The 113,577-nt window shown below is 64.8% G+C and carries 105 protein-coding genes (2 of these 105 running past the window's edge); 48 read left to right on the plus strand and 57 right to left on the minus strand.

The features are described 5' to 3' along the window. The 3 genes from XH84_RS38855 to XH84_RS38865 all read left to right on the plus strand — a co-directional run. Positions 1-40, plus strand: the final stretch of a protein-coding gene (locus tag XH84_RS38855; protein WP_007599451.1) for a F0F1 ATP synthase subunit C. Its footprint begins 191 nt before the window's first position; 40 of the gene's 231 nt are visible here — the last part of the coding sequence; its start codon lies off the left edge, out of view; its stop codon occupies positions 38-40. 62 nt (positions 41-102) lie between these two features. Continuing rightward, a complete protein-coding gene (locus XH84_RS38860; RefSeq protein WP_128920351.1) occupies positions 103-669 on the plus strand; it encodes a F0F1 ATP synthase subunit B family protein in 567 nt (188 codons plus the stop codon). 5 nt (positions 670-674) lie between these two features. After that, positions 675-1,160, plus strand: a complete 486-nt coding sequence (locus tag XH84_RS38865) for a F0F1 ATP synthase subunit B family protein (protein WP_128920350.1) — start codon at positions 675-677, stop codon at positions 1,158-1,160. Positions 1,161-1,375: 215 nt separating this feature from the next. Here the strand turns inward: XH84_RS38865 and XH84_RS38870 are convergent, their stop codons facing one another. The 5 genes from XH84_RS38870 to XH84_RS38890 form a co-directional block, all read right to left on the minus strand. Beyond that, a complete protein-coding gene (locus XH84_RS38870) occupies positions 1,376-2,023 on the minus strand; it encodes a hypothetical protein (protein WP_128920481.1) in 648 nt (215 codons plus the stop codon). 125 nt (positions 2,024-2,148) lie between these two features. Continuing rightward, positions 2,149-2,736: a GNAT family N-acetyltransferase gene (locus XH84_RS38875; protein ID WP_128920349.1), complete on the minus strand. Its 588-nt coding sequence runs from the start codon at positions 2,734-2,736 to the stop codon at positions 2,149-2,151. Between the two features lie 39 nt (positions 2,737-2,775). Next, positions 2,776-4,065 carry a M16 family metallopeptidase gene (locus XH84_RS38880; protein WP_128920348.1) on the minus strand — a complete coding sequence of 430 codons (1,290 nt, stop codon included), beginning with the start codon at positions 4,063-4,065 and terminating at the stop codon, positions 2,776-2,778. Further along, the gene (gene thrC / locus XH84_RS38885; protein WP_164936383.1) at positions 4,062-5,480 is read right to left on the minus strand and encodes a threonine synthase; all 1,419 of its coding nucleotides are present in this window, start codon (positions 5,478-5,480) and stop codon (positions 4,062-4,064) included. The genes XH84_RS38880 and thrC overlap by 4 nt, the downstream gene beginning before the upstream one ends. A 595-nt stretch (positions 5,481-6,075) precedes the next feature. After that, complete coding sequence (locus XH84_RS38890; RefSeq protein WP_128920346.1) at positions 6,076-6,720, minus strand: response regulator transcription factor; 645 nt, start codon at positions 6,718-6,720, stop codon at positions 6,076-6,078. A gap of 87 nt (positions 6,721-6,807) precedes the next feature. On the opposite strand from XH84_RS38890, the gene XH84_RS38895 reads away from it, so the two are divergent. Further along, entirely contained in the window at positions 6,808-8,148 is a 1,341-nt protein-coding gene (locus tag XH84_RS38895) for an ATP-binding protein (RefSeq protein ID WP_128920345.1), read from the plus strand. Positions 8,149-8,245: 97 nt separating this feature from the next. On the opposite strand, the gene XH84_RS38900 is transcribed toward XH84_RS38895, so the two are convergent. From XH84_RS38900 to coxB, 9 genes are all read right to left on the minus strand, one after another. Beyond that, positions 8,246-8,611, minus strand: coding sequence for a nuclear transport factor 2 family protein (locus tag XH84_RS38900; RefSeq protein WP_128920344.1), 366 nt, complete (start codon positions 8,609-8,611; stop codon positions 8,246-8,248). Between the two features lie 114 nt (positions 8,612-8,725). Next, the gene (locus tag XH84_RS38905; RefSeq protein WP_128920343.1) at positions 8,726-9,478 is read right to left on the minus strand and encodes an SURF1 family protein; all 753 of its coding nucleotides are present in this window, start codon (positions 9,476-9,478) and stop codon (positions 8,726-8,728) included. Then, entirely contained in the window at positions 9,475-9,876 is a 402-nt protein-coding gene (locus tag XH84_RS38910) for a DUF983 domain-containing protein (protein WP_128920342.1), read from the minus strand. The genes XH84_RS38905 and XH84_RS38910 overlap by 4 nt, the downstream gene beginning before the upstream one ends. Before the next feature lie 98 nt (positions 9,877-9,974). Next, entirely contained in the window at positions 9,975-10,871 is an 897-nt protein-coding gene (locus XH84_RS38915; protein ID WP_128920341.1) for a cytochrome c oxidase subunit 3, read from the minus strand. An 80-nt stretch (positions 10,872-10,951) separates the two neighbouring features. Further along, on the minus strand, positions 10,952-11,605 hold the full coding sequence (locus XH84_RS38920) for a cytochrome c oxidase assembly protein (protein ID WP_128920340.1): 654 nt from the start codon (positions 11,603-11,605) through the stop codon (positions 10,952-10,954). A 5-nt stretch (positions 11,606-11,610) separates the two neighbouring features. Next, positions 11,611-11,787, minus strand: a complete 177-nt coding sequence (locus XH84_RS38925; RefSeq protein WP_128920339.1) for a CoxF protein — start codon at positions 11,785-11,787, stop codon at positions 11,611-11,613. Further along, positions 11,784-12,728 carry a heme o synthase gene (locus tag XH84_RS38930; RefSeq protein ID WP_128920338.1) on the minus strand — a complete coding sequence of 315 codons (945 nt, stop codon included), beginning with the start codon at positions 12,726-12,728 and terminating at the stop codon, positions 11,784-11,786. The genes XH84_RS38925 and XH84_RS38930 overlap by 4 nt, the downstream gene beginning before the upstream one ends. Positions 12,729-12,789: 61 nt before the next feature. After that, positions 12,790-14,409 (minus strand): cytochrome c oxidase subunit I, encoded by a 1,620-nt coding sequence (ctaD, locus tag XH84_RS38935; protein ID WP_128920337.1) that lies wholly within the window; start codon positions 14,407-14,409, stop codon positions 12,790-12,792. Positions 14,410-14,495: 86 nt separating this feature from the next. Then, positions 14,496-15,350, minus strand: a complete 855-nt coding sequence (gene coxB, locus XH84_RS38940; protein ID WP_128920336.1) for a cytochrome c oxidase subunit II — start codon at positions 15,348-15,350, stop codon at positions 14,496-14,498. A 461-nt stretch (positions 15,351-15,811) separates the two neighbouring features. On the opposite strand from coxB, the gene XH84_RS38945 reads away from it, so the two are divergent. The 4 genes from XH84_RS38945 (at position 15,812) to XH84_RS38960 (ending at position 19,543) form a co-directional block, all read left to right on the plus strand. Continuing rightward, entirely contained in the window at positions 15,812-16,354 is a 543-nt protein-coding gene (locus XH84_RS38945; protein ID WP_128920335.1) for an invasion associated locus B family protein, read from the plus strand. A 306-nt stretch (positions 16,355-16,660) separates the two neighbouring features. After that, a complete protein-coding gene (tldD, locus tag XH84_RS38950; RefSeq protein WP_128920334.1) occupies positions 16,661-18,088 on the plus strand; it encodes a metalloprotease TldD in 1,428 nt (475 codons plus the stop codon). Next, on the plus strand, positions 18,085-18,861 hold the full coding sequence (gene lepB, locus XH84_RS38955; RefSeq protein WP_128920333.1) for a signal peptidase I: 777 nt from the start codon (positions 18,085-18,087) through the stop codon (positions 18,859-18,861). The genes tldD and lepB overlap by 4 nt, the downstream gene beginning before the upstream one ends. A 115-nt stretch (positions 18,862-18,976) precedes the next feature. Continuing rightward, the gene (locus tag XH84_RS38960) at positions 18,977-19,543 is read left to right on the plus strand and encodes a nucleotidyltransferase family protein (protein ID WP_128920332.1); all 567 of its coding nucleotides are present in this window, start codon (positions 18,977-18,979) and stop codon (positions 19,541-19,543) included. Positions 19,544-19,670: 127 nt separating this feature from the next. Here the strand turns inward: XH84_RS38960 and XH84_RS38965 are convergent, their stop codons facing one another. The 3 genes from XH84_RS38965 to XH84_RS38975 form a co-directional block, all read right to left on the minus strand. After that, a complete protein-coding gene (locus tag XH84_RS38965) occupies positions 19,671-20,249 on the minus strand; it encodes a PAN domain-containing protein (protein ID WP_128920331.1) in 579 nt (192 codons plus the stop codon). 213 nt (positions 20,250-20,462) lie between these two features. Next, on the minus strand, positions 20,463-21,833 hold the full coding sequence (locus XH84_RS38970; protein WP_128920330.1) for a glutamate--cysteine ligase: 1,371 nt from the start codon (positions 21,831-21,833) through the stop codon (positions 20,463-20,465). Positions 21,834-21,932: 99 nt separating this feature from the next. Then, positions 21,933-22,430 carry a MarR family winged helix-turn-helix transcriptional regulator gene (locus XH84_RS38975; protein WP_128920329.1) on the minus strand — a complete coding sequence of 166 codons (498 nt, stop codon included), beginning with the start codon at positions 22,428-22,430 and terminating at the stop codon, positions 21,933-21,935. Positions 22,431-22,556: 126 nt separating this feature from the next. On the opposite strand from XH84_RS38975, the gene gstA reads away from it, so the two are divergent. Both gstA and XH84_RS38985 read left to right on the plus strand, forming a co-directional pair. Next, positions 22,557-23,171, plus strand: a complete 615-nt coding sequence (gstA, locus tag XH84_RS38980) for a glutathione transferase GstA (protein ID WP_128920328.1) — start codon at positions 22,557-22,559, stop codon at positions 23,169-23,171. A gap of 243 nt (positions 23,172-23,414) precedes the next feature. After that, a complete protein-coding gene (locus tag XH84_RS38985; protein WP_245472003.1) occupies positions 23,415-23,723 on the plus strand; it encodes a hypothetical protein in 309 nt (102 codons plus the stop codon). Between the two features lie 351 nt (positions 23,724-24,074). Here the strand turns inward: XH84_RS38985 and XH84_RS38990 are convergent, their stop codons facing one another. The 4 genes from XH84_RS38990 to XH84_RS39005 form a co-directional block, all read right to left on the minus strand. Beyond that, positions 24,075-26,288, minus strand: coding sequence for an FAD-dependent oxidoreductase (locus tag XH84_RS38990; protein WP_128920326.1), 2,214 nt, complete (start codon positions 26,286-26,288; stop codon positions 24,075-24,077). Positions 26,289-26,429: 141 nt separating this feature from the next. Beyond that, positions 26,430-27,638, minus strand: a complete 1,209-nt coding sequence (locus XH84_RS38995) for an acetyl-CoA C-acetyltransferase (RefSeq protein WP_128920325.1) — start codon at positions 27,636-27,638, stop codon at positions 26,430-26,432. Positions 27,639-27,693: 55 nt separating this feature from the next. Next, a complete protein-coding gene (locus XH84_RS39000) occupies positions 27,694-29,484 on the minus strand; it encodes an acyl-CoA dehydrogenase C-terminal domain-containing protein (RefSeq protein ID WP_128920324.1) in 1,791 nt (596 codons plus the stop codon). A gap of 102 nt (positions 29,485-29,586) precedes the next feature. Then, the gene (locus tag XH84_RS39005) at positions 29,587-29,970 is read right to left on the minus strand and encodes a nuclear transport factor 2 family protein (RefSeq protein WP_164936382.1); all 384 of its coding nucleotides are present in this window, start codon (positions 29,968-29,970) and stop codon (positions 29,587-29,589) included. 199 nt (positions 29,971-30,169) lie between these two features. Between XH84_RS39005 and XH84_RS39010 the strand changes: the two genes are divergently transcribed. From XH84_RS39010 to XH84_RS39025, 4 genes are all read left to right on the plus strand, one after another. Then, positions 30,170-30,760, plus strand: a complete 591-nt coding sequence (locus XH84_RS39010; RefSeq protein WP_128920323.1) for a PadR family transcriptional regulator — start codon at positions 30,170-30,172, stop codon at positions 30,758-30,760. 381 nt (positions 30,761-31,141) lie between these two features. Further along, positions 31,142-34,579 carry an SEL1-like repeat protein gene (locus XH84_RS39015; RefSeq protein WP_164936381.1) on the plus strand — a complete coding sequence of 1,146 codons (3,438 nt, stop codon included), beginning with the start codon at positions 31,142-31,144 and terminating at the stop codon, positions 34,577-34,579. A 321-nt stretch (positions 34,580-34,900) separates the two neighbouring features. Continuing rightward, positions 34,901-35,818 carry a sulfite exporter TauE/SafE family protein gene (locus tag XH84_RS39020; protein WP_128920321.1) on the plus strand — a complete coding sequence of 306 codons (918 nt, stop codon included), beginning with the start codon at positions 34,901-34,903 and terminating at the stop codon, positions 35,816-35,818. Continuing rightward, positions 35,815-36,585 carry a TIGR02186 family protein gene (locus XH84_RS39025; protein ID WP_128920320.1) on the plus strand — a complete coding sequence of 257 codons (771 nt, stop codon included), beginning with the start codon at positions 35,815-35,817 and terminating at the stop codon, positions 36,583-36,585. Before XH84_RS39020 ends, XH84_RS39025 begins: the two co-directional genes overlap by 4 nt. A gap of 244 nt (positions 36,586-36,829) precedes the next feature. Here the strand turns inward: XH84_RS39025 and XH84_RS39035 are convergent, their stop codons facing one another. Together XH84_RS39035 and XH84_RS39040 are read right to left on the minus strand one after the other, a co-directional pair. Continuing rightward, positions 36,830-37,603 (minus strand): MBL fold metallo-hydrolase, encoded by a 774-nt coding sequence (locus XH84_RS39035; protein WP_128920319.1) that lies wholly within the window; start codon positions 37,601-37,603, stop codon positions 36,830-36,832. Between the two features lie 12 nt (positions 37,604-37,615). Then, positions 37,616-38,527 (minus strand): DMT family transporter, encoded by a 912-nt coding sequence (locus XH84_RS39040; RefSeq protein ID WP_128920318.1) that lies wholly within the window; start codon positions 38,525-38,527, stop codon positions 37,616-37,618. Positions 38,528-38,637: 110 nt separating this feature from the next. On the opposite strand from XH84_RS39040, the gene XH84_RS39045 reads away from it, so the two are divergent. Further along, positions 38,638-39,501: a LysR family transcriptional regulator gene (locus XH84_RS39045; RefSeq protein WP_164936380.1), complete on the plus strand. Its 864-nt coding sequence runs from the start codon at positions 38,638-38,640 to the stop codon at positions 39,499-39,501. A 32-nt stretch (positions 39,502-39,533) separates the two neighbouring features. Here XH84_RS39045 and XH84_RS39050 read toward each other — a convergent pair whose 3' ends face one another. Further along, the gene (locus XH84_RS39050) at positions 39,534-39,779 is read right to left on the minus strand and encodes a hypothetical protein (RefSeq protein WP_128920316.1); all 246 of its coding nucleotides are present in this window, start codon (positions 39,777-39,779) and stop codon (positions 39,534-39,536) included. A 206-nt stretch (positions 39,780-39,985) separates the two neighbouring features. Here XH84_RS39050 and XH84_RS39055 point away from each other — a divergent pair, with 206 nt between their 5' ends. Together XH84_RS39055 and XH84_RS39060 are read left to right on the plus strand one after the other, a co-directional pair. Next, positions 39,986-42,502, plus strand: coding sequence for a glycogen/starch/alpha-glucan phosphorylase (locus tag XH84_RS39055; protein ID WP_164936379.1), 2,517 nt, complete (start codon positions 39,986-39,988; stop codon positions 42,500-42,502). Between the two features lie 94 nt (positions 42,503-42,596). Next, entirely contained in the window at positions 42,597-43,412 is an 816-nt protein-coding gene (locus XH84_RS39060) for an acyl-CoA thioesterase (RefSeq protein WP_128920314.1), read from the plus strand. Positions 43,413-43,660: 248 nt separating this feature from the next. Here the strand turns inward: XH84_RS39060 and XH84_RS39065 are convergent, their stop codons facing one another. The 3 genes from XH84_RS39065 to XH84_RS39075 all read right to left on the minus strand — a co-directional run bounded on the left by XH84_RS39065 (position 43,661) and on the right by XH84_RS39075 (position 49,078). After that, entirely contained in the window at positions 43,661-45,277 is a 1,617-nt protein-coding gene (locus XH84_RS39065) for a phosphoenolpyruvate carboxykinase (protein WP_128920313.1), read from the minus strand. Positions 45,278-45,559: 282 nt separating this feature from the next. Beyond that, complete coding sequence (locus tag XH84_RS39070) at positions 45,560-48,154, minus strand: CHAT domain-containing tetratricopeptide repeat protein (RefSeq protein WP_128920312.1); 2,595 nt, start codon at positions 48,152-48,154, stop codon at positions 45,560-45,562. A gap of 189 nt (positions 48,155-48,343) precedes the next feature. Continuing rightward, positions 48,344-49,078, minus strand: coding sequence for a HugZ family pyridoxamine 5'-phosphate oxidase (locus XH84_RS39075; protein ID WP_128920311.1), 735 nt, complete (start codon positions 49,076-49,078; stop codon positions 48,344-48,346). Between the two features lie 241 nt (positions 49,079-49,319). Between XH84_RS39075 and XH84_RS39080 the strand changes: the two genes are divergently transcribed. From XH84_RS39080 to XH84_RS39100, 5 genes are all read left to right on the plus strand, one after another. Beyond that, the gene (locus XH84_RS39080) at positions 49,320-50,021 is read left to right on the plus strand and encodes a response regulator transcription factor (protein ID WP_008542552.1); all 702 of its coding nucleotides are present in this window, start codon (positions 49,320-49,322) and stop codon (positions 50,019-50,021) included. A gap of 205 nt (positions 50,022-50,226) precedes the next feature. After that, a complete protein-coding gene (locus tag XH84_RS39085) occupies positions 50,227-52,023 on the plus strand; it encodes a sensor histidine kinase (protein ID WP_128920310.1) in 1,797 nt (598 codons plus the stop codon). Between the two features lie 11 nt (positions 52,024-52,034). After that, positions 52,035-52,559: an HPr kinase/phosphorylase gene (locus XH84_RS39090; RefSeq protein ID WP_128920479.1), complete on the plus strand. Its 525-nt coding sequence runs from the start codon at positions 52,035-52,037 to the stop codon at positions 52,557-52,559. 133 nt (positions 52,560-52,692) lie between these two features. After that, the gene (locus tag XH84_RS39095) at positions 52,693-53,094 is read left to right on the plus strand and encodes a PTS sugar transporter subunit IIA (RefSeq protein ID WP_007597752.1); all 402 of its coding nucleotides are present in this window, start codon (positions 52,693-52,695) and stop codon (positions 53,092-53,094) included. After that, the gene (locus tag XH84_RS39100; protein ID WP_128920309.1) at positions 53,091-53,408 is read left to right on the plus strand and encodes an HPr family phosphocarrier protein; all 318 of its coding nucleotides are present in this window, start codon (positions 53,091-53,093) and stop codon (positions 53,406-53,408) included. Before XH84_RS39095 ends, XH84_RS39100 begins: the two co-directional genes overlap by 4 nt. Positions 53,409-53,555: 147 nt before the next feature. On the opposite strand, the gene XH84_RS39105 is transcribed toward XH84_RS39100, so the two are convergent. Next, positions 53,556-55,181 carry a glycosyltransferase family 39 protein gene (locus XH84_RS39105; protein WP_128920308.1) on the minus strand — a complete coding sequence of 542 codons (1,626 nt, stop codon included), beginning with the start codon at positions 55,179-55,181 and terminating at the stop codon, positions 53,556-53,558. Positions 55,182-55,294: 113 nt separating this feature from the next. Here XH84_RS39105 and lepA point away from each other — a divergent pair, with 113 nt between their 5' ends. Beyond that, complete coding sequence (lepA, locus tag XH84_RS39110) at positions 55,295-57,100, plus strand: translation elongation factor 4 (protein ID WP_128948690.1); 1,806 nt, start codon at positions 55,295-55,297, stop codon at positions 57,098-57,100. Positions 57,101-57,305: 205 nt separating this feature from the next. Here the strand turns inward: lepA and XH84_RS39115 are convergent, their stop codons facing one another. From XH84_RS39115 to XH84_RS39130, 4 genes are all read right to left on the minus strand, one after another. Beyond that, positions 57,306-57,719 carry an SRPBCC family protein gene (locus XH84_RS39115; protein ID WP_128920306.1) on the minus strand — a complete coding sequence of 138 codons (414 nt, stop codon included), beginning with the start codon at positions 57,717-57,719 and terminating at the stop codon, positions 57,306-57,308. 193 nt (positions 57,720-57,912) lie between these two features. Then, positions 57,913-58,443: a hypothetical protein gene (locus XH84_RS39120; RefSeq protein WP_128920305.1), complete on the minus strand. Its 531-nt coding sequence runs from the start codon at positions 58,441-58,443 to the stop codon at positions 57,913-57,915. Between the two features lie 68 nt (positions 58,444-58,511). After that, positions 58,512-59,474, minus strand: a complete 963-nt coding sequence (locus tag XH84_RS39125; RefSeq protein ID WP_128920304.1) for a tetratricopeptide repeat-containing protein — start codon at positions 59,472-59,474, stop codon at positions 58,512-58,514. A gap of 177 nt (positions 59,475-59,651) precedes the next feature. Continuing rightward, on the minus strand, positions 59,652-60,953 hold the full coding sequence (locus XH84_RS39130) for a serine hydrolase domain-containing protein (RefSeq protein ID WP_164936378.1): 1,302 nt from the start codon (positions 60,951-60,953) through the stop codon (positions 59,652-59,654). Between the two features lie 79 nt (positions 60,954-61,032). On the opposite strand from XH84_RS39130, the gene XH84_RS42015 reads away from it, so the two are divergent. Beyond that, complete coding sequence (locus tag XH84_RS42015) at positions 61,033-61,167, plus strand: helix-turn-helix domain-containing protein (protein WP_164936377.1); 135 nt, start codon at positions 61,033-61,035, stop codon at positions 61,165-61,167. A gap of 140 nt (positions 61,168-61,307) precedes the next feature. On the opposite strand, the gene XH84_RS39140 is transcribed toward XH84_RS42015, so the two are convergent. The 7 genes from XH84_RS39140 to XH84_RS39170 all read right to left on the minus strand — a co-directional run bounded on the left by XH84_RS39140 (position 61,308) and on the right by XH84_RS39170 (position 68,101). Beyond that, a complete protein-coding gene (locus XH84_RS39140) occupies positions 61,308-62,540 on the minus strand; it encodes an efflux RND transporter periplasmic adaptor subunit (protein ID WP_128920302.1) in 1,233 nt (410 codons plus the stop codon). 2 nt (positions 62,541-62,542) lie between these two features. Next, on the minus strand, positions 62,543-64,906 hold the full coding sequence (locus tag XH84_RS39145) for an ABC transporter permease (RefSeq protein ID WP_128920301.1): 2,364 nt from the start codon (positions 64,904-64,906) through the stop codon (positions 62,543-62,545). A 5-nt stretch (positions 64,907-64,911) separates the two neighbouring features. Next, positions 64,912-65,619 carry an ABC transporter ATP-binding protein gene (locus tag XH84_RS39150; RefSeq protein WP_128920300.1) on the minus strand — a complete coding sequence of 236 codons (708 nt, stop codon included), beginning with the start codon at positions 65,617-65,619 and terminating at the stop codon, positions 64,912-64,914. A gap of 29 nt (positions 65,620-65,648) precedes the next feature. After that, complete coding sequence (locus XH84_RS39155) at positions 65,649-66,782, minus strand: OpgC family protein (RefSeq protein ID WP_245472004.1); 1,134 nt, start codon at positions 66,780-66,782, stop codon at positions 65,649-65,651. 84 nt (positions 66,783-66,866) lie between these two features. Next, positions 66,867-67,541 (minus strand): methyltransferase family protein, encoded by a 675-nt coding sequence (locus XH84_RS39160; RefSeq protein ID WP_164936376.1) that lies wholly within the window; start codon positions 67,539-67,541, stop codon positions 66,867-66,869. After that, positions 67,541-67,795, minus strand: a complete 255-nt coding sequence (locus XH84_RS39165) for a DUF2933 domain-containing protein (RefSeq protein ID WP_128920298.1) — start codon at positions 67,793-67,795, stop codon at positions 67,541-67,543. The genes XH84_RS39160 and XH84_RS39165 overlap by 1 nt, the downstream gene beginning before the upstream one ends. 81 nt (positions 67,796-67,876) lie before the next feature. Next, positions 67,877-68,101 (minus strand): hypothetical protein, encoded by a 225-nt coding sequence (locus XH84_RS39170; protein WP_128920297.1) that lies wholly within the window; start codon positions 68,099-68,101, stop codon positions 67,877-67,879. On the opposite strand from XH84_RS39170, the gene XH84_RS39175 reads away from it, so the two are divergent. Further along, positions 68,094-68,339, plus strand: coding sequence for a hypothetical protein (locus XH84_RS39175; RefSeq protein ID WP_128920296.1), 246 nt, complete (start codon positions 68,094-68,096; stop codon positions 68,337-68,339). The two genes, XH84_RS39170 and XH84_RS39175, sit on opposite strands and share 8 nt — an antisense overlap. A gap of 166 nt (positions 68,340-68,505) precedes the next feature. Then, positions 68,506-69,657: an acyl-CoA dehydrogenase family protein gene (locus XH84_RS39180; protein ID WP_128920295.1), complete on the plus strand. Its 1,152-nt coding sequence runs from the start codon at positions 68,506-68,508 to the stop codon at positions 69,655-69,657. A 249-nt stretch (positions 69,658-69,906) separates the two neighbouring features. Here the strand turns inward: XH84_RS39180 and XH84_RS39185 are convergent, their stop codons facing one another. After that, positions 69,907-72,105 (minus strand): putative bifunctional diguanylate cyclase/phosphodiesterase, encoded by a 2,199-nt coding sequence (locus tag XH84_RS39185; RefSeq protein WP_164936375.1) that lies wholly within the window; start codon positions 72,103-72,105, stop codon positions 69,907-69,909. Positions 72,106-72,516: 411 nt separating this feature from the next. Between XH84_RS39185 and mepA the strand changes: the two genes are divergently transcribed. The 5 genes from mepA (at position 72,517) to modC (ending at position 76,565) form a co-directional block, all read left to right on the plus strand. Continuing rightward, complete coding sequence (gene mepA, locus XH84_RS39190) at positions 72,517-73,461, plus strand: penicillin-insensitive murein endopeptidase (protein WP_128920293.1); 945 nt, start codon at positions 72,517-72,519, stop codon at positions 73,459-73,461. A 247-nt stretch (positions 73,462-73,708) separates the two neighbouring features. Beyond that, positions 73,709-74,212, plus strand: coding sequence for a hypothetical protein (locus XH84_RS39195; RefSeq protein ID WP_164936374.1), 504 nt, complete (start codon positions 73,709-73,711; stop codon positions 74,210-74,212). 193 nt (positions 74,213-74,405) lie between these two features. Beyond that, the gene (gene modA / locus XH84_RS39200; protein ID WP_128920291.1) at positions 74,406-75,191 is read left to right on the plus strand and encodes a molybdate ABC transporter substrate-binding protein; all 786 of its coding nucleotides are present in this window, start codon (positions 74,406-74,408) and stop codon (positions 75,189-75,191) included. Between the two features lie 13 nt (positions 75,192-75,204). After that, on the plus strand, positions 75,205-75,900 hold the full coding sequence (gene modB / locus XH84_RS39205; RefSeq protein ID WP_128920290.1) for a molybdate ABC transporter permease subunit: 696 nt from the start codon (positions 75,205-75,207) through the stop codon (positions 75,898-75,900). 2 nt (positions 75,901-75,902) lie between these two features. Then, positions 75,903-76,565, plus strand: a complete 663-nt coding sequence (gene modC / locus XH84_RS39210; protein ID WP_128920289.1) for a molybdenum ABC transporter ATP-binding protein — start codon at positions 75,903-75,905, stop codon at positions 76,563-76,565. 185 nt (positions 76,566-76,750) lie between these two features. On the opposite strand, the gene XH84_RS39215 is transcribed toward modC, so the two are convergent. Beyond that, positions 76,751-78,544: a potassium/proton antiporter gene (locus XH84_RS39215; RefSeq protein WP_128920288.1), complete on the minus strand. Its 1,794-nt coding sequence runs from the start codon at positions 78,542-78,544 to the stop codon at positions 76,751-76,753. Positions 78,545-78,968: 424 nt separating this feature from the next. Here XH84_RS39215 and XH84_RS39220 point away from each other — a divergent pair, with 424 nt between their 5' ends. Both XH84_RS39220 and map read left to right on the plus strand, forming a co-directional pair. Continuing rightward, the gene (locus XH84_RS39220) at positions 78,969-80,285 is read left to right on the plus strand and encodes a mechanosensitive ion channel family protein (RefSeq protein WP_164936373.1); all 1,317 of its coding nucleotides are present in this window, start codon (positions 78,969-78,971) and stop codon (positions 80,283-80,285) included. Positions 80,286-80,470: 185 nt separating this feature from the next. Continuing rightward, complete coding sequence (gene map, locus XH84_RS39225) at positions 80,471-81,289, plus strand: type I methionyl aminopeptidase (protein ID WP_128920286.1); 819 nt, start codon at positions 80,471-80,473, stop codon at positions 81,287-81,289. Between the two features lie 14 nt (positions 81,290-81,303). Here map and XH84_RS39230 read toward each other — a convergent pair whose 3' ends face one another. Continuing rightward, complete coding sequence (locus XH84_RS39230; protein WP_128920285.1) at positions 81,304-81,900, minus strand: bifunctional transcriptional activator/DNA repair enzyme AdaA; 597 nt, start codon at positions 81,898-81,900, stop codon at positions 81,304-81,306. Between the two features lie 127 nt (positions 81,901-82,027). Between XH84_RS39230 and XH84_RS39235 the strand changes: the two genes are divergently transcribed. After that, a complete protein-coding gene (locus XH84_RS39235) occupies positions 82,028-82,987 on the plus strand; it encodes a DMT family transporter (RefSeq protein WP_128920284.1) in 960 nt (319 codons plus the stop codon). Between the two features lie 39 nt (positions 82,988-83,026). Beyond that, positions 83,027-83,740, plus strand: coding sequence for a RadC family protein (radC, locus tag XH84_RS39240; RefSeq protein ID WP_128920283.1), 714 nt, complete (start codon positions 83,027-83,029; stop codon positions 83,738-83,740). 73 nt (positions 83,741-83,813) lie between these two features. On the opposite strand, the gene XH84_RS39245 is transcribed toward radC, so the two are convergent. Continuing rightward, positions 83,814-84,122: a hypothetical protein gene (locus XH84_RS39245; RefSeq protein ID WP_245472006.1), complete on the minus strand. Its 309-nt coding sequence runs from the start codon at positions 84,120-84,122 to the stop codon at positions 83,814-83,816. 123 nt (positions 84,123-84,245) lie between these two features. After that, the gene (locus XH84_RS39250) at positions 84,246-84,620 is read right to left on the minus strand and encodes a hypothetical protein (RefSeq protein WP_128920282.1); all 375 of its coding nucleotides are present in this window, start codon (positions 84,618-84,620) and stop codon (positions 84,246-84,248) included. Between the two features lie 252 nt (positions 84,621-84,872). Between XH84_RS39250 and XH84_RS39255 the strand changes: the two genes are divergently transcribed. Continuing rightward, positions 84,873-86,267, plus strand: a complete 1,395-nt coding sequence (locus XH84_RS39255; protein WP_128920281.1) for a peptidoglycan-binding protein — start codon at positions 84,873-84,875, stop codon at positions 86,265-86,267. A gap of 18 nt (positions 86,268-86,285) precedes the next feature. Here the strand turns inward: XH84_RS39255 and XH84_RS39260 are convergent, their stop codons facing one another. The 5 genes from XH84_RS39260 to XH84_RS39280 are packed head-to-tail and all read right to left on the minus strand — an operon-like array spanning position 86,286 to position 90,630. After that, the gene (locus XH84_RS39260) at positions 86,286-86,978 is read right to left on the minus strand and encodes an AprI/Inh family metalloprotease inhibitor (protein WP_128920280.1); all 693 of its coding nucleotides are present in this window, start codon (positions 86,976-86,978) and stop codon (positions 86,286-86,288) included. Next, positions 86,978-87,967: a 2-hydroxyacid dehydrogenase gene (locus tag XH84_RS39265; protein WP_128920279.1), complete on the minus strand. Its 990-nt coding sequence runs from the start codon at positions 87,965-87,967 to the stop codon at positions 86,978-86,980. Before XH84_RS39265 ends, XH84_RS39260 begins: the two co-directional genes overlap by 1 nt. After that, positions 87,967-88,785: an ABC transporter permease gene (locus XH84_RS39270; RefSeq protein WP_128920278.1), complete on the minus strand. Its 819-nt coding sequence runs from the start codon at positions 88,783-88,785 to the stop codon at positions 87,967-87,969. Before XH84_RS39270 ends, XH84_RS39265 begins: the two co-directional genes overlap by 1 nt. After that, complete coding sequence (locus XH84_RS39275) at positions 88,782-89,597, minus strand: ABC transporter ATP-binding protein (RefSeq protein ID WP_128920277.1); 816 nt, start codon at positions 89,595-89,597, stop codon at positions 88,782-88,784. Before XH84_RS39275 ends, XH84_RS39270 begins: the two co-directional genes overlap by 4 nt. Positions 89,598-89,607: 10 nt before the next feature. Continuing rightward, entirely contained in the window at positions 89,608-90,630 is a 1,023-nt protein-coding gene (locus XH84_RS39280; protein WP_128920276.1) for an ABC transporter substrate-binding protein, read from the minus strand. A 164-nt stretch (positions 90,631-90,794) separates the two neighbouring features. Here XH84_RS39280 and XH84_RS39285 point away from each other — a divergent pair, with 164 nt between their 5' ends. The 4 genes from XH84_RS39285 to XH84_RS39300 all read left to right on the plus strand — a co-directional run bounded on the left by XH84_RS39285 (position 90,795) and on the right by XH84_RS39300 (position 95,504). After that, positions 90,795-91,601, plus strand: a complete 807-nt coding sequence (locus XH84_RS39285; protein WP_128920275.1) for a creatininase family protein — start codon at positions 90,795-90,797, stop codon at positions 91,599-91,601. A 139-nt stretch (positions 91,602-91,740) separates the two neighbouring features. Next, positions 91,741-92,004 (plus strand): hypothetical protein, encoded by a 264-nt coding sequence (locus XH84_RS39290; RefSeq protein ID WP_164936372.1) that lies wholly within the window; start codon positions 91,741-91,743, stop codon positions 92,002-92,004. 194 nt (positions 92,005-92,198) lie between these two features. After that, positions 92,199-93,140 (plus strand): DUF1194 domain-containing protein, encoded by a 942-nt coding sequence (locus XH84_RS39295; RefSeq protein WP_128920273.1) that lies wholly within the window; start codon positions 92,199-92,201, stop codon positions 93,138-93,140. A gap of 447 nt (positions 93,141-93,587) precedes the next feature. After that, complete coding sequence (locus tag XH84_RS39300) at positions 93,588-95,504, plus strand: carbohydrate porin (RefSeq protein ID WP_245472007.1); 1,917 nt, start codon at positions 93,588-93,590, stop codon at positions 95,502-95,504. 199 nt (positions 95,505-95,703) lie between these two features. On the opposite strand, the gene XH84_RS39305 is transcribed toward XH84_RS39300, so the two are convergent. Then, positions 95,704-97,779, minus strand: coding sequence for a methyl-accepting chemotaxis protein (locus tag XH84_RS39305; protein WP_128920271.1), 2,076 nt, complete (start codon positions 97,777-97,779; stop codon positions 95,704-95,706). A gap of 243 nt (positions 97,780-98,022) precedes the next feature. Here XH84_RS39305 and XH84_RS39310 point away from each other — a divergent pair, with 243 nt between their 5' ends. Continuing rightward, positions 98,023-99,318, plus strand: coding sequence for a hemolysin family protein (locus XH84_RS39310; protein WP_128920270.1), 1,296 nt, complete (start codon positions 98,023-98,025; stop codon positions 99,316-99,318). A gap of 227 nt (positions 99,319-99,545) precedes the next feature. On the opposite strand, the gene XH84_RS39315 is transcribed toward XH84_RS39310, so the two are convergent. The 3 genes from XH84_RS39315 to XH84_RS39325 form a co-directional block, all read right to left on the minus strand. Further along, the gene (locus XH84_RS39315) at positions 99,546-99,785 is read right to left on the minus strand and encodes a PilZ domain-containing protein (RefSeq protein WP_128920269.1); all 240 of its coding nucleotides are present in this window, start codon (positions 99,783-99,785) and stop codon (positions 99,546-99,548) included. A gap of 87 nt (positions 99,786-99,872) precedes the next feature. Further along, the gene (locus XH84_RS39320; protein ID WP_206734145.1) at positions 99,873-101,561 is read right to left on the minus strand and encodes an FMN-binding glutamate synthase family protein; all 1,689 of its coding nucleotides are present in this window, start codon (positions 101,559-101,561) and stop codon (positions 99,873-99,875) included. A 423-nt stretch (positions 101,562-101,984) separates the two neighbouring features. Beyond that, positions 101,985-102,758: a ferredoxin--NADP reductase gene (locus XH84_RS39325; RefSeq protein ID WP_128920268.1), complete on the minus strand. Its 774-nt coding sequence runs from the start codon at positions 102,756-102,758 to the stop codon at positions 101,985-101,987. 372 nt (positions 102,759-103,130) lie between these two features. Between XH84_RS39325 and XH84_RS39330 the strand changes: the two genes are divergently transcribed. Beyond that, a complete protein-coding gene (locus XH84_RS39330; RefSeq protein WP_128920267.1) occupies positions 103,131-103,970 on the plus strand; it encodes an ATP-grasp domain-containing protein in 840 nt (279 codons plus the stop codon). A 138-nt stretch (positions 103,971-104,108) separates the two neighbouring features. Here the strand turns inward: XH84_RS39330 and XH84_RS39335 are convergent, their stop codons facing one another. Together XH84_RS39335 and XH84_RS39340 are read right to left on the minus strand one after the other, a co-directional pair. After that, positions 104,109-105,065 carry an amino acid ABC transporter substrate-binding protein gene (locus XH84_RS39335; protein ID WP_128920266.1) on the minus strand — a complete coding sequence of 319 codons (957 nt, stop codon included), beginning with the start codon at positions 105,063-105,065 and terminating at the stop codon, positions 104,109-104,111. 9 nt (positions 105,066-105,074) lie between these two features. Then, positions 105,075-106,373 carry a dicarboxylate/amino acid:cation symporter gene (locus XH84_RS39340; RefSeq protein ID WP_128920265.1) on the minus strand — a complete coding sequence of 433 codons (1,299 nt, stop codon included), beginning with the start codon at positions 106,371-106,373 and terminating at the stop codon, positions 105,075-105,077. Between the two features lie 213 nt (positions 106,374-106,586). Between XH84_RS39340 and XH84_RS39345 the strand changes: the two genes are divergently transcribed. The 5 genes from XH84_RS39345 to XH84_RS39365 all read left to right on the plus strand — a co-directional run bounded on the left by XH84_RS39345 (position 106,587) and on the right by XH84_RS39365 (position 111,901). After that, positions 106,587-107,588 (plus strand): NADP-dependent oxidoreductase, encoded by a 1,002-nt coding sequence (locus XH84_RS39345; protein WP_128920264.1) that lies wholly within the window; start codon positions 106,587-106,589, stop codon positions 107,586-107,588. Positions 107,589-107,745: 157 nt separating this feature from the next. Next, a complete protein-coding gene (locus XH84_RS39350; protein ID WP_128948691.1) occupies positions 107,746-108,633 on the plus strand; it encodes a cysteine rich repeat-containing protein in 888 nt (295 codons plus the stop codon). 112 nt (positions 108,634-108,745) lie between these two features. Continuing rightward, a complete protein-coding gene (locus XH84_RS39355; RefSeq protein WP_128917842.1) occupies positions 108,746-108,961 on the plus strand; it encodes a hypothetical protein in 216 nt (71 codons plus the stop codon). A 190-nt stretch (positions 108,962-109,151) separates the two neighbouring features. Beyond that, positions 109,152-110,291, plus strand: a complete 1,140-nt coding sequence (locus XH84_RS39360) for an FAD-dependent monooxygenase (RefSeq protein ID WP_164936043.1) — start codon at positions 109,152-109,154, stop codon at positions 110,289-110,291. Further along, positions 110,288-111,901, plus strand: a complete 1,614-nt coding sequence (locus XH84_RS39365; RefSeq protein ID WP_128917841.1) for a benzoate-CoA ligase family protein — start codon at positions 110,288-110,290, stop codon at positions 111,899-111,901. Before XH84_RS39360 ends, XH84_RS39365 begins: the two co-directional genes overlap by 4 nt. Positions 111,902-112,090: 189 nt before the next feature. Here the strand turns inward: XH84_RS39365 and XH84_RS39370 are convergent, their stop codons facing one another. Continuing rightward, positions 112,091-112,603 carry a MarR family winged helix-turn-helix transcriptional regulator gene (locus XH84_RS39370; protein ID WP_128917840.1) on the minus strand — a complete coding sequence of 171 codons (513 nt, stop codon included), beginning with the start codon at positions 112,601-112,603 and terminating at the stop codon, positions 112,091-112,093. Next, entirely contained in the window at positions 112,593-113,225 is a 633-nt protein-coding gene (gene maiA / locus XH84_RS39375; protein WP_128917839.1) for a maleylacetoacetate isomerase, read from the minus strand. Before maiA ends, XH84_RS39370 begins: the two co-directional genes overlap by 11 nt. A gap of 201 nt (positions 113,226-113,426) precedes the next feature. Between maiA and gtdA the strand changes: the two genes are divergently transcribed. Then, positions 113,427-113,577, plus strand: partial view of a gentisate 1,2-dioxygenase gene (gene gtdA, locus XH84_RS39385; RefSeq protein ID WP_128917838.1) — the beginning only. The gene runs 890 nt beyond the window's last position; 151 of the gene's 1,041 nt are visible here — the first part of the coding sequence; it begins with the start codon at positions 113,427-113,429; its stop codon lies off the right edge, out of view.

Here is a 113,577-nt window from a genome sequence, read left to right on the forward strand (position 1 = left end):
GCTGCTGATCGCGCTGCTGCTGCTGTTCGTTCCGCTCTGAGAACGACGTTCTTCGCGCCGCTTCAACCGAAGCGGCGCGCATGACAGCAACAGGAGTAATCCATGGCTGAGAGTCATGGCGGGGCGAAGGGTCCGGCGGCGGGCGCCCACACCGAGGCTGACGGTGGTCATCACGGTGGCGGCTTTCCGCCGTTCGAGAGCAGCAACTATGCTTCGCAGCTGGTGTCGCTGGCGATCTTCTTCGTCGTGCTTTACGTGATCGTGTCCAAGCTCGCTCTGCCGAAGGTCGGCGGTGCGATCGAAGCGCGTCAAAACAAGATCGATGGCGACCTCGCCGAAGCGCAGAAGCTGAAGGACCAGTCCGACGCGGCGCTGAAGGCCTATGAAAGCGAACTCGCCTCGGCGCGTTCGCGGGCGCAGGCGATCGGCAACGAATCCCGCGACAAGGCGAATGCGCAGGCGGACGCCGAGCGCAAGGCTCTGGAAGAGCAACTGGCGGCCAAGCTCGCCGGGGCGGAAAAGACCATCGCCTCGACCCGCACCGCCGCCATGAGCAACGTCCGCGGCATCGCGGCCGATGCGGCAGGTCAGATCGTGCAACAGCTCACCGGCGTCGTCCCTGATGCCGCGTCGGTCAATGCAGCGGTCGATGCGTCGCTGAAAGGTTAGTCGAGATGTTCTTCGATCCTGAAACCTGGGTCGCCATCGCTTTCGTGATCCTGATGGTCGTGTTCGGCTATCTCGGCGTCTTCAAGTCGGCGATGACCGCGCTCGATCATCGTGCCGAGCGCATCAAGGCCGAGCTCGACGACGCCCAGCGCCTCAAGCAGGAAGCCGCCAAGGTGCTGGCCGACTACAAGGCGCGCACCGCCTCGGCCGAACGCGAGGCCGCCGAGATCATCGCCAACGCCAGAAGCGAAGCCGAGCGCATCGCGGCTGACGCCAAGGCGAAGATGGAAGACTTCGTGGCACGTCGGACCAAGACCGCGGAAAGCAAGATCGCGCTCGCCGAGGCCCAGGCGCTGGCCGATGTCCGCGCCGCAGCCGCGGAAGCCGCCGTCCAGGCCGCCTCGACGATCCTGTCGCAGTCGGTCAAGGGTCAGGTCGCCGACGATTTGCTGGCCAAGGGCATCAACGAAGTCAGGCAGAAGCTGAACTGAGGGATTTGCCTTCGCCAATCAAAAAGCCGGCGCGATGAGCGCCGGCTTTTTTGTTTGTCGACTACTGAGTGTCATCACCCGCGAAAGCGGGTGATCCAGTACGCCGAGGCTTCTCGGTTCAAGCACCGCGGCCTCTGGAATACTGGACTGCCCGCCCCTGTGCGCAATTGCACACTAGGCGGGCAATGACAGCTGAGATTGCCGCGCGACCTTCCCTACTTCTTCTTCCGCCCCTTCGGCTCGGGCGAGAGCGCCTGCGGGTCGAAGCCGACATAGAAAATGTAGCTATCGGCGACCGCAGGCGGCGGCACCGGATAAGTCATGTCCTCGATCACGAAGGTAAAGGGCACGCTGCCCCCTTCGGTCATGTCGACCGTGGTCCGGTAAGCCTTCGAGGCGATCACCTTCTCGCCGACGCCGCCCTGCACGACGGCGATGCGCAGGGGCACTTCGACGGAGGCAGGCGCACCGGCGGGACCGGCGATCACGCGGCCCTGGATGCCAATCCGGGCGGTGATGCCGCCGCTGCTGCGGGCACATTCGCGCGCCATCTTGGTGATCGAGGCCTGGAAGCGAATCTCATTGCCGACGGCCGGCTTGCCGGCGGCGCCGACCGCGTAGGTCGAGGCCCCCGCACGCACCGTGACCTGCGGGCAATCGAGCTCGTCTTCGGCCGGCTGGCCGGGCGCAGGCGGTGGCTTGGGCTGGGCCGGCTCATCGGACTTGCCGCCGAACAGGCTCTTGAAGCGGTCGGTCAGTGACTGGGCCGCCACCGGCGAGACAGAGGCGAGCGCAACCGACAACGCCAGCGCGATTCCCCCTCCCAGCCGCAACGCATTCCGCGATGACCGAAGCTGCTGCACCTTCAACGCCTATACTCCAATGACAATTGTCCGGCCGATTGCCGGCCAGCGCATGCGGTTATATCGCCAAAATCGGCGAACCCAAGGCAGCAAAAAGGGGGACTTGGCCGCATGAATCGGGCGGCTCAGCCGCGGAAATCCTCATGGAGCAGGCCAAACAGCAAATGATCCTGCCAGACCCCGTTGATGCAGAGATAACGGCGGGCAAGCCCCTCGCGGGAGAAGCCGCACTTTTCCAGCACCCGGATCGACGGCGCATTGGTGGGGATGCAGGCGGCCTCGACCCGGTGCAGGTTGAGCTCGCCGAACAGTGTCGGCAGCAGCACCCGCAGCGCCGCCGTCATGTAGCCGCGATGGGCATGAGGCTGCCCGATCCAATAGCCGATGGTGCCGGCCTGCACGATGCCGCGGCGGACATTGGCCAGCGTGATGCCACCGACCATGGCGCCGTCGAGCTCGCGGAAGATCAGAAAGGGATAGGAGCGGTCCGCGGCGATGTCCTCGGAATAGCGGCGCAGACGGCGGCGGAAGCCCGAGCGGGTGAGATCGTCCGAAGGCCAGATCGGCTCCCAGGGCGTCAGGTAGTCGCGGCTGGACTCGCGCAAGTGAGCCCATTGCAGGAAGTCCGACATCTGCGGCGCGCGCAACAACAGCCCGTTGCCGCGCGGCGCGAGGGCGGCGGGTCCACTGGACGGCAGGCGAAAGAGGGCCATGGTGATGCTTTCCGGGGCAGTCTCGCCGTTGCGCGGCTCCTAATGCAGCCGCGCCTTGGCGCGCGCCCGAGTCAATCCTTCCGCAAAAGACACCGCCGTGTCCAGACCCCTGCCACTGCCTAATGCGACAACGGCAGGCCGGCTCCGCGACAACAGCGCACGCGCCGCGTCCCGGGTCGATTCGACGCTGACGGCGTCGATCCGGCCCACCAGCTCCTCGACCGTCTGCGGCCGGCCATAGGCCAGCACGTGCCGGGCGAGCTGTTCGGCGCGGGAAGAGCAGCTCTCCAGCGCCATCAGGAGACCTGCCTTCATCTGCGCCTTGGCCCGCGCGATCTCGGCCTCGGTCAGCGTCTCCACCGAATCGTTCATGATGTCGACCACGACCTCCATCATCTCCGGCGCATCGGCCGGATCGGTACCGGTGTAGAGGCCGAAGAATCCGGTATCGGTATAGGGCGCGTGGAACGAATAGATGGAGTAGCAGAGGCCGCGCTTCTCGCGCACCTCCTGGAACAGGCGGGACGACATTCCGCCGCCGAGGATGTTGGTGAAGACCTGGAGCGAAAACAGCGACAAATCGCTCTGCGGCACGCCTTCCAGCGCCAGCGTCAGATGCGCCTGCTCCAGTTCGCGATGCACCACCTTGGCGCCGCCCTTGCCGAACTGAGCGGTTTGCGGCTTCGGGCCCGGCGTCCCCGCGAAACTGGCAAAGCGCTTCTCGGCCTCGGCGACCACCTGATCGTGATCGACCGCGCCGGCCGCCGCCACCACCATGTCGGGCCCGCGATAATGGGTCGAGAGGTAGCCGCGCAGCATGTCGCGGTTGAAGCTGCGCAGCGTCTTGGCCGTGCCAAGCAGCGAGCGGCCCATGGGCTGGTCGGGATAGCAGAGCTCGTTGAGATGCTCGAATACGACGTCATCCGGCGTATCCTGCGCAGCCCCGATCTCCTGCACGATGACGTTCTTCTCGCGCTCCAGCTCGTCGGGCTCGAAGGCGGGATTGGCAAGGATGTCGGCCAGCACGTCAAGCGCGAGCGGCACGTCGGCCTTCAGCACCCGCGCATAATAGGACGTGGTCTCGGTCGAGGTGCCGGCATTGAGGTCGCCGCCGACCGCCTCGATCTCCTCGACGATCTCGCGCGAGGAGCGCTTCGTCGTGCCCTTGAACGCCATGTGCTCGAGCAGATGCGAAATGCCATGCTCGTTCGGCTTCTCGTCACGGCCGCCGACGCCGGCCCAGACGCCGAGCGCCGCGGTCTCGAGATGGGGCATCTTGTCGGTAACCACGGTCAGGCCGGAAGCAAGCTTGGAAATCTCGACGCTCATCCGGCAACTCCCTGCTTCGCAGCGCGGCTGACCGACAGCACGAACCGCTCGACCTCGGCCTGATCGTTCTTCATCACCTTCATGTGTTCGGATTTGGTCATCAATCCGTCGAGCCAGGCCGGCAGTTGCGGCCGCTGGCCGCAGGCCGCTTCGACAGCGTCGGGGAATTTGGCTGGATGCGCGGTGGAGAGCACGATGCTCGGCACCCTCGTGTCCGTGGTGTCGCGATCGGCGACAGCGAGCGCCACCGCCGTATGGGGATCGACCAGCTCGCCTGCCTCGCGCCAGCCGGCGCGGATCGCAGCCGCGGTCTCGGTCTCGTCGGCGCGCCCGGCGTCGAACTCCTCGCGGATTGCGGCCAGCGTCGCATCGGGCAGCACGAAACGCCCGGACTGCTTCAGCGAATCCATCAGACGGCGCACGCCCGCCGCATCGCGCCGGCCGGCCTCGAACAGCAGCCGCTCGAAATTCGACGAGATCTGGATGTCCATCGATGGCGACGCCGTCGCGTGCACCTCGCGCACTTCGTAGATCCCGGTCTTCAGCGTACGCGCCAGGATGTCGTTGACGTTGGCGGCGATGCGCAGGGTCCGCACCGGCAATCCCATGCGCTTGGCGACGTAGCCGGCAAAGATGTCGCCGAAATTGCCGGTCGGCACGACGAAATCCACCGCGCGCGCCGGCGCACCGACGGCGACCGCCGAGGTGAAATAGTAGACCACCTGTGCGACGATGCGCGCCCAGTTGATGGAATTGACGCCGGAGAGCGAGGTCGCATCGCGGAAGCGGTGGTTGTTGAACATCCCCTTCACGAGCGCCTGGCAGTCATCGAAATTGCCCTCGATCGCGAGCGCATGGACATTGGCCGCGCCCGTCGACGTCATCATCCGCCGCTGCACCTCGGAGATGCGGCCGTGCGGAAACAGCACGATCAGGTCCACGTTCTCGAGGCCGGCGAATGCCTCCACAGCGGCGCCGCCAGTATCGCCTGACGTCGCGACCACGATGGTGGTGCGCTGGCCGCGCTTGGCGAGCACATGGTCCATCAGCCGCGAGATCAGCTGCATCGCCACGTCCTTGAAGGCGAGCGTCGGGCCGTGGAACAGCTCCAGCACGAACTGGTGCGGCGACATCTGGCGCAGCGGCACCACCGCCGGGTGGCGGAAGGTCGCATAGGCCTCGTTCGCCATGCGGCCGAGCTCAGCGTCGGTGATCTCGCCGCCGATGAAGGGACGAATCACATCGACCGCGACCTCCCAATAGGGACGGCCGAAGAACCCGGCGATGGTCTCGGTGGAGAGAAGCGGCCAGATGGTTGGCACATACAGGCCGCCATCGCGCGCGAGCCCGGTCAGCATCACGTCGCAGAAGCCGAGTTCGGGGGCCTCGCCCCGGGTCGAGATATAACGAGTCAAACTGCCCTCCAAAGGCCGAGCAGCCTGAGCCGCTCGTTAAGCCTTTGATTTTACGAAATTACTTGTTAGCGGCCAGAGGCTTTGGGCCACCATAAAGTGTTTTGCGGCATCAGGAAACCGCTTCCGCCTCTACCCGCTCCAACGAAAAAGGGCTGCGGTGGTGGCCGCAGCCCTTCTCTTGGAAGGTCTGTCGTTGATGTGTGCAGACCGGTTTGCCTCTCGGGGTCGCCGACCCGTCAAAACTGTTCGCGCAACCTTTCGTCGCCTGTCACGAAACCGTCAAGGGCGAAAACGATGAGGGCGAGAAAATGTTCCTATTTTTCCCGACCTGGATCCGGCGCTGGCAAGCGCAGCCAAGCAGCGACACGCCGCGTATTGCCGCCATTTCCCGAATTCACGAAGATCTCGGGAACGAATGCCGCCTCCCCTCATTGGGGTCGGCGGATGGGTGTCGGCGGTGTCCATGCATTGCCCGGCTGCACGCTGACACCGATCCGTTCCGCCGAACCGGCTGCATCCTGGAGCGGCCGGTTCGGTGCTTCCGGGCCGCCAGTGCCCGGGCCGCCAGTGCCCAGAGCCGCCAGCATCCAGGACGTCAATTCATCCCGATTTCCACTGCGATCCTGATCAGGTCGGAATGGTTCTTGGCCCCTAATTTCTGCTTGAGCAGAGACGTGGTGTTTGCGACCGTCTTGTAGGAGATGCCAAGCGCCTCCGCGACTTCCACGATCTTGTCGCCGCGTCCGAGCAGGCGGAGGATCTCGAGCTCCCGCGGCGTCATCTGCGAGGCCGGGTTGGCCTTGATCGCCGCGCCGGAAAACGTCACGGCTTCCGCGAGTTGCGGTGAGATGAAATTGTCGCCCGCGACCACCTTGCGCACCGCTTTGAGCAGGATCCTGGGATCGTCGCCCTTGGAAACATAGCCCTGCGCTCCAAGCTCGACGGCCCGCACCACGAAGGCCGGATCGTCGTTCATGCTGAACATGATGATCTTGGCCTCGGGATCGTCCTTGCGAATGCGTCGCATCAGCTCGAAGCCGGAGACATCGGGCAGGCTGATGTCGATCACGGCGACGTCCGGCCGCTTGCTGACATAGGCGCGATGCCCGGATTTGGCGTCCGTCGCCTCCTCGATCCGGATCGAATGGTCGGAAGCGAACAGGGTGCGGCAACCAGACAGCACCACGGGATGGTCGTCGACAATCAGGACCCGGGTCCCCGGCTTGGCAGTATCTTGCATCGCGCGCTCTCTTGTCTTCTTGACTCATAGACCGGCGGGAACAAATGGAAAGAGCAAATTCCGCCGATGCGCGTTAGAATTGACCTAATGTGGCAACGACTCTCGTTCAGAACGCAACTGTTTCTTCCACTCGGCGCGAGTTTTCTTGCAGCGCTGATCCTGGGCGGCATATTGCTCCGGATATTCGCAACCGGGCAGCTTGCCGATGAGAACGAGCCGGCTCGGCGCTCCATCCGAACGATCGCCACCGCACTCAACGACACTTTGCGTGCGTCGGACAACCCGCAGAAGACGCTTGACGCCTTTGTCCAATCCTTGGCCGCCTCCTCGGACGTCCATTTCCGTTCGGCGGAAGGCGCTCCTGCGCCTTCGCCAAAGGACGGCATGCCTAATCTGCGGGGGGTTCCGCAGTGGTTTGTCAACCTGCTTGTGGTGCCGGACACGGACGCTGCGGCCCCGGTGCTGATCGATGGCAGACATATCGGCGATCTCGTGTTTCTGCCGGACCTGTCAGCCGACCTGTTCGAGAAGTGGATCGGCTTCCTCGCGCTGACCAGCCTCGTCGCCGTGCTGATGGTGCTCACCGGCATCATCGCCTACGTCTTCGCGGGATCGGCGCTGCGCCCCCTGCGCCATCTCGGCGAAGGCCTGACGCGGATGCGGCGTGGCGATTTTACAAAGCCGATCCCGGTCGGGGGGCCGACGGAGATTCGGCAAAGCTGTGCGGAAGCAAACGCGCTGGCTGCAACGCTTGCGCAATTGAGCCAGGACAATCGCGATCTGATGCATCGCCTGGTGTCGCTCCAGGACGACGAGCGGCGCGATCTCGCCCGCGAACTGCACGACGAGCTCGGACCGCTGCTGTTCAGCATCCGCGCCGGCACGATCGCGCTGATCGACGCCTCGCCGCGGGTAGGAAATCTCGGCAATTCGGCGGACGAAGTGCTGCAATCGGTCGAAGCGCTCCAGCAGACCAACCGCCGCATCCTCGATCGGCTGCGGCCGCTCTACATCGAGGAGCTCGGCCTTGCGACCACCGTGCAGACGCTGCTCCGGAACTTTCGCAAGCAGGCACCCCATATCATCCTGACGGATACGATCGATCCAGATCTCAACGTGATCGACGGACCGTTGGCTCGGACCATCTATCGGGTGATCCAGGAGGCACTGACCAACGTGCTGCGCCATGCCAAGGCCGGCAGCGCCCATGTCCAGGCGACCATCGCCGGCGAGACATTGCTCATCGAGATCTCGGACGACGGCGGCGGCTTCCCCGCCGACAATGCCTTCGGCCGCGGCCTGACCGGCATGCATGAGCGCGTGCGTGCGCTCAGCGGATCGTTGTCGCTACTGCGCGTGGACGAGCGAACCTATGTCCGCTGCCGCCTTCCGGCCGAAACGACACGCGAGGCGCAGGTCAACCACTGAAGCGCGATGCGATTAGGATGAATCGTCATCGCGCTTTTGGTTGTTGTTCAAGCATGATCTTTTCGGAAGACCGCTGCGCACTTTTCCGGAACATGCTCTAGCACGCGCAGCAATCATGCGCGTTCTGTCGCGCCGGCTCGCACAAGGTGCTGCGGATCTTGCCTTCCGGACTGAAACGAAACGAGGCGCGGATGCGCAACGCGCCGGCCACGGAATATTCGAGATCGACACCATGAGGCACCGGGCGGATCTCCTCCAGCCCGAAACCCGCCAGCGAGAACGCGCTGAGCCGCGGCTGCCAATAGGCCTCGAGCTCGCTCCGGCCGCGATAGCGCTGCGCGCCGTTACACGTACATTCGACCTGGGCGTCGTCCGCATAGAGGTCGAGCAACATCATGAGGTCGCCCTGCCGGCAGGCGTCCACCCAATCGACGACAACTCCCATCTGATCGAAATCGCTCACGCCGCAATCCTGTCTGCCGCGGAAAACCACCGGCGGCTTAGGGCCACACTCGTGAATGTGCGCTGAATAATAAACCCCGGGCGATACCGGGTTCCGGCGTGGAGACCGACCAGCTCAGCTCTGCCGCCGGCCTCTGGCCCACACGACGAAGGCGATCAGCACGGCGCCCGCGAGCAAGAACCAGGTGACGGCGTATTGCAGGTGGTCGTCCTTCAGATGCACGTCGAGCGGCCCCGGACGCGGAATTCCGTTCTCGGGCGCCGGCTGCTCGAGATCGACATAGAACGGCGCCACCGCGCCCCAGCCGAGCGCGCTTGCAATGGCCGAATGATCCCGCACGAACCAGAGCCGCTTGTCGCGGTTCTCCGCCGGCGTCAGCGAGCCGGCCGCCTCGGGAAAGCGCAGATAACCCGTCAGCGCGACCGGCTGCCCGGTGACGAGCTTCTTCACCGCGCGATCCTCGACGCCGCGGTCCTGCATCGTGTTCTCGACGAAGCCCGCGTCGATCACGACCGTCTCGCCGCTTGGAAGCCGCGCCGGCAGGAACGCCCAGGTGCCCGGGCCGGAGGCGTCCTTGCGCACCGCGGAGCCGGAGGAATAGACCATCGCATCGGGCAGGGCTGCGTAGATCGCTGTGAAGCTGACGCGGCGGAATTCATCACGCGCGGGATTGAGCGCGGCCCATTGTGGCGGTGGTGGCAGCGCAATGGGCGCCGCGGCCAGCCGCTCGGTCAGCGCCGCGATCAGCTCGTGCTTGGCGGTCCGGCGCTGCAATTGCCAGACGCCGAGCGCGACGAAGACGGCCGTCAGGAACAGCGTGAACAGCGCGAAGCCGGCCACGCGGGGCTTGCGCGCGGGCTGGTTCATTTCGCGCGGTCGACCAACCGGCCCGGCGCCGCTTTGTGGTGGAATTGCAGCGCGATCAGCAGCGACTTCATCGCACGCAGCGGCAACAGCGTGGTGGCCAGGATCAGCGGCAACCACAGCACCGCATGCAGCCAGTATGGCGGCTGGTATTTGACCTCGACGATGAGCGCTGCCGCAACGACGATCCCACCGGCCAGCATGATGATGAAGATCGCCGGACCGTCGCCAGTATCGATGAAGGCGTAGTCGAGACCGCAGCGGTCGCAGGCGGGCGCGAGGTTGAGGAAGCCCGCATAGAGCTTGCCCTGGCCGCAGCGCGGGCATCTGCAGGCGAGCCCGCGGAGCGCGCTCTGCAGGACAGTAATTTCAGGATCGGACTTGCCGGCTGTGTCGTTCATGATGGCGGACCCTATCACAGTTTTCGCCGAAACTTTCCGGCGGTCCAAAAGCGAAAGGGCGGCCCTGCGGCCGCCCTTTCTGGTCGATTCCTCGCGGCTCAGTGCGCGCCGTGGGCCATGGTCTCGGCACCGTGTCCCCAGACGTAGATGCAGAGGAACAGGAACAGCCAGACCACGTCGACGAAGTGCCAGTACCAGGCGGCGAACTCGAAACCGAGGTGCTGTTTGGGCGTGAAGTGGCCGGCATAGGCGCGGAACAGACAAACCAGCAGGAAGATGGTGCCGACCAGCACGTGGAAACCGTGGAACCCGGTCGCCATGAAGAAGGTCGCGCCATAGACGTTGCCGGCGAAGGAGAACGCCGCGTGGCTGTACTCATAGGCCTGCACGCAGGTGAAGAGCGCGCCGAGCACGACGGTGAGGATCAGGCCGTATTTCAGGCCCTGGCGGTCGTTCTCGAGCAGCGCGTGGTGCGCCCAGGTCACGGTGGTGCCCGACGTGAGCAGGATCAGCGTGTTCAGGAGCGGCAGGTGCCAGGGATCGAAAGTCTCGATGCCCTTCGGCGGCCAGGTGCCGGGGACCGCGCAGGCACCGGCCTGGGTGCCGAGGCCGCAGCCGAACACAGCGTCACGGGTGGCATGGACGGCGTCCGCCGGAAACAGCGCCGCGTTGAAGTAAGCCCAGAACCAGGCGACGAAGAACATCACCTCGGAGGCGATGAACAGGATCATGCCGTAGCGGTGATGCAGCTGCACGACGCGGGTGTGGTCGCCCTTGTACTGGGCTTCCTTGATCACGTCGCCCCACCAGCTCGCCATGGTGTAGAGCACGCCCACGGTGCCGACGCCGAACACGATCGGCGCGGCCGAGTACATATGATGCATCCAGGAGATCGCGCCGACCGCCATGATGAAGGCCGAGAGCGAACCGACGGCCGGCCACGGAGAGGGATCGACCAGGTGATAGTCGTGATGCTTGGTGTGCGCCGTTGCCATTTTGCGGTCTCTCTCCTCAATCCCGTGCCTGTCAGGCACTTATCCCCTTGTTTCCGACCCCCGCGGCGCGAGCCCGGCGATCAGAGATTTCCCTTGCGCTTGTCGCTTTCGCCCGATGCCAGCGGCTTCACCACCGGATCCTTCACCGGATAGAAGGTGTAGGACAGCGTGATCGTGTTCAGCCCGTCGTTCTCGTGATCGTCGACGATCGACGGGTCGACGTAGAACACGACCGGCATCTCGCGCTTCTCGCCCGGAGCCATAGTCTGCTCGGTGAAGCAGAAGCAGTTGATCTTCTGGAAATAGGAGCCGACTGTCAGCGGCGCAACGTTGTAGGCGGCCTGCGCTGCCGTGGTGCGCGCGGCCTGGTTGGTCACGGTGTAGAAGATGGTCGTGACCTGTCCGATATTGACCTCGATCTCGTTCTGCTCCGGCTCGAATTTCCAGGGCAGGCCGGGCGCGACGTTGGCATCGAAGCGCACCGAGACCTTCCGCGCGATCGGCCCCGTGGCCGGCGCGGAGGTCGCGACTTGCGTCGTGCCGTTGAAACCGGTGGCGCGGCAGAACCAGTTGTAGAACGGCACTGCCGCGTAGGAAGCGCCGACCATCAGCGCGACCACGCTGCCGCAGATGGAAGCGACCACCGCATCGCGACCCAGGGCGCGGCGCTTGGCCGGCTTGCGATTGGCCGGCTTGGCGCTGACATCCTGCGATATGGTCGGCTCGTGATTCATCTGTCCTACATCGGCCGCACGAGAACTGCGGGTCCCTTGACCATGGTGACGGCGAAGAACAGCACCACGAGCACGCCGAGCGCGAGTGCGATCGCGATCGAGCGCTGACGACGGCTCTTCTTCTGCGCCTCGGTGAGGACGATTCCGTCTCTCTCGGGTTTGTCGGCCATCGCTGTGATCATGCGCCCCCTACCATGGGAGCAAGCGCCCGGACCACGACCTCGACCAGCAGGGTCGCGAACAGCGCGAACAGATAGAGGATCGAGAAGGCAAACAGCTTGCGGGTCGCGCGCAGCGACGCAGATCGCTCGCGGCGCATATAGACGTTGATCGCGAGCGCCAGCATGCCGGTCCCCAGGATCAGCGAGACGATGCCGTAAATGGCGTCGAAATAGCCGAGCGCCCAGGGCGCGGCGGCGACCGCGATCAGCACGATTGTGTAGAGCAGAATCTGGAGCCGCGTCGCATCGGGACCGGCGACGTTGGGCAGCATCGGAATGCCGGCGCGCGCGTAGTCGTCGGAGCGGAACAGCGCCAGCGCCCAGAAATGCGGCGGGGTCCAGAAGAAGATGATGGCGAACAGCAGCAGCGGCTCGACGTCGACCGTGCCCGTGACGGCGGCCCAGGCCACCACCGGCGGCAGCGCGCCGGCGGCGCCGCCGATCACGATGTTCTGCGCGGTCCAACGCTTCAGGCCCATCGTGTAGATCACGACGTAGAAGAAGATGGTGAAGGCGAGCAGGCTGCCAGCGATCCAGTTGACGAGGATGCCGAGCGTCATCACCGAGAAGAAAGACAGCGTCAGGCCGAACGCCATCGCCTCGGGTCGGGTGATGCGGCCGCGGGGGATCGGCCGGTTCGCCGTGCGCGACATCTTGGCGTCGATGTCGCCTTCGAGCGCCATGTTGAGCGCGCCGGAGGCGCCGGCACCGACTGCGATGCAGAGCAGCGAGGTGAACGCGAGCACCGGGTGGAAGTGTCCCGGCGCCATCGCCATCCCGACCAGCGCGGTGAAGATCACCAGCGACATCACCCGCGGCTTCAACAGCGCGATGTAGTCGCCGACCTCCGCCTCGGAGATGCGGGGATTGATGTCAATGGCGTTCTGGTCGAGGACGGACACGAATTCAACTCGCTTCGTTATAAGAGCCGCGGCGCCCGTCACGGGCGCCGCGGGTGATCGCTTACTGCACGCGGGGCAGCACTTCGAACTGGTGGAAGGGCGGCGGCGAGGGCAGCGTCCATTCCAGCGTGGTCGCACCGGCACCCCACGGATTGTCGCCCGCCGGCACCTTCTTCATGAAGGCGTCGATCACGCAGTAGAGGAAGATCAGCACGCCGAAGCCGGAGATGTAAGAGCCGACCGACGAGACCAGGTTCCAGCCTGCGAACGCATCGGGATAGTCGACATAGCGGCGCGGCATGCCGGACAGGCCGAGGAAGTGCTGCGGGAAGAACACCAGGTTGACGCCGATGAAGGTGACCCAGAAGTGCGCTTTCGCGAGCGTTTCGTTGTACATGTAGCCCGTCATCTTCGGGAACCAGTAGTACCAGCCGGCGAAGATAGCGAATACCGCGCCCAGCGACAGCACGTAGTGGAAGTGCGCGACGACGTAATAGGTCTCCTGCAGCACGCGATCGACGCCGGCGTTCGCCAGCACGACGCCGGTGACGCCGCCGATCGTGAACAGGAAGATGAAGCCCACCGCCCAGATCATCGGTGCCCGGAATTCGATCGAGCCGCCCCACATGGTGGCGATCCACGAGAAGATCTTCACCCCGGTCGGAACCGCGATGACCATCGTCGCGGCGACGAAATAGGCCTGCGTCGCCGAGGACATGCCGACCGTGTACATGTGGTGCGCCCACACCACGAAGCCGATGCCGCCGATCGCGACCATGGCGTAGGCCATGCCGAGATAGCCGAACACGGGTTTGCGCGAGAAGGTCGAGACGATCTGGCTGATCATGCCGAAGCCGGGCAGGATCAGGATGTACACCTCGGGGTGGCCGAAGAACCAGAACAGATGCTGGAACAGCACGGGATCGCCGCCGCCGTCGGGCGCGAAGAAGGTCGTGCCGAAATTGCGGTCGGTGAGCAGCATGGTGATCGCACCGGCGAGCACCGGCAGCGACAGCAGCAACAGGAACACCGTCACCAGGATCGACCACACGAACAGCGGCATCTTGTGCAGGGTCATGCCCGGCGCGCGCATGTTGAAGATCGTGGTGATGAAGTTGATGGCACCGAGGATCGACGAGGCACCCGCCAGATGCAGCGACAGGATCGCGAAGTCGACGGCCGGGCCCGGATGGCCGGAGCTCGACAGCGGCACGTACATGGTCCAGCCGGCGCCGACGCCGTTGGCGCCCGGCTCGCCCTCGACGAAGGTCGACATCAGGAGCAGGCCGAAAGAGGCCGGCAGCAGCCAGAACGAGATGTTGTTCATGCGCGGGAACGCCATGTCGGGCGCGCCGATCATCAGCGGGACGAACCAGTTGCCGAAGCCGCCGATCATCGCGGGCATGACCATGAAGAAGATCATGATCAGGCCGTGAGAGGTCACGAACACGTTATAGGTGTGCGTCTCGTGGAATATCTGCACGCCCGGATACATCAGCTCGGCACGGATCGCGATCGACATCGCGGCACCGATGATGCCGGCGATGACCGCGAAGACCAGGTACATCGTGCCGATGTCCTTGTGGTTGGTCGAATAGACGTAGCGGCGCCATCCGGTCGGATGGGCGTGCTCGTCATGTCCGTGGGCGTGATCGCCGTGTACCGCTGCGCTCGTTGCCATTTTCAAATCCTGCCTTGCGTCCCATTCGGACCTTTGGAGGTCCCGCCCTTATATCGCTTCCAGTGCCTCAACCCGTCACCCGACGCTCACTGCGTCGGGCCGGCCGCGGAGGCGTAGGTGCTGGCGCCGCCGCTCGCGTATTTCTTCTTCGCCGATTCAACCCAGGAAGCGAACTCCTGGTCGTTCACGACGCGGATCGCGATCGGCATGAAGGCGTGGTCCTTGCCGCACAGTTCCGAGCACTGACCGTAATACATGCCGGTCTTGGTGGCCTTGAACCAGGTCTCGTTCAGGCGGCCCGGAATGGCGTCGATCTTGACGCCGAAAGCCGGCAGCGCGAAGGCGTGGATGACGTCGGCGCCCGTGACCTGGACGCGAATCACCTTGTTGACCGGCACCACCATCTCGTTGTCGACGCCGAGCAGACGGGGCTGCTTGTCCTGCGCCATCAGCGAATCAAACTCGAACTTGCCGTTGTCCGGATAGGCATAGGACCAGTACCACTGCTTGCCGGTCGCCTTGACGGTGATGTCCGCCTTCGGCACGTCGAGCTCGAGGAACAGAAGCCGGAACGACGGCACCGAGATGCCGACCAGGATCAGCACCGGAACGAGCGTCCAGGCCACCTCGATCAGCGTGTTGTGGGTGGTCCGCGACGGCACCGGGTTGGCCCGCGCGTTGAACTTGATGACCACGACCACGAGCAGCGCCAGAACGAACAGCGTGATCAGCGTGATCAGCACGAACAGGAAGTTGTGGAACCAGACGATGTTGTCCATCACCGGAGAACCCGAGGCCTGGAGGTGCCATTCCCAGGGCTCCGGCTGCCCGACCTCGGCAAATGCCACGCCGCCCGTCGCCAGCGCGACGCCAGTCGCCACCAAGGCGATGGTGGCCAATCCCAGCAAATGCCGGCCCACCCGACCCATCGACATCCTCATGCCGTTCGCGCTCCCCTTACGAAATCACCCCAAGTGCGCCGCCCTATCTGCGGGAAACGCTTATTCGATCCGCCCGTCTGACAAACCGCCGCGCAAGAATACCTCTAAGAGGAATTCGGGCCAGATCGCTAGAACGCCGAAATCAAGCCTCTCAAACCATAGTTTTTGATCTATCGCAATGCAGTCTTGAGCCCGGTCTGCCAGCCATCACCCGCAAGATAATTCCTAGTAACATCGGACAAAAATACCGTTGGCCGGGATGCTGCCGCTTGACAGCGGAATTGCCCGCGTTAGGCACTGGCAGATGGCCGCGCAGGAACTTGATTCGTGCGGGCGGCGGCAGTGCGAGGCGGCGCGGAATTTGCTTGGGAATCGCCTTCAAGACGCCGTCATTCCCGTATCAGTCCGCCGGATTAGTCCGCCGAGCGCGAGCGAGGAAGGCGAGCAGAGGGACCGACCCGATGGGGCTTTCGAAATCGATGGCAAGGCCGGCGAGCAGGCAGGCTAGCCTCCCGGCGCTGGCAGGCCTGCTGGCTGCGATCGTCCTTCTGGCGTTTCCTGGCGTCGTCCATGCGCAGGGCGCGGTGCGCTCCGTCCATGGCGACTGGCAGATTCGCTGCGACACGCCGCCGGGCGCCCAGAGCGAGCAATGCGCCCTGATCCAGAGCGTGGTGGCGGAAGACCGCTCCAATGCCGGCCTGACCGTCATCGTGCTGAAGACCGCCGACCAGAAGAGCCGTCTGATGCGCGTGGTGGCGCCGTTAGGGGTCCTGCTGCCCTCCGGTCTCGGCCTCAAGCTCGACAACCAGGACGTCGGCCGTGCCGGGTTCGTCCGCTGCCTGCCCAATGGCTGCGTCGCCGAGGTCGTCATGGACGACAAGCTGCTCGGCCAGCTCCGCACCGCCAAGACCGCCACCTTCATCATCTTCGAGACACCGGAAGAAGGCATCGGATTCCCGCTCAGCCTGAACGGGCTCGGCGAAGGCTACGACAAGCTGCCGTAGGGGCGGCATCGAATCGCACGCTCTCCATTCCGTCATCCTGAGGCGCGAGACCTGCGGTGCAGAGCACCGCAGAGGGAGCCTCGAAGGATGAACGGCCGAGCTGACAGCCGGGCCGTCGCCCTTCGAGGCTCGCCTTGCTTTGCAAGGCGAGCACCTCAGGATGACGGTGATGGATTGACGAGTGCGGCACGTTTCGACGAGCGCCCCTGCCCAATCCTATCGTTTCGGTAATGTGACGCCCCGCCCCTCGCGGAACCGATCCGAAACCATTATCTTGCCCCACATCTTCCGCTAATGGACGGACGCATGACCAATCCTGCCACGACCTCCCTGCTCGACCGCGCCAATCTCGACCGCGACCAGGTTCGCCACGAGGTCGCGCGCGGGCTTTCCGGTGCCGACGACGGCGAGCTGTTCCTGGAGTACAGCCAGACCGAAGCGCTGATGTTCGACAACGGGCGGCTGAAGCAGGCGACCTACGACACCTCGCAAGGTTTTGGCTTACGCGCGGTCAAGGATGATGCCGTGGGCTATGCGCATTCCTCCGACGTGTCGCTGCCGGCGCTGATGCGCGCGGCGGACGCGGTTGCGGCCGTGCGCGGCGGCTATTCCGGCAATTTTTCCGCGCCGCCTCCTCACACCAATGTCCGTCTCTATGGCGACGACAACCCGCTCGACGCGCCGGGCTTCGAGACCAAGGTCAAGCTGCTCGCAGAGATCGACGCTTACCTGCGCGACAAGGATCCGCGGGTGCGACAGGTCAGCGTCAGCCTCGGCGCGACCTGGCAGGTGGTCGAGATCCTGCGGCCGGACGGCGAGAGCTATCGCGACATCCGTCCGCTCGTGCGCGTCAACATCTCCGTCGTCGCCGGCCAGGGCGACCGCCAGGAGAGCGGCAGCAAGGGTTATGGCGGCCGTGCCGGCTATGCCGAATTCATCGAGAGCCGGAGCTGGCGCGACGCCGCCGACGGCGCGCTGCGCGAGGCGCTGGTCAATCTGGAATCGATTCCGGCTCCCGCCGGCGAGATGGACGTCGTGTTAGGGGCCGGCTGGCCCGGCGTGATGCTTCACGAAGCGGTCGGCCATGGCCTGGAGGGCGATTTCAACCGCAAGAAGACCTCTGCCTTTGCCGGCCTGATGGGCCAGCAGGTCGCGGCCAAGGGCGTCACCGTGGTCGACGACGGCACCATTGCCTCGCGTCGCGGCTCGCTGTCGATCGACGACGAGGGCACGCCGACCAATCGCACCGTGCTGATCGAGGACGGCATCCTGGTCGGCTACATGCAGGACCGTCAGAACGCGCGGTTGATGAACATGAAGCCGACCGGCAACGGCCGCCGCCAGGGCTATGCCCATGTGCCGATGCCGCGCATGACCAACACCTATATGCTCGCGGGCGACCGCGATCCGGCCGAGATCCTCGCCTCGGTGAAGAATGGCGTCTTCGCTGCGAATTTCGGCGGCGGCCAGGTCGACATCACCTCGGGCAAGTACGTGTTCCAGTGTACCGAGGCCTACAAGATCGAGAACGGCAAGCTGGGCGCGCCGCTGAAGGGTGCCATGTTGATCGGCAACGGGCCGACCGACCTGCATCGCATCCGCATGATCGGCAACGATCTTGCGCTCGATACCGGCATCGGCACCTGCGGCAAGAACGGCCAGGGCGTGCCTGTCGGCGTCGGCCAGCCGTCGCTGCTGATGGAACGCATTACGGTGGGTGGAACGGGCGCATGAGCGTGGAAAAGATAACTGCGACCTCCAAGGGGAAGAGCAGCGGCTGGGGCGGGCAGATCGTTCAGCTCGCCGGCATCGTCGTCGCCGTGTTCATCGCCAAGGGCGCGCTTGCCGAGCCGTTCTACGTACCGTCGGGCTCGATGGAGCCGACGCTGCTGATTGGAGATGCGCTGATCGCCTCGAAATTCCCTTATGGCTACGGCAGCTCGTCGCTGCCGATCCAGATCAGCCTGCCCGAGACCGGCCGCGTGTTCGCGGAGACGCCGAAGCAGGGCGACGTCGTGGTGTTTCGCTGGCCCGGCGATCGTTCGCAGGCCTGGGTCAAGCGCGTCGTGGGTCTGCCCGGTGATCGCATCCAGATGCGGCAGGGTCAGCTCTTCATCAACGACCGCCCCGCCGAGCTGAAGCCGGACGGTGTCGGATCTGCCGAGGACGACAATGGCGGCAGCGAGCCCGCCTACCGCTATGTCGAGACGCTGCCGAACGGCGTCTCGCATTTGATCTTCAAGATGCGCGACAACGGTCCGCTCGACAACACCAAGGAAGTGACAGTGCCGGCCGGTCACCTGTTCGTGCTCGGCGACAACCGTGACAATTCCTCCGACAGCCGCGTGCCGCTGCGGTCCGGCGGTGTCGGCCTGTTGCCGATCGACAATTTGATCGGCCGTGCCGATGCGGTGCTCGGCTCCTGGGATCTCGGCATGCGCGGCCAGCCGGTGTGGACCTGGCTGTCCGGCTTCCGGCTGGCGCGGTTCTTCACCGCGGTGCATTGACTGGATCGTATATCGTAGGGTGGGCAAAGCGAAGCGTGCCCACGATTTGTCGTAACGCGAAAAGATGGTGGGCACGACGCGCGAAGAGCGCGTCTTTGCCCACCCTACGATTCTCATGACGCGCGACGAATTCCTCGCATTGGCTCTGCAAAATCCCGTCAACGTCGCGATCATCGATGAACTCGATCATCTCGCGCTGCCGGATGCGTGGCTGGTCGCAGGTTGCCTCGTGCAATCGGTATGGAATGGGCTCACGGGCCGCCCGGTCGATCACGGCATTGCTGATTACGACGTGTTCTATTTCGATTTCGATACGTCGTGGGAGGCGGAGGACACGGTGATCCGCAAGCTGCAGGCGCAGCTCGGCCATCTCGGCGACAAGATCGAGATCCGCAATCAGGCGCGTGTGCACCTGTGGTACCCCGACAAGCATGGCCTGCCCTATCCGCCATTGACCCGCTCGACCGACGGCATCGACCGCTTCCTGACGCAGAACACACAGGTCGGAGTCAGGCGCGTAGAGGATGGCTACGAGGTCTACGCGCCGCACGGGTTTGACGACGTCGCGAGATTGATCGTGCGGCCCAATCGGGCACTGAATTTCTCGGTGGCGAATTACGCGGCCAAAGCCGCCCGCTGGAAGACGCTGTGGCCGGAGCTCACGGTGATTGCCGCGGAGTGAGGTGCCGTAGGGTGGGCAAAGCGAAGCGTGCCCACGCGATCTGTGGCCGGATCGGAAAGATGGTGGGCACGGCGCAAGGGCGCCTTTGCCCACCCTACGGCACCTCACTTCGTGGCACGTGCGAACGCTACCGCACCACGCCCGACGTGAACCCTGCCTTCCGCCGCGGCGGCTTGATTTCCTTTTTCAGGAAGCAGCGCGCCTCGCGCCCGGTGTAGCCGGGGCGGGCATAGGTGAAGGCGCGGCATTTGTTATCGGCGGTGCACGCGGCCTTGCAGGCCTCCACGCTCTCGCCGTCCTTCAGGTCGAAATTGCGCAAGTCCCCACCGGGGCGGTCGATCGACGTTTCCACGCCCTCGACCCGTGGCTCGATCACGCCGGCGCCGCGCACGCCGGAGATACAGCAGCTTCCCGGCACGCGCGCCGGCACGGTGTTCTTCAGCCAGCACACCGCCGAGCCGCCTTCGACGTCGGGATAGCTGAAGCTCCACGAGCGGCAGCGGCGGTCGCGCTCGCACAGCAGCGCGCAATCCTCCGGATCGCCCGACGCAACCGGTGTGCTGAAATAGTCGCCGCCGGGCCGGTCGAACGCGGTCTGGGCGCGCGCCGGCACGGTCGCGAATGCGAGCGAAAGCAGCGTGACACATGCCACGACGCTTGCCAGGACCTTTGCCATGACGGCGCCGGACAGGCGGCCCTTCCCCATCGGAACAGCTTTCGAGTTATTGACGACGCTCAGGTTTTTCAGCCGGTCATTTGATCGCCGCAAACCTGTATGGGCGATGAACGGCTGAACTCCCGATCGGCGGCTGACCGGCCTCAAGCATGATCCGGAAAAGTGCGAACCGCTTTTCCGGAAAGATCATGCGCAAACAACGACCTAAAGCGCGATGACGATTCTTCCAAATCTCACCGCGCTTTAGAACGCGTATTCCGCGTAGGCCGGTTCCACCGAGCCCTTCCAGGGACCGTTGAACTTGTCCAGCATTTCCTCGGCCGGCGTCCGGCCGGAATCGATGATGCGGTCGAGCGGCTCCAGATGCCGCGTTTCGTCGCGGCCGAGCTGGTCGATCCGGCCGCGCCGGCGCAGGCCGGCATGTGCCAGCACGAGGCATTCCTTGGCGATCTCGAACAGGTAGCGATCCTTGATCCGCGCCTTGAAGCCCATGCGCGGCACGTCGTCGCGCAGGGCCTGGCGTTCATGCGCGTTCCAGTGCTTGACGATCTCCCAGGCGGCGTCGAGCGAGACGTCGTCATAGAGCAGCCCGACCCAGAACGCCGGCAGCGCCGGCAGCCGGCCCCACGGACCGCCGTCGGAGCCGCGCATCTCGAGATAACGCTTGAGCCGCACTTCCGGGAAGATGGTCGACAGATGATTGGCCCAGTCCGACAGCGTCGGACGCTCGCCGGGAAGGTTGTTGTTGCGGCCGTCGAAGAATGCGCGGAACGAGGAGCCCGACACGTCGATGTAGTCCTCATCGCGCTTGACGAAATACATGGGCACGTCGAGCGCGTAGTCGACATAGCGCTCGAAGCCCATGCCGTCCTCGAACGCCCAAGGCATCATGCCCGAACGCGCATTGTCGGTGTCGCGCCAGATCTCGGAGCGGAAGGAGAGGAAGCCGTTCGGCTTGCCTTCGGTGAACGGCGAATTGGCGAACAGCGCGGTCGCGACCGGCTGCAGCGCGAGCGACACGCGCAGCTTCTTGACCATGTCGGCTTCGGAGGAGAAGTCGAGATTGGTCTGCACCGTGCAGGTCCGGTACATCATGTCGAGGCCGTACTGGCCGACCTTCGGCATGTAATTGGTCATGATCTTGTAGCGGCCCTTGGGCATCATCGGGATGTCGGCGCGCGACCAGGACGGCGTCATGCCGAGCCCGAGGAAGCCGATGCCGAGCGGCGTTGCGATCTCGCGCACCTGCGCCAGATGCGCCATCAACTCGCTCTGGGTCTGGTGAACGTTCTCGACCGGGGCGCCGGAGAGCTCGAACTGTCCGCCGGGCTCGAGCGAGATCGCACCGCCGCCGGTGACGTCGTAGAGGCCGATGATGTTGCCCTTCTCCATGATCGGCTCCCAGCCGAGCAGGAGCTTCATGCCCTCGAGCAATGCACCGATGCCTCGCGCGCCTTCGTAAGGCACCGGACGGTGGCCTTCGAGCGTGAACGGCGTCTTCTCGTGCTCGGTGCCCATGCGGAATTCGGACGGGTCCTTGCAGCCGGCCTCGAACCACGCAACGAGCTCGTCGCGCGATTGCAGCGGCGTCATATCGATCTGGTCTCGCGCCATATCAAACTCTAATCAAAGGCGCTTCGATCGAATGCGCGCGGGTGACGGGGATGGTCCGCGAACCCACCGGGCGCACGGACGAGCTGGTGTGCCGCGCGATCATCGCGACGGCGAGCTTTCGTTGACGTTGGCGACAGGCGGCAGCTTCATCTCGCCGCACGAGCAGCCCAGCCGGTCGAGCAGACCGCTGAGCTTGACGGCATCGGCATCGGACAGTTTCGAGCCGACATATTTCTCGATCGCGGCCGAATAGGCGCCCCACATCCGCTTTTGCAGCTCGCGGCCGGCTTCGGTGATCTCGACGAACTGGCCGCGCTTGTCAATCTTGCATTCGCGCCGGGAGGCGAGGCCCTCGTCGACCAGGCGGTCGATCAGGCGCGAGGTGGAATATTGCGGGATCAGCATCTGCCGTTCGAGTTCCACCGGCCGCAGCTCGCCCGACGGCGCGCGCGACAATTCGAGCAGCGCGTCGTACCATGCCAACGGCGGGAAGCCGGCCTTCTTCAGGTCTTGCTCGACGCAATCGAGCACGCGGCTCTGCACCCGCATCAGGCGGATCCAGGCGGAGGTCGCCTCGGTCGATGGTTTGCGTTTCATGGTCCCGCTCAAGCTCGTCGCCCGTCTCTTACCTCATTTGATGCAGCTGCATCAATCTTGACTATTCCAAGCAGCTGCATGTAATCGCTGTTTCGGCCGAACCAAGCATCAAGAGAAGGAAATTCCATGAAACTGTACTATTCGCCCGGTGCCTGCTCGCTGTCCCCCCACATCGCGCTCCTGGAAGCCGGCCTGCCCTATGAGCTGGTCAAGGTCGATATCCGGGCCAAGAAGCTCGAAAATGGTGAGGATTATCTGAAGCTGAACCCCAAGGGCCAGGTCCCTGCGCTGGGCCTCGACAGCGGCGAGATCGTGACCGAAGGCCCGGTGATTGTCCAGATGATCGCCGATCAGGCTTCGGCTAAGGCACTGGCGCCGGCCCACGGCAGTTCCGAGCGCTACAAGCTGCTCGAGTGGCTGAATTTCCTCACCTCCGAGGTGCACAAGAGCTTCGGCCCGCTGTTCGCGCCGGCGCTGAACGACGAGGCCAAGGCCTTCTTCAAAGATCGCGTCATGGGCAAGCTGAAATATATCGACAGCCAGCTCGCCGGCCGCGACTACCTGATGGGCAAGCAGTTCACGGTGGCCGACGGCTATCTGTTCACGATGCTGACCTGGGCCGATCGGATGAAATTCGACCTCTCGGCGATGCCGAACCTTGCCGCCTACAAGGCCCGCGTCGCGGCGCGGCCGCAGGTGCAGGAAGCGCTGAAGAAGGAAGGGCTGGCGCAGGCGAAGTAAGGCCAGACTTAACAGACGAGACGATGGAAGAGCCGGATCGATGATCCGGCTCTTTTTGCTTGAATCGGTTGCGGAAGCCCGGATGTTCGAAATGCCCTGGGCATCAATTTTACGAGCATTGTCGGAGTTAACAATAATTCCGCCTTATGTATTCGACGGAGGTCAGCATTGTTGTGAGAGCAATCCAGTTGGCTCAACTTCAGCCGTGGACTGCGATATCGGCCTGCGAACAGGGACGCTCTGGTGACAACCATACTCCTGCTCTTGCTCGCGAGCATAATCGCTGGATTGTCGACCGGCCTCTTCTTCCGGGTCTGGAGCCTGTTGCTGGTTTCGCCGGCGACCGCGATCCTTGCTGCAACAGTCCTTCAGACCTCGGGCTTCGGATTTTGGACGGGCATTCCAATCGTCGTCGCCTGCCTGATTGCCGGCCAGGTCGCCTATATGGCGGCGACGCTCTACGTGCACAGAGGCGAGCTCTCAATGCAGGACGACATCGGCGACGATCCAGGCAAGCACGGCCATGGCCACATCGACGATGAGAACGAGTAGGGCCAGGCCGGCCCATGAGGGGATTCTTCTGCGCCGCCTGAAGAGCCTGCGGCGGGGCCACGGCCGCCCCATCAGAGAAAGCGGGGCGTATCTTACAGCAACGCCGGCTGCGTTGAGTTGAGACACCGTCGGGATCATTGCGGGACACTTTCAATGCTGATGGTCATCCGTTGGATCCATTAGCAAAAGCGGTGCCACCGCGAAGCGAGCCAGTCTCGACGACGATGCGGTACCAGGCCGCGCGGTCTCGCCATTCGGCGATGGAAAATGAAAAGGCCGGATCAATGATCCGGCCTTTTGTTTCTGCGTAGCCCGGATGGAGCGCCGGGCAATCCGGCACGACGGGCCCCGTCAGGCCGCCGCCTTCTTCGGCGCGAAGCGGCCGTAGAAGGTTTCGCCCTTCGCCGCCATCTCCTCGAGCAACTTCGGCGGCGTGAAGCGCGAACCGTACTTCGCCTCCAGCTTGTGGCAGAGCTCGACGAACTTCTTGGTGCCCATGAAGTCGATATAGGACAGCGTGCCGCCGGTGAACGGGGCAAAGCCGAAGCCAAGGATCGACCCGACATCCGCCTCGCGCGGATCGGTGATGACGCGATCCTCGACCGTGCGTGCGGCTTCCACCGCCTGCACCACCAGGAAGCGCTGCTTCAGTTCCTCGACGTCGAGCGTGTCGGGGTCGAGCTGCTTCGGCTGCAAGGCCGAGAGGCCCGGCCATAGGCTCTTCTGGCCCTTGCCCTTCTCAGGGTAATCATAAAAGCCCTTGCTGTTCTTGCGCCCCAGACGGCCCTGCTTCTCGACCATCTCCACCATCAGCTTCTTCTGATCGGGGTTGATGGCGTTGGGACCGAGATCGGCTTCGGTTGCCTTCATGATCTTGAGGCCGAGGTCGAGCGCGACTTCATCCGAGAGCGAGAGCGGGCCGACCGGCATGCCGGCCATCTTGGCGCAGTTCTCGATCATCGCGGGCGGCACGCCTTCGAGGAACATCTCGTTGCCTTCGGCGACGTAGCGGCCGACGCAGCGATTGGCGAAGAAGCCTCTGGAGTCGTTGACGACGATCGGCGTCTTGCCGATCTGCCGGACGTAGTCGAGCGCGGTCGCGAGCGCGACATCGCCGGTGTTCTTGCCGAGGATGATCTCGACCAGCATCATCTTCTCGACCGGCGAGAAGAAGTGGATGCCGACGAACTTGGCCTGGTCCTTGAAGGATTCAGCGAGCGAGGTGATCGGCAGCGTCGAGGTGTTCGACGCGAAGATCACGTCCGGCTTCATGTGCTCCTGCGCCTTGGCGAAGGTCTCGGCCTTGACCTTGCGGTCCTCGAACACGGCCTCGATGACGAGGTCGACGTCCTTCAGAGCCGCATAGTCGGCGGTCGGCGTGATGCGCGCGAGCAGCGCTTCGGCATCCGCAGGCTTGGCGCGGCCCTTCTTGATCTGCTCCTCGATCACCTTCTGCGCATGCGCCTTGCCCTTGTCGGCGCTCTCCTGGTCGCGATCGATCAGGACGACGTCGAGGCCGGCACGGGCCGAGACGTAGCCGACGCTGGCGCCCATGAAGCCGGCGCCGATCACGGCGATCTTCTTCACCTTGGTTGCGGGCACGTCCTTCGGACGGCGCGCGCCCTTGTTCAATTCCTGCATCGACAGGAATAGGCTGCGGATCATCGCGGCCGCCTCCTTCGAGCGCAGCACCGAGGTGAAGTAGCGCGACTCGACGCGCAGCGCGGCGTCGATCGGCAGCTGCAGGCCTTCATAGACGCAGCTCATGATCGCGCGCGCGGCCGGATAATTGTCGTAGGTCTCGCGGCGATAGATGGCGTTGCCGGCGGGGAACATCATCATGCCGGCCTTGGAGAACACCGGACCGCCGGGCAGCTTGAAGCCCTTCTCGTCCCAGGGCGCGATCGCCTTGCCGCCGCCCTTGATCCAGTCCTTTGCGGCCTTGATGAGATCAGCGGCCGGAACGATGGCGTGGATCAGGTTCAGCGCCTTGGCCTTCTCGACCGTGACCGGATCGCCCTTGAGCAGGATCGTCATCGCGTCCTGCGGCGGCACCAGGCGCGGCACACGCTGCGTGCCGCCGGCACCGGGGAACAGGCCGACCTTGACCTCGGGCAGGCCGAGGCGCGTCTTGGGATTCTCGGCCGCGACGCGATAATGGCAGCACAGCGTGATCTCGAAACCACCGCCGAGCGCGAGGCCGTTGATCGCGGCCGCCCACGGCTTGCCCGAGGTCTCGATCGAACGCAGCACCAGCGAGAAGCGACGGCTCTGATCGAACAGCATCTGGTTCGCCGCGGTCTCGCCCTGCTCCTTCAAGACCTTGGCATAGGCCTGGTTCATGCCTTCAAGCATCGACAGGTCGGCGCCGGCGCAAAACGCTTCCTTGGCCGAGGTGATGACGACGCCCTTCACCGCCGCATCGGCCGTGGTCGCCTTGACGATCGCGTCGAGTTCGTTGGTCGAAGTCTCGTCCAGTACGTTCATCGAACGGCCGGGGATGTCCCAGGTGACGAGCGCGATGCCGTCTGCGTCGGTCTCAACCCTAAAATTCTTGTACGACATGTTGGTTGCTCCTCGGTGCCGCAGCCGATCTCAGGCGCGGCGGTTTAATTCGGTTTCGTAGGGTGGGTTAGCGAAGCGTAACCCACCAACTTTGTCGACGCGGCACGGTGGGTTACGCCTTCGGCTAACCCACCCTACGGACTACACCCGCTCGATGATGGTCGCGGTGCCCATGCCGCCGCCGATGCACAGCGTGACGAGGGCGGTGGACTTGTTGGTGCGCTCGAGCTCGTCGAGCACGGTGCCGAGGATCATCGCACCGGTGGCGCCGAGCGGATGGCCGAGCGCGATGGCGCCGCCATTGACGTTGATCTTGGCGCTGTCGATGTCGAAAGCCTGGATGTAGCGCAGCACGACCGACGCAAAGGCCTCGTTGAGCTCGAACAGGTCGATGTCCGACTTCTTCATGCCGGAACGCGCAAAGAGTTTCTCGGTGACGTCGACCGGACCGGTCAGCATCATCGCCGGCTCCGAGCCGATATTGGCGAAGGCGCGGATTTTTGCACGCGGCTTCAGGCCGTATTTCGCAGCCGCCTCCTTGCTGCCGAGCAGCACGGCGCCGGCGCCGTCGACGATGCCGGAGGAATTGCCGGCGTGATGCACGTAATTGACGCGCTCGATCTCGGGGTGCGACTGCAGCGCGACGCCGTCGAAGCCGCCCATCTGCGCCATCATCGTGAACGAGGGCTGGAGCTGCGCCAGCGACTGCATCGTCGTCGAGGGACGCATGTGCTCGTCCTTGGCGAGGATGGTGAGGCCGTTGATGTCCTTCACCGGCACGATCGACTTGTCGAAGCGGCCTTCTTCCCAGGACTTGGCCGCACGCTGCTGGCTCTGCACGGCGTAGGCGTCGACGTCGTCGCGCGAGAAGCCGTATTTGGTCGCGATCAGATCGGCCGAGACGCCCTGCGGCATGAAATAGGCCGGCACTGCCATCGAGGGATCCATCGGCCAGGCGCCGCCCGAGGCGCCGATGCCGACGCGGCTCATGGATTCGGCGCCGCCGCCAATCACGAGCTCATGCTGGCCGCTCATCACCTGCGCGGCGGCAAAGTTCACGGCATCGAGGCCGGAGGCGCAGAAGCGGCTGATCTGCACGCCGGGCACGGCTTCGCCGAGCCCCGCTTTCAGCGCCGCAAAGCGCGCGATGTCGGAACCTGCTTCGCCGACCGGATCGACAACGCCGAGGATGACGTCGTCGACGGCATCTTCAGGCAGATTGTTGCGGTCCTTCAGCGCCTTCAGCGGCACGGCCGCAAGCGCGAGCGCCGTGACTTCGTGCAGCGCGCCGTCCGCCTTGCCGCGGCCGCGGGGGGTGCGAACGTGGTCGTAGATGAATGCCTCAGGCATGACGCCCTCCTGATGTGATGTTCGATGCGATTGGGAGCAGGCAGCGGAAGCAGGCTCAGAACGCTTCCGCCGGCAATTCCATGATGGTGGCGCAGCCGGCCTGGATGCGGGCGAGATTGGCGGCCGTCTCCGGCAGCATCCGCTCCATGAAGAAACGGCCGGTGACCAGCTTGGTCGAGAGATAGGGCGTCGCCCCGCTCTCGGCAATCTTGGCATTCGTCACCTTGGCCATCTTCGCCCACATGTAGCCGAGCGCGACGAAGCCGAAGAGATGCAGGTAATCGGTTGCGGCGGCACCGGCATTGTCGGGCTTTGCCATCGCGTTCTGCATCAGCCAGGTCGTGGCCTGCTGGAGATGGCCGAGCGAGGTCGACAGCGGGGTGATGAACGGCTTGAGCGCTTCGTCGCCGCCATTCTCCTTGGCGAAGGCCATGACCTCGCCGAAGAAGGCCATGATGGCGCGGCCGCCGTCGCGCGGCAGCTTGCGACCGACGAGGTCGAGCGCCTGAATGCCATTGGCGCCTTCATAGATCATGGCGATGCGCGCATCGCGCACGAACTGCTCCATGCCCTGCTCGGCGATGTAGCCGTGGCCGCCATACATCTGCTGCGCCTGCACCGCGTTGGCAAAGCCGTAATCGGTCAGGAAACCCTTCAGCACCGGGGTCATCAGGCCCATGTGATCGTCGGCGGCCTGGCGGTCCTTCGGGTCTTCGGAGCGGTGGGCGACGTCGCTCTTCAGCGCGGTCCACATCACGAAGGCACGCGCGGCCTCGTTGAAGGCGCGGATCGAGAGCAGCGTGCGGCGCACGTCGGGGTGCACGATGATCGGGTCGGCCTGCTTGTCCGGTGCCTTGGCGCCGGTGAGCGAGCGGCCCTGGATGCGCTCGCGGGCATAGGCGACGGCGTTCTGATAGGCCACCTCGGACTGCGCGAGGCCCTGCACGGCAACGCCGAGCCTGGCCTCGTTCATCATCACGAACATGCCCTGCATGCCCTTGTTCTCTTCGCCGATCAGCCAGCCGGTGGCGTTGTCGTAGTTCATCACGCAGGTGGAGTTGCCGTGGATGCCCATCTTGTGCTCGATCGAACCGCAGACGACGCCGTTGCGCGCGCCCACCGAGCCATCGGCATTGACCAGGAATTTCGGCACCACGAACAGCGACACGCCCTTGATGCCGGCGGGTGCGCCCTCGATGCGGGCGAGCACGAGGTGGATGATGTTTGGGGCGAGGTCATGCTCGCCGGCCGAGATGAAGATCTTGGTGCCCGTGATCTTGAAGCTGCCGTCCGCCTGGCGCACCGCCTTGGTGCGGAGCATGCCGAGATCGGTGCCGCAATGCGGCTCGGTCAGGTTCATGGTGCCGGTCCACTCGCCGGCGACCATCTTCGGCACGTATGTCTTCTTCTGCTCCGGCGAGCCGTGGACGATGAGCGCCGCGGTCGCGCCCATGGTGAGGCCGCCATACATCGAGAACGCCATGTTGGCGGAGATCTGGAACTCGTTGACGGCCTGCGAGAGCGTCACCGGCAGGCCCTGGCCGCCGAACTCGGTCGGCGCCGACAGACCGAGCCAGCCGCCCTCGGCGACCTGCTTGAACGCGTCCTTGAAACCCTTCGGCGTGGTAACGCTGCCGTCATCCGCGCGCTTGCAGCCTTCGAGATCGCCGACACGGTTCAGCGGCTGCAGCACCTCTTCGGCGAGCTTGGCGGCTTCGCCCAAAATGGCTTCGCGCACGTCGCTCGACGCATCGGAGAAGCCCGCCAGGTTGTCGTAGCGGTCGATCTGGAAGACGTCGTTGAGCAGGAAGTTCACGTCTTCGACGGGGGCTTTGTAGATCGGCATGGAGTTCTCCCGGCAATGGGCCTTGCAGTGGTGATATCAGCGTGTTTCCTGCGGCGCAGCCTTGCCCGCGAGCTTAGCGGGTTCTGCAACCTCAGGGCAGTGTCATGATTGGGCGGCCAGCCGCTCCGCCATCAGGCGGTGCAGCATGTTGATCGCCTTGAGCGGACGCACCATCACCTTGAAATGCGTGATGCGTCCCTCGCTGTCGAAAGTGATGATGTCGACGCCGTTGATCTCGATGCCGTCGATCTCAGTCTTGAATTCGAGCACGGCACCATTGTCGCTGCGCCATTCGCCGACATAGGTGAAGGTCGGGCCGCCAAGCACCTGCTCGGCGCTGGAGAGGTATTTGAAGGTGATGTCACGCCCGCGCTGCGGGGTGTGGACGACCGGGCTTTCGAACACGGCGTCGGGATGCAGGAGGTCCCAAAGCGCGGCGCGGTCGTGAGACCTCATGTAGGCGTACCAGGAATCGAGGCCGGTCATTCTCAGCTGCCTCCCTAAAGGCCTGGACAGAAAACGCGAAAACAACCCCACGCACAGTAGCTTGGTGATTGATTCCGCTGGGTTTTTCGGGTCGGATCTTTCGCCCGACCCGAGATGGCGTGATATGCACATTGACGCATATGCGCCAATACGCATAAAGTCAAGCATGGTGGTTGAGGTTGAAACAAGGAGGCCGGCGATGGCCCTGGGCGACGCAATCCTCGCATGCCTGACGGAACGTCCGATGACGGGCTACGAGCTCGCCAAGACGTTCGACTCCTCGATCGGCTTCTTCTGGAAGGCCGACCATCAGCAGATCTATCGCGAGCTCTCCAAGCTGCGCGACCGCGGCCACATCCAGGGCCGCGAGGTCGTGCAATCGGGCAAGCCCAACAAGCTGGTTTATACGCTCACTCCGGAGGGGCGAACAGCGCTGCGGCACTGGGCCGCGCGACCAAGCACGCCGGCCTCGACCAAGGACGACCTCCTGGTCCGCCTCCACGCGCTCGACAGCATCGACATCGAGCCGCTGCGCACCGACCTGATGGCCCGCCTCGAGCACCATCGCGACCGCCACGCCAATTACGAGCGCATCCTGAAGAAGCGCTTTCCCGACGGCACCGCAGAGGGCCGGCTCGACCTCGGCAACCTGCTCCTGCTCCGCTTAGGAGCCCGTCACGAGCAGATGGTGGCCGACTTCTGCGAGGAGGCGCTCGCCGCGCTGTCGACGATGACCGGCAAGGCCACGGTGGTGCCGCTGGAAGAGGGCAAGCGCGAGGGGAAGGGCTGAAGCGCCAAGCGCTGAGCACTCCGCAGTACGCACCCCGCTTCTACATATTCCGCTGTCATCGTCCGCGAAGGCGGACGATCCAGTATTCCAGAGACGGCGCGGCTAGAACCGAGGAGCCGCGGCGTACTGGATGCCTCGCCTTCGCGGGGCATGACACCGGTTGTTTGGCGACCGGACGAGCGACACGACACCGCCCCAGGTTCCTCCCGCCCAACTTTCAGACACCCGCGCCGCATTCCTTAACTCGTTATTTACCGTAACAGGAAAAAGTCGGTTTTCGAGGCAGACGACCCGCGCCAAATTCGATTGTCTTTGCAACCGGCACGCGTGGGGAGGCTGGAGGCGCCGGGTGGGGCGCCGGAGTCGGAACCGGACAGAGTCATGAATTCGCGCGTATCGTGGAGTGTGGACGGCATCGATCCATCCGTCAGGGAGCGGGCCGAAGCTGCTGCGCGTCGCGCGGGCATGTCACTCAACGATTGGCTGAACTCCACGCTCGGCGAGACGGCCCCGCCAAACCTTCGCGGATCTTACGATCAACGTCAGGATCAACGTCCGCAAGCCATGCCGAGCCAGGAGAGCCGCGAAGTCGCCGACATCCACCAGCGGCTCGACGCGATCACCCAGCAGATCGAACGGATTTCGAAGCCCGCGCCGCGCCAGGAATCGTCGAGACCAGACGTCTCGCGCGAGCAGGGGGTCGCACGCCAGCTCAACGACGCGATCTCGCGGCTCGATGCGCGGCTGTCGCAAATCTCCCGGCCGCAGCAGCCTCAACCGCAGCAGCCGCAGGCCCCGCGCCCCGCGCCGGTCGACACGCGCCAGCGCCAGGCCGATGCGGTCGAGCGCGCGGCCGCGCAGGTCTATCGCAACGCCCCTCCCCTGAGCCCCGCTTCATTCGACGTCGCCGTCGCCGAGATCACCGCGCGCCAGAGCGAGCTCGATGGCTTTGCGCCGAGGCAAATGCCGCCGCGCGCCGCGCCCTCCATTGCGCCTCATGCAGCTCCCTTCGCGCCCCCGATGGCGCCGCCCGCGCCTATCTATGCGCCGCCGCCACCGCAAGCGGGGCCGGATTTCTCCTCCCTCGAGCGCCACCTGCTCAAGATAACGAGCCAGATCGAGGCGCTGCAGCGCCCCGACAATACCGAGCAGGCGATCAACGCCTTCCGCAGCGAGCTCGCCGAGATCCGCACCGCCATCACCGAGGCGATGCCGCGGCGCGCGATCGAATCGATCGAGAACGAGATCCGCTCGCTGCATCGGCGCATCGACGAGACGCGCTCCAACGGCACCGACGGCCAGGTGCTGTCGGGCATCGAGCACGCGCTGTCCGACATCAAGCAGGTGCTGCGCACGCTGACGCCGGCCGAGCAGCTCACCGGCTATGACGAGGCGATCCGCAATCTCGGCGCCAAGCTCGACCTGATCCTGCGCGCCAATGACGATCCCTCGACGGTGCATCAGCTCGAAAGCGCGATCGCGGCGCTGCGCGGCATCGTCTCCAACGTCGCCTCCAACGAAGCGCTGGCCCGCCTGTCGGAAGACGTCCAGCTGTTGTCGTCCAAGGTCGACCAGGTCACTCGCGCTTCCGGCCAGGGCGACACCTTTGCGGTGCTGGAGCAGCGCATTGCCGCGCTCACCGCGGCGCTGGAAACCCGCGAGCGGCCGCAGCCGTCCGAAAGCACCGAGCATCTGGAAGCTGCGATCCGCGCGCTGTCGGACCGCTTCGACCGCATGCAGGTCGGCAACGATTCCGCCTCGACTTTCGCACATCTCGAACAGCGCGTCTCGTACCTGCTGGAGCGGATCGAAGCCGCCTCCGACCCACGCAACGGCAACTTAAGCCGCGTCGAGGACGGGCTGCACGACATTCTCAGGCACCTGGAGCGGCAGCAGGCGACCTATTCCGCGCTGGCCGAGAGCCGCAATTCGGCCCCCGTCGATTCCGGCGTGGTCGATCTCGTCAAGCGCGAGCTGTCCGACATCCGCTTCAGCCAGGCCGAGACCAACCGCAGCACCCAGGACTCGCTCGACGCCGTCCACAGCGCGCTCGGCCATGTCGTCGATCGCCTGTCCATGATCGAGGGTGATCTGCGCGCGGTGCGTACGGCGCCGCCGGCCGCTGCGCCGCAGCCGATGTCGATGCCGATGGCCGCTCCCATTGCTGCTTCCATGGAGCCGGCGCCGGTCGCGCGTGAACCGCGGCCGCAAGTACAGCCGCCGAAATACGATCCGAAGCCCGAGCTTCCGAATCCCGCTGCCGCGCAAGGGCCGCAATCCGCCTTCGCCGCCGCGCCGCGTGAATTCCATGCCGCTGCACCCGCCGCGCCGCCGCCGGTGCCGCCGGCACCGCCGGTTCCGCCGCGTGCGATCAGCGAGATCCTGGAGCCGCATACGGCACCCGCGCGCGCCGCGCTCGCACCCGAATTGCCGCCGGATCATCCGCTCGAGCCCGGCACGCGGCCGGGTGGACGCGCCACGCCGTCGGAGCGCATCGCCGCCTCCGAGAGCGCGATCAGCGGCATTCCCGCTGCTGCGAAAGAGCCGGTCTCGTCGTCGAGCTTCATCGCGGCCGCCCGCCGCGCCGCCCAGGCCGCCGCCGCGCAGCCACCCGAAAAGACCGGCCGCGCCGCCAAGGCTGCGGCCCGCGCCAAGAATGCGGACAAGGGCAAGGACGGCGGCTCGACCATCACCTCGAAGATCCGCTCGCTGCTGGTCGGCGCGAGCGTCGTCGTGATCGTGCTCGGCACCTTCAAAATGGCGATGAACCTGCTCGAGGGCAGCCCGCCGCCGGCGCCGCAGGCCATGGACAATACGTTGAGCCAGCCCGCGCCGCAGGCCCCGCCGTCACCGCCGGTGATCGAGAACAAGCCCGCCACGCCCGAGCAGGTCACGCCATCGATGACCTCGCCGACACCGATCGGACGGCAATCCCAGAACAACGCCGCGCCGGCTCCCGCCGCCAATTCGGGCAACTCGGCCTCGGTTGAAATTCCGCCGGCGCCAGCGACGACGCCGCCCGCGCCTGCGGCGAGCAGCGACGTCACCGGCGCGCTGTCGGGCACCAGCCGCGCCAAGCTCGGCCTCATCCAGGTGCCGCCGAGCGAAAAGCTGCCTGACGGCATCGGTGGCCCGGCCTTGCGCACCGCCGCGATGAAGGGCGATGCGACCGCGGCCTACGAGATCGGCTTGCGCTTTGCCGAAGGCAAGGGCGTTGCCACCAACTACGACGAAGCCGCGAAATGGTACGACCGCGCCGCACAGGCCGGCGTGATCCCCGCGACCTTCCGCCTCGGCACGCTCTACGAGAAGGGCTTAGGGGTGAAGAAGGACGCCGACATCGCGCGCCGCTACTACACCCAGGCCGCCGAGCGCGGCAACGCCAAGGCGATGCACAATCTCGCGGTGCTCGATGCCGATGGCGGCGGACGCGGCGCCAATTACAAGAGCGCGGCGCAGTGGTTCCGCAAGGCCGCCGATCGCGGCGTCGCCGACAGCCAGTTCAACCTCGGCATCCTCTATGCCCGCGGCATCGGCGTCGAACAGAACCTCGCCGAGTCCTACAAATGGTTCAGCCTCGCAGCCGCGCAGGGTGATGCGGATGCGTCAGGCAAGCGCGACGACGTCGCCAAGCGTCTCGACCCGCAATCGCTCGCCGCCGCCAAGCTCGCGATCCAGACTTTCAGCGCCGAGCCGCAGCCCGACGACGCGGTCAACGTCGCGTCCCCCGCCGGCGGCTGGGACACCGCGCCGCAGGCAAGCGCCAAGCCCGCGCCGAAGCCGGTCGCGGCGAAGAAGTCGGCGTCGGCAGCGCACTAAGCGGCTTAATACAACGCTCTCTCATCCTGTCGTCGCCCGGCTTGACCGGGCGACCCAGTATTCCAGAGGCCGGCGTCAAGGAGCTCGCTCTCACAACAACGGGGCGGCGTACTGGATGCCCCGGTCAAGACGGGGCATGACAGCGGAGAAGGTGGCGAGATCGCACAGGATGCACCATCCGATCCCTCGCCACCATTCACCACGCCCAAAATTCCCGGTCCCTCCCCGCTCCGAATTCCGCTATTGAGGGACGCGGCAATCGTTCCAGCCTTCCGGCGAGCATTCCGCAATCGATCCGTCTCGCCGGAGCGTGGTCCTTCGATGCAGCTCTATCTTCCGATCGCCGATCTTCCCGTCAACGTCTTCCTGGTGCTGGCCATGGGCGCCGCGGTCGGCTTCGTCTCGGGCATGTTCGGAATCGGCGGCGGCTTCCTGATGACGCCGCTTCTGATCTTCATCGGCATCACGCCGGCGGTCGCGGTCGCCTCGGTCGCGAGCCACATCGCGGCCTCCTCCTTTTCCGGCGCGCTGTCTTATTGGCGGCGACGCGCGATCGATCCGGCACTGGCAAGCGTCCTCTTATGCGGCGGCGTGACCGGCACCGCACTCGGCGTGTGGACCTTCACGCAGCTGCGCGCGCTCGGCCAGCTCGATCTGATGATCGCGCTCTCTTACGTGGTTCTGCTCGGCACCGTCGGCAGCCTGATGTTCTCGGAAGGCCTGCGCGCCCTGATGCGAACCCGGCGCGGCGCGCTGCCGCCGCGCCGCACGCACAACTGGATCCACGGGCTGCCGCTGAAGATGCGGTTCAAGCGCTCGAGGATCTATCTCTCGGTCATCCCCGTGGTGGTGGTCGGCATCATGATCGGCTTCATCGGCGCCATCATGGGCATCGGCGGCGGCTTCATCCTGGTGCCGATCATGATCTATCTCTTGCGGGTGCCGACCTCGACGGTGATCGGGACCTCGATGGTGCTGACGCTCGTCACGATGCTGTTCGCGACCATGCTGCACGCGGTGACCAATCACCTCGTCGACGCCGTGCTGGCGCTGATCCTGATGGTCGGTGGCGTCACCGGCGCGCAATTCGGGGCACGCGCCGGCCAGAAGATCCGCGGCGAGCAATTGCGGCTGCTGCTCGGCCTTCTGATCCTCTCGGTCGGCGTTCGCTTCGCGATCGAGCTGGTGATCCAACCCTCGGATCTCTTCACCATCCGCGAGCTGGGAGTGAGCGGATGATTCGCCCCCTCCTCGCCTTCCTTCTCGTCCTGCTGCTCGGCTCAGCCGCGCGCGCGGAGCGGCTGATCGTATCGGTCTCCAACCACCGCGTCACGGTGACACCGAACTATTCCGGCGAGGAGCTGGTGCTGTTCGGCTCGGTCGAGAAGGATGCCACCACGCCCCCCGATCGCACCGCCTACGATCTCGTCGTCACCGTGATGGGCCCGCACGCCGACATGGTGACGCGGCGGAAGGAACGCACCTTCGGCATCTGGATCAACACCGATTACCGGCAATTCCTGCAGGTGCCGAGCTATCTGGCGCTGTTTGCCAACCGCTCCTTCGACGCGATCACCTCGCCCGAGATCGCGCGGCGGCAGCAGATCGGGCTGAACAACGTGCTGCTGATGCAGCGGGTCGGCGGCGACTTTGCCGACGTGGTGCCGAACGACGCGTTCCGCTCGGCGTTCATCCGCCTGCGCACCCAGCGCGGGCTCTATCGCGAGGATCCAAGCGCCGTCACCTTCCTGACGCCGACGCTGTTCCGCACCGGCATTCCACTGCCGGCGGAGGTGCCGATCGGCACCTATGAAGTGGAGATCAAGCTGTTTGCGAACGGCGCGTTCATCGGCAAGACCGAGACCGCGTTCGAGATCGTCAAGGTCGGCTTCGAGCAATTCGTCGCCACCACCGCGAGGCAGAACGGGCTGATCTACGGCCTCGTCACCGCCGCGATGGCGCTGATGACGGGCTGGATGGCGTCGATCGTGTTTCGGAAGGATTGACCACATCGTCAGTGCAACGAGGGAGGTTGCGTTTATCGCGTTCCTTCCTCTCGTGTCCCGGACGCGTCGCAACGCTCTTGGCGTTGCGGCGCAGAGCCGGGACCCAGAACGCCATGTGGTGGAATGCGGAGGCATGGGCCCCGGCTCGGCAGCGCACCGCCGAAGAGGCGCTGCGCTGCGTCCGGGGCACGAGACCTGCGTTCGTGCAACGCCGCATGGACTGCGGAAATGAGGGCTGCGGCAACTACGGCGCCTCGATCACTGTCGGCACGCCCGGCTCCAGCAGCCGCAGCCGCGTCCCGAAGCCGAGCGCGTCGAACGTCTTGCGCAGATCCTCGCCGGTCTGGCGGAAATGCGCCCAGCCTTCGGTATGCACGGGCACGATCATCGCCTCGGGAAAGGCGCGCGCGGTCTCGATGGCGTCGTTGGTGTCCATGGTGAGATGGAACGGACCGCGCGTCTGCGCCGCGCCGGCAAACGGCAGCACCACGCCGCATTTGAAGCGGCGCGCGACTTCGGCAACGCCGTCGAACCATGTGGTGTCGCCGCTGATATAGACCGGGCTGGTGTCCCTCCGGCTTGAGGACACCACGAAGCCGATCACGTCGCCCGACAGCGGCTCGATGCCGGCCGGGCCATGGCGCGCCGGTGTCGCGGTGATCGTCAGTGTGTTGCCGTCGCTGTCCTTCAGTTGCGCAGTGCTCCACGGCGCAAGGCCCTCGACATGGCCGCCAAGACGCTTTGCACCCGCTTCCGTCGTCAGCACGCGCTTGACCTTATGGAGATAGTCGCGGCCCGAATTGTCGAGGTTGTCGGAATGCTGGTCGTGGCTGAGCAGCACGGCATCGACCGGGCCGATCGCATCGGGCCTCAATGCGGGGCCGATGGTCTTCTCCAGCTTCACATGCGGCAGCTGGTAGGCGCCGGGCGCATCGAAGGTCGGATCGGTAAGCAGACGGAAGCCGTCGATCTCGATCAGCGCAGTGGGGCCGCCGATCAGGGTGATGGAAATGGGCATGACGAACTCCTGTTACGAGACGGGCTTTGCCGGGCGCGTCACCAGATAGATGCCGAGCGCCACCGGAATGATGCCGAGGAGGTCACGCGCTTCGACGTGTTCACCGAGGACCAGATAGGCGAACAGCATGCCGAGTGGCGGCATCAGGAAATGATAGGCGCTGGCGGCGGTCGCGCCGCACACTTTCAGGAGATGGAACCAGAGCCAATAAGCGAGGATCGAGCCGCCCAGCACGAGGAACGCAGAGGCTCCGATCAGGCTCGGCGTGACATCGATCGCGTGGACATCGGCGAAGGTGAGCGCGATCGGCGTCAGCACGAGGCCGGCGGCGAGGTTCTGCACGCCGTTGCCGATCCACAACGATCCCTTCGGCGCGAGCAGCTTGAACAGGATGGTGCCGGCGACGATCGAGACGAGCGCGGCCAGCGTGAAGACGATGCCGTGCAGCGAGTCCGTGCCGACCGACAAGCGATGCCAGACGATCAGCGTCACGCCGGTGATGCCGAGCAGCAGGCCGCCGGCCTTCCGCCATGTCATGCGCTCGCCGAGCAGCAGGGCGGCGAGCGCCGCTGTGAATACCGGATTGGCCGACACGATCAGGCCGCCGAGGCCGGCGGAGACCGATTGCAGGCCGGTGTAGCCGAGGCCGAGATAGAGCGCGTTGTTGGCGATGCCGAGCACGGCGAAGATCACGGCATCGCGCCAGGTCAATGACCAGGCCTCGCCGCGGATCAGCGTTGCGCCGAGGATCAAAATGCCCGCGAGCGAAAAGCGCGCGGCGAGCAGGATCAGCGGCGGGCAATGGGTGACGCCGATCTTGCCGGCGACGAAGGCGTAGCTCCAGAGCAGGCAGAACAGGCCGATGGCGAGTGGCAGCGTGTTGAAGCGGGTGCGTGGAGCCGAGACCGAGGGGGCGAGCGACATGAGGGGCATTCTCGGATGTTTTCTTCTGCCCCTCGATCTAGGGAGGCCGCTTGCCATTTTGAAATTAAATGATTAACTTCCGATCAGTTGATTTTCGAATGGAGGTGGCGATGCTCGATCTCGAGCTGCTGCGCAGCTTCGTCTCGGTGGTCGAGGCCGGCGGCTTCACCCGCGCCGGCGAACGCGTCCACCGCACGCAGTCGACCGTGAGCCAGCAGATCAAGCGGCTGGAAGACGACATCGGCCAGGTGCTGCTGCATCGCGACGGCAAGAATGTGCGCCCGACCGAGGCCGGCGAGCGGCTGCTGTCCTATGCGCGCCGACTGCTCTCGCTGGCCGAGGAAGCCCGCGACGTGCTGCGCCAGCCGGATGGCGAAGGCGCGATCCGGCTCGGCATTCCCGAGGATTTCGCGGCCTACCGGCTGACCAAATTGCTCGGTGCATTTTCGCGCTCGCATCCGGGCCTGCGGCTCGACGTGCGCGCCGATCAGAGCAAGCACCTGGCGCGTGATCTCGAGCGCGGCGAGCTCGACCTTGCGCTCTACAAGCGCGAGGCCGGCGCGAAGGATGCGATCGCGGTGTGGCCGGAGCGGGTGCACTGGGTCACCAGCAAGAGCCATCCGGTCGATGTCGACGTTTCCTCGGTGCCGCTGATCGGCTTTCCGCTCGGCTGCATCTATCGGGCCGGGGCTATCCATGCGCTGGAAAGCGCAGGCCGCGCCTGGCACACCGCCTACACCTCATCGAGCCTCGCCGGCATCCAGGCCGCGGTCGCTGCCGGAATGGGACTGAGCATCCTGTCGGAGATGGCCATCCAGTCCGATCACCGCGTGCTGACGGCGAAGGAAGGTTTTGCGCCGATCAACAAGACCGAGGTCGCATTGATGGCCGCGCCGGATGCGAGCCCGGCCACGCTGCGGCTTGCGGATCGTCTCGCCGAATTTTGCGATGCGGTGCAGGCCAAGGCTGCCTAGATTGGCGGCCTAGATTCGCGAGGGCCCGCCGCTCAATTCACCGCGGACATCAGCCTGGTGCCGCACGCATTCGCATAAAACTTGCCGCCGCATTGCCGCTTGATGGCGGCGCAGCGGGCCGCGGGCGAGGCATTCTGCGGGACCGTAAAACCGCAGCTCAGACCATCTGCGCTGCGACCGGGCTTGCCGGCGGCAAACGCGGCGCTGGAGGCGCTGATGCAGACGACGAGCAGGGCCGCCGCGGCGATTTCGATCAGCAGTCGCTTCAGCAGTTTCATGGGAACGTTTCTCCACACTGATGGCTGAATTGATCGGCAACCTAGCACGGAAATCCCGGTTTCTCCGTGCTCGTCCGGGTTCCAAAGCGGCCCGTTCCTTGCATAAATTTGCGCCAGCGCAGTGCACGGCCGCGCCCGTGACTGTTCCGGTGCAGGGGCAGGACGCGTAGGGTGAGGTGTGTTGTTTCGACCAGGAAGTGACGGCTTTGCAAGATCAATCGTTCCAGCCCAGTTTTCCCGCTGCCACGCAGCCCATCGACGAGCTCGCGCTGGCTGAGATCAAGGGCGCGATCCTGGCGAAGCTGCGGCTTGCCATCGGCAAGGATGCCGGCATGGCGACCAAGCACGACTGGTATCAGGCCGCGGCGCTCGCTCTGCGCGACCGCATCGTGCATCGCTGGCTCACCGCGGACAAGCACAGCTACGACGCTGGCCGCAAGCGCGTCTATTATCTCTCGCTCGAATTTTTGATCGGCCGTCTGTTCAGCGACGCCCTCAACAACATGGGCCTGCTCAAGATCTTCGAGGTCGCGCTCGGCGATCTCGGCGTCTCGCTGCCGGAGCTGCGCAAATGCGAGCCGGACGCCGCGCTCGGCAATGGCGGCCTCGGCCGCCTCGCCGCCTGCTTCATGGAGAGCATGGCGACGCTGTCGATCCCCGCGATCGGCTACGGGATCCGCTACGATTACGGCCTGTTCCGCCAGATCATCAACCAGGGCTGGCAGCAGGAATATCCGGACGAATGGCTGAGCTTCGGCAACCCCTGGGAATTGCAGCGGCCCGAGGTGATCTACGACATCAATTTCGGCGGCGGGGTCGAGCATGTCGACGACAAGGGCCGCGACCGCGCGATCTGGCATCCGGGCGAGACGGTGCAGGCGATCGCCTATGACACGCCGATCGTCGGCTGGCGTGGCCAGCACGTCAATGCGCTGCGCCTGTGGTCGGCGCGCTCGCCCGATCCGCTCAAGCTCGATGCCTTCAACAAGGGAGACTATGTCAGCGCCAGCGCCGAGCAGTCGCGCGCGGAGGCGATCTGCAAATTCCTCTATCCGAACGACGAGAGCCCGGCGGGCCGCGAGCTGCGCCTGCGCCAGGAATATTTCTTCGTCTCGGCTTCGCTCCAGGATCTGGTGAAGCGGCATCTCGCCTCCGACGGCCAGCTGCGCAGCCTGGCCAGCAAGGTCGCCGTGCAGCTCAACGACACCCATCCGAGCCTCGCGGTCACCGAGCTGATGCGGATCCTCGTCGATTTGCACAATTTCCGCTGGGACGAGGCCTGGAAGATCACGGTCGCCACGCTCTCCTACACCAACCATACGCTGCTGCCCGAGGCGCTGGAGACCTGGCCGGTCGAGCTGTTCGAGCGGCTGTTGCCACGGCACCTCGAGATCATCTACCGCATCAACGTGCAGCATTTGGCGCTCGCCGAGGCGCGCTGCCCCGGCGACATCGATTTCCGCGCCTCGGTCTCGCTGATCGACGAGAAGAGCGGGCGCCGCGTGCGCATGGGCCAGCTCGCCTTCGTCGGCTCGCACCGCATCAATGGCGTTTCGGGCATGCATTCGGACCTGATGCGCGAGACCGTGTTCCACGACCTCAACCACCTCTATCCCGGCCGCATCACCAACAAGACCAACGGCATCACCTTCCGCCGCTGGCTGATGCTGGCGAACCCGAAGCTGACCGATCTGTTGCGCGAGACCTGCGGCGAAGCCGTGCTCGACGATCCGACCCAGCTCTCGCTGATCGAGGCGCGCGCCAGCGACGTCGAATTCCAGAAGAAATTCCGCAGCGTCAAGCTTCACAACAAGGCCGCGCTGGCGCGCCTGATCGGCGAGCGGCTCGGCATCAAGGTCGACCCGACCGCTTTGTTCGACGTGCAGATCAAGCGCATCCACGAATACAAGCGCCAGCTGCTCAACGTCATCGAGACGGTCGCCCTGTACCAGGCGATCAAGGACGATCCCAACGGCAATTGGGTGCCGCGGGTGAAGATCTTCGCCGGCAAGGCGGCGGCGAGCTACCGCTACGCCAAGCTGATCATCAAGCTGATCAACGACGTCGCGGAGGTCGTCAACAACGACGCCACGATCGGCGGCAAGCTCAAGGTCGTGTTCCTGCCCGACTACAATGTCAGCCTCGCCGAGGTGATCATTCCGGCGGCCGACCTCTCCGAGCAGATCTCGACCGCCGGCATGGAAGCCTCCGGCACCGGCAACATGAAGCTGGCGCTCAACGGCGCCATCACCATCGGCACGCTCGACGGCGCCAATATCGAGATCCGCGACCATGTCGGCGCGGAGAATATCGCGATCTTCGGCATGGAGGCCGGCGACGTGATGATCCGCCGCAAGCAGGGGCTGGACGCCTCCGACGTGATCCTCAGTTCGCCGAAGCTGCAGCGCGCCATCAATGCGATCGGCAGCGGCGAGTTCTCGCCCGGCGATCCCGGCCGCTTCGAATCCATCGCGCACGCGCTGCGCTATCTCGACCATTACATGGTCAGCGCCGATTTCGATTCCTACTACGAGGCGCAGCGTGCGGTCGATGCGCGCTGGCAGGTGACGCCGGCCTGGACCCGCGCCTCCATCCTCAACGTCGCGCGCATGGCGTGGTTCTCCTCGGACCGCACCATTCGCGAATACGCCGAGGAGATCTGGAACGTGCCGGTGAATCCGAACACGCCGCTGCTGCCTGATCTGCGCGACGTCGCAGGCTGATTTTCCGCACCGTGGAAGCGGCTACTCCGGAGGTAATTGCATAAACCGGCATCGGACGTGATATGACGTCCGTCATTGAAAGCCGGATCAGACAATGCACGCCAAGCTCCCGCACCCCTTCGACGAGGCCACCCGCATCACCGCCGGTGACTCGAGCTGGCAGGGGCACACCAGCGACGATTACTGGGCCTTTGTCGGCCCGTTTGGCGGCGCCACCGCCGCGACCATCTTGCGGGCGCTGATCGAGCATCCGGACCGCGCCGGCGATCCGCTGGCGCTCACCGTCAATTACTGCGCGCCGATCGCCAAGGGTCCGTTCGACCTCGACGTGCGGCTGGTGAAGGCCAACCGTTCCAGCCAGCACTGGAGCGTCGAACTCAGCCAAGGCGGCGGCGAGGTCGCAACGCTCGCCACCGCCGTGTTCGCCGAACGCCGGCCGTCCTGGGAGCATCGGGTGGCGCAATATCCTGACGCAAAGCCGTTCGAGGAGACGCTGCCGTTTCCGAAGATCGCGGCGTCCTGGGCCAATCAATATGAATTCCGCTTCGTCGAGGGCGAGATGCGGATCGGCCCGCAGCAGGCCGAGCCCGCCAGCACCTATTCGAAGATCTGGATCGGCGACCGCACACCGCGCAAGCTCGACATGCTGTCGCTGACGTCGATGTCGGATGCCTTCTTCGGCCGCATCTTCCACGCCCGCCGCGAGCTGGTGCCGTTCGGCACGGTGTCGCTGACGACCTATTTCCACACCGACAGCGAGGAGCTTGCGAGCGAAGACATCACGCGCGTGCTGGCGACCGCTGATTCGAAGATCATGCACAAGAGCTACGCCGACCAGAATGCCGAGCTGTGGTCGCCGAACGGCCGCCTGCTCGCGACCACGACGCAGATTGCGTATTTCAAGGCGTAGCCACGCTGTCGTCCGGACAAGCGCGCCATAAGCGCGCGCCGATCCGGGCCCCATAACCACAGGGAGTAGTTTGGCGAAGATTCCGAGCGTTCTTTTCTTCGCTGGTACTCGCGCCGTACTTCCCCGATGGATCACGCGGTATGGGTCCCCGCGTTCGCGGGGACGACACCAGCTGTATGGCGAGCGACGTGGCCGCAAAAAAAGAGCGGCCCTGCGACCGCCCTTTCGCATTCCAATCGCTGCGAGCCTTACTCCGCCGCCAGCTTCACATCCGGGGCCGCCGCGCGCACGTCGGCGTCGACCTGGGCTTCGAACTTGGCGAAGTTCTTCTGGAACATACCGACCAGCGCGCGGGCGGTCTTGTCGAACTCGTCCTTGTCCTTCCAGGTGTTGACCGGGTTGAGGATTTCGCTGGGCACGCCCGGCAGCGCGGTCGGGACCGAGAAGCCAAAATACTTGTCGGTGCGGAATTCGACGTTGCGAAGCGAGCCGTCGAGCGCGGCGGTGAGCAGCGCGCGCGTCACCTTGATCGGCATGCGGCTGCCTGTGCCGTACTTGCCGCCGGTCCACCCGGTGTTGACCAGCCAACAATCGACATTGTGCTGGGCGATGAGGTCGCGCAGCATGTTGCCGTAGACGGATGGATCGAGCGGCAGGAAGGGTGAGCCGAAGCAGGTCGAGAATTCCGGCTGCGGCTCTTTGCCGAGACCGCGCTCGGTGCCAGCGACCTTGGCGGTGTAGCCGGACAGGAAGTGGTACATCGCCTGCGCCGGCGACAGCTTGGCGATCGGCGGCAGCACGCCGAAGGCGTCGGCCGCGAGCATCACCACGTTCTTCGGCTGCGGCGCGCGGCCGGTACGCGAGGCGTTCGGGATGAACTCGAGCGGATAGGCCGAACGCGTGTTCTCGGTCTTGGAGCCGTTGTCGAAATCCACCACGCGGGTGTCCTCGTCGAGCACGCAATTCTCGAGCACCGCGCCGAAGCGCGTGCTTGCGGCATAGATCTGCGGCTCGGCTTCCTGCGACAGCTTGATGCACTTGGCATAGCAGCCGCCCTCGAAATTGAAGACGCCGTTCGGGCCCCAGCCATGCTCGTCGTCGCCGATCAGCGTGCGGTTGGGATCGGCCGACAGCGTGGTCTTGCCGGTGCCCGAAAGCCCGAAGAAGATCGCGGTGTCGCCCTTGGCGCCGACATTGGCCGAGCAGTGCATCGGCATCACGCCGCGCTCGGGCAGATAATAGTTCAGCGTGGTGAAGACCGACTTCTTCATCTCGCCGGCATAATAAGACCCGCCGATCAGGACGATCTTGCGGGCGAAATCGATCGCGACGACGTTCTCCGAACGGCAGCCGTGACGTTTGGGATCGGCGCGGAAGCTCGGCATGTCGATGATGGTGAGCTCAGGCACGAAGGTCGACAGCTCGATCGCCTCGGGGCGGATCAGAAGCGTGCGGATGAACAGCGAGTGCCAGGCGAGCTCGGTGAAGACGCGCGTCTTGATCCGGTAGGCCGGGTCGGCGCCGCCGTACAGGTCCTGCGCGAATAGCGTCTTGCCTTCGGCGTGCTTGAGGAAGTCCTGATGGAGCGTCTCGAACTGCTCCGCGGTGATGGACTGGTTGCCGGCCCACCACATCTTCTTGTCGGTGGTGGCGTCACGCACCGTGAACTTGTCCTTCGGGCTGCGCCCGGTGAACTCGCCGGTGTCGGCGCAGAGTGCGCCATCAGCGGACAGCACCGCCTCGCCCGCAGCGAGCGAGTATTGATAGAGTTGCGGCGCACCGAGGTTCCAGTGAACCTGCTTGAGCTTCTTTAAGCCGAATTTGTCGGCGCCAAAGGCACCGTTGCGCACGCCGGTCTCTTGCACGAAAAAATCCTCCTAGAACCCGCGACATTCAGCGGACCAAGTTTGGCGCCGTCGCGGTCACCGTGATTGTGGGCCATTCGGCCTCGGCTGAACGACCTAATAATCATGAACGCTGGCGTTGCCAAGCTGATCCCGTAGGATTTGGTTTATTCAAGGACCGCGCCAAACGTCGCGCATGTCAGCTCTGAGCAGCTGCATCACGAAATCACCAATGATCGCGCAACCAAATGCGTGTTTGTGCGTTATATCGGGTTATTGCGACGCACAATCCGCGTCGTCTTCTTATCTTCCCTCGCCTTCGCCGATCAGCGCGAACGGTCCCCACATCGCTGGATAAGCGTTGCCGGGTGACGAGGCATCATCAACAAACCTTAACATCGCGCGGCGCAAGGCTTCGGCACGACCGATCTTTGGTTCGTTCTTGAGCAGCTCGAACGTCGAAATGGTCAAGCGAGTGGCGGCTTCCGAATCCACGGCCCAATGCGAGACCAGGAGCGCGCGGGCACCTGCGTAGAAGAACGAGCGCGCCAATCCCGACAGCGCCTCGGCGCCGGGCTTGTCGCCTGCGATGGTGTTGCAGGCAGACAGCACCACCCAATCGGCGTTGAGCTTGAGCTGAGCCACCTCGCTCGCGGTCAGAAGACCGTCGTCGAGCTCCGACGGCTGATCGGGAATGGACAGCGCGAGCGAGGGCTCGCCCAGCCCCTTGACGTCGCCGGCGACGAGGCCGTGGGTGGCAAAGTAGATGATGCCGTATTGAGCAAGCGCTGCACGCTTCAGCGTCGTTTCGCTGGCATCGCGTCCAAGATGGATGTCGGCAACGGCGGCGCCGACGTCCCTTGCCACCGCGTTCAATTCGTCCGCAGTGTCGGGCAGTTGCGGCAGCGCCTGCGCCAGCCGCGCGCGATCGACGCCGGCGCCGCGCCAGAAGTCGGTATAGGCCAAGGTCGCAATGTTGCGCGCCGCGACCTTCCCGCTTGCAGCGCCACGGTCGGTGGGGCCTTCGGCTGCCGGATTGAAGACGGGATCGCCGAAGCCGGTCATCGGCTTTGCGCCTTGATCCTTGCGGGCGAAGGCACGCAGCGATTTCAGGCTGATCACCGAGGGCAGCACCGAGACGGCCTGACGCCGGAGCAGCCAGGCGGCGTCGCGATAACCTTCGAGCCTGTCCGGAATCGCAGCCGGCGGCTTCTCGGTCACTAAGAGATGAAACGGCAATGCCGTCAGCGCCGCCGATGGCACCACCAGCAAATTGCGTTTGTCCTTCGTCAAGGCCTCGACCGGGCCGAGCAGAGCGACATAGAGCTCGTTGGCGAGCGCAAGATCGAACAGTCCCGATTTGCCGGAGGCATCGCGCGCCTTGCCAACGTCGAGCCCCCTGCGGAAGGCCGACACCTTCCGCGCCAGCGCATCCGCGCCGAACGAGATCTCTCTCCAGTCGGCACCATCGCGTGTGATCGCGACCACATAGCTCTGCTTGTCACCGACGGAATAGATCACCATCGCCTCGTCGGCCGACAGCAGCGGCTGGATATCCTTGACCGCCAGCGGCAGCGGGTTGGAGAGCGCGGCGTAGTCGGGAAACTCGAGCGTGAGTGTCTTCTGCATGCCCGCGCGCTCATTCGCAATCGTTGCGATCCGCGCGCGGCTGCGCTGCTCGGCCGCGACGTCGCGCTGCGCCGACGGCTTCGAGACCGCGGTGATGATCGCCTTGTCGAGCGCCTCGGCCTCAGCGGCGAGATCCTGATCGCGGCGCACCAGCTCGGCGAGCCGGTCGCTGCCGGCGGCAAGCCGCACCGCGAGCTTGTTCACGGCAGAGGCGGCGGACGATTGCGTGCCGCGCTGGATCGCGCCGAGCGCGTCGTCGAGCGCCTTGTCGGCAGGTAACAAGGATTGCTGGCGCGCGGCAAACAGCACCGGCGTCACCACGCGCAACGGCGCGCGGCTCGTCGCAAGCGTTCTTTCCGCAAGCGGCAGCGCGTCCGCTGTACGCCCGGAGACGTAGAGGAAATAAGCGAGATTGCTCGCCGAGGTCACGACATCGGGATGATCCGGCCCGAGCGCCCGCTCGCGGAGCGCCAGAGCACGGCGGTAGAGCGGCTCGGCCTCGGCATAGCGCTGCTGGTGCTCATAGAGTCCGGCGAGATTGTTGAGCGAGCGCGCCACGTCGGGATGATCAGGGCCCAGCACCTTTTCGCGGATCGCGAGCGAGCGCTTGATTGGCGCTTCGGCATCGGCGTCGCGGTCGAGGTCGCGATCGACTTGACCGATGTTGTTGAGCACGGTGGCAACCGCGGGATGCTCGGGCCCGGCAGCCTTCTGGTAGATCGCAAGCGCCCGCTGAAACAACGGTTCGGCCTCGGCATGACGCTGCTGCTTCACATAGTAAGTGGCGAGGTTGTTGAGGGACTGGCCGACGTCGGGATGCTCGCGCGACAGCGCCTGCTCGCGAACGACCAGCGCGCGCCTGAACAGTGGCTCGGCTTCGGTGAAGCGGCTCTGCCGCTGATAGAGCGCCGCAAGATTGTTCAGGAGCGGCGCGATCTCGACGCTACCCTGACCGGTCCCCTTCTCCATCAGCGCGATGGCTCGCTTGTAGAGCGGCTCGGCCTGATCGTCGTGGCCCTGGTCGGCGTCAATCTGGGCGAGATTGTTGAGCGCTGCGGCGAGGTCGCGGTTGTTGCTGGTCTTCTCGAGCGAGGCCACCATGGCCTGCGCCAGCTGGAGCGCCTCCGAATATCTGCCGGCGCTCCGGAGCGCATTGATGCGCGCGCTCTGCGTCGACAGGTCGGCCTTCTGGGCAAGGCCGGGCGCGGCAAACGACGTGGTGATCGCGACCACCAGACTCGCAGCCAATGTCAAACGACGACGCGTCATGAATCCTCGCGCTGCGAGCCTCAAAACCTTATCGTCTTGGGTCGCAGCGACGGGTCGCAGCGTTCAAATCGTTGCGTTCCAAGGCGTGATGAGATCAGGTTTATAGCTACAGCGGAGATGCGCTCCCTCTCCCGCAAGCGGTAGAGGTGAACGAGCCGCAGCAATCGCTTCAACCTAAGCGCATTCCGCTCAATCCAGCTTCGCGCGCGCTTCGCCAGCCAGGCGCACCAGCATCTTGCGCAGCGACGTGCCGTCGGTCACCCGCTCCGGGAAGTCCAGCCGCAGCGCGGTCTGGCCGTCCTGCATGTCGAGGCCTTCCGGATCGCAGCCGGTGCAGCGCCAGTCACCCGCGGCCGCGCCCAGGAGCTTCGTCGCATAGAGGCCCATGGCGTCGCGATGGTCGGCGTTCATATGCGCGACAGCGCCCTCCTCTGCTGCCAGCAGGTCCTCGGCACCGGTGAGATCCGTGAGGAACCGCGCGGGCTTGAGATCGACGATCCGGCCGAAGCCGGCGACCAGATGGGTTCCCGTGGGGCGGATCCGGAAGAAAGAGAAATCCTGAAAGGATACAAAGCCTTCCGCCGAGGGATGGGCATTGAGATACCGTCGCTGCAGCAGTTCCTTCTCGGCATCGGCCTGCTCCGCCCGGCCGGACAGCATGATCCGGGCGCCTTCCAAGGGATCGCCGGCTGCCCGCTCGTCCAGCATCAACGAGACCCTGTCGTCGGCCAGGATGTTCCTGGTATGCACGGCGAGGCCCGAGATCAGCAGAATGGGCGAGCCGTCGGGGTGGCTAGCCAGATTGACCAGGGAACAATAGGGGTCGCCGCTGCCGGCCATGAGGGTTGCCAGCGCCCCCTGCCGCGATCTCCGCAGCAGCGATTTGGCGAGCTTTCCGGGGTCGAAATCAGGGGTCGGTTGCATCGGCTTTCTCGGCTCAGGTGGTTGCAAGGGGGGCCTTTTTTCGGGTAAACGGGGGCCCGGTTATGGGTCGACATGCGGCGAATCTGCCGTGTTTCGTGGAACTTGGTCACACTTCAGCCCAGCTTGCATTGCTCGGTGACAAGGTTCGAACGCCGACTTCGGCACCCATGTATGCGGCGCATCAGTGGATTGCTCGCCGTTTCAAGCCACGACCCAAACGGAAAGCAGAAAGCAGAGGCTCATGCCCACAATCGCTTTGGTCGACGACGACCGCAACATTCTCACATCCGTCTCGATCGCGCTGGAAGCCGAAGGCTACCGCATCATGACTTACACCGACGGCGCTTCGGCGCTTGACGGTTTCCGCACCACCCAGCCCGATCTCGCCATCCTCGACATCAAGATGCCACGCATGGACGGCATGGAGACGCTGCGCCGTCTGCGGCAGAAATCCGATCTGCCGGTGATCTTCCTGACCTCCAAGGACGAGGAGATCGACGAGCTGTTCGGCCTCAAGATGGGCGCGGACGATTTCATCCGCAAACCGTTCTCGCAACGTCTTTTGGTCGAGCGCGTCAAGGCCGTGCTGCGCCGCTCGGCGCCGAAGGACCCGACCGTCGCGCCGAAGGAGAACGACGCCAAGGCGCTCGACCGCGGCCTTCTGCGCATGGATCCGGAACGGCATACCTGCACCTGGAAGAACGAGCCGGTGACGCTGACCGTCACCGAATTCCTGATCCTGCAGGCGCTGGCGACCCGGCCCGGCGTGGTGAAGAGCCGCAACGCGCTGATGGACGCCGCTTATGACGACCAGGTCTATGTCGACGACCGCACCATCGACAGCCACATCAAGCGGCTGCGCAAGAAGTTCAAGGTGGTCGACAACGAGTTCGAGATGATCGAGACGCTCTACGGCGTCGGCTACCGTTTCAAGGAAGCCTGAGGCGGCTGGCGCCTTCGCGAAACACTTAAGAGCATCTCCGGTTCTCGTTCCATCGGGACCGGGATCACTCCAAAGCGCGATGAGATCATCGCGCTTTGGTTTATTTCTTGAGCATGATCCTTTCGGAAAACCGCTGCACACTTTTCCGGATCATGCTCTAGAATGTGGGGACCTTCTCAACGCCGTCCTAACACGGGCGTAAGCATTGCTGGACCGAACGCAGCCTGATCCAAACCAGAGCGCCGGCGACGTCGCATCCGACGGCGTTAGGGACCAATTTGCCGAAGCCAAGCCGCAGGGCTTCCGGCCGCTGAACTGGCTGAAGCGCGCCGGGCAGTTCTTCTTCGCGCTGTCCTTTTCCAGCCTGACCCGCCGCATCGTCTCGCTCAACCTCGCCGGCCTCGTCGCGCTGGTCGCCAGCATCCTCTATCTGTCGCAATTCCGCGCCGGCCTGATCGACGCACGGGCGCAGAGCCTCCTGGTACAGGCCGAGATCATCGCCGGCGCGATCGCGGCCTCCGCCACGGTGCAGACCAACGCCATCACCATCGATCCCGACCGACTGCTCGACCTCAAGCCGGGCGAAACCTATGGCGGCACCGACGAATATTCGCCGCTGGACTTCCCGATCAATCCGGAACGGGTGGCGCCGGTGCTGCGCACGCTGATCTCGCCGACCAAGACGCGCGCCCGCATCTACGATCCGAACGGCAGCCTGCTGGTCGACAGCCGCAATCTCGAAAACGTGCTGCGCTACAATTTGCCGCCGCCGGCCGAGAAGCCCGGCATCGTCGAACGCGGCATGGTCGCAGTGCGCACCTGGCTGAACCGCGGCGACCTGCCGCTCTATCGGGAGCTCGGTCCCGAGAACGGCAACGGCTATGCCGAGGTGAGCGATGCGCTCCAGGGCCAGAAGCGCTCGATGGTGCGGGTCAACGCGCGCGGCGAGGTGATCGTCTCGGTCGCGGTGCCCGTGCTGCGCTCGCGCGCGATCCATGGCGCCTTGATGCTATCGACGCAAGGTGACGACATCGACCAGATGGTCACCGCCGAGCGCCTCGCCATCCTGAAAGTCGGCGGCGTCGCGGCCACCGTGATGATCATGCTGTCGCTGCTGCTCGCGAGCACGATCGCCGGGCCCGTGCGCCGGCTCGCCGACAGCGCCGAGCGCGTCCGCCGCCGCATCAAGGCCCGCATCGAGATTCCCGATTTCACCCGCCGCCGCGACGAGATCGGCCATCTCTCGGGCGCATTGCGCGACATGACGAGCGCGCTCTACAGCCGCATCGAGGCGATCGAGATGTTCGCGGCCGACGTCGCCCACGAATTGAAGAATCCGCTGACCTCGCTGCGCTCGGCGGTCGAGACGCTGCCGCTGGCGCGCAACGAGAACAGCCGCGCGCGCCTGCTCGAGGTGATCGAGCACGACGTCAAGCGGCTCGACCGTCTCATCTCCGACATCTCCGACGCCAGCCGTCTCGACGCCGAATTGCAGCGCCAGGACGCGATCCCGGTCGATTTGCGCCGCCTGCTGACGACGCTGGTGTCCGTCGCCAATGAAACCAAGCTCGGCCATGACGTCGCGGTCGAAACACGCTTCGAGGGCCGCAGCCCGACCGACACCTTCGCCGTGAGCGGCCATGATTCGCGGCTCGGACAGGTGGTCTCCAACCTGCTGTCCAACGCACAATCGTTCTCGGAAGCCGGCAACAAGGTGCGCCTCACCTGCCGCCGCGTGCGCTCCGAGATCGAGATCGTGGTCGACGACGACGGCCCCGGCATTCGCGACGACGCGCTGGAGCGCATCTTCGAGCGCTTCTACACCGACCGTCCGCATCAGGGCTTTGGCCAGAACTCCGGCCTCGGCCTGTCGATCTCCAAGCAGATCATCGACGCCCATGGCGGACGCATCTGGGCCGAGAATCGCGCCGGCCCGCCGGATGACGAGGGCGTCCCGACGGTTGCCGGCGCGCGCTTCGTGGTGAGGCTGCCGGCGCTATGAGCCAAAGCAGTTTGAACGAAGGCGAGCCCAGCGTTCACGCCTCCGCGGTCAAGGTCGGGCCTCTGGCGGTGCTGATCCGCGGGCCCTCGGGCTCCGGCAAGTCGCGCCTTGCCTTCGATTTGATCATGGCGGGACGCGCGGGCGTGATCGATAGGGCCGTTCTGGTCGGGGATGACCGTGTCCATCTGGCGACAGTCGGCGATGAAATTGAGGTCCGCCCCGCGCCACGTCTGGCTGGCCTGATCGAGATCCGGGGCCTCGGGATCCGCCACTGCGACTTCGTGGAGCATGCGATTGTCGGTCTCGTGGTCGATCTGGACGCCGCAGACGCCGAGCGCCTGCCGCCGCCGGAAGCGCTGAAAACCAGCATTTCTGGTGTCGAAATACCGCGAATTCCCGTTGCTCGCGACACTTTACCCCTCCCCCTGGTTGTTGCGGCCTTGACCACTACCAAGAGTTCATCTTCCGTTAACCCTCCCGGCGATTGTTTGAAGGGAAATGGTAACCATATGAACCCCACTATCGCGACCGAATAGACCGGCGCAGCTCCCCTCATCCATCCGTCTAGATTCAGGGAGATACGCAACATCCCCTCTTGCGCAGGGGCTCTGGATGGTCAAAGTGGCGCGTTCGTGCGGTGCACCAAAAGCGCCCGCGAGGAGTTTTCCGATGATTGGTCTAGTACTTGTGACCCACGGGCGCCTTGCCGACGAATTCAAGGCAGCGCTTGAACATGTCATGGGCCCACAAAAACAAATCGAAGCGATCACGATCGGCGCCGAAGATGATTCCGATCTCTGTCGAAGCGACATCATCGAGGCGGTTAACCGCGTCGATTCCGGCGATGGCGTTGCGATCCTCACCGACATGTTCGGCGGCACGCCGTCGAACCTTGCAATATCCTGCATGAGCCGGCCGAAGGTCGAAGTGCTCGCAGGCATCAACCTTCCCATGCTGGTGAAGCTCGCCAAGGTGCGCGAGGAGCGTCCGCTGCCCGACGCGATCGCGATGGCCCAGGAAGCGGGCCGCAAATACGTCACCATCGCCAGTCGCGTGCTCGCCGGCAAATGAGCGAGGAGGCGCCACAAGCGGGGACAGGCGTGCCCGCGGGCGCGATCTCCAAGGATCTCCTGATCATCAACAAGCGCGGCCTGCATGCCCGCGCCTCGGCGAAGTTTGTCCAGGCGGTCGAGCGCTTCGATGCGCAGGTCTGGGTGACGCGCGGCGGCGAGACCGTCGGCGGCACCTCGATCATGGGATTGATGATGCTCGCCGCGGGACCTGGCACCACCATCACGGTCGCCGCCGCCGGCACTGACGCCGAAGCCGCGCTCACGGCAATCACCGAGCTCGTTGAAAGCAAGTTCAACGAGGAAGGGGTTTAGCGGCTTCCTCTCGTGTCCCGGACGCGGTGCGGCGCGCAGTGCCGCGCCGCTGAGCCGGGACCCAGTGCATCAACAACTGGACCCCGGCTCTGCAGCGCATCGCTGCGCGCTGCGCTGCGTCCGGGGAACGTCAGGCACAGTGCGTTACTATTTCGCCGGCGGCGCGATGTAGACGTTCCAGCTCATCGACGGGCCGGCCTTGCCGTGGGTGAAGCGGCGCGTGGTCATCACCATACGCTCGGCATTCGGCGCGGTCTCGGATATCCATTGCTCGAACTTGGGCAGGCGTTCGTCGGCAGCATCGAACACGCCGATGAAGCCGTATCGCTTGACGTCGTCGAGCGAGGTCAGTCCGGAGGCCCAGGCTTCGTTCGGCGTGAACGGGCTGGGGTGATCGGCGCTGTAGAACACCATCGGCTGGATCGTCTCCATCGTCCCCGCAACGACGGCCCAGCGCGAGGCGAAGCGTGCGTGCCAGGCCTGGGTCAGCTCGCGCGCGAGATCCGAGCGCGCCCCATAGGTCGCGGTGTTGCCGGCATTGGCCGCCATCTCGCGCGCGGCAATCCAGGGCGAGGCTAGCAGCGTCGCGACGCTGAGCACGAACCAGATCGCAGCGATGTTGAACAGGCTCGCGCTCTGCACGCGCAGCGCGGGGATCGCGACCAGCGCCAAGGGCACCAGGAAGAACAGCGAGATGCCCCAATCGGTCTTCAGGTAGATGCTGAAGACCAGCGCGCCGAGCGGCGGGCCGAATGCGACGATGATCTGGATGATCCAGACGTTCAGCGCCTGCGAGAGATTGACGCTCGAATTGGCGCCGCGCGCCCAGGCGCGCGTGACGATCCGTGCGGGCGCGCGCAGCAGCAGTGCGAACCACGGCGGCACCAGCGCCATCGCGAGCCCGGCCAGCGCCACCGGCAGTGCCAGCAATCCCAGATTATGCAGCGCGTAGCCGGCGACGAGCTGATGCACCTGGCCGCTGTCCGCGAGGCTGTAGGTGTCGCCGGCATAGGTCAGCGGCACGAAATGCGTCTCCGCCAGCCAGACGACATGCGGGATCATCGCCACCGCCATCGTCGCGATCGCCAGCCACGGCGCCGGCGATGACAGGAAGCGCAGTCGCTCCGGATGGATCAGCGCGGCAAGCCCGATGGCGCCGATCATGGTCAGCACCCAATATTTGGTCATCAGCGCCAGCGCGCCGGCAAGTCCGAGCAGGACTCCGGACTGCCAGCTCCGCTTCTCGAACGCATTGAGATAGGCGAGCACGAGCAGCGGCAGCGTGACGAGCTGCAGCAGATCCGGGTTATACTTGAAACCCTTGAAATTGAAGATCGGGTAGAGCGCGACCATCACCACGACCAGGAAGGCGCGGCGCGCATCCACCACGCGCAAGGCCACCAGCCAGCAGATCACCATGCCGACGCTGACGGTCGCCATGGCGAGCGCATAGGTCGCCCAGTCCGCGGGCGGGAACAGCTTGAACCAGACGCCCGCGACCCAGCCCGACAGCGGCGGGTGCTTGCCGTAGCCCCACAGGAATTTCTGGCCCCAGCCATAGGCTTCTGCGACGTCCATATGAACGTCCTGCGCGGCCTTGAGATTGATCAGGATGAAGGTCCAGAGCACCGCGTGCAGGATGGCGAGCTGGATCACCAGCCACAATCTCGCCTCGGGGCGGACCGCGCAGGCAACCAGCCAGGCCCGGAAGCGGGTCAAGCTCAGGCGGGTCTTAGTGCGCGCCCTATGGGTCGGAAGAGACGTGATCGACATGGGCGCTGCCTAGCGCGTTTTGGGCGATGGTGGAATCAGCTTGGCGTGAACAAAGGCCCTGAAATTACAGCAATATGGTTGCCGCACGGGGATGTGAGTGGTATCCCGCGCCCATGACGACCGTCCCCAACATCCGCAATTTCTCCATCGTCGCCCATATCGACCATGGCAAATCGACGCTGGCCGACCGCCTGATCCAGATGACCGGCGGCCTCTCCGACCGCGAAATGGCGGGCAAGGAGCAGGTGCTCGATTCCATGGACATCGAGCGCGAGCGCGGCATCACCATCAAGGCGCAGACGGTGCGCCTCTCGTACCGCGCCAAGGACGGCAAGGATTACATCTTCAACCTGATGGACACGCCCGGCCATGTCGACTTCGCCTACGAAGTCTCGCGGTCGCTGGCGGCCTGCGAGGGTTCCCTGTTGGTGGTCGACGCCAGCCAGGGCGTCGAAGCGCAGACGCTCGCCAACGTCTACCAGGCGCTCGACAACAATCACGAGATCGTCCCGGTCCTGAACAAGGTCGATCTGCCCGCCGCCGAGCCCGAGAAGATCAAGCAGCAGATCGAGGACGTCATCGGCATCGACGCCTCCGACGCGGTGATGATCTCGGCCAAGACCGGCCTTGGCGTGCCCGACGTGCTGGAGGCCATCGTCACCCGCCTGCCGCCGCCGAAGGGTGACCGCGACGCCACGCTGAAGGCGCTCTTGGTCGACAGCTGGTACGACGTCTATCTCGGCGTCGTCGTTCTGATCCGCGTCGTCGATGGCGTCATGAAGAAGGGCAGCCGCGTGCGCATGATGGGCACGGGCGCGGCCTACGACGTCGAACGCGTCGGCTTCTTCACGCCGAAGATGCAGCAGGTCGACGAGCTCGGCCCCGGCGAGATCGGCTTCATCACCGCCGCGATCAAGGAAGTCGCCGACACCCGCGTCGGCGACACCATCACCGACGACAGGAAGCCGGTCACCGAAATGCTGCCGGGCTTCAAGCCGGCGATCCCCGTGGTGTTCTGCGGCCTGTTCCCGGTCGATGCCGACGATTTCGAAACGCTGCGCGCCGCGATGGGCAAGCTGCGGCTCAACGACGCCAGCTTCTCCTTCGAGATGGAGACCTCGGCCGCGCTCGGCTTCGGCTTCCGCTGCGGCTTCCTCGGCTTGCTGCACCTCGAGATCATCCAGGAGCGGCTGTCGCGCGAGTTCGATCTCAATCTGATCGCGACCGCGCCGAGCGTCATCTACAAGATGAAGCTCACCGACGGCACCGAGATCGAGATTCACAATCCCGTCGACATGCCCGACGTGGTCAAGATCGCCGAGATCGACGAGCCCTGGATCGAGGCGACGATCCTCACCCCGGACGAATATCTCGGCAGCGTTCTGAAACTGTGCCAGGACCGCCGCGGCGCGCAAAAGGAGCTCACTTACGTCGGCTCCCGCGCCATGGTGAAATACGATTTGCCGCTCAACGAGGTCGTGTTCGACTTCTACGACCGCCTGAAGTCGGTCTCCAAGGGCTACGCCTCGTTCGACTATCATCTCACCGACTACAAGCCGGCTGATCTCGTCAAGATGCAGATCCTGGTCAATGCCGAGCCGGTCGATGCGCTCTCGATGCTGGTCCATCGCACCCGCGCGGAAGGGCGCGGCCGCGCCATGGTCGAGAAGATGAAGGAGCTGATCCCGCCGCACATGTTCCAGATCCCGATCCAGGCGGCGATCGGCGGCAAGGTGATCGCGCGCGAAACCGTCCGCGCCCTGCGCAAGGACGTCACCGCGAAGTGCTACGGCGGCGACATCACGCGTAAGCGGAAACTTCTGGAGAAGCAGAAGGAAGGCAAGAAGAAGATGCGGCAGTTCGGCAAGGTCGACATCCCGCAGGAAGCCTTCATCGCCGCGCTGAAGGTGGACAGCTGAGGCTGCGCTTGGGGCGAGCCGGCCCCGTCTACGCGGCCGTCAAACTAAAACTGCGAAAACAACCCCATGCACAGTAGCCGCTCCATTGGCGGCATTGCACTTTTTCGATTTTACGAATTCGGTTTGATCCGTCGGGCAAAACAGGGTTATGGCACCTGCATCGCAGGGTGTGCGATGCAGGCATCCACGTTCGCTTCCTGATCGATCACACCTTCTGCTTCGCCTCGACGTACCGCGCAAAATTGTCGAGGATCGCCTGCCAGCCGCCTCGCTGCTGTTCGACCGAGTGCGTCGTTTCGCCATCGAAGACAACGCGGACCACAATGCCGTTCGGGGCGGACACGAACTCGACCTCGGCCTTCCGATCGCCGAACGAATATTCGATCCGCTTGTGCTCGATGATCTTGGTGTAGGTGCCGGCGAAGTCGAAGCCCATGCTGCCATCCTTGGCTTCCATCCGGGACGAAAAGTCGCCGCCTTCCCGCAGGTCGACCGTCGCCTTGGTCGTATGCCAGTCGTCGGACGCCGCATTCCACTTCACGATGTCGGCAGGCGTCGTATAGGCCAGCCAGACCTGACCAATGGGGGCTGCGACGCTGGTTTCGACGGTGATCCTCATGGGTATTGCTCCAGTATGATTTCGGCGGCCCGAGGTGACATCAATTCACCCGTGCGGGATCCATGCTCCGCTCGTGCGGGACATGTCCATCAAAGGACGAACGGGCCCCGTCGATGCCGACATGATCGAACCATCAATACGATAAAAGAGGGGCCATCGGGGAGGCGCGCGCCCCACCTGCCCGCAGTCCGCGTCAGCAGATCTTTTGAAAACGCGCGCGCCACCGCGATGCCTTGACCGGCGGAAGCACGTAGCTTTTGCCTTCGGCCGAGATCTTCAGGGGCTGCCCGGACTCCAGGAGATCGAGGACGCGGTCTTCCAGCACGCGCCATTGATCATCGGCAAGCCCGGGATGACCGAGGTCCGCCTGGTTGAACATCGAGGTGCTCGGCGGGAAGGTAGAGGGGCCGGAATATGTAAAGCCGGCGAAATCCATGTGCGTCTTGCCGTTACCGATCGTGATCGAGGCCTCGGTGTGTTCCTGTGTCGGCGCGTTGCCCGGATAGACCGCATCCAGCTCGAAATGCGAACCGCAGCCGATGCGGAATACCGTCTTGCCGCGCGGGTCGGAAAAGACGAGCCATGGCCGATCCTGGCGGTCCATTTCGAACGTCCATGCGCCGCTCCACATGTCCTTCGATGGGCCGCCGGCCGCCGCTGCGGCAGACAATCCGAGCCACGTCAGGGCGACGACAAGTTGGAGCAGTCTTGCATGCTTCGTCATGGCCCCCTCAACGCGATCCGCTGATGATCCTCACACTAAGGACGTCTCGATCGGCCCGGCCGACCTGCTCAGATCGGCCTTGTCTTCCCTCGAATGGCCATCGACCGCTTCAGCACCTGCTCGGCGTCGGCATGGCGGCCTTGATTCCTGTAGAGACCGGCGAGGTTGTCCAGGACACCGGCAAGATCCGGATGATTGGGGCCGACGGTTTTCTCGAAAGTGACCACCGACCGCTTGAACAGCCGCTCGGCCTCGGTGTTCCGTCCCTGACGCGCATACAGCGCACCCAGATTGTTCAGCGCCTGCGCGATGTCGGGGTGAACAGGACCGAACGCCTTCTCGGACACCACCATCGACCGCTTCAGCAGCCGCTCTGCGTCGGCATAGCGATGCTGCTGGATGTAGGCATCGGCCAAATTGTTCATCAGCACCGTGGCTTCGGGATCGTCGGGACCGAGCGCTTTCTGCAGCACGGCCAGGCCCCGCTTGAACAGCGGCTCGGCCTGATCGTATCGGCCCTGACTGCTGTAGACGGCGCCGAGATTGCACAGCGGCAACACGATCGACGGGTCGTCTGAGCCGAGCATCTTCTCGTCGATGGCGATCGATCGCTTCAACAGCGGCTCCGCTTCCGCGTAGCGCCTTTCCGCGCGATAGAGATCGCCGAGATTGTTCAGCACCATTGCGACTTCCGCGTGATCCGGGCCGAACGTCTTCTCGCGGATGGCCAGCGCCCGCTTGTACAGCGGCTCGGCAACGGCGTGTTGGCCGAGATTGTGATGGATCGTGCCGAGGTCGCTCAGCGGCATCGCGACGCGCGCGTCATCCGGGCCGAACTCCTTCTCGTGAAGGGCCAGGGACTTCTGGGCCAATGGCAGCGCTTCCGCGTACTTCCCGGCCCGATAAAGCGCCTTCATCTGCTGCGTGAGCGCGCCCGTCTCGTCCTCCTCGCCGTAGGACGGCGCGCCGAACGATAGGCTCAAGGCAAGTGCGGTGACCGCAACGCAGATCGATGCTTTCAGGGTCTTCATCGCGCTTGTCTCTCGTCGCAGGCACAAAGGGAGCCAACACGCCGTTGGTGCTCCCGGAAGCCGGACAGGTTCAAGGCGGCGGCTGGCGGACCCATCGCCGGCGGTTTCGCCGACCTCAACCAGCACAAGAGCGATCGATCATGCGGCTGTGCGCAGCCGGCGGGCAAAAGCAGATCATCATTGCCCGAGCTGCTGAAGCACGGCGGACCACAGCGCGAGCGGCTCCCTGAGGGCTCCCGGCTCGGAGGGCTTCTGACGAACGGCGGTGTGCACCATGATGAGCTTGGAGGTTGGATCGACCAGGATGACCTGACCGCGGATGCCAAGCAGCGCAAATCTGCGCGGCTCGCGAGGCAGGAGCCACACCTGATAGCCGTAGCCGAAATAGGATGTGGCCACGCCCGGAGCGAGATGGCCATCGCCCGGTCTGACGGTCGTGGCATCGAGCAGCCACTGCCGGGGGATCAATTGACGGCCTTCCCAGGCGCCGTCATGTGCGAGCAGCCGGCCCAGGCGCGCATAGTCGCGCAAGGTGGCGTTGAAGCAACAAAAGGCAATCTCTTGCCCGCTACCGTCGATCGCCCACGAGGCATCCGCTTCGGTGCCGATGGGGTCCCAGATCCGGTCGTGGAGATAGTCGGCAACCGGCGTGCCGGTGGCGGCGCGCAGGACCAGGCCGAGGATTTCCGTTTCAACGCTGGCATAGTGCCATTTGGTCCCCGGCGGTGCGGTTCGAATATTGAATTGCGCGACGATGGCAGCGGGGTCCTTTGGCTCATCGACGAACAGCGCCCGCCCAAGCCGGGCGATGTCATCGTGCCCATCATAGACTTCCGAGAATTCGACGCCCGAAGACATGTTGAGCAAGGCCCGGATGGATGTGTTTCCATATTCCGTTCCTGCAAGGCCGGGGACGTAGGTCGAGACGATGTCGTCGATCGACTTGATCCGTCCCTCCGAGACCGCGATCCCGACCAGCATGGCCACCAGCGTCTTCGCCATCGACTGCGAGAGAAAGCGGTCGCGGTCGGTCCGCGCATATTGATAGTGCTCGTACAGGATGGTGTCGTCCCTGGCGATCAGCAGTCCCGTCACCGGGTTGCGCTTGAGGTAGTCCCCGATGCTCAGCCGTTCGTTACCGAAACTGTAGGCGATCGATGGCTCTGGGGCGCGTTTGAATTGCCAGGGCGCCATTGCGCGACCGACCGGGCGCGAAGGGTAGATCTCGCCGAAATGGCTGTAGACCCCGACGAGCTTGTCAACCTGGGTGGCGGTGCCGCGCGCGCCGACCGGATAGCCCATCGCCGCGCCGTAGAGCTCGGCATCGGGGCCACTATCCGAAAAGACCGGCCCCGGCTCGCGGGGAGAGCTTCGGTCGTCCTGTGCGTATGCTGGAGGTGCCAAGACCGCGGCGGCGACAATGACAGACAAGGCAAGCGCGCGCCAACCGCGCGGCCTCCAGAGTGCTTCCCGTTTCATCGGACTTGCCTCCTCGCGCGTTCCTGTGTGTGCGCCTATGAGAACAACCTCGCAGACCGGTGACGAGAGGCATGCTATCATGACGGGCAGAAGGTGTCAGCGTGCGGCCGGTCCGCCTTGCGCCCAGCATCGACAAAACCAAAAGCGCGAGGAAACGCATGAGCAAGCCACCGAGCTCCGACGATGGCTGGGTTGTTGTCGCCACGTGCGCTGATGACTTGTGCCGGGTTGGGCACGATGCTGACGCCGGAGGTGTTGGCTTCCCGACCAAGCGCAGACCATCGCTCGACCTTGGCCGCGCTGTGGCCTGACACCGCCGACTGCCGTCGCCCGATGGCGGCCGTCCCGAGCCCTCTACTCTCTCTGCGCAATCCTGGTGCCATCGGCGATGCGGTCGCTCGGGTGCAGCACGATTCGGTCGCCGGCGGCGAGTCCTGAGAGAAGCTCGGCCGTGCGGTTGTTGCGGTGGCCGATCTTGACGAGAGTGGTCTTGGCGCGGCCGTTGTCGTCGACAAAAACGGCCCATTGATCGCCTTTCCGGAACAAGGCGCTCACCGGCACGGACAAGGCGTCCGGCGCGCTCCAGGTGGTGACATGAACGACAACGCGGTAGTCGTGTCCGAGTGAGGCCCACGCTTCGGGCGGGTCGCTGAGATCGATGGTGACCCGGACTCGCTGCTCCTCGATACCCAGCGCCGAGACCTTCAGGAAGCCGGCGGGGTCGACCCGGACCACCTTGCCCCTGATCGGCTGCCCGCCCCAGCCGTCGATTCGTACGGGCGCGCCGACCTTGATCTGGACGGCGTCGGTCGAAAGCAGGTCGGCCACGATCTCCAGATCGAGCGGGTTGCCGATGTCGACCAGCGGCGTGCCGGGCAGCACCGTCGCCTCGCTGTCCTGGATGATCTTCAGCACCCGTCCGCCCGCCGGCGCCAGCACCCGGACGCAGCACGTCGGCTCGTCCGACGGCGCGGCGTTGGCCGGATCCATCAACCGCGCCGCAAGACTGGTGCGCGTCGCGCGCCGCATGTCGATCTGAGCCTTTGCACTGGCCAAAGCGGCTTCGTTGGTCGCCACCTCGAATTTCGCCTTGTCGAAGGCCTGAGCCGAAATGGACTGTGTCCGCAACAGCGCTTGCGCCCGCTGGAACTCGGTCCGGGCGAAGTCCAGCGCGGCTTCGATCCGCTTCACCTCGGCTTCCTGCTGCTGGATGGCCGCATCCGCAGCCAGCACCTCGGCCTGAAGCTGGTCGCGCGAGCGCACATCGATGAAGCCCGGGAGCGTCGGCTGCATCAGCGCGACGACGGTCTGGTTGGCTACCACCTCGTCGCCGACGTGGAGCGAAGGCCCCTGCTCGCCAAGCGGATGCGAAATCCTCAGGACCTTTCCTGCGATGGGCGCCGAGACCGTGTAGACATGGCGGACGTGCGTCTTGCCGTCGTCATCCGCCGTGACTTCGATCGGCCCTTTCGCGACGGCGGCGAGATCCACCAGAACCGGCCGCGGCCAGGCGAACCAAGCCAGCCCGCCCGCAATCGCGGCCAGAAGCGCAACACCGATGAAACGTTTGGTCCAGTTGGCCGGCATGGCTAGTCTCGCGTCTTGAGGACCGCGACGAGGTCCAGTTTGTCGATGCGTTCGCGGATGATTGCGGCGGAGGCGATGGCAGCCAGCACCACGACGGAGGTCGCGATGACGTAGGTTGAGTGCTCGACGACAAGGCGGACGCGCATCAATTCGCCGGCCAGATTGGTCTTCATCACCCATGCGAGGCCGTAGCCCATCAGCCAGCCGGGCGGCTGGGCGATCAGCGTCAGGATGGCGAGCTCGAGCAGGAGGATGCGCAAGACCTCGCCGCGCGTGAAGCCGAGCACGCGCAGGCTCGCCAGCTCGCGCGCCCGTTCCGACAGTGAGATCCGGGCGTTGTTGTAGACGACACCGAACGCGATCACGGCGGCGAGCCCGGTATAGATGCTCGCCATCGTGGTGACGAGCAATGCGACCGTCTTGCGGAAGTTCACGAGCGAGACGCGCTGCAGCGCCACGCCGCCGACCGGCGGCATGGATTTCACCGCCGCGTAGAAATCCTCCGTCCGGCTCTCATCGAGGCTGAGGCTCACGCTGTTCACGACCGGTGCTTCGCGCATCAGCTTGCGGAGCGCCTCGATGTCCATCATCCCCTTGATGCCGAAATAATCCTCCACCGTCGCCACGACCGGCGTCGTGACCGTGCGGCGGGCCCCTTCCAGCAGATCGAGCTCGACGGTGTCACCGGCGCGGACGCCGAGGATCTGAGCGAGCATGCCTGACAGCGCAAGGCCCGTATCCGGGAGCGCGACCGGGTGGAGGTCGGCGTCGATGATCCGGCGCAAATCGGCATTGGCGGGCCGGCCGCTGATCATGATCCGGCGTTCGACGTTGCCGTGCCGAATCCGGACGGGCACCTCGCGGAACGGCTCGGCGGCGAGAACGCCGGGAAGCCGCCGGACCTGCTCCACGACATTCGCGATCCGCTTCTCGGCAAAGCCGATGGTCGCGTCCTGCCGGTCGGCGAGGAAGTAGGTCACGTCGATCAGGTGCTCCATCGAGTCCCGCGTGAACAAGGAGACGACCAGGATGGCCGTGGCCAGCGCCATGCCGAGCGTCGTGAACGCGGCGCGGACCGGGTGTCGCGCGATGTTGCGGATCATCATCAGCGTCGGCTGCGAAACGAACCGGTCGAGCTGGATGCTCGCCGGCAGCAGCCGCCGATAGACCGGCGGCGCGGGCGGCTGCATGGCAACGGCCGGCGGCAGCTTGACCACCTCGCGCAGCGCCCGCAGCGCGCCGACGGCGGCCGCCGCCGCGCTGAGCGCGCCCGCGGTGACGTACAGGTCCGGCGCCTTCGCGAAAACAAGGAACGGGAAGTGGAAGAAGTCGCCGAACAGGGCGGTGACGCGCAATCCGAGCCAGGTGCCGGCCGCGCCGCCGACGAGGATGCCGATCGCCACGATCAGCGCCACGAATTTCAGATAGTGCAGCACGACGCTGCGATCGGAATAACCCAGCGCCTTGAACAGGCCGATCTGCTCGCGCTCGAGTGCGACCAGCCGTGTCAAAGTGAGATTGACCAGGAACGCGGCCACCAGCAGGAAGATCGGCGGCAGCGTGCGGCTCATGTTGTTGAGCATGTCGAGCTCATGATCGAGCCAGGCGTGCGAGGTCTGGTCCTTCCGGCCATGGGCCGCCTGGCCGCCGTAGGGGTCGAGCAATGCGTCGAGCCGCGCGATCACCTCGCGCTCCGAGGCGCCGGGTTGCAGCTTGAGCGACACCGCCGAGAACGCGCCGTCGAGATCGTAGACGCCCGCGAGCGCCTTCTCCGACATCCAGACGATGGCGTAGCGGCGATCGTCCGGCATCAGGTCGCCTGGGCCGACGGTGTAGACGAATTCGGGTGACAACGCCGTGCCGACGATCACAAGCTCGCGCTTCTTGCCGTTCAGGATGGCCGAGAACCGTGCCCCTTCCGAGAAGCCGTGAGCCCGCGCGAACGGCTCGTTGACGACGATTTCTTCGGAGCGGCCGGGCTCCGGAAGCCGTCCGGACCGCATGTAGAGGCGATTGAGATGCGGCTCGCCGCTATCGGGGAGCGAGACGAACTGGGCGCTTGCGGGCTCCGAGAAGCCGGGAATGTCCAGCAGCGCCGGCTTGGCGATACGAGCATCGACGGCGGCGACGCCGGGGATCTCGCGGATCCGGTCGGCGAGCGCCTTGGGTGCGCGCTTCGCCTGCGCGAACACGTCGCCGAACCCGTAGCGTTCGTAATATGCGATCCGCGTCTCCTCGAGCGATCGATGCGAGCCGACCGCGAGCACCAGCGTCGCAACGGCCCCTCCGATCACGAGCGCGACGGCGAACACCTGCGCCCAGAGCCTTCTGACATCGCGAAACAGCTTGATGTCGAGCACCGTCATGGCCGTCACCAGGTGAGCTCGGCGGCTTGCCGCCGTGTCTCGTTGGTCTGAATCCGGGAGATCCGACCGTCGGCGAAGAACAGCACCCGGTCGGCGACCTCCTGAATGCTGGCGTTGTGGGTAATGATGATCGTGGTGGTGCCGAGTTGCCGGTTCACCCCGAGCAGCGCTTCGATGACGCGAATGCCGGTCTTGGAGTCCAGTGCTCCGGTCGGCTCATCGCACAGCAGCACCGCCGGCCGCTTCGCGATGGCGCGGGCGATGGCGACGCGCTGCTGCTCGCCACCTGAGAGCTGCGCGGGAAAGTGGTGCATCCGCTCTTCCAGCCCGACCAGGGCGAGGGCCTCGTCGGGCCGCATCGGGTCATGAGCGACTTCGGTCACCAGCGCGACGTTCTCATACGCGGTGAGGCTCGGCACCAGATTATAGAACTGGAAAACGAAGCCGATATGGTCGCGGCGATATTTCGTCAGTTCACGATCTTCCAGATCCGTCAGGTCGAGGTCGCGGAATGACAGCCTGCCGCTGGTCGGCCGGTCGAGACCGCCCATGATGTTGAGCAACGTCGTTTTGCCGCTGCCGGAGGGGCCGAGCAGCACGACCACTTCCTTCTCGGCGATCTCGAGATCGACCTTGTTGAGGGCATGCACCATCACCTCGCCGGAGCCGTAGGTCTTGGTCAGGGCTTTGGCAGTGAAGACAGGCTGGCTCATCGAATTTGCCTGCGCATTCGTGGTCAGAATTACAATGGCCGAAGGTTAGGATGCACGCCGCGATCGATTACGGCGAGCAACATCGCCATCGCGCTCATCAGGCCGAGGCCCGCGAGAGTGATCACCGTCTGCGATGCCAGTCCGTTCCAGCCCAGGCTGAGCACCGCATGAGCCGCGGAGGACAGCAAGACACCGATGCAATAGATCGCAAGCGAGTATTCGCCGCATCTGATCAGCGGAAGCAGTGCTCTGGTCTTCAAGATGGCGGCATTGCTTGGCAGAAGGCGCCAACAGAGCAGTGCGAGCGCAGCAAAGTGCAACAGCCGCAAGATGTCGAGATTGGTCTTATCGACCGGGTAGATCAGCCGCGACAGCCATCCCGGCACGTAATCTTCAATGGCGTGGATCTGCCAGCCCAAGGTGATCACGAACGAGAACAGGACGAAGCTCGCCGCCAGAACGGCAAGAGCGCGGGAGTTGATAACGGCAAGTTGCCAATCGCCGCGGTCCGCGCCCCACCAGATGCCGATGACGAACAGCAACTGCCAGTTCAGCGGATTGAAATAGAGTTGCCCCCTCGGATAGGCCGGGATGTACCAGTCAAACAGATGGGCGAGAACATAGAGCGCAACGGATCCGGTCAGCGCCAGCGGCCAGGCGCCTATCGCGAGCGGCAGGATCAGGATGAGCGCGAAGTGCAGGATGACCATCAACAACAGAGGGTCCAGGTTGACCGGAGAATAGCGCAACATGGCGACCTGAAGCAGTGTTTCTCCGGGGTGTTGCAGCAGGATGGCCAGGTTGGCGTGATCGAACATGTCGGGCTGCCATGTCGCGATGTAGGACACTTCCGCCAGCAACACGACGACGGTCAGGATTTGCGCGACATAGATCTCGCACGATCGCCTCAGCATGCGTAAGCTCGCAACCCCAAAGCCGGAGCGGCGAAACAGGTCGCCGTAGACGATACCGGACGCCAGGCCCGACAAGAACACGAGAATCTCTGCCGCGTCGCTGAAGCCGAAATTCTTGGGCGTGAACCTGTTCAGATAGCTTTCCGGGATGTGATTGATGAAGATCCACCATAGGGAAAGGCCCCGGAACAGGTCGATCCGGAGATCGCGCTTCATCAAAGCGGGCGGTATGATCGCAATCGGTTTCACTCTTGCGCGCTTCCTCTCCTGATGGGTGCGCCTCCCTGCATTGGCAAAGTGCTTCACTGGCTCCGGTGAGCTGATCGCCCAGGATCAGCCGTGACGATAGGTGCCGGCCGAGCCCTGCCGGAGGATTCGGCTCAGACGCGGTATGAAACCGGGGACATCAGCAGCGTACTTCGCATAGGCTTCGCCGAATTCCACCCTGGCATCCCGCTCCTCGTCCCTGGCGAGTTTCACGTACATGACGGTCAAGACCGGAAACATCGCCAGCGTGAGGATGGTGGGCCATTGCAACAGGAAGCCGAGCATCACCAGGACGAAGCCGACATATTGCGGATGCCGGACGTAGCTGTAAGGCCCGGTGGTCGCGAGGCTGCGGGTCTGCTGCGCGTCGTACAGCACCCTCCAGGCCGCGGAGATCAGGATGAACCCGGCCCCGATGAAGATGAAGCTCAGAATGTGGAACGGACCCGCGTGCGGATTGGTCTTCCAACCGAACATCATCTCGAGCAGGTGGCCGGCGTCGTGCGAGAACCAATCGATGTTCGGGTAGCGCGACTGCAGCCAGCCGGACAGGAAGTAGATGGTCAGCGGAAAGCCGTACATCTCGACGAACAGCACCACCAGGAACGCGCTGAACGCGCCGAACGAGCGCCAGTCGCGCGAGGTCTGCGGCTTGAAGAAAGTATAGGCGAACAGGATGAACACCGCCGAATTGACGATGACGAGGCTCCAGAGACCGTAGGCGGGCGCAGCGTCGTGCATCACACGCTCCTTTGGTCGTTCGGCCGGCCGCCGCCGTGATGGTGACCGTGCCCTCCGTGCATGAAGACGTGCATGAGCGGACAGGCGAGCAGCGGCAGCCAGATCAGGAGCCCGAGAACGTGAGCCCGATGTTCGGTGAACAGGAGCGCGCCGGCGATAGCCAGGAATCCCAAGAGAACGAGGCCAGCCTTGGTCTTGACGGACATGCCGCCCTGTGAGCCCTCGCGATACCCGGGATGGTCTTGCACGGTCATGGCACCCTCCTGCGGCCATTGGGAGCCTAGCGGCGCGGTCGTCATCAGAGTTGATTCACGTCAAGGTCGCGCCAAGCCTCCTCACTTGCCTTGCATCGGCATGGCGCCCATCCGCCCCTGCATCATCGGCATCATGCCCATGTGCGGCGCGAGCACTTCGTCGGCGGTCTTTTTCTGCTCGTCGGAGAGAGGGCCGACGAGGCCAAGGGCTCGGAGCCGGCGTCGTCCTTGAGCTTTATCAACATGACCCCTGCCGCCGGACGTTATTTTGAAACATCCGCAACCCGGAGAACCGAACATGATCACCAAGAAGCTCCTCGTCGCCGTCGGCGTCGTATCCCTGCTTGCCGTTCCCGCGATGGCTCAAACCACCGACAAGGAAAAGAACGGCCATCACTACAGCGGCGGCCCGAAGACCGAGGTCCCGCACCATATGGGCAAGAAGGAAACGATCGGCAGTTCTTCGACCTCTGGTTCGGGCGGTCACCACTACACGGGAGGGCCAGGCACCTCGACGCCGCACCACATGGGCGACAAGAAGTAAGCCGGACCTAGCCGGTCTGCGACCCCCGCAAGGTCGGTTCGCCGCCGTCATTCCGGGGCGCTCACAAGGCGCGACTCGGAATGACCACGCATTGCTTGATCCCGTCCGCCAAATGGACCACCATCGCGCCTCTACCGCTCACGGCAGAAGGAGCGAGACAACGCGGATGCAGGAGCTTCCCGGAGTTGGTCTAGTCGAACGCGCCCGCGCCGTCGCGCCGCTGATCGCGCGCGAGGCGGACGAGATCGAGCGGTCGCGGCGGCTGACGCCGTCCGTCGTCGCAGTTCTGATCGAGAACGGGCTCTATCGCGCGCTGCTGCCGCAGAGTCTCGGCGGCGCGGAAGCCCCGATCGAGACCTTCATGCAGATGCTGGAGGAGATCGCGAAGGCGGATGCATCCACGGCCTGGTGTCTCGGCCAGTGCAGCGTCTGCGCGATGATCGCGGCCTGGCTCGATCCCGACACCGCGCAGGAGATCTTCAACGTAGCCCCCGGCATCCTCGCCTGGGGCGCGATCGCGCATGAGGCGCGCAGCGTCGAGGGCGGCTATCGCGTCACGGCGCGGTGGGATTTTGCCTCAGGCTCGCGGCAGGCGAGCTGGCTCGGAGCGCATGTGCGGATCGTCGAGGCTGACGGCACGCCGCGGAAGAACGCCGATGGCTCGCCGGAGGTGCGCACCATCCTCTTTCCCGTCGCGAGCGCGACGTTGCACGACGTGTGGCAGGCGATTGGCCTCGCGGGCACCGGCACGGATTCCTACGAGGTGGCGGACCTCTTCATCCCCGAGCGCTTCACGGCCTTTCGCGACGTGCCGGCCGCGCTGCGCGAGCCGGGTCCGCTCTACAGGATCGGCACCGGCGCGACCTTCAGCCTGGGCTTTGCCGCGGTCTCGCTCGGCGTCGCACGCGCCACGCTGGATGCCGCCATCGCCTTGGCGCGCGCAAAGCACCCCTCGCTGGCAGGCACCGCCATGCGCGACAATCAGGCCGTACAGGGTCTGATCGGCCGCACCGAAGGCGATCTGCGCGCTGCCGGCGCCTATCTCTACGCCACCGCACATACGATGTGGCGCGACCTCTGCGCCACCGGCGAATTCAGCGCGGCACATCGCAGCGCGGTGCGCTTGGCGGCGACCTGGACCATCCATCAGTCGGCCAAGGTGGTCGACGCCGCCTATCACATGGCCGGCGCGACGGCAGTGTTCCGCAGCCAGCCGTTCGAGCGCCGCTTTCGCGACATGCATGCGATCGCGCAGCAGATCCAGGCGCGGGACACGCACTATGAGGATGTCGGGAAGGCGATCTTGGCGGGGGGCTGATGGCAGCCGCTCAGCGCGCGCCTCGTCCTTCGAGACGACCGCTTTCAGCGGTCTCCTCAGGATGAGGCTAAGGAGCATTGGTGCTCGTTGAGACTAGTGCCGCGCACTCGGCCCTCATCCTGAGGGCCCGCCAACGGCGGGCGTCTCGAAGGACGGCCACAGTCGAGAGCGTTTCCATATGCGAGGGCCCTGGCTGCTTGCGGGAGAGGTTCGCCGAGAGAGCGGTGCATCCCTTAAGTCAGCATCCACTCACGCCACCAGCGCGGCGTCATTGCCGTCGATGCCGCGCTGTGCGGCGAGCAGGCTGACGATCTCGATATTGGGCCGGGCCTTGCTGAACAGAAAGCCCTGGCCTTCGTCGCAGCCCTCGGCGCGCAGGCAGCTCAGCTCGGCTTCGGTCTCGACGCCTTCGGCCGTGATGGTGACGCCGAGGCCCTTGCCGAGGCTGACGATGGAGCGGATGATCGCCTGCGCTTCGCGGTTGGCACCGAGATCGCGGACGAAGGACTGATCGATCTTGATCTTGTCGAAGGGGAAGCTGCGCAAATAGCTGAGGCTGGAATAGCCGGTGCCGAAATCGTCCATCGAGATGCGCACGCCGAGCGCGCGCAGGGCATGCAACGTCGCCAGCACCTGCGCGCTCTTTTCCAAGAGCAGCGTCTCGGTGATCTCGAGTTCGAGCCGCCGCGGCGGCAAGCCGGAATGCTTCAGCGCGTCCGTCACCATCGAGAGCAGATTGCCGCTGCGGAACTGGAGCGGCGACAGATTGACGGCGACGCGGACGTCGTCCGGCCAGGTCGCAGCATCCAGGCACGCCCGGCGCAGCATCAGCCCGCCGAGCGGATTGATCAGGCCGGTGTCCTCGGCAACCGGAATGAACTCGGCCGGCGAGACCATGCCGCGCTCGGCATGGGGCCAGCGCACCAGCGCCTCGAAGCCGGTGATGCGGCCGCTCTGGAGGTCGATCAGCGGCTGATAATACGGACGCAGCACGTCGTTCTGGATCGCGTCGCGCAGCTCGACCTCGATCTTGCGGCGGCTCTGCGCTTTCGCATCCAGCGCCGCCTCGAAGAAGGCGAAGCTGCCGCGCGCATCCTGCTTGGCGCGCGACAGCGCCATGTCGGCGCTCTTGAGCAGCTTTTCGGACTCATCGCCATCGCCCGGCGCCATCGCGATGCCGATCGAGGCGCCGATCACCACGGAATGACCGTCGAGCAGATAGGGATCGGCGATGGCCTCGAGCAGGCGTTTGGCTAGGCCCACCGCGTCCTCGGGCCGCGTCAACCCGCTCTGCACGATCGCGAATTCGTCGGAATTGAGCCGAGCCAGCTCGTCTTCCTCGCGAAGTGTCGAGCGCAGCCGCTTGGCGACGCCGCGCAGAAGCTTGTCGCCGACCGCGTGGCCGAGCGTGTCGTTGACCGCCTTGAAATTGTCCAGCCCCAGCATCAAGAGCGTGACCTTCTCGGCGCTGCGCCGCGTGTGCAGCAGCATCTCGTCCATCTGCTGGCGCAACAGGGTGCGGTTGGGCAGGCCGGTCAGGGCGTCGTGCTGGGCCATGAAGGCGAGCCGCGCCTCGGCGCGCTTGCGTTCGGTGATGTCCATCAGCGCAAGCAGCACCGCGGGCCGCTCGGCATAGGTCAGTTCGCGGAAATAGATCGCAAGGTCGATCAGCGCGCCGTCGGCCTTGACGTGCTTCCAGGTGCGGCCGGCCTTTTCCTCGCTCGAACGGTCGGCGGTCCAGGGCGGCTCGCTGTCGAAGGCCTGCAGGGAGCGGATCTTCAGTCGCTCGAACTCGGCGCGGCTGTAACCGTAATGGGCGACCGCGGCATCGTTGACGCCGAGGATGCACTCGTCGTCCAGCGCGCAGACGATCATGGGGACGGGATTGCCGTCGAACAGCAGGCGGAACGAGGCCTCGCGCTGCTTCAGCTCGGTGATGTCGACGCGCAGGCCGACCACGCCGCCGTCATCGGTCAAGCGCTCGTCGATCAGAATGACGCGGCCGTCCGACAGCTTCTGCTCGTGGCGCGCGCCGGGCTGATAGAGTTTTTGCAGCCGCTCGGCGATCCACTCGTCCTCGTGCCCGGCAGCCTCGGGATAGTCGCCGCGGGCGACACCGATGCGCAGCGTGTCTTCGAGACGTGCGCCTTCTTCGAACAGATCGGCGGTCTTGCTGTAGATCTCGGCGTATTTCTTGTTCCAGAGGACGTAGCGGCCTTCGGCATCGAGAAACACGATGCCCTGCGGCAGGATGTCGACGGCCTGGCGCAGGCGCTCATGGGATTTGCGCGCGTCCGCGATCGCAGCTTCCGCCTCGGCGCGACTGCGCAAGACCTCGTCGCGTTCGGAAAGCGCTCGCGGCGTGCGCGCGAAGCGCGGCTTGCGCGGCGATTGGCCGGCCCGCGCAAGCCGCGCTCTGTTTCGCTTTGTTGCTTTTCGAGACTTCAAACCCAACTTCACTCGTCCCAATCGCGCCCCGCGGCGCAAGTCTTGAGGCAAGTGTCTGAAAGAAAAGTAATCTTGCCCGGCCGCGGTCCGCGCGAGGCGGGCCTTGCTGCCTGTTTGCGCGGCGCGGCTGCGGCGGCAGGCGCCGTCCAACTGGGTCCCGCGCCGCAATCGATGATCGACTTGCCGCAAAATTGCGCGCACGCTTGAATCAGTTCCGAAATCGCGCGCGATTGCATGCGACCCGCGGATTTTCCTCACTCCGCGCACGAATTTTGGTCAATGCAGGATACGGTTATTGCCCCCTTAAGAAACGTCGTTTGAGACACGATTTGGCGAGCAGCGGTGAGCCGGTGGCCGGGCCCAAGCCCCATTCTTAACCCTGATGCAGCATTGGGCTATAAGGACGTCTGCATGAGTCGCCGCTGCATCATCCTCCTCCTGCCTGTCATGACGCTCCTGTCCGCCGGCGGCGCGCTGGCCCAGGACAAGGGCAGCGTGAATCCGAAGCCGCTGCCGCCGCTCGCCAATCCGAACGACCCTGGTGTGGCCGCCAAAGAGCTGTTCGCGCGCAAGCTGCTGCCGTCGAAGGGGCCGGCTCATGTCGTCGGCTCCTACACCAAGGGCTGCATCGGCGGCGCGGAGCAGATGCCGCTCAACGGCGATCATTGGCAGGTGATGCGGCTGTCGCGCAATCGCAGCTATGGCCACCCCGACATGATCGCGCTGATCAAGCGGCTCGCGGCCAAAGCGCACAAGGACGCGGGATGGCCGGGCATCCTGGTCGGCGACATCGCCCAGCCGCGCGGCGGCCCGGCGCTATCGGGCCATGCCAGCCACCAGATCGGTCTCGATGCCGACATCTGGCTGACGCCGATGCCGGACCGCCGCCTCTCGCGCGAGGAGCGCGAAGACATGTCGGCGGTGATGATGGTGCGCCAGGACCGGCTCGACATCGACCCCCGTGTGTTCACGCCTGGTCATGTGCTGGTGCTGCGCGATGCGGCGCGGGAGCCGGCGGTGCAGCGCATCTTCGTCAACGCCGCGATCAAGAAGGCGCTGTGCCGCGAGGCCAAGGGCGATCGCTCCTGGCTGTCGAAGATCAGGCCGTGGTGGGGCCACGACTACCACTTCCACATCCGTATGCGCTGCCCGGCGGGTGCCGGCGAGTGCGAGGGCCAGCCGTCGCAGGCCGAGGACGAAGGCTGCAAGCCCGCCGATCTCGCCTATTGGTTCTCCGATGCGGTGCTGCACCCCAAGCCGCCGCCGGAGCCGCCGAAGCCGAAACCGCCGATGACGCTGGCGCAGATGCCGGCGGCTTGCAAGGCGGTGCTGCACGCGGCGGATGCGAAGCCGTAGCGTAACCTGGCGCCACACTCACCGCTGTCGTCCCGGACAAGCGTGAGCGCAGATCCGGGACGACAGCGGTGCTTGAGGCGCGCTTGTCGGGATGACGAACTCGTTGGTTGGTGCACAACACCCAAATGCGCTAAGATCGTACTGCCGCCGTGCCGTAAGCCCGCGGCATCCTCGGGATGCGTATCCCTGACCAACAAGCCTGACCGCATGCCTCGCATCGCTCGCGTGGCCAACGATGGAATCCCAGATGCGCGTCCTCGCCTTCCTCGCTATGCTCTCGTTCAGCGCGACCTCCGCTCTCGCCGCCGGCGAACCTAGCGGTTGCGACAAGTTCAAATGGCCGATCGAGCGGGAGCGCGCGGCGCTCTCCGCGCCGGACCGTGCGCAGCTCGCATCGGGCAGCGAGCAGGCGGTCTTGCCGTCCTCGGCCATCACGCTGGGGCTGGTTACCCCAGGCGAGGCAAGACTGCCCGCGCCGCCGGAGCGCGCGCCAAAGGGCGGCACCTTTGCCGGCTTCACCAGCGTCAAATCCGCCAAGGCAGGGCTGTACACGATCAGCCTGTCCATCGGCGCCTGGATCGACGTGGTCCAGGATGGGCATGTCCTCAAGCCGGTGGCCTTCAGCGGTGCGACCGATTGCAGCGGCATCCGCAAGACCGTGAAATACGAGCTGTCGTCGCAGCCTTTCGTCCTGCAGGTCAGCGGTGCCAAGGAGAATTCAATCGCAATCGCGATCCTCCCAGTTCAATAACGCTGTTCGCCAGATAAACGGCCACCCTTTGACCTGAGGCCGCAGCCCCTGCTATCTTCGCCATGGCGATATCCCTGCCGGCCGTAAGCCGTCGGGTCCCGTGGAGCAGCGCTTCCACCCGTCGCAACCTACCCCACCAACGCCAGTCCTGCGCGTGCATCCTGCGTGCGCGGATTCGCACGGAGCGCTCCCTATGTTACGCATTGCAGGACTTTTCACCGCCTTCGTGATCCTCGCGGGCGCGAGCCTTTCGCCGGCCGCCGCCGAGGACAAGACCATCACCGTGTTCGCCGCGGCGTCGATGAAGAACGCGCTCGACGAGGTCGACGCAGCCTACACCGCCAAGACCGGCGTCAAGTTCTCGGTCAGCTATGCCGCGAGCTCGGTGCTCGCCCGGCAGATCGAGCAGGGCGCGCCGGCCGATGTGTTCGTCTCGGCCGACACCGACTGGATGGACTACGCGATCGTCAGGAAGACCATCAACGAGGCTTCCAGGGTCATTCTGCTCGGCAACAGCATCGTTCTGATCGCGCCGAAGGATTCTGAGATCAACAACGTCGCGATTACCCAGGGCTTCGACCTCGGAAAGCTCGCCGGCGACGGCAGGATCGCGACCGGCGACGTCAAGTCCGTGCCGGTCGGAAAATATGCCAAGGCGGCGCTCGAGAAGCTCGGAGCCTGGCAGGCTGCCGAGGCGAAATTCGCCATGGCCGAGAGCGTTCGCGCGGCGCTGACACTGGTGGCGCGCGGCGAGGCCAATCTCGGCATCGTCTATTCCACCGACGCCAAGGTCGAGCCCGGTGTCAAGATCGTCGGCACCTTCCCGGCGGACTCGCACCCCGCGATCATCTATCCGGCTGCCGCGACCACGACCGCGAAGGCCGGGACCAGCGACTATCTCGCCTTCCTGCGCTCCTCGGCCGCCAAGACCATCTTTGAGAAATACGGCTTCAAGTTTCTGGTCAGCCCGACAATCTGATATTCAGCACTTGATGTTCGAGATCTCTCCCGCCGAATGGACCGCGATCCTGCTCTCGCTCAGGGTCGCCGTCGTCGCCACACTGGTCGCAACGCCGTTCGGCATTGCGCTGGCGTGGCTGCTGGCGCGGCGCGATTTCTGGGGCAAGGCGGTGCTCGACGCCCTCGTGCATCTGCCGCTGGTGCTGCCGCCTGTCGTCACCGGCTATCTGCTGCTCCTCAGCTTTGGCCGGCGCGGCCTCGTCGGCGGCTTTCTCGCCGATCATCTCGGCATCGTGTTCTCGTTCCGCTGGACCGGCGCGGCGCTCGCCTGCGGGGTGATGGCGTTTCCGCTCTTGGTGCGCCCGATGCGGCTGTCGATCGAGGCGATCGATCGGCGGCTGGAGCAGGCGGCCGAGACGCTCGGAGCCGCCCCCTGGAAAGTGTTCTTCACGGTGACGTTGCCGCTGGCGCTGCCCGGCGTGCTCGCCGGCATGGTGCTCGGCTTTGCCAAGGCGATCGGCGAGTTCGGTGCGACCATCACCTTCGTCTCCAACATTCCCGGCGAGACCCAGACGATTTCGTCCGCGATCTACTCGCTGATCCAGACCCCGGATGGCGATGCCGCGGCCGGCCGGCTCGTGATCGTCTCGATCGTGCTGGCGCTGGGCGCGCTGATCGCGGCCGAATGGTTCGCCCGCCGCGCCACCGCGCGACTGCACGGGAATTGACCATGCTGCGCGTCGACATCGAAAAGAAGCTCGGCGAATTCTCGCTTCACGCGTCCTTCACCAGCGAAGGCCGCGTCATCGGCCTGTTCGGTGCGTCGGGCGCGGGCAAGACGTCGCTCGTCAACATGATCGCCGGTTTGCTGCGGCCCGACCGCGGCACCATCGTGATCGACGGCGAGACCGTCGACGACACCGCGGCCGGCATTCACGTGCCCACTTATCGTCGCCGCATCGGTTACGTGTTTCAGGACGCGCGGCTGTTCCCGCATCTCAACGTTGCGCAGAATCTCGACTATGGACGGCAGATGAACCGACTTGCGCCCGATCCGGCGCAGCACAAGCGCGTCATCGACCTGCTCGATATCGGCATGCTGCTCGATCGTCGTCCCGGAAAGCTCTCCGGCGGCGAGCGTCAGCGCGTCGCGCTCGGACGCGCGCTGCTCTCCCGGCCGCGCCTTCTGCTGCTCGACGAGCCGCTCGGCGCGCTCGACGAGGGCCGCAAGCTCGAGATCCTGCCCTATCTGGTGCGACTGCGCGACGAGGCCAACGTGCCGATGGTCTATGTCAGCCACGACGCCGCCGAGCTGCGCCAGCTCGCCACGCAAATCGTGATGCTGAAACAGGGCCGCGTGACGAGCTTTGGTGGGGTGAAGGTGCTGACGTAGCGGAAACGTGCAGCGCGGCCAGGCTCGCTCCCCTCACCACCCCTGTCATGCCCCGGCTTGACCGGGGCATCCAGTACGCCGCGGCCCATCGATTCCACCATAAATGTCACGGAGTACTGGATCGCCCGGTCAAGCCGGGCGATGACAGAGAGGTTATGGCGCGGGCTGCAAGGCGATGCTGAGCACTAAACCCCCGCCACCGACGTCCACACATCCGCGAGCTTCTTCCGCAGCGCCTGCGCGCGGGTCAGCGGCGCGGGCGTCTCGTCTTCTTCCGGCAGGCGCAGGCCGACGACGTTGACGCGGCCGCCGGAGATGCTGCGTGCGACCAGCACGATCTCGTCCAGTGCGAGCTCGGCCCCCTCCTTCGGCGCGCGGTCAAGATGGACGTCGAAATAATCGGCGAGGGTCAGCTTGCCCTCGTCCTCGCCGATCTTGACGCCGTAGATCTCGGCGAGCTCGGCGAGCGTGTGTTCGCCGGAGACCATGAAGTCGCCGAGCAGATGCGGATCCGGCGCCGAGCTCGGCTGCATGTCGACGAAGAAACGGTCGAGCGATTCGGCCTTTTCCGGCGGTGCCAGCAGATAAATGTAGTCGCCGGGCGCGACCGGATCGGCTTCGCTCGGCGTCAGGATGTTCTCGTTGCGGATCACCAGCGTCGGCTTGGACCAGGACGGGATCAGGCCGCGGCGGAAATACAGGCTCTTGGGCCGCACCGGATAGCCGACCAGCTGCTGCTCGAGCTGGCCGGGCAGATCCAGCTCGACGCGCCGCGGGCCGCGCTCGGCGCGCGGCAGCGCCACGTGAAGCTTGCGCGCGGCAGGCGCCAGGGTCCAACCCTGCAGCAGCAGCGAGATGATGACGACGACGAAGGCGACGTCGAAATAGAGATAGGCCTTGGACAGGCCGACCAGCATCGGGATCGAAGCCAGGAAGATTGCGACCGCACCGCGCAGGCCGGTCCAGGCGATGAAGATCTTTTCGCGCCAGTTGAAGCGGAACGGCGTAAGGCACACGAAGACCGCAATGGGACGCGCGACCAGCATCAGCACGAACGCGACGGCGACCGCCGGCAGCACGCTGGCGCCCAGCCGGCTCGGCGAGACCAAAAGGCCGAGCAGCACGAACATCACGATCTGCGCCAGCCAGGTCGCGGCATCGAGGAAGGCCACGACCTGGTTATGCGCGCGCGTCGGGCGGTTGCCGATGATGATGCCGGCGAGATAGACCGCGAGGAAGCCGGAGGCGTGCATCATCTGCGAGCCGCCGAAGATCACCAGCGCGGCCGTGGTCACGAACGGCGCATGCAAGCCCTGCGGCAGCGCCACCTTGTTGAGCGCGATGACGACGAGGCGACCACCGATGACGCCGACGACAGCGCCCAGCGCCGCCTCCAGGACGAACTCCATCAGCACATGGCCGGGCGAGCTCGAGCCGACGGAGATGTACTCGACCAGCATCAAGGTGAGGAAGATCGCGAAGGGATCGTTGGTGCCGGATTCCGCCTCCAGCGTCGCGCCGACGCGCGGACGCAGGCGCAGGCCCTGGGTGTGCACCAGCAGGAAAACCGCGGCCGCATCGGTCGAGGCCACCACGGCGCCGACCAGCAGCGACTCCGTCCAGTTGAGATCGAGCGCGAATTTGGCGAACGGCGCCGTGATCAGCGCGGTCAGCAGCACGCCGGCGGTCGCGAGCACCACGGACGGCGCAAGCACGGTGCGGATGCTGGCAAAGCGTGTCCTGAGGCCGCCGTCGAACAGGATCAAGGCCAGCGCCACCGAGCCGACCAGATAGGTGGTGCGGACGTCGTCGAACTGGAGCTGGCCGGGACCGGAATCGCCGGCGAGCATGCCGACCGCAAGGAAGACGAGCAGCAAGGGCGCGCCGAAGCGGAGCGCAAGCAGGCTCGACAGGATGCCGGCCATGACGAGGACGGCGCCGAGCAATATGGCGAGGCTGACGGAGTCGAGAGAGGCCATGCGGTGCTGCGGGTTACTCCAAGTAATGAGCGAGTTCAGTCAGGGGGCCACCGGCCGGGCGCTCCCTCGCCCCGCTTGCGGGGAGAGGTGGGGTGAGGGGGAGTCTCCGCGAGGACGGTGACAGCGAGACTCGCGGAGAGTCCCCCTCACCCGAAATTCAAGCTGCGCTCGAATTTCGGCCTCTTCCCGCACGCGGGGAGAAGCGAAGCACGCCGCGACCAACGGATTTACCCAAACATGTATCCATGCATCTCTATCGTCGTCGCCTCCGCGCGCCAACCCATTTTCGCGCCTCGCGGCAATCTGCCCGTATTATACGGCCTTAACGTCCATCACATGCCGGTGTATCGATGGCCCGGCCGCGCCCTTTGTGGGATTCTGCGGCTTCCTCGAATCAATTCCTCCCCGCTTGCCGACGAGACCGATGGACATGGACCTCAAGGACTTCATGGAGTTCGTGCAGACCACCGCGCGCAGCGTCGGGGCGGAAATCTCCTCGCCCTGGTTCTACCTGCAATTCGGGCTCATTCTGGCCGCGGCCGGCATCGCCTATGCGGCGGAGGCCGGCATACGCAACCGGGTCGACATGACCGCGCTGACGATGCGGTGGCCGCTGCCGCTCCGGCACTTCGCCCGGGTGATGGTCGCCAGCGCCTCGACGGCGGTGTTCACCTTGCTCGTGATCATCTCGCGCCTCGTGATGTACCACGCGACCTGGCCGAGTCGCTCCTATCTGTTGATGGTCGCCGCCAAGCTCGGGCTGGCCTGGCTCGCGATCCGGCTCGTGACCTCGGTGCTGCGCAATGCCTTCATCGTTCGCCTGGTGTCGATCACGGCGTGGTTCGTTGCCGCGCTGTCCATCCTCGGACAGCTCGATGCGACCGTCGACCTGCTCGATTCCTTCGCGATCGTGCTCGGCGGCCTCAGGCTGACCCCGCTGCTGGCAATCAAGGCCGGTGCGCTCCTCCTCATCGCGCTCTGGGCCACCAACATCGCCAGCAATTTCGCCGAGAGCCGGATCAACGCGACCACCGATCTGACGCCGTCGGTGCAGGTGCTGCTGGTCAAGATCATCCGCATCGGGCTTCTGGCCGTCGCCATCGTCATCGCGCTCGGCGCGGTCGGCATCGACCTGTCGGCGCTCGCGGTGTTCTCCGGCGCGGTCGGCGTCGGCATCGGTATCGGCCTGCAGAAAATCGTCGCCAACTTCATCTCGGGCATCATCCTGCTCGCGGACAAGTCCGTGAAGCCCGGCGACCTCGTCACCATCGGCGACAACACGGGGCGCATCAGCGCGATGAAGACGCGCTATATTTCCGTCGCCGCCGGCGACGGCCGCGAGTTCCTGGTGCCGAACGAGGATCTGGTGACGCAGAAGGTCGTCAACTGGACCTATACCGACAAGAACACGCTGGTGAAGATCGCCTTTGGCACCAATTACGACGCCGATCCGAGACTGGTCTGCAAGCTCGCGGCCGAGACCGCGGAAGCCCATCCGCGCGCGCAAAAAGGCAAGCCGCCGACCTGCATCCTGACCGAGTTCGCCGAAGCCGGAATGAAGTTCTCGCTGACCTTCTGGATCGCCGATCCCGACGGCATGGACAAGGTCAAGAGCGACGTGATGCTGGCGCTGTGGGACGCCTTCAAGCGGGAAGGCATCCGGGTTCCCTACCCCGTCCGCGAAATTCGCATCCGCGGCGGCGCGCTGCCGGTGGAAACCACCGTAGAAGTCCCGAATTAGGCCGCTTTCGGGCACAAGGCGGTAAGATTCTTGTTTTGACGCGTTTTCTTCACGCGAACCGGTAGCCACTTCGCTCGAAAACGCTCTGCCTTGGCTTGCATGAAGGCCGGCAATCGTTAAATTAGGGCCTGAAATCAAGCCTTTCCGCCGATAACCGCGATCAGCCCCGAAAAGACTGCACAAGCATGAGCTACGTCGAAGCCACCGATACCTCGCTGCGCAAGACCGGACAGATCAAGCTGCATGGCCCGGCCGCCTTTGCCGGCATGCGCAAGGCGGGCGCGCTGGTGGCGAAGTGCCTGGACGAGCTCACCGACATCGTCGGGCCCGGCGTGCCGACCGAGCGCATCGACCAGTTCGTCCGCGACTTCGCCTTCAGCCATGGCGCCTATCCGGCGACGCTGATGTATCGCGGCTATCGCTATTCGACCTGCACCTCGCTCAACCACGTGGTCTGCCACGGCATGCCCGGCGACCGTCCGCTGAAGGAGGGCGACATCGTCAATATCGACGTCACCTTCATCGTCGACGGCTGGTACGGCGATTCCAGCCGGATGTATGCGATCGGCCCGATTGCCCGCAAGGCGGAGCGGCTGATCGAGGTGACGTATGAAGCGATGATGCGCGGCATCGCCGCGGTGAAGCCCGGCGCCACCACCGGCGACATCGGTCACGCCATCCAGAGTTTCGTCGAGCCGCAGGGCATGAGCGTGGTGCGCGATTTCTGCGGCCATGGCTTGGGCCGCATGTTCCACGACGAGCCGAACATCATTCATATCGGCCGCCCGGGCGAAGGCGTGCAGCTCAAGCCCGGCATGTTCTTCACCATCGAGCCGATGATCAATCTCGGCAAGCCGCATGTGAAGATCCTCTCCGACGGCTGGACCGCCGTCACGCGCGACCGCTCGCTGTCGGCGCAGTTCGAGCACTCGGTCGGCGTCACCGCCACCGGCGTCGAGATCTTCACGCTGTCGGAGCGGCACGGCGAGAAGCAGATCGGGTGAGCCCGACGCGTCTTCTATCGCCGGCGGCGGAATGAGGATGGCGCCCTCTTGTAGGTCGCAGCAAAGGCGTCGTTGAAGCGGCGCACGCTGCCGAAGCCGGCCGCAAACGCGATCTCCGCCAACGTCATATCGGTCTTGTCGATCAGACGCTTGGCTTCCTGCACGCGCCGGGTTGCCGCGATCTCGCTCGGGCTCGCGCCGGCATGGCGCATGAACAGGCGCAGCAGATGACGCGGCCCGACGCCAAGGGCTTCCGCAAGCTCGGCCATCGACGCCCGGTCCAGAAAGCCGTCATGGATCAGGCGCATGCCGCGCGCGACGGTGGTGGCCGTTCCCATCCAGGCGGGCGAGCCCGGCGCCGTTTCAGGGCGGCAACGCAAGCACGGGCGAAAGCCGGCCCGCTCGGCGGCAGCCGCGGTCGCATAGAAGGTGACGTTCTCCGAGCGCGCCGGGCGAACCGGACAGACCGGCCGGCAATAGATGCGCGTCGAGCGAACCCCGGAAAAGAACAGGCCGTCGAAAGCGCGGGCGCGCGCCAGACGTGCCCGATCGCAGGTCTCCCAGTCGAGATGCGGTGGCAGCATTTGCCGCTCGGCTGAATTCTTCGCCATCGCCAAATCATAGTTTCGATGCAGCGCACCGAGTAGCTGAAATCGGACATCATCGGGCGATGAGGTCCGAATTCAGCCAGCCCGTACCGCAGCTCTGGATCATGGTGCCGATCCAGGAGCCAATCGCATGAGCACACAGGCACAACACACGACGTCGGGGCAGACCAGTCTCGCCATCGAGATCGGGCTCCTGCTGCTGCTCTCGCTGATCTGGGGCAGCTCGTTCACGCTCATCAAGCTCGCTGTCGCAACAATCCCGCCGTTCACGATGGTCGCCGCTCGCGTGAGCATCGCCGCGACGCTTCTGATCCTGATTGCGAGCGCGCAGGGCCACGCCCTTCCGCGCGAGCAATCGGTCTGGGCCGCCTTCTTTGTGCAGGGGCTGCTGCAAAGCGCGCTGCCCTTTACCCTGATCAGCTGGGGTGAGATGCATATCGCGAGCGGGCTTGCCGGCGCGCTCAATGCGACCCCGCCGATGTTCGTGCTGGCGATCGCTGTCATGACCGGGCGCGGACGGCAGGCGATCAGTGGGCGGAAGGTCGTCGGCGTTGCTCTCGGCTTTGCGGGCGTGGCCCTGACCATGGGCACCGATACGCTCTCCGGGATCGGCACGGCGGCGCCACTGGCCCAGATGGCGGTGCTCGGCGCGAGCTTCTGCTACGCGCTTGCACCGATTTGGGGGCAGCGGTTTTCGGGCCTGCCCGCGATCGTCACGGCAGCAGGGGCGATGAGCTGCGCCGCGGTGCTGATGCTCCCGACCGCCGCGGCTCTCGAACAGCCGTGGAGGCTGGCACAGCCGCCCGTGCAAGCGATCGCAGCGGTGATCGCGCTCGGAATGATCTGCACAGCCTTGGCGATGGTGATCTATTTCCGGCTGATCCGCACGCTCGGCCCGCTTGGCACGACCAGCGGGAGCTATCTGCGCGCAGGCTTCGCCGTGGCGCTCGGCACCGCCATTCTCGGCGAGCATTTGACCTGGTCCAGCCTTGCCGGAATGGCGCTCATTCTCGCCGGGGTGGTGGCGGTCACGGTGCCCGCGCTCGCACCGACCACCAGGACGCCGGTCGGCGCGTCGCCCCGCAATTGACGGTTGCAAAAGCGCTAGCCCCCGGCGATGCTGGCCCTGATGCCCGCCAAGCCGGATCACGACAAGAGCAAGCCTGACGACGCGCCGCACTACCACGGCCATCGCGAACGGCTGCGCGAGCGCTTCTACAATGCCGGCGCGGATGCGCTCAGCGACTACGAGCTGTTGGAGATGGCGCTGTTTCCGGCGCTGCCGCGGCGCGACACCAAGCCGCTGGCGAAGGCGCTGATCAAGACCTTCGGCTCGTTCGCCGAGGTCGTGCATGCGCCGGTGGCGCGGCTGCGCGAGGTCGACGGCATCGGCGAATCCGCGATCAACCAGCTCAAGCTGATCGCCGCCGCCGCGAGCCGCGTGACCAGGGGCGAGGTCAACAGCCGCAATGCGCTGTCGTCCTGGAACGAGGTAATCGACTATTGCCGCTCCAGCATGGCGTTCGCCGACAAGGAGCAATTCCGCCTGCTGTTCCTGGACAAGCGCAACCAGCTGATTGCCGACGAGGTACAGCAGACCGGCACCGTCGACCACACCCCGGTCTATCCGCGCGAGGTGATCAAGCGCGCGCTGGAATTATCGGCGACCGCGCTGATCTTGGTGCACAACCACCCCTCGGGCGATCCGACGCCGTCGCAAGCCGACATCCAGATGACCAAGGCGATCATCGACATCGCAAAGCCGCTCGGAATTGCCGTGCATGACCACATCATCGTCGGTCGAAGCGGGCACGCGAGTTTGCGCGGGATGCGGTTGATCTAAGACGAAAACGTGCCCACGGCATGCGGTGCGGCGAACCAGCCGTGCGGGTGCGTCAGGCCACGTAGCGCCGACCTCACTTGTCGACGGCAAATGCGAGCACGATGTGTTCGGGTGTCTGCTTGAAATCCTTGGCGATGGTGTCGCGAACGAGACCTGCGAGCTGGTTCAAGGGCTTGTCGTCATAGAGGCGCGGGAACTGGACCGTGACCGACACCAGCCGCCCATTGTGCCAATTGAAACCGACCTCCGGCTTGACGCCGATCGATTGCTCGAGGTCGGCGGCCACGGCCTTCGACTGCTTGAAACCTTCCGTCACCGTGCTGACGGCATCGCAGCCCGCGAGCGCGGTTGCGCAAAGGAGCAGCAGCATAAATCTGGACATGAAGATTCCCCACCGGTGACGGTCCCGCGAGCATGATCGGCGACAAAGCCCGGGGTCGTCAACGGGCGGTTGCATTGACGATGCTCACCGACATCAGAGCATCAGGGCGAGCGTTGAGGCGGTTCACGGCTCGACCCAGCGCTGCACGGCTTCGGCGGTATCGGCGGGCGTGGTGTTGAAGCAGATCGCGGCATCCGGCGCGAGGCGGTGAACGAGGTTGATCACCTTCTCGAACAGCACGAGACGCTCCTTCGGCTCGCGCAGGCCGGCGCCGATCACGATGCAGTCGAAGCGCTCGTCGCGCAGTGCCGCCGTGACACCGGCTTCCGCGGTGGCGTCGAGATCGATCAGGCAGCTCGTGACCTCGAAGCCGAGATCGCGCAGGCGCAGCAGCTGCGCCTCGATGTAGTCGCGCACGAGCTCCGGCGTGAGCTGCGGAAATGCGCTGTAGTCGGCATTGCCGGGTTCGATGCCGATGGCGAGGACGCGCTTGGCCATGCAGGACTCCTTGCCGGACCGTCTCGCTTCGCTAACGGACGGAGGACGGTGCCGGTTCCGCCATAGGCGGTCGGGCCCCGCATTGCCGTTCCTGCCGCCGATTTCCTATCCGGGCTGTAAGCCATTTCACATGCAACCGACCGGCGACCTGCCAGATTTGCGGGAGTTCACGCTGGCGTCACGCCCCGATCAGCCACCCCGTCTAGCTGGCTGGCGGAGATTCGATCGTTCATTCATTTGCGGGAGCGAAAAATGATTTCATTCGAGAGTTTGAAAGCGGAATATGAGCGGAATTGGGCCGGTCTCGAGATCCGGCCCGGGCGCCTTGCTGAGGCGAATGCGGTTGCCCGCAAGGCCCTCAATGGCAAGGCGACCTATCAGCAGATCGAGCGGTTGACGGGCGTGCCCTGGCATTTCACCGCGCTCTGCCACTACCGCGAGGCCAATTTCGATTTCGACACCTATCTCGGCAACGGCGAGTCGCTGCATCGCGTGACCACCATCGTTCCGAAGGGGCGCGGCCCGTTTGCCACCTTCGTGGACGGCGCCGTGGACGCGTTCAGGATCGAGAACTTCATCGGCGCCCGAGATTGGGGCATCGAGCGGATGCTGTTCAGGCTCGAGGCGTTCAACGGCTTCGGCTATCAGGCCAAGGGCGTCAAATCGCCCTATCTCTACGGCGGCTCGACATTATACGGCCCGCCCGAGGCACGCGGCGGAAAATTCGTCCGCGACCACGTGTTCGACTCCAACCAGGTCGATTCTCAGCTCGGCACGGCGGTGATCTTGCACGCGATGATGTCGCTGGATTCCTCGATCACACTCGACGGCGGCGCCCAATTCGCCGGCCACATCGAGCCCGAGGACGAAGCGGCCTCGACCATCGTTCTCATGCAGCAGGCGCTCAACAGGCTCGGCGCCAATCCGCCGCTCGCCGAGGACGGCATCAGCGGGCCGAAGACCAGAGCCGCCGTCTCGCAGTTTCAGCAACGGAACGGCCTGAGGGATACCGGGCTTCTCGATGCGGCCACGGTCGCCGCCATCACCCGCGCGACGCAGCAGCCGGGCCCCGCCGGGCAGACCGCCGATCTGTCCGACGTCCTGACGCGGCTGGAGGACCTCGCTCAAGTGCTGCGACCGTCAGCCGGCGGCACGACGCTGCCGGCGACGATACCGGGCAACACGTTGCCCGCCGTCTCCAACGATCCGATCAGCCTGTTCGAACGGCTTTTCTCTCTCGTCAACAAGGCGACGCCGATGCCAGGACCGGTCACCGCGACCAACGCCGCCCCCGTCGATCAGTTGAAGCAGGTCGTTGACCTGCTCAGCACGCTGCTGAGCAAGGACGGCAAGCCCATGCTCGGCCAGGTCAACGGCGCGCTCGGCGAAACCATCGGCAAGCTGCTCGATGGCAAGAAGACCGCGCTCGGCATCGGCGGCTCGCTAATCACCGCGCTGCTCTCGTCGGTGACGGCGAGCCCCAATGCGGGAGGCCTTGCCGGACTGCTCGGCACCATCGTGTCGGCGGTGCCGGGCCTCGGCCAGTTCGCGATGCCGATCTCGCTGGCGCTTGCGGCGTGGGGCGTGCTCGGCAAGCTGGAGAAATGGGCGCAAGGCACCGCACCACCACCGAAGCTGACGACTTGAGACGCGATGAGATTGCGCCTACTGACGCAGCATGATCAGGGGATCGGCGGTGTCGGGGACGCGCCGCCATTGCGCGTTGTCGTCGGCCTCGAACTGCCAGACCGCGCCTGATTTCGACATCAGGACGATCTGGCCGCGCTCGAGCCGCCATTGCGTCGGGTTGAACTGCGCGATGGTCGGGTCGCATTTCGGCTTGAGGAAGACCTGGAAATTGTCGGGACTCGCCTCGGTGTTGGTCAGCGTCAGCCCGCACACCGGCTGGCCGTTGCCGCGCACCATCGCCCAGTCGCCGATCATCTGGTCCATCGACTTGGCCATCGAGCGGGCGGCGGCGAGATCTTGCAAGATGTAGACGCCCTCGCCCTGGCGCAGGCCTTCGAAGATGCCGGCTTCGACCTCGGTGAAGTCGATCACCGCTTCACCGGTCGCGTCCTGCATGCGTACGATGTCGAGCCCCCTGACGCTCCAGGCCACGATGTCCTTGGTGAACGGCAGCGCGGTCTTGCAGGCCGGCTCCAGCTCCAGCTTGTAGCCCTGCCCCGCCGCATCACCCTTCATCGTGACGACGCAGGTCTTGCTGCGCTCGGTGGTCGAGAGCTCCCACTGTCCTAGCATCGACTTCTTCAGGCTCGTCGCATCCTGCGCATGCGCAGCGCCGATCGCGGCCAACGAGGCCGCGACGGCGAATGCAACGACCCGAAGAACGGCCATCAGCGCCCCCTGAACGGCGTTTCGGCCACCGGCGTCAGCGGCGCCTTGCCGGCGAACCAGGATTTGAGGTTGTCGACGACGAGCTGGTCCATCGCGTTGCGCGTCACCACCGAGGCCGAGCCGATATGCGGCAGCAGCACGACGTTCTGCATCGCCTTGAGCTCGTCCGGAACGTTCGGCTCGGCCGCGAACACGTCGAGGCCGGCGGCGAGGATGGTGCCCGATTTCAACGCCTGAACCAGCGCCGGTTCATCGACCACGGAGCCGCGCGCGACGTTGATCAGCACGCCGCGCGGGCCGAGGGCCTTGAAAACCTCGGCATTGATCATCTTGTTGGTGCTGGCGCCGCCGGGCACGATCACCATCAGCGTGTCCACCGCCTTCGCCATCTCGATCAGGTCGGGATAGTGCTTGTAGGAGACATCCTTGGACGGGTTGCGCGAGTGATAGACCACCGGCACCAGCGAGGCATCGAGCCGGCGCGCGATGGCCTGGCCAATCCGGCCCATGCCGACGATGCCGACCTTGCGGTCGCGCAGAGAGCCGACGCTGAGCGGATAGTTCTGCGTCTGCCAGAGGCCGGAGCGCACGTAGCGGTCGGCCTTGATGAATTCGCGCAGCGTGGAGATGAGCAGCCCCATCGCGACGTCGGCGACCTCCTCGGTCAGCACGTCGGGCGTGTTGGTGACGATGATGTTGTGCTCGGCCGCGTATTTGGCGTCGATGTGGTCATAGCCGACGCCGAAGCTCGCCACCATCTCGATCTTGGGCAGTTGCGACAGCGAATCCCTGTCGGCTCGGACGGTGTGATAGGTCACGGCGACGCCGCGAATCTTCTCGCGGATCGCCGGCGTCAGCCGCTCGAGGTCGCCGCGCGTCTCGGCCTTGTGCACGACGAAATGATCGGAAAACCCGTTCTCGAGGATCGGCCGCACCGGCCCATAGATCAGAAGGTCGATCTTTTCGGACGAAATCGAACCGGCAGCCATCAGTTTTCCTTTCCAAGCGCGCTTTCATGCCAGCGCCGTAAAACGAGGTGCGAAACTAGCGCCAGCACCCCATAGATGACAATCCCGGCCAGCGACAACAAAAGCAGCGCTGCGAACATGCGGGGTATGTTCAATCGATAGCCCGACTCGGCGATCCGGTAGGCCAGCCCGGAGCCGGCGCCCGCCGTTCCCGCCGCGATCTCGGCGACGACCGCGCCGATCAGAGACAGGCCGCCTGCGATGCGCAAACCGCCGAGAATGTAGGGCAGTGCGGCGGGCAGCTTGAGAAAGCGCAGGGTCTGCGGCTTTGATGCGCCATAGAGCTGGAACAGGCCGGCGAGGTTGCGATCGACCGAATTGAGCCCGAGCGTGGTGTTGGACAGCACCGGAAAAAAGGCGACGATGAAGGCACAGACCACGACCGCGGTCTGCTGTTCCAGGTAGATCAGCAAGAGGGGCGCAATCGCGATCACAGGGGTGACCTGGAGCACGATCGCATAGGGAAATAGCGAGTATTCCACCCATTTCGACTGGTTGAACAACAGCGCCAGCGCGATGCCGCCGATGCTGGCCGCGACAAAACCTTCGAGCGTGGTTGCAAGCGTGGTCTCGAGCGATTGCGACAGCACCGCCCAGTCCTTGATCAGCGTCAGGATGATGATCGAGGGGGCCGGCAGCACGTAAGGCGGGATCCCCTTGAGGCGGACCACCAGTTCCCAGGCGATGAGGCCAGCCGCGAACACGATGACGGGAAGCACCAAGCGCATCGCGCGTTGTGCAGCTCGTGGTTTTGCGATGACGGGAACTTGCGCGTTCATAGCGTCAACTGCCCCGCATAGGACGGCGCCAGCGCGGCCGACACTTTCCGGCAATAATCCGAATAAGCCGCCGAGGTGCGAAACCCCTCGCCGCGCGGCTCGACCGTCTCGATGCGGATGTCGGCCCGGATACGGCCCGGCCGCGCCGTCATCACCACCACGCGCTGCGACAGATAGACGGATTCGAACACCGAATGCGTGACGAAGATGACGGTCTTGCCGAGAGCTCGCCACAGCGCGAGCAGATCGTTGTTGAGGCGGAAGCGCGTGATCTCGTCGAGCGCGGCGAACGGCTCGTCCATCAAAAGGATATCCGGATCGGTGACGAGCGCGCGCGCCAGCGACACCCGCATCTTCATGCCGCCGGAGAGCTCGCGCGGAAAGCTATCTGCGAAATCGGCGAGCCCGACGCTGGCCAAGGCGGCGTCGGCACGCGCGCGCCCCTCGGCCTTAGGCACGCCGCCGAGCTTGAGCGGCAGCCGCACGTTCTCACGGACGCTGGCCCAGGGCATCAGGGTCGGCTCCTGAAACACGAAACCGATGCCGTGACCCGGCTGCACCTCGCCCTCGTGGCGCGCCACCCGCACGATCCCGGAGGACGGCGCGCTGAGCTCCGCGATCAGCCGCAGCACCGTCGACTTTCCGCAACCGGACGGGCCCAGTAGCGAGATGAATTCGCCCTTGCGCACCGCGAGGTCGAACGGGCCTAGCGCCATGATTCCGTTGCCATAGGTCTTCGTCACGCCGCGCAGGCTGACGGCGAGATGCGTCAGGCCGGTCTCGACGGCGGAGGAGGTTCTGTCGGCTGACATCGACCTTGCGCTAGGGCTTGTTCGGGCGCAGTTCGACGCCGACGCCCTTGTTGACGAAGCGCAGCGTGTAGGATTTGCGGAAGTCGAGATCCGCCTTGACGACGCCGGCCTTCACCATCTTGTTGAAGAAGGAGGTGTAGCGCTCGTCGCTCATCGCGCCGATGCCGTTCTTCAAGGAGTCGCCGGAATCGACGATGCCGTGCTCCTTCATCTTGGCGACGGAATAGGCGAGCAGATCGTCGGTCATCTCCGGGTTCAGCTGCTTGATCATGGCGTTGCCGGCGGAATTGTCGCGATAGATGTAATTGTACCAGCCGACCATGGAGGCGTCGACGAAGCGCTGGACGAGATCTGGCTTCTTCTCGACGATGTCGCGGCGCGTCTCGATCAGGGTCGAATAGGTGTTGAAGCCATAGTCGGCGAGCAGCAGCACGTTGGGCTTGAAGCCCGCCGCCTTCTCGACCGCAAAGGGCTCGGAGGTGACATAGCCCTGCATGGCGCTCTTCGGGTTGGCGATGAAGGGCTGCGGATTGAAATTATAGGGACGGACGTTCTTCTCGCTGAAGCCGTATTCGGACTTCAGCCACTGGAAATAGCTGCCCATGCCCTCCTTGGAGACGAACAGCGTCAGCGGCTTGAGGTCCTCGATCTTGCTGACCTTGGCATCCGGCTGCGTCAGCATCACCTGCGGATCCTTCTGGAAGATCGCGGCGATGGTCACGACGGGAACGTTGTTGGCGACCGCGTCGAACGACATCAGCGTGTTCGCGGCCATGAAGAAATCGATCTTGCCGGCGATCAGCAGCATCCGGTTGTTCTCGTTGGGCCCGCCGGGGACGATAGTGACGTCGAGCCCGTATTTCTTGTAGGTGCCGTCGGCCACCGCCTGGAAGAAGCCGCCGTGCTCGGCCTCGGCGACCCAGTTGGTGCCGAAGGTGACCTTGTCCAGCGTCTCCGCACGCGCCGGGGCGCTGCAGACGAAAGCGGCGAAGAGGCCCGCCGTCAGCGCGCGCCACAGATGAAAGGGGGTCATAATGGCACTCCGTCGATTGCTTTTTGCCAATCGCGTCTGGCTCATGTGAGGCCAACGCGATAGAACCGCATGACATCAGGGGACGCGAGCCGGCCGGGCCCGCGTCCCCTGATACCCCAAATTACGCGACAAATTCGGGCAATGAAACCTCCAAAGAATACTCAATGATGCCATCCCGCGACTGGACCGCAATCCGCTGGGCCGATGCGCCCCCCGCGGAGACGGCGCGCTGGATCGCCGTGCTTCCGCTGGCGGCGACCGAACAGCACGGCCCGCATCTGCCCGTGACAACGGACGTGCTGATCGCCGACGCCTATCTGGCGCGCGTGCGCGAGCTGCTGCCGGGAAGCGTTCCAGCGACGTTCCTGCCCGTTGAGAGGATCGGGATTTCCACCGAGCATATCGACTATCCGGGCACGCAGACGCTGCGAACCGAGGTCGCGCTGAAGCGATGGACTGATATCGGCGGGGATGTCGCGCGCAGCGGCGTCAAGAAGCTCGTCATCATCACCAGCCATGGCGGCAACAGCGCGGCGATGATGCTGGTCGCGCAGGATCTGCGCGCTCATCACAAACTGTTCGTGGTGACAACGTCGTGGTCGCGGCTATCGGGCGCGGATCAATTGTTCACGGCCGAGGAAGTGCGTCACGGCATTCATGGCGGCGCCATCGAGACCTCGATCATGCTGGCGCGCTACCCCGATCAGGTGCGTCAAGCTGCGATCGCGGATTTTCCCGCGAGCAGCATCGCAATGGAAAAGCAGTATCGCTGGCTGTCGACGCAGCGGCCGGCGCCGTTCGCCTGGCAGGCGCAGGATCTCAACGCCAGCGGCGCGATCGGCAACGCGACATTGGCTGAGCCGGCGAAAGGCGAGCAACTGATCGACCAGGGCGCTCGCGCTTTTTGCGAGTTGCTGAGCGAGGTCGATAACTTCGACGTGAACAGGCTCGCCAAAGGGCCTCTCGGCTAGCCAATATCCTGCTGGAATCATTCAAGAAAGTTCTCGACTCCGGGAGCGGATTTGCCGCTTTCGAACCGGACGCGAGGAGCCTCCGTCAAACTGGGCACGCGGGCCACAACGGACCCCTCAACCCCGGATGGAGTTTCACATGTCGATCAAGACCAAGATTGCCGCCGTAGCGCTGGCCACCCTCGCCGTCACCGGCAGCATCGTGTCCACCACCTCGCAGGCCGAAGCCAAGCCGCTCGGCTGGGGCTGGGGTGTGGGCGCCGGCATCGCCACCGCCGCCGTCGTCGGCTCCGCGATCGCCGCCAGCAACGATCCCTATTACTACGGCTATCACCGCTGCGGCTGGGTCGCCCAGTACAACGCCTTCGGCCAGTACGTCGGCCGCGTTCGTACCTGCTACTGATTTGGGTACCTGAGGCCGATCTCTCACGTGGATCCTGCGTTCGACACGGGCGCCTCATCCACCCCGTGTCGTGCCCCCGACCCGCCCGGCTGTCCCCCCGGGCGGGTCATTCATTTTCCGCGCCAAACGCCCAGAACGCCTTCCGATTGCACGTTCCGCGTGTCAGGATTCGAATGGGCAGCAGGAGGGCGAGGATGAATTGGCGAGTCTCGATCGGATCGATCATGATTGCGATGCTGGCCTCGACGCAGACGTTTTCCGAGCCACAGCGACAGCCGCAAGCAATGATCCAAGCCGAAAATCGTCTCGCCGTGGATGTCGAACTCGTGATCGCGGTCGATATTTCCTACTCGATGGAAATGGATGAGCTGGCAGCTCAACGCGAGGGCTTTGCCGAGGCCATCGTCTCGCAGGAATTTCTTCAGGCCTTGCGCGCCGGTCCGATCGGCAGGATCGCGCTGACCTATTTCGAATGGTCAGCCACGAACCACCAGAAGATCATCGTCCCCTGGCGATTGATCGACGGAGCGGAAACGGCCGAGGCCGTCGCAGCTGAACTCATGAAGGCGCCGGTCCTTCGCGGTTCGCGCACGTCGATTTCGGGCGCGATCAAGTTCGCCGTGCCGCTGTTCGAGCAGAGCCCATATCGTGGCTCGCGCCAGATCATCGACATTTCGGGCGACGGTCCGAACAACGTCGGCGATCCTGTCGCCACAGCGCGCGACACGGCGTTGCAGAACGGCATCGTCATCACCGGCATGCCGATCTTGACCCATGCGGCGCTCCTTGGGCCGACGGACATCGACCATATCGACCACATCGACCGGTACTATGAGGATTGCGTCATCGGCGGCCCAGGTTCCTTTGTCGTGCCGATCACCGATCGCGGAAACTTCAAGGAGGCGGTCCGGACCAAGCTCGCTCTCGAGATCGCAGGCCGCACGCCGGATCAATCGCCTGCCACCTCTGGGGACAAGAAGCCGCGGGTTCTCTGCACGATTGGCGAGAAGCTCTGGCAGCAACGGTGGAATGCGAACACGCCTGCGGCGAATAATTCGGTGATGAGCAAACCGGCGGCGAACAAGGATGACGCGCTGCTCGACAGGAAGATCAGGGGCATCTGCCGCGGCTGCTAGGTGCTTTCGCCGGCCGGCGACCGGCCGCCGCCTTCGCCCACGCCCCTCCCATTTGCCTGGTCACCGACAGGCTTCCAGCAGAGGCCCGACTCCGCTTGGGCAATCCAGATCCTGGCACCTCTAGCGATGTTGCAGCCTCGTCACACAGTGGTGCGATCCATGCCATGCGGCAATCCGCGCCAGTTGCTATTGCGAATTAATCGCAATAATCTTCGCAATGGAATCGGGAACTTGGGAAGAAACTGCATCGGAATGAGATCATCTCGCCGATTGCGTAGACAACCAGAGACCTGATGACAGGATCGCTGTGAATCGGCAGGGATGTCGGCTGCGGCGAATGGGATAGATTCGCGTTTGGGGGCGTGCGTTTTGACGTTGAGGGGTCATCGTTACAGGTACTTGCGGACGGCCGCGGCAATCGCCTCGGCTGCGCTGGCTTTTCCCGCAATGGGCCGCGCGGCCGATCTGCCGCTGAAAGCGCCGGCGCTGAAGGCGGTCTACGACTGGACCGGCCTCTATATCGGCGCGCATGTCGGCGTCACCCGCGGCACGTCCTCGGCGACGCTGACCGATCCCACATTCGCAACCGACGACAACGTCTTCACCGGCGCGACCGGCGGCGTCCAGGCCGGCTACAATTGGCGCCTCAATTCGGGCCTGCTGCTCGGCGTCGAAGGCGACATCTCCTTTCCGAACTATCTGCCCTCCAATCACGTCGTGTCATCGGCGGCGACCGCGCTGTCGTTCGCGGAGGAACGCTGGGACTATGTCGCGAGCCTGCGCGCGCGGCTCGGCTACACCAACGGCAATTGGCTGTTCTACGCCACCGGCGGCGCGGCCTTCACCGGCGAGCGCTTCCTCTCGACCCCGAACGGCGGCGTTGAAGAAAAGGTGCTGCACACGAGGTTTGGCTGGACCGCCGGTGGCGGCGTCGAATACGGCTTCGCGCCGCATTGGAGCGCGCGGCTCGAATATCTCTACAGCAAGTTCGAGAACGCCAACGTCACCTTCTCCTCAGGCGCGCAATATTCGTCGTCGATGGATCTTCACAGCCTGCGGATCGGCCTCAATCGCAAGATCGACTGGCCGGGCCTGCCGACCTATAACCCGACGTCGGATGTCACCGACACCGAGTCGAATCGTTGGGAGATTCACGGCCAGTCGACCGCGCTGGGACAGGGCTACCCCGCGTTCCGCGCGCCCTATACCGGACCGAACAGCCTGCTCCCGTCGCCCGATTTTCAGCAGACCTGGAGCAATTCGCTCTATCTCAATGCGCGGCTGTGGGACGGCGGTGAGGTCTATTTCAATCCCGAGCTGCTGCAAGGTTTCGGTTTCAATAACACGACGGGCGCCGCCGGCTTCCCCAACGGCGAAGCGCAGAAGTCCGGCTTTCCCTATCCGCATTTCAATGCCTCGCGGCTGTTCGTGCGCCACACCTTCGGCTTCGGCGGCGAGCAGGAGGAGCTTGCCAGCGGCCAGCTTCAGCTCGCCGGCAAGGCCGACGTCTCGCGCCTGACCTTGCAGGTCGGCAAGTTCTCCGTGGTCGACGTGTTCGACGGCAATTCCTATGCGCATGATCCGCGCAAGGACTTCATGAACTGGTCGATCTGGGCCTCCGGCGCCTTCGACTACGCCGCAGACAAGCTCGGTCTCGGCTACGGCGCCACGGCCGAATTGAATCAGAAGCAATGGGCGCTGCGCGCGGGTTATTTCCTGATCGGTGCGGAGTCGAACTCCAGCAATTTCGACATGAACGTCGGGCGGCGCGGCGAATATGTCATGGAGCTCGAGACGCGATATTCGCTGTTCGGCCTGCCTGGCAAGCTGCGCACACTCGGCTTTGTCAACAGCGCCTTTGCGGGTAGCTACCGTGAAACGCTGGATAATCCCGCGTTCGGGGTGGACATCAGCCAGACCCGCCGCGGCCGCATCAAATACGGCTACGCGTTCAACCTCGAGCAGGCCATCACCGACGAGATCGGCGTGTTCGGCCGCTGGAGCTGGAACGACGGGCGCAACGAGATCATGGCCTTCACCGACATCGACCGCAGCCTGTCCGGCGGCGTCTCGGTGAAGGGAACGACGTGGGGCCGGCCCGACGATGTCGTCGCGCTTGCCGGCGCCGTCAATGCGCTGTCGCAAGACCATCGCGACTTCATCGCCGCCGGCGGTCTCGGTCCGCTGATCGGCGACGGCCGGCTCAACTACCGCCGCGAACGCGTGCTGGAGACCTACTACGCCTATGCGCTGAACAAGGCGCTGACCTTCACCGCCGACTATCAGCTCATCGTCAACCCCGCCTACAACGCCGACCGCGGACCGGTGTCGGTGTTTTCGGGGCGCCTGCACGGCGAGTTCTAGACACGCTCGATCCGCTTGCGACCGGGCTGTAAGGCTTCTTGGCTGCAGGATGCGCGCGCCTCGTCCTTCGAGACGCCCGCTTCGCGGGCCCGTGTATTCCGCCCTCATCCTGAGGGCCCGCCATTGGCGGGCATCTCGAAGGATGCGCTGCGAGAAAGCCGCTCCTGACGTAATTGCGTCAGCGGGGAAATCCGCCCCTCTACGCCGCGCGGATCGCGTCCAGAAACTTCCCGACCTCTGTCTTGAGGCGCGTGCTCTCGCCGGACAGCGACCTCGCGGACGTGAGCACGTTGGCGGAGGCCGAGCCGGTCTGGCTTGCGCCGCGCTGCACGTCGACGATGCTGGCGGAGACCTGCTGGGTGCCACGTGCTGCCTGCTGCACGTTGCGGGAAATCTCCCGCGTCGCCGCGCCTTGCTCCTCGACCGCCGAGGCGATCGCTGACGCGATCTCCGACATGCGGGTGATGGTGTCGCCGATCGCCTTGATGGCGCCGACGGACTCCTCCGTCGCGGTCTGGATTCCCGAGATCTGCTGGCTGATCTCGCCGGTGGCCTTGGCGGTCTGCTCGGCGAGCGCCTTGACCTCGGAGGCAACGACGGCGAAGCCGCGCCCGGCCTCGCCGGCGCGCGCCGCCTCGATGGTGGCGTTGAGGGCGAGAAGGTTGGTCTGGCCCGCGATCTGGCTGATGAGCTCGACGACGTCCCCGATTCGCCCGGCAGCCCTGGCGAGCTCACCGACATGGTCGTTGGTGCGCCCCGCCTGCTGCACCGCCTCGCCGGCGATGCGCGCAGAGTCCTGGACCTGCCGGCTGATCTCGTCGACCGACGAGGCCATCTCCTCGGCCGCCGCGGCAACGGTCTGCACGTTGGTGGAGGCCTGTTCGGAGGCGGCCGCGACGGTTGCGGTGACCTTCTCGGATTGATCGGCAGTGCTCGTCAGCGTACCCGCGGACACTTCCAGCTGGGACGACGCCGACGACACCGTGTTGATTACGTCACCGATCATGGCTTCGAACTCGCGCGCGATCTGGTCCATGCGCTGGCTGCGCCGGAGCTTCGCCTCGGCCTCGACCGCGGCCGCCTCGTCGGCAGCCTTCTTGGCGAGCAGAGAATCCTTGAAGTGCTGCAGCGAGGCCGCCACCTGGCCGATCTCGTCAGTGCGGCCGGTCGCGGGAATCTCGACTTCGTGCTGTCCGGCAGCGAGCTTGCCGATCACGTCCGCGATCCGGCCAAGCGGTGTCACCACACGGCTGCGCAGCATCGTGGTCACCGCACCGAGCGTTCCGAGCAGGGCAAGCACCGCCACGCCCGCCAGCGCAAGCATCGCCAGGGCGCCGTTGCGCGCAGCCGTGGCGCGCTCGGACGCTTCGCCCAGCGCGGCGTCGCGCACGCCATAGAACATCTGGATGGCGGGGACGATGACGTTCGCCAGCTCCTCGGCGTTGACGCCGTATTTGCCGTCGCTCCTAGCGGCAGGCATCTCCTTGTCCACGACCGGCGCTGCTTTTCCAAAATAGGATTCCGTCGCCGCCTTCAGCGCGGCGGCGATCCGCGGCGGATTGCCGAGCTGCTGCATGCCGGCTTCGATGCGCTCGCGATCGGCTTCCACGCGGCCCTGCATGCGGTCCATCAGCGAGAATTCGGCCGCCACGAGCGGACGACGCGCGGACAGCGCTGGCGACAGGGTGGCGGCGCGGCTGCCGGCCGAGACGCGCAGATCCTGTGCGGTCCGTGCCAGGCTCAAGAGCGCCGCGAGCGAGGAATCGGCATTGACGACCTGCCCTTCGAGCCGGTTCATGATCGGCTCGATATTGCTGATGATTTCGGCAACGGCGGGCAGGAAGCCCTTGACCACAGCGCTGTCGCGCGCCGCCAAGGGAACGCTCATCGCGCGATCTGCCCCCGTGGTGATGTCCTTGAGTCGTCGGGCGGCACGATCCAGGGTTTCGATCATCGCTGCGCCGTCATCGAGCACCATGATGGCGCGCCGTGCGGCCTCGAATCCGGCATCGGCCGCTTTGGCAGCCTTCCCGGCAGCTTCGCTCTGGGCCTGCGTCGCAACGCCTTCCTGGAAGATCGGGGAGATGTAGGGCGCACGAAGTCCGGCGACGTGCTGGCTGACCGTCAGCATCGCACTGAAGGCATCGACCGTCTTGATCGCGTCGGAACGGTTCGTGAAGATGCGGGTCTGGGGTATCAGCACCTCGGCGCCGAGGATGACTGCGAAAATTGTCACCGTCAGCATCGACAGCGCGAAAAGCTTCCCGATCCGCATCTTGGGGTCCCCCGAATACATTTCTGCAATGTCGAAAACCTAGCTGCCGGCCACTAAGGGGCCGTTAAGCAACGATCCGTAGTTCCGCGGAGTGCCAGATCGTCGCGGACGCCTCGGAAACGTTGTCGCCTCCGGGTTCCCTCCGGCGCCGGATGCGCCGAAATTGACGGCATTTCCTCGCCGAATACCTATATCAAGGCATGTGCCGTTCATCCGGCCACACTCCCTTACCTCGGAACCTCAATGCTCTCGGTCGAACTCGTCATCGTCGTCGTGCTGATCGTCATCAACGGCCTCCTGTCCATGTCCGAGCTGGCCGTGGTCTCGTCGCGTCCGGCGCGGCTGTCGCTGCTCGCCGCCAAGGGCGTGCGCGGCGCCGAGCGGGCACTGACGCTGGCGGCCGATCCCGGCAAATTCCTCTCGACGGTGCAGATCGGCATCACGCTGGTCGGAGTGCTCTCCGGCGCGTTCTCGGGCGCGACGCTCGGACAGCGGCTGACGCAATGGCTGCTCGAGCTCGGCCTGTCCCCCGGCGTTGCCGACATCGTCGGCGTCGGCATCGTCGTCACGCTCATCACCTACGCCACCCTGATCGTCGGCGAGCTGGTGCCGAAACAGGTGGCGCTGCGCGACCCCGAAAGCATCGCGGTGAGGGTCGCGCCGGCCATGCACGTGCTTGCGAAGGTCTCGCTGCCGCTGGTCTTTCTGCTCGATGTCTCCGGCAAGCTGATCCTCACGCTGCTCGGCCGCGGCGGCAAGTCGGAGGAGAAGGTATCCGAGGACGAGATCCATCATCTCGTCAGCGAGGCCGAGAGCGCGGGTGTGCTCGAGCCCGGCGAGAAGGAGATGATCGCGGGCGTGATGCGGCTCGGCGACCGGCCGGTGGGCGCGGTCATGACGCCGCGCACGGAAGTCGACGAGATCGATTTGAACGACGATCCGGCCGCCATCCAGGAGATCATCGCCAAGAGCCCGCACTCGCGTTTTCCTGTCTCGGACGGCGACCGCGACAAGCCGATCGGCGTGCTCCAGGCCAAGGACCTGCTGGTCGCCTATATGAACGAACGCAGCCCCGACCTGCGCGCGCTGGTGCGCGAGGCGCCCGGCATCCCGGCGTCGGCGGACGCGCGCGACGTGCTGACCATTCTGAAGACCGCTCCGGTTCATGTCGGTTTCGTTTACGACGAATACGGTGGCTTCGAGGGCATGGTGACGGCCGCCGACATCCTCGAGTCCATCGTCGGCGCCTTCCATTCGGAAGCGGGACCGCCGGAGCCGGCCTATGTCAGGCGCGCAGACGATTCGTTCCTGATCTCCGGCTGGATGCCGGTCGACGAATTCGGCGAGCTGCTCGGCGTCGAATTGCCGCCGCACCGCTACAACACGGTGGCAGGCCTCGTGCTGCAACAATTCAGCGCGCTGCCCGACACCGGCGACGCCTTCGACTTCGGCGGCTGGCACATCGAGGTGATCGATCTCGACGGCCGGAGGATCGACAAGATCTTGGCGAGCCGGTTGAGTGAGGTCGAGACGGGGTGAATTAAGCGAAAGTGCGAATCCCAACCTCAGCTGTCGTCCCGGACAAGCGCGCCTAAAACGCGCGCCGATCCGGGACCCATACTTCCAGGAAGCGGTTTGGCGAAGGCTCGACGTTCGGTACCGCTATCAACTGCAATCGATAGATCACGCGGTATGGGTCCCGGATCTGCGCTGACGCTTGTCCGGGAGGACAGCGGAGACTGCGGCGCGCTCGCGCCAACTCACCCTCACCCGAATCTCACGCCGATCCGCTTCTCCTTGCGCCAGATCACGGTGCAGGACAGATGGGTTCCGTCGGCCGGAACAAACAGGGTGAAATGCTCGGGAATGCCGACCGGGCTGGTGACGTCGAGCGCTGCGCCGGTGTCGGACAGGTTGCGGACGGTGCAGTCGATCGCGCCGCCGCCGAACTCGATGGTTCCGGCCTTCAGCACGCGATGCCTCGCCTTGTCGCGCCGTTCGTCCATGGGCACAATTTACACCCAAAGTTGAACCAATCGTTAAAGCCCGCTGCGCGCTCGGCATCCCTCCGCGGGCGGCGGCGCGAAGCGCCGCTACAGCGCCGGCTGGAACGTGTCCGCCCGTGCCATCCGCCAGGCGTCACTGAAACGCGGGTCCTCGGTGCCTTCGAGCAGCTCGCCCGGACGCAGCGCCGGATAGAGCTGGGCAAAGGATTGCACCCTCGTCGTCGACGTCCGTTGGCTGAAATGAATCGGGCGCAGTTGCTGCGGATGTTCCAGGCCCGCTGCGGCGATCAGCTCGGTCAGCGAATGCAGCGTCGCGTGGTGATAATTGTGCACGCGGTCGATCTTGAGCGGCACGTAGAGCGCGCGCGCCCGCGTCGGATCCTGGGTCGCCACTCCGGTCGGACAACGGTCGGTGTGGCAACTCAGCGACTGGATGCAACCGAGCGAGAACATGAAGCCGCGCGCCGAGTTGCAATAGTCGGCGCCGATCGCCATCGCCCGCGCCATGTCGAAGGCGGTGGCGATCTTGCCGGAGGCGCCGATCCTGATGCGGTCGCGCGCATTGATTCCGATCAGCGCGTTGTGGACGAAATTGACGCCCTCGCGCATCGGCATGCCCAAATGATCCATGAATTCCAGCGGCGCCGCACCGGTGCCGCCTTCATTGCCGTCGACGACGATGAAATCAGGGTAGATGCCGGTCTCGAGCATCGCCTTGCAGATCGCCAGGAATTCCCAGGGGTGGCCGATGCAGAGCTTGAAGCCGGTCGGCTTGTCACCCGAGAGGCGGCGCATCTCGGCGATGAATTGCATCATGCCGACGGGCGTGGAGAACGCGCGGTGCGAGGCCGGCGAGATGCAGTCCTCGCCCATCGCGACACCGCGGATCTTGGAGATCTCTTCCGAGACTTTTGCCGCCGGCAGCACGCCACCATGGCCGGGCTTGGCACCCTGGCTGACCTTGAGCTCGACCATCTTGATCTGAGCGTCACCAGCGACGCGCGCAAACGCTTCGGGATCGAAGGTGCCGTCGAGATGACGGCAGCCGAAATAGCCGGAGCCGATTTCCCAGATGATGTCGCCGCCCATCTCGCGATGATAGGGGCTGACGCCGCCCTCGCCGGTGTCATGCGCAAAGCCGCCCTTCCTGGCGCCGGCATTGAGCGCCCGCACCGCGTTGGGGCTGAGCGCGCCGAAGCTCATCGCGGAGATGTTGAACACCGAGGCCGAATAGGGCTGCTTGCAATCGGGGCCGCCGATGGTGATGCGGAACTTCTTCTCCGCATGCGCCTTCGGCGAGACCGAGTGATGCATCCACTCATAGCCCTCGCGGTAGACGTCCTCCTGGGTGCCGAACGGGCGCTTGTCGAGCTCCATCTTGGCGCGCTGATAGACCACCGCGCGGGTGTCGCGCGAGAACGGCATGCCGTCTTTCTCGCTCTCGAAGAAATATTGCCGCATCTCGGGGCGTATCTCTTCGAGCAGGAAGCGGATATGCGCCGCGATCGGATAGTTGCGCAGCACCGCGTGGCTCTTCTGCAGGAGATCGCGGACGCCAAGCAGCGTCAGCGCGCCGAAGATCAGGATCGGCACCAGCAGGATGTCGAATATCTTGCGATCGACGATACCGATACCGATCAGAAGCGCGGTGACGACCGCGCAGATCGTCAGCACGATGAAGCGCGGCGAGAATGGCAGCAGCAGGGTTTCAATGATCCCCTCTTCCGCCAGCGGCAGGCGTTTGGGGGATTGCTGTGTCTTGTTGTCGTCGGCCACGATTCCATCCTCTCGCCAGCATGAGGCGGTACGATACGCCCTCGCCTGTCATACGGATATGACGCGGCCCTTGTTTCAGGCTAGCGAATTCGGCCGAGACAAATCAATCAGCCCGATGGGCGGGTTTTGCGGTGCAGCAAGGGAATGGGGAGGGAGGAGACGGCGGGCCGCCGGAATCCTGAATGGGCTGCACGTGAGCCGCACTGCATTCCACAAGCTCAGCTGTCGTCCCGGGCAAGCGTCAGCGCAGACCCGGGACCCATAACCACACGAAGGGATGTCGCGCGAAGCTGGTGGTTACCAGCCTTCGCAAAGCTGCTCCCTGTGGCCATGGGTCCCGGGTCTGCGCGCGCTTTGGGCGCGCTTGTCCGGGACGACAGCTGAGTGGATGACTAGCCGTTCGATACGACGGCCAATAGGCACCTACCGCTCGACGAACGCCTTCTCGATCACGAAATGGCCGGGCCTGTTGCCGCTTCCTTCGACGAAGTCGCGGCCTTCGAACATCACCTTCAGCTCTTCCAGCATCGCCGGGCTGCCGCACATCATGATGCGGTCGGTTGCGATGTCGAGGGGCGACTGCCCGATGTCGTTGAAGATCTGCTGGGAGCTGATGAGGTCGGTGATGCGGCCGCGGTTGCGGAAAGGTTCGCGGGTCACGGTCGGATAGTACACGAGCTTGTCCGCGAGCAGCTCGCCGAACAGCTCGTCCTCGCGCAAGGTCGCGACGAGCTTCTCGCCATAGGCGAGCTCGGAGACCTGGCGGCAGCCGTGCACCAGCACGATGGACTCGAACTGCTCGTAGACCTCGGGGTCCTTGATCAGGCTGGCAAACGGGGCGAGGCCCGTGCCGGTCGAGAGCAGCATCAGCCGCTTGCCGGGAAGGAGGTTATCGGTGATCAGCGTGCCGGTCGCCTTGCGGCCGACCAGGATGGTGTCGCCTTCCTTGATCTTCTGCAGGCGCGAGGTCAGCGGACCGTCCTGAACCTTGATCGAGAAGAACTCGAGCTCTTCCTCGTGGTTGGCGCTCGCCATGCTGTAGGCGCGCAGCAGCGGACGGCCGTCGACTTCGAGGCCGATCATGGCGAACTGGCCGTTCTGGAAGCGGAAGCCGGTGTCGCGCGTGGCGCGGAAGCTGAACAGCGTGTCGGTCCAGTGCTGAACGGAAAGAACCTTCTCTCGGTAAAACGCGCTCATGATTTTCGATATTCCGAATAATTGCGGTTTTCGGGCAAAAGCGTTGCCCGGCCCTGAAAACGGGGCGGACACCATTGCCATGGCGGAGGATTTCGCGTGTGTGATCTACGCCATTGAGACCAATAATCAACCTCGTTTCGGGTGCAATTGATGCCGATCAAACCGGCATTTGCGGCGGAATTGGCTGCATCATTAATGAATCTGCTGCCGGGCCTGCAGGGAGGGCAATTTCTTTTCCCTCCAGGACTGAATTGCAGCACTTAATTTCCGTCGCGCTCGCGAGAATTTCATTAAGAATAGCTCTGATTTTCCGCGCGATTGGCGCCGTTGCCCGCGTTTTTGCGGCTTTCGGCGACGGGAACGACAAGAGAGATGGCAAACGACTCTGCAAGCGGCGAGCGAATCTTCGTTCAGGCAATCAGGCGCTATTGCGCGGAGCACGGCATCGCGGTCGACGTCCGCGCCGGCGGCTGGCTGATCGCGATGCGGCGGGGCAACGAGCGGCGCTTCGCCTTCGGCTACGACATCGGCCTCAACAGCGCGATCGCGCACCGTCTCGCCAACGACAAATCGGCCACCGCAGAGGTGCTGACGCTGGAGCGCGTGCCCTGCATTCCCCATCACCTCTTCCTCAATCCGAAGCTGGGCAGGAACGTCGTCGGCGCCGGCTGGCGAGAGGCCATGGTCGAGCTGCTTGGCGGCAATCCGCAAGGCGTGGTGGTCAAGCCGAACGAGGGAACATCGGGGCGCTCGGTGTTCAAGGTGACGACCGAGGCGGAACTCGATCGCGCCGCCAGCGAGGTTTTCTCGATGAGCGCCGGGCTAGTGATCTCGCCCTATGTCGCAATCGAGGACGAAGTCCGTGTGGTGCTGCTCGATGATAGGCCGCGCGTCGTCTACAGCAAGCAGCGTGGCACGGATTGGCGGCACAATCTCGATGCCGGCGCAAAGCCGGTGTTGTTGGAGGATGGCGACGTTCGCGCGGCCTGCGTGAAGCTCGCCAGCGACGCCGCGAAGACGATCGGCATTGTCTTTGCTTCGATCGACGTGGTGCGCGTGAACGGCGAATGGAAGGTGCTCGAGATCAATTCCGGCGTGATGATGGAGGCGCTGGGCAAGCTGCATCCGGACCTGGTGCAGGCGACGTATGACGCGGCGCTGGACCGGGTGTTTGGGGAAAGCATGAGCGGTGATCTATCCCCGTCACCCTGAGGTGGCCGCTTCTTCAGCGGCCCTCGAAGGGCGACGGCCGGCTGCGGCAGTGCGGCCGTTCATCCTTCGAGGCTTGCTCGGCGGTGCGCCTGCACCGCCGAGCGCGCACCTCAGGATGACGGAGAGAGAGACTCCCGCCTAATTATTCGCGCTCGCGGAATCGTCCATCGCCTTGAACGCCTCTTCCAGCTGCAGCGAGATCGGCACGTTCAAACGTTCGCCGGTCGGAAGCCGTGCGGTGAACCATTTGTTGTAGAGCGGGACGAGGTCGCGATTGGAGCCGAGCTTGCGGAAGGCGCGCTCGACGACGGCGGAGAGCTGCGGCTCGCCCTTCCTGAACATGATGCCGTAGGGATCATAGGACAAATAATCGCCGGTGACACGGAACTTGTCCTGCGCCTTGTGGCGCGCGATCAGACCGAAGAGCAGGATGTCGTCGGTCGCGAACGCATCGGCCTTGCCGTCGGCGAGCATCTGGTAGGATTGCTCGTGATCGGCGCCGACGGCAATGTTCAGCCCCAATGCGAACTTCTTGTCCGCCGCCTGGATCGCCTGCTCGTTGGTGGTGCCCTTGGTCACCACGACGGTCTTGCCCTTCAGATCGATCAGCGACTGGACGGCGGAGGCCTTCGGCACCATCAGCTTGGTGCCGGCGACAAACATCAGCGGCGAGAAGGCGACGCGCTTGCCGCGTTCGGCATTGGCGGTGGTCGAGCCGCATTCGAGGTCGATCTTGCTCTGGAGCACGGCGTCGATGCGGTCGTCCGAGGTGACCTTGACGTAGTCGATTCTGAGATCGGGATCGTCGACCTCGACGCCGATCTCCTCGACGATGGCCTCGCACAGCTCGAGGCTGTAGCCGATCGGGCGGCCCGACTGGTCGAGGAAGGAGAACGGCGGCGAGCTCTCGCGATAACCCAGCCGCACGGCGTGCGCCTTCTTGATGGCGGACAGCGTCGGGCTGAGCCCTTCGCTACCGGTCTGCGCGAGCGCCGAAGCCGCGAACAAAGACGTCGCGGACAAGGCGGCCGCGAGCAACGACGCCGCGAGCAAAAGGCGGCCCGAGGTCAACGACCTCGCCCATATCTGGCCCATGGTTCACTCCTACCCATGGCCGGCCATCGCGGGCACTTCGCCCGGCACCATGTCCTCGGGCACGACGTCGGCGGGTCCGAGCGCGTGCTCGGCCCCGAGCTCGCCTTCCCATTTGGCCACGACCGAGGTCGCCAGCGTGTTGCCGATCACGTTGGTGGCGCTGCGACCCATGTCGAGGAAGGTGTCGATGCCCATGATCATCAGCAGGCCCGCCTCGGGGATGTTGAACTGAGCCAGCGTCGAGGCGATCACGACGAGGGAGGCGCGCGGCACGCCGGCGACGCCCTTGGAGGTGATCATCAGCGTCGCCAGCATCGCGAGCTGGGTACCGAGCGGCATGTCGATATGATAGCTCTGCGCGATGAAGATGCTGGCGAAGGTACAGTACATCATAGTGCCGTCGAGGTTGAAGGAATAGCCGAGCGGCAGCACGAAGCTCGAGATGCGCGACGAGGCGCCGAAGCGATTGAGCCCCTCCAGCGTCTTCGGATAGGCCGCCTCCGAGCTCGCAGTCGAGAACGCGATCATCAGGGGTTCGCGGATCAGCTTCAAGAGATGGCTGTAGCGCGGGCCGATCACGATGAAGCCGACGACGACCAGGAGCGCCCACAGGATCATCAGCGAGAGATAGAAGCCGCCCATGAAGACGACGAGCTTCCAGAGCACGGCGAGGCCGTTCTTGGCGACCGTCGCGGTGATGGCGGCCCACACGGCGAGCGGCGCGAACAGCATCACGTAGCTCGTGACCTTGAGCATGATGTGGCCGACGTCGTCGATCATCGCGAGGATCGGCTTCGAACGTTCGGGCATCGAGCCCATCGCCACCGAGAAGAATACCGCGAAGATCACGATCTGCAGGATCTCATTCTGCGCCATCGCATCCGCGATCGAAGTCGGGATCAGATGGGTGAGGAATTTCTCGATCGAGAAGGCCGACACCGGCAGGCCGGTCGATTGCCCCGCCGCAGGCAGCGTGCCCGGGAAGTTGGCGCCGGGCTGGAGCAGATTGACCATCACGAGCCCGAGCAGCAGCGAGATGAAGGAGGCGCTGACAAACCAGCCCATGGTCTTGGCGAAGATGCGGCCGAGCTTGGCGCCCGAGCCCATATGGGCGATGCCCCCGACCAGGGTCGCGAACACCAGAGGCGCGATGATCATCTTGATCAGGCGCAGGAACATCATGGCGATCAGGTTGATGGCGGAGGCCCACTCGGCGCGCGTGTCGGGCAGGAAGCTGTAGATCGCCGCCCCCATGACGATGCCGAGCACCATCGCCGCCAGAATGTATTGCGTAAACCTGTTGGACATCGTTGACCCCCACGTATACCGGCGCTTCATGATGTCGCAGATATCACAGCGACGCAACACGCTTTGCGTGTGATCGCGTTTGCAGGATGTTCCCGTTGTGAAATGGCACGCCGCGATCTAGCCTTCATGCAGCGCACAACACATGCGGCCTGCACGTTTTGTTTGCGGCAGCTGCATCAATAATCGTCAAGACAATCAAAGAGGGGAAACGCCATGAGCGGCAACACCAATCGCCAAATTCTGCTGGTCGAAAAACCCAGCGGCAAGCTCGGCCTAGAGCACTTCAAGATGATGGACGGCGCAATGCCGGAGCCGAAAGACGGCGAGGCCTTGCTGCGCGTGCGATACATTTCACTCGACGCCGCCAACCGCGCCTGGATGCACGGCGCGACCTATCGCTCCGCAGTCGAGGCCAACAGCGTGATGGCCGGCGGCGCCATTGCCGAGGTCGTCAGCTCGAAGGCCGAGGGCTTAGCTGCCGGCGACATCGTGTTCGGCGACACCGGCTGGCAGGAATTTGCCGCGGTGCCGGCGAAGCATCTCACCAAGATGCCGAAACTCGAACCGATGACGCATCTGCTCAGCGTGTTCGGCATCGCCGGACTCACCGCCTATTTCGGACTGCTCGAGATCGGCAAGCCCAAGGAGGGCGAGACCGTCGTGGTTTCCGCGGCCGCAGGCTCGGTCGGCTCGATCGTCGGACAGATCGCCAAGATCAAAGGATGCCGCGTGATCGGCATCGGCGGCGGCGTTGACAAGTGCAACTGGCTGACCTCCGAGCTCGGCTTCGATGCCGCCGTGGACTACAAGGACGGCGCGGTGTTCAAGGCGCTTCGCGCAGCGGCACCCAAGGGCATCGACGTCTATTTCGACAATGTCGGCGGCGACATTCTCGAAGCCTGTTTGCCGCAGATGAACAATTACGGCCGCATCGCCTGCTGCGGCGCGATCTCGCAATATGACGGCGCGCCCGCAGCGCACGGCCCGCGTGGCGTGCCGGGACTGATCGTGGTGAAGCGGCTCGTCATGCAGGGCTTCATCGTGATGGACTTCATGAAGGAGAGCCAGCGCGCGCTCGCCGATCTCCAGGGCTGGGTCAAATCCGGCAAGCTGAAGGTGCAGGAAGACATCATCGACGGATTGCAGAACACGCCAAAGGCGCTGATCGGATTGCTCGCGGGCGAGAACCGCGGCAAGCGGATGGTCAGGCTCTGACGACTTCCGCACATCGTATCGGCGCCGGCACAATCTGCTTGCGGTAGCGGCCGAAGCGGCCAATGATATCGCTCGCGAGGCATCACTCGCGATGATTGCGATTGCGCGACTTTTGATAAGCGTCGAACAATATCGACAGGGGCAGGAATTCATCCAGATGTTCAACACGTTGAAACAAGTCTCAACGCGCAAGGCGTTGCTGGCGGCGGCACTGTTCGCAACTGCAACAGGCGCGGTCGCGCAGGCGCCGACCGACGCCCAGAAGAGCGCCATCCGGTCCGCGTGCCGCTCGGACTTCATGGCGCACTGCTCGAGCGTGACGCCCGGCGGCACCGAAGCGTTTCAATGTCTGCAGAAGAACATGTCGAGCCTCTCGTCGGGATGCCAGACGGCGGTTCGCGCCATCGCTCCGCCGGCCGCCGCGCCCCCGGCCGCACCGAAGACCGAGGCCGCTCCCGCCGCGCCGAAGACCGAAGCTGCCCCCAAGGAAGCGATGAAGGAAGCGGCCCCCAAAGCGGAGCCGGCGCCAGCACCTGCCGCACCGAAGGCTGAATCCGCTCCTGCTGCGAAGCCGGCCGCCGCACCACCGGCACCGAAAGCTGCTGCTGCGCCGAAGCAGCCGAGCAGCGCGCAACTTGCTGCGATCAAGAGTTCCTGCCGCGGCGATTATCCCAAGGTCTGCGCCAGCGTGCCGCCGGGCGGTGCGCCTGCGCTCGAATGCCTGGAGAAGAACAAGGCAAGGGTCTCGCCAGCCTGCGAGAAGGCGGTGAGCGCCGCGACCGGCGGCGGCGCGGCGGCCACCGCTGCGCCGGCAGGGGGCGCGGCAGCAGCGCCTGCCCCAGCCGCGCCAACCGTGCTCGTGCTGCGCCCCTTGCGGCCGCGCGAACAGTTGTTCGTCGCTCAATCGGCCTGCGGCGCCGACATCCGCACCATCTGCGCCGGCGTCGAGGCCGGCGGCGGCCGCATCATTCAGTGCCTCGCCAGCAATGCCGCGGCGCTGTCACCGGCATGCCGGGATGTGCTGGCGCCATTCGCGGCGCGATAGCTCGCCGCGCGCATCGACAATTGGCGGCGTGTGAGCATGAATCTTCGCGCGCCTGCAGCGACAAATCTTTGCAGATCTCCAATTTCGATCACGACAAGACCGGGAGGACAACATGCGTTCATTGCTGGTCGTTGCTTCTGCGCTCCTCGCCTTCGGAGCGACCATGACCTTTGATGCCACCGACGCCAATGCGGTGGTGTGCGCCCGCGGGGTCTATCGCGCCGGCTGCGCCGGGCCGAACGCCGCCGTCGTGGTCCGCAAGCCGGCACCCGTGGTCCGCTGCACCAGGGTGCTGGTGAACGGGGTCTATGTGAAGCGCTGCGTCTGATGCGCGAATAGCCAAGCCGGCTTGGTTTGGCTATGATTCGGAACTGACGGTTTCGGGCGCGCGCAAAACGTGTGTCCGACGATGAGTTTCGGTGCGCCCGCGTTGGCGGATAATTCTGCTGGCGCTGGACGCCGGAGCACATTAGTCTACCCCTAGATAGTAAGTATACTGTCAATTAGGGAGGCAGACGTTGCGGATCGCCGTGATTGGCGGGGGGCCCGGTGGGCTCTATTTCGCCTATCTCTGGAAGAAACGTCACCCCGAGGATCAGGTCGACCTGTTCGAGCAGAACCCGGCCGACGCGACCTGGGGCTTTGGCGTCGTGTTTTCCGATCAGGCGCTGGAATTCCTGCGCGCCGACGACCCCGAGACGGTCGACGCGATCGCGCCGCATATGGAGAGCTGGGAGAACATCACACTGAATCTCGGCGGCGACAGCGTCGCCATCGACGGGGTCGGCTTTTCCTCGATCGGGCGGCTCGAGCTGCTCCGGTTCCTGCAGCAGCGCGCGCTCGACGTCGGCGTCACACCGCGCTTCGACACGCAGATCCACGCCATCGACCAGCTCAATGGCCACGATTTGATCGTCGCCGCCGACGGCTTGAACTCGCTGGTGCGCCGCGCCTATGAGGGCGATTTCGGCACCTCGCTGTCCTACTCCTCCAACAAGTTCGTCTGGTACGGCACATCGAAGCGATTCGACACGCTGTCGCAGACCTTCGTCAAGACCGACCGCGGCGCCTTCAACGCCCATCATTACCGTTACTCGCCGGCCATGAGCACCTTCCTGGTCGAATGCGACCACGCGACCTGGCAGGCCTACGGCTTCGCCTACAAGGACGTCGAGCAGTCCAAGGGCATCTGCGAGGAGGTGTTCACCGACACGCTTGGCGGTCATTGCCTCGTCTCCAACAAGTCGGTCTGGCGCAACTTCCCCTGGGTCTGGAACGAGCATTGGTCGTTCAAGAACATGGTGCTGCTCGGCGATGCGCTGCATTCGGCGCATTTCTCGATCGGCTCGGGCACGCGGCTGGCCATCGAGGACGCCATCGCGCTGGTCAAGGCCCTGGAATCGGATGCGCATCTTGCGACCGCCCTGCACCGCTACCAGGCCGCGCGCAAGCCGGTGGTACAGAAGCTCGTCAATGCCGCGCGCACCTCGGCGTTCTGGTACGAGCACTTTGCCGAGCACATGAAGCTCGACCTGATGGACTTTGCCTACAGCTACATCACCCGCTCCGGCCGCATCGACGATGCGCGCCTGCGCGCGATGTCGCCGGCCTTCATGGCCCGCTACGAGGCCGCCAAGAACGGCGGAGACGAGGCATGAGCAACAATATTCTCGACCAGGTGCCAACGGACAGCGAGGGGGCGCGCGAGATCGGCTTTGCCGTTCCCGCCATCTACAACGCCAGCCGCGTCCTGTTCGACAATCTCGGCAAAGGCCGTGGCGACAAGCTCGCTCTCTTGGGTCCCGCGGGCACGCGGACCTATGCCGAGCTCTGTGCGGATGCCTGCCGCTGGGGCAACGGTCTTGCTTCGCTCGGCCTCAAGCGCGGCGACCGCGTGCTGCTGTTCCTCGACGACACCCCGGCCTACCCGGCCGCGTTCTTCGGCGCGGTGCGCGCCGGCTTCGTGCCGCTCCTGATCAACACGCTGACGCCGCCGGATCTCCTGCAATTCTACCTCGCCGATTCCGGGACCGCCGTTGCGGTGGCGGAGTCCGAGTTCTGTTCGCGCTTCAATGCGGAGGCCTGCAGGGACACGAAGCTGCATACGCTGATCGTCGTCAATGGCACGGCGGACGATCACGCCGCGCCGAGGGCGCTCGCGGCGGCAGACTGGCTGGCGCAATTCCACACCCGGCTGGCAGAAGCGGATACGCATCGCAACGAGATGGCGTTCTGGATGTACTCCTCCGGCTCGACCGGCAGGCCCAAGGGCATCGTGCACCTCCAGCATGACATGGCCTATAGCGAGGCCGCCTTCGCGCAGAACATCCTGAAGCTGACGCCGGACGATATCTGCTTCTCCGTACCGAAGATCTTCTTCGCCTATGGCTTCGGCAACTCCGTCACCTTCCCGTTCTCGGCGGGAGCTGCAACGCTGCTGCTGCCGGGCCAGCCGAAACCCGCGGCGATCTTCGCAGCCATCGAGCAGTACAAGCCGACAGTCTTTTTCGGCCTGCCGACGCTCTATACGTCTCTGACCAAGGCCGATGGCGCGGACAAGACCGACTTCTCGTCGTTGCGCATGGCGCTCTCGGCCGCCGAAGTGCTCTCGGCCGAGGTCTTCAACGGCTGGAAGACGCTCACCGGTCTCGAAATCGTCGAAGGCCTCGGCTCGACCGAGGTGCTGCACATCTATCTCTCCAACCGGCCCGAGCAGAAGAAGTTAGGTGCCGCAGGCTTACGCGTGCCCGGCTATGAGGTCGCGCTGCGCGACAAGGAGGGCCGTAACGTCGGCGACGACGAGGAAGGCATTTTGTGGGTGCGCGGCGATTCCAACACGCCGCTCTACTGGAACCGGCCGGACAAATCCGCCGAGACCATCCGCGAGGAGGGGTGGATCTACACCGGCGACCGCTTCGTGAGGGATGCGGACGGCTTCCATTTCTTCCGCGGCCGCGCCGACGATCTGATCAAGATCTCGGGCCAGTGGGTCTATCCGCTGGAGGTCGAGCTCTGCCTCGCCGACCACCCCGACATCCGCGAATGCGCAGTGTTCGCCGCCGAGCTGCCGGACCGCCGTATGACGCTGAAGGCGGTGGTGGTGATGAACAACCGCACCGTCGACCAGCGTGACGCGACGCGGCGATTGCAGGATTACGTCAAGGGCAAGCTCTTGCCGTATAAATATCCGCGCGAGGTGATCTTCATCGACGAGCTGCCGAAGACGGGCACCGGGAAGATCGACCGGCAGGCGTTGTTGCGGATGTAGCAACCGGCGCCGCCACACTCTCGCCGTCGTCCCTGCGAACGCAGGGACCCATAACCACAGGGAGGAGTTATCGCGCGCGAAGGGTAACTCCGAGTCTTCGCAAAACCTCTCCCTGTGGTTATGGGTCCCGGATCTGCGCTTCGCTTGTCCGGGACGACAGTTGGATGCGAGGCGCGAGCATCGCCACCCTCACCCCGCCTTGCCCAGATGCTCCAGCGCATCCTCGGCGCGCAGCGGTACGCGCGAGGCCTCGTTGTTGAGGTCGACGAGCTGCGACATCAGCCCCATCAGCGTCTTGCGATCGGCCGGCTTCAGCGGCTCCAGCATCCGTGCCTGGGCGCGCTCGACGGCGGGGATGATCTCGCGCAGGATCGCGGCGCCGGACTTGGTCAGATAGAGCAGCTTGATCCGCTTGTCCTCGGGCGCCGGCTTGCGCTCGACATAGTCCTTGGCCTGCAGCCGCTCGATCACGCTGCCGAGCGTGGAGCGGTCGAAGGCGATCACCGCCGACAGCCGCGTGGCGTCGATACCGGGATGGGTGTGGATCGCGATCAGCGCGGCATATTGCACCGGGGTGAGGTCGAACGCCTTGCACTCCTCCATGAAGATCGACACCGCGATCTGCTGCATGCGCCGGAACAGATAGCCCGGCGCGGCATAGACCGCGTCGATCGTGATCGGAGCAGGCGGCTTACTCGGCATCGGGCTGCTTCTCCGGTGCAGCGTCACTGAAGGCTGCAAGCGCCTTGGCCGCCGCTTCCGCCTTCAGCAGGCGCGGATAGGCGGAGACGTCGACGCCGAAGCGGCGCGCATTGGCGAGCTGCGGCACGAGACAGAGATCGGCGAGCGTCGGCGCATCGCCGAAGCAGAACGGCCCCTTCTCGTCCCTGATCAGTCTCTCGCAGGCCGACAGACCCTCGCGGTTGACCCAGGCGGCCCAGTCCTGAACCTTCTCTTCGGCCAGACCGAGCTCGCGCAGTCGCGCCAACACCTTCAGGTTCTGCACCGGATGGGTGTCGCAGGCAATCGCCAGCGCAAACGCCCGCACCTTGGCGCGCTGCAATGGATCCTTCGGCAGCAGCGGCGGATTGGGGTGCGTCTCGTCGAGCCATTCGATGATGGCCAATGATTGCGTCAACACCGCGCCCGCGTCGTTCTCCAGCGCCGGCACCAGGCCTTGCGGGTTGATGGCGAGATAAGCGGGCGCACATTGCTCGCCCTTGCGCAAATGATGCGGCAGATGCGCGGCCTTGAGGCCCTTCAGGTTCAGCGCAATCCGCACCCGATAGGCGGCGCTGGAGCGGAAATAACCATGCAGCTTCATCGAGACCTCCCTATTTCTTGTCATTCCGGGGCGATGCGCAGCATCGAACCCGGAATCTCGAGATTCTCAGGTGCGCAACTGCGCGCCGGAGTTCGGCTCTTCGAGCCGCCCCGGAATGACTGCCTTGTACGCGTTTGGTCACATTGACGCTACCCAGATCGTCAGTATACTGTCAATCAACAAACGAACGGGAGCGCCGCCATGGAAGCCGTGACCAAGACGCCGGAACGCGAGGCGTTCTACAGGAAGATCGACGGCGAAAACCTCACCGCGCTGTGGACGGTGATGAGCGATTTGATCACGCCGGAGCCGAAGAGCGCCTGCCGGCCTCACCTCTGGAAATTCGACGTCA

Origin of the sequence: Bradyrhizobium nanningense, from assembly GCF_004114535.1 — a bacterium.
GTDB lineage: Bacteria > Pseudomonadota > Alphaproteobacteria > Rhizobiales > Xanthobacteraceae > Bradyrhizobium > Bradyrhizobium nanningense.

What these genes read in the sequence shown, in the direction of transcription:
- XH84_RS39140 (WP_128920302.1), bottom strand. Translation starts at nt 62,540, where the DNA reads ATGCCGGCCAACTGGACCAAACGTTTCATCGGTGTTGCGCTTCTGGCC.
- XH84_RS39260 (WP_128920280.1), bottom strand. Translation starts at nt 86,978, where the DNA reads ATGGCCGTTCTTCGGGTCGTTGCATTCGCCGTCGCGGCCTCGTTGGCC.
- XH84_RS38875 (WP_128920349.1), bottom strand. Translation starts at nt 2,736, where the DNA reads ATGGCCCTCTTTCGCCTGCCGTCCAGTGGACCCGCCGCCCTCGCGCCG.
- XH84_RS39265 (WP_128920279.1), bottom strand. Translation starts at nt 87,967, where the DNA reads ATGGCTGCCGGTTCGATTTCGTCCGAAAAGATCGACCTTCTGATCTAT.
- XH84_RS39310 (WP_128920270.1), top strand. Translation starts at nt 98,023, where the DNA reads ATGCTCTCGGTCGAACTCGTCATCGTCGTCGTGCTGATCGTCATCAAC.
- XH84_RS39035 (WP_128920319.1), bottom strand. Translation starts at nt 37,603, where the DNA reads ATGCCCATTTCCATCACCCTGATCGGCGGCCCCACTGCGCTGATCGAG.
- XH84_RS39220 (WP_164936373.1), top strand. Translation starts at nt 78,969, where the DNA reads ATGGACATGGACCTCAAGGACTTCATGGAGTTCGTGCAGACCACCGCG.
- XH84_RS39305 (WP_128920271.1), bottom strand. Translation starts at nt 97,779, where the DNA reads ATGCGGATCGGGAAGCTTTTCGCGCTGTCGATGCTGACGGTGACAATT.
- XH84_RS38995 (WP_128920325.1), bottom strand. Translation starts at nt 27,638, where the DNA reads ATGCCTGAGGCATTCATCTACGACCACGTTCGCACCCCCCGCGGCCGC.
- XH84_RS39020 (WP_128920321.1), top strand. Translation starts at nt 34,901, where the DNA reads ATGCAGCTCTATCTTCCGATCGCCGATCTTCCCGTCAACGTCTTCCTG.
- XH84_RS39025 (WP_128920320.1), top strand. Translation starts at nt 35,815, where the DNA reads ATGATTCGCCCCCTCCTCGCCTTCCTTCTCGTCCTGCTGCTCGGCTCA.
- XH84_RS38895 (WP_128920345.1), top strand. Translation starts at nt 6,808, where the DNA reads ATGTGGCAACGACTCTCGTTCAGAACGCAACTGTTTCTTCCACTCGGC.
- XH84_RS39345 (WP_128920264.1), top strand. Translation starts at nt 106,587, where the DNA reads ATGAGCGGCAACACCAATCGCCAAATTCTGCTGGTCGAAAAACCCAGC.
- XH84_RS38910 (WP_128920342.1), bottom strand. Translation starts at nt 9,876, where the DNA reads ATGAACGACACAGCCGGCAAGTCCGATCCTGAAATTACTGTCCTGCAG.
- XH84_RS39150 (WP_128920300.1), bottom strand. Translation starts at nt 65,619, where the DNA reads ATGAGCCAGCCTGTCTTCACTGCCAAAGCCCTGACCAAGACCTACGGC.
- XH84_RS38860 (WP_128920351.1), top strand. Translation starts at nt 103, where the DNA reads ATGGCTGAGAGTCATGGCGGGGCGAAGGGTCCGGCGGCGGGCGCCCAC.
- XH84_RS38970 (WP_128920330.1), bottom strand. Translation starts at nt 21,833, where the DNA reads ATGGCGCGAGACCAGATCGATATGACGCCGCTGCAATCGCGCGACGAG.
- modB (WP_128920290.1), top strand. Translation starts at nt 75,205, where the DNA reads ATGTTCGAGATCTCTCCCGCCGAATGGACCGCGATCCTGCTCTCGCTC.
- XH84_RS39340 (WP_128920265.1), bottom strand. Translation starts at nt 106,373, where the DNA reads ATGTCCAACAGGTTTACGCAATACATTCTGGCGGCGATGGTGCTCGGC.
- XH84_RS39125 (WP_128920304.1), bottom strand. Translation starts at nt 59,474, where the DNA reads ATGAAGACCCTGAAAGCATCGATCTGCGTTGCGGTCACCGCACTTGCC.
- XH84_RS39095 (WP_007597752.1), top strand. Translation starts at nt 52,693, where the DNA reads ATGATTGGTCTAGTACTTGTGACCCACGGGCGCCTTGCCGACGAATTC.
- XH84_RS39325 (WP_128920268.1), bottom strand. Translation starts at nt 102,758, where the DNA reads ATGAGCGCGTTTTACCGAGAGAAGGTTCTTTCCGTTCAGCACTGGACC.
- gstA (WP_128920328.1), top strand. Translation starts at nt 22,557, where the DNA reads ATGAAACTGTACTATTCGCCCGGTGCCTGCTCGCTGTCCCCCCACATC.
- XH84_RS38960 (WP_128920332.1), top strand. Translation starts at nt 18,977, where the DNA reads ATGACGCGCGACGAATTCCTCGCATTGGCTCTGCAAAATCCCGTCAAC.
- XH84_RS39315 (WP_128920269.1), bottom strand. Translation starts at nt 99,785, where the DNA reads ATGGACGAACGGCGCGACAAGGCGAGGCATCGCGTGCTGAAGGCCGGA.
- XH84_RS39165 (WP_128920298.1), bottom strand. Translation starts at nt 67,795, where the DNA reads ATGACCGTGCAAGACCATCCCGGGTATCGCGAGGGCTCACAGGGCGGC.
- XH84_RS38990 (WP_128920326.1), bottom strand. Translation starts at nt 26,288, where the DNA reads ATGTCGTACAAGAATTTTAGGGTTGAGACCGACGCAGACGGCATCGCG.
- XH84_RS39010 (WP_128920323.1), top strand. Translation starts at nt 30,170, where the DNA reads ATGGCCCTGGGCGACGCAATCCTCGCATGCCTGACGGAACGTCCGATG.
- XH84_RS39180 (WP_128920295.1), top strand. Translation starts at nt 68,506, where the DNA reads ATGCAGGAGCTTCCCGGAGTTGGTCTAGTCGAACGCGCCCGCGCCGTC.
- XH84_RS38890 (WP_128920346.1), bottom strand. Translation starts at nt 6,720, where the DNA reads ATGCAAGATACTGCCAAGCCGGGGACCCGGGTCCTGATTGTCGACGAC.
- XH84_RS39300 (WP_245472007.1), top strand. Translation starts at nt 93,588, where the DNA reads ATGGGCCGCGCGGCCGATCTGCCGCTGAAAGCGCCGGCGCTGAAGGCG.
- XH84_RS39175 (WP_128920296.1), top strand. Translation starts at nt 68,094, where the DNA reads ATGATCACCAAGAAGCTCCTCGTCGCCGTCGGCGTCGTATCCCTGCTT.
- XH84_RS39245 (WP_245472006.1), bottom strand. Translation starts at nt 84,122, where the DNA reads ATGTCCAGATTTATGCTGCTGCTCCTTTGCGCAACCGCGCTCGCGGGC.
- XH84_RS39070 (WP_128920312.1), bottom strand. Translation starts at nt 48,154, where the DNA reads ATGACGCGTCGTCGTTTGACATTGGCTGCGAGTCTGGTGGTCGCGATC.
- tldD (WP_128920334.1), top strand. Translation starts at nt 16,661, where the DNA reads ATGACCAATCCTGCCACGACCTCCCTGCTCGACCGCGCCAATCTCGAC.
- XH84_RS39000 (WP_128920324.1), bottom strand. Translation starts at nt 29,484, where the DNA reads ATGCCGATCTACAAAGCCCCCGTCGAAGACGTGAACTTCCTGCTCAAC.
- XH84_RS39215 (WP_128920288.1), bottom strand. Translation starts at nt 78,544, where the DNA reads ATGGCCTCTCTCGACTCCGTCAGCCTCGCCATATTGCTCGGCGCCGTC.
- XH84_RS38865 (WP_128920350.1), top strand. Translation starts at nt 675, where the DNA reads ATGTTCTTCGATCCTGAAACCTGGGTCGCCATCGCTTTCGTGATCCTG.
- coxB (WP_128920336.1), bottom strand. Translation starts at nt 15,350, where the DNA reads ATGAGGATGTCGATGGGTCGGGTGGGCCGGCATTTGCTGGGATTGGCC.
- XH84_RS38965 (WP_128920331.1), bottom strand. Translation starts at nt 20,249, where the DNA reads ATGGGGAAGGGCCGCCTGTCCGGCGCCGTCATGGCAAAGGTCCTGGCA.
- XH84_RS39250 (WP_128920282.1), bottom strand. Translation starts at nt 84,620, where the DNA reads ATGGCCAAGCGCGTCCTCGCCATCGGCATCGAACCCGGCAATGCCGAC.
- XH84_RS42015 (WP_164936377.1), top strand. Translation starts at nt 61,033, where the DNA reads ATGACGGGCAGAAGGTGTCAGCGTGCGGCCGGTCCGCCTTGCGCCCAG.
- mepA (WP_128920293.1), top strand. Translation starts at nt 72,517, where the DNA reads ATGAGTCGCCGCTGCATCATCCTCCTCCTGCCTGTCATGACGCTCCTG.
- XH84_RS38915 (WP_128920341.1), bottom strand. Translation starts at nt 10,871, where the DNA reads ATGGCAACGGCGCACACCAAGCATCACGACTATCACCTGGTCGATCCC.
- XH84_RS39120 (WP_128920305.1), bottom strand. Translation starts at nt 58,443, where the DNA reads ATGACGAAGCATGCAAGACTGCTCCAACTTGTCGTCGCCCTGACGTGG.
- lepA (WP_128948690.1), top strand. Translation starts at nt 55,295, where the DNA reads ATGACGACCGTCCCCAACATCCGCAATTTCTCCATCGTCGCCCATATC.
- XH84_RS39285 (WP_128920275.1), top strand. Translation starts at nt 90,795, where the DNA reads ATGATGCCATCCCGCGACTGGACCGCAATCCGCTGGGCCGATGCGCCC.
- XH84_RS39160 (WP_164936376.1), bottom strand. Translation starts at nt 67,541, where the DNA reads ATGCACGACGCTGCGCCCGCCTACGGTCTCTGGAGCCTCGTCATCGTC.
- XH84_RS39075 (WP_128920311.1), bottom strand. Translation starts at nt 49,078, where the DNA reads ATGCAACCGACCCCTGATTTCGACCCCGGAAAGCTCGCCAAATCGCTG.
- XH84_RS38905 (WP_128920343.1), bottom strand. Translation starts at nt 9,478, where the DNA reads ATGAACCAGCCCGCGCGCAAGCCCCGCGTGGCCGGCTTCGCGCTGTTC.
- XH84_RS39105 (WP_128920308.1), bottom strand. Translation starts at nt 55,181, where the DNA reads ATGTCGATCACGTCTCTTCCGACCCATAGGGCGCGCACTAAGACCCGC.
- XH84_RS39050 (WP_128920316.1), bottom strand. Translation starts at nt 39,779, where the DNA reads ATGAAACTGCTGAAGCGACTGCTGATCGAAATCGCCGCGGCGGCCCTG.
- XH84_RS39040 (WP_128920318.1), bottom strand. Translation starts at nt 38,527, where the DNA reads ATGTCGCTCGCCCCCTCGGTCTCGGCTCCACGCACCCGCTTCAACACG.
- maiA (WP_128917839.1), bottom strand. Translation starts at nt 113,225, where the DNA reads ATGAAGCTGCATGGTTATTTCCGCTCCAGCGCCGCCTATCGGGTGCGG.
- modA (WP_128920291.1), top strand. Translation starts at nt 74,406, where the DNA reads ATGTTACGCATTGCAGGACTTTTCACCGCCTTCGTGATCCTCGCGGGC.
- XH84_RS39255 (WP_128920281.1), top strand. Translation starts at nt 84,873, where the DNA reads ATGATTTCATTCGAGAGTTTGAAAGCGGAATATGAGCGGAATTGGGCC.
- XH84_RS39270 (WP_128920278.1), bottom strand. Translation starts at nt 88,785, where the DNA reads ATGAACGCGCAAGTTCCCGTCATCGCAAAACCACGAGCTGCACAACGC.
- XH84_RS39295 (WP_128920273.1), top strand. Translation starts at nt 92,199, where the DNA reads ATGAATTGGCGAGTCTCGATCGGATCGATCATGATTGCGATGCTGGCC.
- XH84_RS39290 (WP_164936372.1), top strand. Translation starts at nt 91,741, where the DNA reads ATGTCGATCAAGACCAAGATTGCCGCCGTAGCGCTGGCCACCCTCGCC.
- XH84_RS38975 (WP_128920329.1), bottom strand. Translation starts at nt 22,430, where the DNA reads ATGAAACGCAAACCATCGACCGAGGCGACCTCCGCCTGGATCCGCCTG.
- XH84_RS39080 (WP_008542552.1), top strand. Translation starts at nt 49,320, where the DNA reads ATGCCCACAATCGCTTTGGTCGACGACGACCGCAACATTCTCACATCC.
- XH84_RS39195 (WP_164936374.1), top strand. Translation starts at nt 73,709, where the DNA reads ATGCGCGTCCTCGCCTTCCTCGCTATGCTCTCGTTCAGCGCGACCTCC.
- XH84_RS39060 (WP_128920314.1), top strand. Translation starts at nt 42,597, where the DNA reads ATGCACGCCAAGCTCCCGCACCCCTTCGACGAGGCCACCCGCATCACC.
- XH84_RS39365 (WP_128917841.1), top strand. Translation starts at nt 110,288, where the DNA reads ATGAGCAACAATATTCTCGACCAGGTGCCAACGGACAGCGAGGGGGCG.
- XH84_RS38880 (WP_128920348.1), bottom strand. Translation starts at nt 4,065, where the DNA reads ATGAGCGTCGAGATTTCCAAGCTTGCTTCCGGCCTGACCGTGGTTACC.
- modC (WP_128920289.1), top strand. Translation starts at nt 75,903, where the DNA reads ATGCTGCGCGTCGACATCGAAAAGAAGCTCGGCGAATTCTCGCTTCAC.
- XH84_RS39280 (WP_128920276.1), bottom strand. Translation starts at nt 90,630, where the DNA reads ATGACCCCCTTTCATCTGTGGCGCGCGCTGACGGCGGGCCTCTTCGCC.
- map (WP_128920286.1), top strand. Translation starts at nt 80,471, where the DNA reads ATGAGCTACGTCGAAGCCACCGATACCTCGCTGCGCAAGACCGGACAG.
- XH84_RS38945 (WP_128920335.1), top strand. Translation starts at nt 15,812, where the DNA reads ATGGGGCTTTCGAAATCGATGGCAAGGCCGGCGAGCAGGCAGGCTAGC.
- XH84_RS39330 (WP_128920267.1), top strand. Translation starts at nt 103,131, where the DNA reads ATGGCAAACGACTCTGCAAGCGGCGAGCGAATCTTCGTTCAGGCAATC.
- XH84_RS38925 (WP_128920339.1), bottom strand. Translation starts at nt 11,787, where the DNA reads ATGATCACAGCGATGGCCGACAAACCCGAGAGAGACGGAATCGTCCTC.
- XH84_RS39350 (WP_128948691.1), top strand. Translation starts at nt 107,746, where the DNA reads ATGTTCAACACGTTGAAACAAGTCTCAACGCGCAAGGCGTTGCTGGCG.
- XH84_RS39015 (WP_164936381.1), top strand. Translation starts at nt 31,142, where the DNA reads ATGAATTCGCGCGTATCGTGGAGTGTGGACGGCATCGATCCATCCGTC.
- XH84_RS39335 (WP_128920266.1), bottom strand. Translation starts at nt 105,065, where the DNA reads ATGGGCCAGATATGGGCGAGGTCGTTGACCTCGGGCCGCCTTTTGCTC.
- XH84_RS39145 (WP_128920301.1), bottom strand. Translation starts at nt 64,906, where the DNA reads ATGACGGTGCTCGACATCAAGCTGTTTCGCGATGTCAGAAGGCTCTGG.
- lepB (WP_128920333.1), top strand. Translation starts at nt 18,085, where the DNA reads ATGAGCGTGGAAAAGATAACTGCGACCTCCAAGGGGAAGAGCAGCGGC.
- XH84_RS39235 (WP_128920284.1), top strand. Translation starts at nt 82,028, where the DNA reads ATGAGCACACAGGCACAACACACGACGTCGGGGCAGACCAGTCTCGCC.
- ctaD (WP_128920337.1), bottom strand. Translation starts at nt 14,409, where the DNA reads ATGGCAACGAGCGCAGCGGTACACGGCGATCACGCCCACGGACATGAC.
- XH84_RS39275 (WP_128920277.1), bottom strand. Translation starts at nt 89,597, where the DNA reads ATGTCAGCCGACAGAACCTCCTCCGCCGTCGAGACCGGCCTGACGCAT.
- XH84_RS39230 (WP_128920285.1), bottom strand. Translation starts at nt 81,900, where the DNA reads ATGGCGAAGAATTCAGCCGAGCGGCAAATGCTGCCACCGCATCTCGAC.
- XH84_RS39355 (WP_128917842.1), top strand. Translation starts at nt 108,746, where the DNA reads ATGCGTTCATTGCTGGTCGTTGCTTCTGCGCTCCTCGCCTTCGGAGCG.
- XH84_RS39370 (WP_128917840.1), bottom strand. Translation starts at nt 112,603, where the DNA reads ATGCCGAGTAAGCCGCCTGCTCCGATCACGATCGACGCGGTCTATGCC.
- XH84_RS39005 (WP_164936382.1), bottom strand. Translation starts at nt 29,970, where the DNA reads ATGACCGGCCTCGATTCCTGGTACGCCTACATGAGGTCTCACGACCGC.
- XH84_RS39115 (WP_128920306.1), bottom strand. Translation starts at nt 57,719, where the DNA reads ATGAGGATCACCGTCGAAACCAGCGTCGCAGCCCCCATTGGTCAGGTC.
- XH84_RS39100 (WP_128920309.1), top strand. Translation starts at nt 53,091, where the DNA reads ATGAGCGAGGAGGCGCCACAAGCGGGGACAGGCGTGCCCGCGGGCGCG.
- XH84_RS39045 (WP_164936380.1), top strand. Translation starts at nt 38,638, where the DNA reads ATGCTCGATCTCGAGCTGCTGCGCAGCTTCGTCTCGGTGGTCGAGGCC.
- XH84_RS38920 (WP_128920340.1), bottom strand. Translation starts at nt 11,605, where the DNA reads ATGAATCACGAGCCGACCATATCGCAGGATGTCAGCGCCAAGCCGGCC.
- XH84_RS39130 (WP_164936378.1), bottom strand. Translation starts at nt 60,953, where the DNA reads ATGAAACGGGAAGCACTCTGGAGGCCGCGCGGTTGGCGCGCGCTTGCC.
- radC (WP_128920283.1), top strand. Translation starts at nt 83,027, where the DNA reads ATGCCCGCCAAGCCGGATCACGACAAGAGCAAGCCTGACGACGCGCCG.